Source organism: Priestia sp. D3YE.R1 (genome assembly GCF_049199565.1).
GTDB classification, from domain to species: Bacteria; Bacillota; Bacilli; order Bacillales; family Bacillaceae_H; genus Priestia; species Priestia aryabhattai.
The window spans coordinates 172,877-288,219 of the sequence record NZ_JBLTHW010000001.1; the positions used below are offsets into that span (position 1 = coordinate 172,877).

Sequence of the window (115,343 nt, forward strand, 5' to 3'; positions counted from 1 at the left end):
TATTTTAAAGGAGCGTATAAGATTGAGAAGAAATAAGCCAAAGTATAAGCAGATTATCGATGCAGCTGTAGTAGTAATAGCAGAAAACGGATACCACAATGCTCAGGTTTCTAAAATTGCTAAGCAGGCTGGAGTTGCAGACGGTACGATATATTTATATTTTAAAAACAAAGAAGATGTCTTAATTTCCTTATTTCAAGAGAAGATGGGACAATTTGTAGAAAAGATTTATGAAGAACTGGCGGGGATTGAAACCGCGGCAGAAAAACTTCATGTACTAATTGACAAGCATTTTTCGTTTTTAGCGGAGGATCATCATTTAGCTACAGTGACACAGCTCGAACTGCGTCAATCAAACAAAGATTTAAGATTGAAAATTAACGATGTATTAAAAGATTATCTGACTCTCATTGATTCTATTTTACAGACAGGAATCGAAACGGGTGAGTTTTCTGAAAATATAGATGTTCGCCTTGCGCGACAGATGATTTTTGGAACGATTGATGAAACTGTCACAACATGGGTAATGAACGATCATCGATATGGTCTAATAGAATCGGTGGATAAAGTCCATTCCCTGCTGTTAAACGGCTGCAGCGGCTCATAATCGTAAGTGAGCCTGCTGTCCCTTGCGAGGGGAGAAGCGCAAGGTAATGAAAATAGAAAGAAAGGGTGGGGGAAACAAATGGAGATTATACAGGTTGAAACTGTTGATGCCATAAGCTTCATTACGTTGAATAGACAACCTGCTAACGCTTTGTCTCAAGATTTATTAAAAGATCTTTCAAGTGTTTTAAAACATTTAGAAGATAGCAAAGAGACAAGAGTTATCGTCATTAAAGGCGAAGGGAAATTCTTTTGTGCTGGAGCTGATATAAAAGAGTTTACATCACTTCAGCAGGAAAAAGAATACGAGAAGCTTGCTGTTAACGGTCAAGAGCTCTTTGAGTATATTGAAAATTACCCAAAACCAGTTATTGCAGCGATTCATGGAGCTGCCTTAGGCGGAGGATTGGAGCTTGCTATGAGCTGCCATATCCGTTTGGTAACGGAAAATGCTAAGCTGGGCTTGCCTGAGCTTCAGTTAGGAATTATACCAGGGTTTGGAGGTACTCAGCGATTGCCTCGTTATGTAGGAGTTCATAAGGCTTGTGAGATGATGCTGACAAGCGATCCAATATCCGGAATCGAGGCAGTGGAGTTAGGATTGGCAAACGCAGCTTTTGAAGAAAGTCAGCTTATTAATGAAACATTTTTACTTGCTAGAAAAATTGCCAAAAAAAGCCCAATCTCTGTTAAAGCTACCTTGCAGCTGCTTCAGCATGTAAAAACAGATGCTTATTACAGCGGCATCAAAAAAGAAGCGCAGCTTTTTGGAAGCGTATTCAAAAGCCGGGATGCTCAAGAAGGCGTAGCTGCTTTTATTGAAAAGCGCCAGCCTAAATTTTTAGGAAAATAAGCTTAGGAGGGGAATTGAATGAATATTTATGTGTTAGTAAAAAGAACATTCGATACAGAGGAGAAACTTTCTTTAAAAAATGGTCAAATTGTTGAAGATGGAGCTGAATTTATTATTAATCCTTACGATGAGTATGCAGTTGAAGAAGCTATTCAGCTAAAGGAAAAGCATGGCGGGGAGATTACGGTCGTGAGTGTAGGAGGGGAAGAATCAGAAAAAGAACTCCGAACTGCTTTGGCTATGGGAGCAGATAAAGCGGTTTTAATCAACACAGAAGATGACATAGAAGATGGCGATCAGTACACGACTTCTAGGCTGCTGGCACAGTACTTAAAAGAACAATCTCCTGATTTAATCTTGGCAGGAAACGTAGCGATTGATGGAGGTTCGGGCCAAGTGGGACCGCGCGTAGCAGAACAGTTAGAAATTCCTTATATTACGACCATTACAAAATTGGATATCGAAGGTGAAAAAGTGACGGTTGTACGCGATGTGGAAGGTGATTCAGAGGTTATTGAAACGTCGCTTCCTCTTTTAGTAACAGCTCAGCAGGGACTTAATGAGCCTCGCTATCCATCTCTTCCAGGGATTATGAAAGCGAAGAAGAAACCGTTGGTTGAAGTGGAACTGGATGATTTAGATTTAGATGAAGATGATGTAGAAGCAAAAACAAAGACAATTGAAATTTATTTGCCTCCGAAAAAAGATGCAGGACGCGTATTACAAGGAGATATAAAAGATCAAGTACCAGAACTGGTCAATTTACTGCATAAGGAAGCAAAAGTCATTTAATAAGTCAAAAGTCAAAACAATGGGGGTATTGTAATGGGACGCAAAGTGTTAGTTCTAGGAGAAGCACGTGATGGGGGATTACGAAACGTATCGTTTGAAGCGATTTCCGCAGCGTCTACTGTAGCTGACGGAGGAGAAATTGTTGCAGCGTTAGTAGGCAAGGACGTAAAAGCTTTAAGTGAAGAGCTTATTGCGTACGGAGCGAATAAAGTTGTTGTGACGGAGCACGAAGATTTAGCTGCTTACACATCGGATGGTTACGCTCAGGCGTTATTAGCCATCATTGAAAGTGAACAGCCTGAAGCTATCGTATTTGGCCATACGGCTCTTGGCAAAGATTTAGCGCCAAAGCTGGCAGCCCGCTTAGACAAAGGACTTATCTCCGATGTGACGGATGTAGAAGTGGGAGGGGATCAAGTAGTCTTCACTCGCCCAATTTATTCTGGTAAAGCATTTGAAAAGAAAATCATGACCGATGCTTTTACGTTTGTCACGATTCGTCCAAATAATATTTCACCGCTTGCAAAAGATGAGGGACGTACAGGCGATGTAGAGGATTTAAATGTTGAAATTAAAAACCTGCGTACCGTTGTAAAAGAAGTTGTACGCAAAGCAACGCAAGGAGTTGATTTATCCGAAGCAAAAGTCGTGATTGCAGGTGGTCGAGGTGTAAAAAGCACGGAAGGTTTTGGACCTCTCCAAGAACTAGCGGACGTGTTAAATGGAGCTGTTGGAGCGTCTCGAGGAGCGTGCGATGCAGATTACTGCGACTATTCTCTTCAAATCGGTCAGACGGGCAAAGTAGTCACACCAGATTTATATATTGCCTGCGGAATTTCAGGTGCTATTCAGCATTTGGCCGGCATGTCAAATTCAAAAATTATTGTTGCAATCAATAAAGATCCTGAAGCGAACATTTTTAAAGTAGCTGACTACGGAATCGTTGGAGATTTATTTGAAGTAGTGCCTCTGCTAACGGAAGAATTTAAAAAGCTGAAAGTACAGTCTGCGTAAATAGTAAAAGAGGCTAGGACAAACGTATTTTTGTTGAAGGAAGATCCGAACGATTAATCGTTCGGATTTTTTCATGGACGTAGTTGCTTTTAGCTGGTGATTGGAGGGCAAGGCGAAGAAGTCTTGCACGGAAATCAACAGCGGTGGAACAAGTGATTTGTACGAGCTTATTTATCCAATCTTATTTATCCAATCTTATTTATCCAATCTGTTCGCTTTTAGATTCGGTTGATTTAGTTAGGTCTCAATCTCTTTTATTACGTGGAAAACGAAATTTTCTACGCATATTTTTAGGCAAATTGTACAAACTAGAGCGGAGAATAAACAGTATAAATGTAAGCAAAAAGTTAGCAAACCTTATTTGAAGGTGATATACTGTGAGTAGAATTTGGATATTGCATATATTTAGGAGGAATTAAAATGGCTATTGCACATGCTACAGATAAAAACTTTACAGATGAAATTAAATCAGGCCTAGTGCTTGTTGACTTTTGGGCACCATGGTGCGGACCTTGTAAAATGATCGCTCCAGTTCTTGAAGAAATTGATGGCGAACTTAACGATAAAGTTAAAATCGTAAAAGTAGACGTTGATGAAAACCAAGAAACAGCTGGAAAATTTGGTGTTATGAGTATCCCAACTTTAGTATTGTTCAAAGATGGAGAGAAAGTTGATCAAGTAGTTGGTTTCCAACCGAAAGAAGCATTAACAGAATTAATTAATAAACACGCGTAAGTCAAAACCTAACCTAGCTCAGGCTAGGTTTTTTTCTTTTTCTCCACTTTTTCTCTTTTGGGAATACTTTTATTTAGCGAATATGCGTTCGTTTGTTTTATACTAGATGTAAGGAACACTGCCATAAATCCGGCTTATGTACATGTATTAAGACAGGAAAGAATGTAGGTTACGCTTCATAAGCGATTGTATAGATGGACAGAGTAAGAGAAGAGGAAGGAGAAAAGTATGAACGATTATTTAAAAGAAAAGCTGGCTATTTTACCGGATCAGCCCGGCTGTTACTTGATGAAAGATAAATATGGAACGGTCATTTACGTAGGAAAAGCAAAAGTATTAAAAAATCGAGTACGCTCCTACTTTACCGGATCTCATGACGGAAAGACGCTTCGACTTGTAAACGACATTGTCGATTTTGAATATATCGTCACATCTTCTAATTTAGAAGCGCTTATTTTAGAAATGAATTTAATCAAAAAGCATGATCCAAAATACAATATCATGCTTAAAGATGATAAGGGCTATCCTTTTATTAAGATTACAGCTGAAAAACAGCCCCGACTTGTTATTACAAGAAAAATAAAAAAAGATAAAGGAAAATACTTTGGTCCTTATCCTAACGTTCAAGCTGCAAATGAAACAAAGCGGCTTCTTGATCGCATTTATCCGTTAAGAAAGTGCTCCACTATGCCAGACAGACCTTGTTTGTATTACCATATCGGGCAATGTCTAGCTCCTTGCGTAAAAGAAGTAAAAGAAGAGCAAAACAAACAAATTATTGAAAATATCACGCGGTTTTTGAATGGTGGATATGAGCATGTCAAAACAGAGTTAACTGAAAAAATGCTAAAAGCTTCAGAAGAGCTCGACTTTGAGCGGGCTAAAGAATACCGAGATCAAATTACTCATATCGAAGCGACAATGGAAAAGCAAAAAGTAACGTTTAATGATTTTGTTAATCGAGATGTGTTTGGCTATTCTTATGATAAAGGCTGGATGTGTGTTCAAGTTTTCTTTATTCGCCAAGGGAAATTAATTGAACGAGAAGTTTCTATGTTTCCTTTTTATAAAGAGCCAGAAGAAGATTTCTTAACTTTTATCGGTCAGTTTTATGCCAAAAATATTAAGCCAAAAGAAGTGATGGTTCCAGCAACGATTGATGCAGAGTTAGCTGAGAAATTAGTAGAAGTAGAGGTTCAGCATCCAAAGCGAGGCAAAAAGAAAGAATTAGTGGAACTTGCGTGTAAAAATGCAAAAATTGCGCTCGGTGAAAAATTCTATTTAATTGAACGAGATGAAGAGCGCACGGTTGGCGCAGTTGAACGGTTAGGAGAAGAGCTTGGAATTGCCGCTCCTTATCGGATTGAAGCATTTGATAACTCAAATATTCAAGGAACAGACCCCGTTTCTGCGATGATTGTTTTTGTTGATGGGAAACCGGAAAAGAAAGAATATCGCAAATATAAAATTAAGACCGTAAAGGGACCAGATGATTACAGTTCCATGAGAGAAGTCGTTCGCAGACGGTATTCCAGAGCGTTAAAAGAAGGTCTTCCGCTTCCGGATTTAATTGTTGTAGATGGAGGCAAAGGGCATTTAGCTGCAGTACAGGACGTTCTCGAAAATGAATTGGGACTTTTAGTGCCTACAGCAGGTCTTGTCAAAGATGATAAGCACAGAACCTCCAACCTGATGATTGGTGAGCCTCCTCAAATCATACCGCTTGAACGCAATAGTCAAGAATTTTATTTGCTTCAGCGAATTCAAGATGAAGTTCACCGCTTTGCGATTACCTTCCACCGTCAAGTGCGGTCTAAGTCCGCTTTTCAGTCAGTTCTGGACGACATTCCGGGAGTGGGAGAAAAGCGTAAAAAAGCTTTGTTAAAGCATTTTGGTTCGGTGAAAAAATTGAAAGAAGCAACGGTTGAAGATATTCGAAATTCAGGTGTTCCTCAAAACATTGCTGAAAAAATTTATGAAACATTGCAAAAATAGTCTTGAAATAATAGAAAATATTTGATAAGCTATTAACTAATTTCATACGACACTTCATCAAATGAAGTGAAGATAGAGGTGCAAATTTAATCAGTACGTATCAGGAAGGGTATGAGCCCTTATGAATGATGCGGAAAGGGAAATTTGCCGAAGTGAACATTACCTCATAGTAATGATTGCTGGTTCTGCGTTGAATAAACGTAGGATTGTCAAGATGTAGATTCTTGGAGAGCTATCTCACGGCAGTGGACGGTTATGTTTATAATTTTCGTTCGTTAAGCAATGAGAGCTCATCTCATTGCTTTTTTTATTGTCTGAGTAAAAAAATTTAGCTTCTCATCATCCTGCATATGCAAATTTATTGAAAAGGAATGAACAAAATTATGGCATTAATCGTTCAAAAATTTGGTGGAACATCTGTTGGTTCTGTTGAACGTATTCAACATGTAGCAAACCGTGTTATTCAAGAAGCAGAGCGCGGTAACCAAGTAGTTGTTGTTGTATCGGCAATGGGCAAAACCACAGATGCACTGGTGAAATTAGCAAGTGATATTACGGACAGTCCAAGTAAACGCGAAATGGATATGCTTCTTACAACTGGAGAACAAGTAACGATTTCCCTGTTAACCATGGCTCTTCAATGCAAAGGTCATGAAGCAACTTCGCTAACAGGTTGGCAAGCTGGTATCCAGACGGAAGCAGTTCACAGCAATGCACGAATCCAGCGCATTGACACGACTCGTATTCAAAGCCAATTAGATAGAGGGCGAATCGTAGTAGTAGCTGGATTCCAAGGCTGTTCAGAAAATGGGAGCATTACGACATTAGGTCGAGGCGGCTCTGACACGACGGCAGTAGCTCTTGCTGCAGCATTAAAAGCTGCAAAATGTGATATTTATACAGACGTAACAGGAGTGTTTACGACAGATCCGCGCTACGTAGAAGATGCTCGTAAACTTTACTCTATTTCATATGATGAAATGTTAGAATTAGCCAATTTAGGAGCAGGGGTGCTGCATCCGCGCGCTGTTGAGTTTGCAAAAAATTATCAGGTACCGCTAGAAGTGCGTTCAAGCTTAGAAAACGAGAATGGAACGATTGTTGAGGAGGAAGTTTCAATGGAACAAAACTTAGTCGTAAGAGGAATTGCGTTTGAAGATAATATTTCACGGGTGACAATTGAAGGGTTGAACAACGAGTTACAAACTCTTTCTACTATTTTTACAGCATTAGCAAAAGAACAGTTAAATGTGGATATTATTATTCAAAACGTAACGGCTAATAATCGTTTATCCATCTCGTTTTCTATTAAAACCGTAGATGTAGAAGCTGCTCTTGCTGTCTTAAAGGAGTATAAATCTACTTTAGGATATACGCGTATTGAACATGAAAGCGGGCTGGCTAAAGTATCGATTGTTGGATCTGGCATGATTTCTAATCCAGGTGTTGCAGCCGAAATGTTTGAAGTGCTGGCAGGAGAGAAAATTGAAGTGAAGATGGTCAGCACGTCTGAAATTAAAGTATCTACAGTTGTACCGCATGCTGATATGGTAAAAGCTGTTGAGACGCTTCACGTAGCATTTGAACTAGAAGAGCAGCAGGCAGTGCAAGTATAAAGAAAAGAAAAAGACGTGGTATCTCCACGTCTTTTATATATACGTATTTTTTACTTTTTATAACGCTCCGCACGTGTTTCGGTAGGTAAGATATCTTTTCGGTCCCACTGCACGGAAATCAGCACTTTTCCGTTCTTTTCTTTAGGTGTTAAGTAGGCTTCTGTTAGGCAGTTGTTTTGACGCTGAATCTGTTCAGCCACAAATCCTGACTCAAGATGAAACGAACAAGTTTCCTGCTGAAATCTTTTGCTGACCACATCACCTGATAATTCAAGCTCTAGTGAATATTTATCTTTTTTGGCAAGCGTCAGTGTTCCCCAGGAAGCGGCTTTAAAAAAAGCGACGATTTCATCCATTGTATTTAATGGATATTTACGCGCAAGGTGTTTTCCTGCCCAGTATGAGATGGTATTCGTTTCGTCTCCAAGAAGCTCTGGAATTAACACATCACGCAAAAGGCTGTATCCGAAATATGGAACGTGATCAAGAGCTCTCTCTGTTTCAGCTGCGACATTAGGTTCTGATGTTTCCATCGTCTCTTCAAGTTCTTGCTGTGATTCTGTTTGTAAATTGCTCATGCTTTCCCCTCTTTCTTTACTACTATTATATACAAATCTAAAAAACCTCTCACGCATTTTTTTAATAAAATGTAAGAGGAACTTTATTATGGTAAAAAGAGTTAGATGTAAAGATGTAAAAACCATAAAATACCTTTTAAAAGGGTACTTTTACCTGTGTAAATGTTTTGTGAACTTGTTTACAATAAAAGTACAAAGTAAACGCTTACTTAATTGTGGCAAGCGATACTATAATAGAAAGAAAAAATCTTTAACATCAATTCAGTAAGCGTTAACAAATATAAAATTTTATAAATTTATATTTTATAGAAGATTTAAACATCTTGCCTTGACGCTCTTAATCGATGGGAGTAAAATTAACCTGTCACATACTTTATTAGGAAATGCAAAGGTTTTCATTTCCTGTATTCACGATTAATCTATTTGTCTAGTGGGAGTAAGAAAGTTCTTCACAAACTATGTTCATTTAACTAAGGGGGGTCTACGCAGATGGCGGCAAACAGAGAGTTTCAATATCGGAGAATCCATTCACTACTTGGAGTAATACCAATCGGGATTTTCTTAACACAGCATTTAGTTGTGAATCATTTCGCGACAAAGGGAGAAGAATCATTTAATCAAGCAGCTCACTTCATGGAGAGCTTACCTTTCCGCTATGCTCTAGAAATTTTCATTATTTTCTTACCAATTGTTTTTCACGCAATATACGGTCTTTACATCGCATTCACTGCTAAAACAAACGTTAACAACTATGGATTTTTCCGTAACTGGATGTTTATCCTTCAGCGTGTTTCAGGTGTAATCACACTTATCTTCATCACATGGCACGTATGGGAAACCAGAATACAAGCTGCGCTTGGAAAAGAAGTAGATTTTCAAATGATGGAACGAATTTTAAGCAACCCAGCAATGCTTGCATTCTACATAGTTGGTGTTGTATCTACAATCTTCCACTTTGCAAACGGTCTATGGTCATTTGGAGTTAGCTGGGGGTTAACTGTAACACCACGTTCTCAAAGAATTTCAACTTATGTGACATTAGCAATCTTCTTAGCACTTACATTCGTAGGTGTTCGTACATTATTCGCATTTGCATAAAATTAAGGTTTTGAAGGAGTGGGGTTCCGATGAGTAACGGAAAAATCATCGTAGTCGGTGGCGGTTTAGCTGGCTTGATGGCAACAATAAAAATTGCTGAGTCTGGCAAGCAAGTAGATTTATTTTCACTAGTTCCGGTAAAAAGATCTCACTCAGTTTGCGCTCAAGGTGGAATCAACGGGGCCGTAAATACAAAAGGTGAAGGAGATTCACCATGGGAACACTTTGATGACACAGTGTATGGCGGAGACTTTTTAGCCAACCAGCCACCTGTAAAAGCAATGTGTGAAGCAGCTCCTGGTATTATTCACTTACTTGACCGTATGGGTGTAATGTTTAACCGTACTCCTGAGGGTTTGTTAGACTTCAGACGATTTGGCGGTACCCAGCATCACCGTACGGCTTTTGCTGGAGCAACAACTGGTCAACAATTATTGTACGCATTAGATGAGCAGGTTCGTCGCTATGAAGTTGCCGGACTTGTGACAAAGTACGAAGGATGGGAATTCTTAGGTGCTGTTCTTGACGATGAGCGCAGCTGTCGCGGAATTTCTGCACAAAATTTAAAATCAATGGAAATTAAAACATTCCCAGCTGACGCGGTTATTATGGCTACAGGTGGACCTGGGATTGTCTTTGGAAAATCGACGAACTCAGTTATTAATACAGGTTCAGCGGCATCTATCGTGTATCAGCAAGGTGCATACTATTCAAACGGAGAGTTTATTCAAATTCATCCAACTGCTATCCCGGGAGATGACAAGCTTCGTCTTATGAGTGAATCTGCTCGTGGAGAAGGCGGACGCGTTTGGACATATAAAGACGGTAAGCCTTGGTATTTCTTAGAGGAAAAATATCCTGCATACGGTAACTTAGTACCTCGTGATATTGCAACTCGTGAAATTTTCGACGTCTGCGTAGCGCAGAAGTTAGGAATTAACGGAGAGAACATGGTTTATCTGGACCTTTCACATAAAGATCCAAAAGAGCTAGACATTAAACTTGGAGGTATCATTGAAATCTATGAAAAATTCATGGGTGATGATCCGCGCAAGGTACCAATGAAAATTTTCCCAGCCGTACACTATTCAATGGGCGGTTTATGGGTAGATTACGATCAAATGACAAATATTCCTGGCTTATTTGCAGCTGGTGAGTGCGATTATTCACAGCACGGAGCGAACCGTTTAGGAGCAAACTCATTATTATCAGCTATTTATGGTGGTATGGTTGCCGGTCCTAAAGCCGTTGAATACATCAATGGTTTAGAAAAGAGCGCAGATGCTATTTCTTCAAGCGTATATGATCGTCATGTGAAAGAAGAAGAAGAGAAATGGAACAACATCATGAATCTTCAAGGTACAGAAAATGCATACGTTCTTCATAAAGAGCTAGGGGAATGGATGACTGACAACGTGACAGTCGTACGATACAATGACAAACTGTTAAAAACAGATGAAAAGATTCAAGAATTAATTGAACGCTATGATCGTATCAACATTAATGACACGGCTAAATGGAGTAATCAAGCCGCAACATTTACTCGTCAGCTGCAAAACATGCTTCAGCTTTCACGTGTTGTAACGCTAGGAGCTTACAACCGTAACGAAAGTCGCGGTGCTCATTATAAGCCGGATTTCCCAGATCGTAATGATGAAGAATTCTTAAAAACAACAATGGCATCTTTCGTTGATAAGAAAACGGCTCCTTCTTTCCATTATGAAGAGGTAGACGTATCGTTAATCAAACCGCGTAAGCGCGACTACACAAAGAAAAAAGATGAAAAACCAAAAAAACAACAAGAGGGGGTTCGTTAATCAATGAGTGAACAACAAACAGTCCAAAAGACAGTGCGCTTCATTATTACACGTCAAGATTCAGCTGAATCTGCTCCTTACAATCAGGAGTTTGAAATTCCGTATCGTCCGAATATGAACGTTATTTCAGCACTGATGGAAATCAGACGTAACCCTGTTGATGCTTCAGGTAAAGAGGTTGCTCCGATAAACTGGGAAATGAACTGTTTAGAGGAAGTATGCGGAGCCTGTTCAATGGTTATCAACGGTAAACCTCGTCAGTCATGTACAGCTCTTGTTGATAAACTAGAACAGCCAATTCGCTTACAGCCAATGAAAACATTCCCTGTTGTTCGTGACTTGCAGGTAGACCGCAGCCGTATGTTTGATTCACTAAAAAAAGTAAAAGCCTGGGTTCCAATCGATGGCACATACGATTTAGGACCAGGACCGCGTATGCCAGAAAAGAAACGTCAGTGGGCGTATGAGTTATCCAAGTGTATGACATGCGGCGTTTGCTTAGAAGCTTGTCCAAACGTAAACGACAAGTCAAACTTCATCGGTCCAGCACCGCTTTCTCAAGTTCGCTTGTTTAATGCCCATCCAACCGGTGCGTTAAATAAAGGAGAACGTTTAGAGACGATTATGGGTGATGGAGGGCTAGCGAACTGCGGAAACTCTCAAAACTGCGTTCAATCATGTCCAAAAGGAATTCCATTGACTACTTCAATCGCAGCTTTGAACCGCGACACAACCATTCAAGCATTCAGAAGTTTCTTTGGTAGCGATCAAGTATAATCACTCAAAACCTCTCCAAGCGGAGAGGTTTTATTTTGTCTATGACGAATGGAGGAATTACAGATGAATAATATTTCGTATATTGAAGACATGGATCACTGGAAAGAGTCATTTTCGTTTAAGCAGAAAATTAAGGTAAGATTTTCGGAAACAGATATGTTTGGACATTTAAATAATACGGTTCCTTTTGTTTATTTTGAACAAATACGTACGGAATTCTTTCATCATATTGGCTTTATGCAAAAGTGGACGAGTGAGCATGAAGGAACAATACCGGTGGTGGCTGATTTGCAGTGCGACTATATCAAACAAGTGTATTTCGGCGATATGCTAGCTGTTTTTGTAAAGGCCCATAAAATCGGACGTTCGTCGGTTGATTTACACTATATGATTCAAAATGAGCAAAGGGAGGTTGTACTCACGGGGAGAGGAACAATGGTGCAAATTTCTAAAGAAACAGGAAAAAGCGTGCCTTGGAATGAAGAGATGAAAAGGTGTTTATCGAATATATGAAAATGGCTTGAAGGCTCTTTCTTCAGGCTTTTTTTCTTTTTTAAAGGTAAAAAGAGTTTTTTGCATATTTTTTCTAAAACTAGTAACCGCGTAGGCATAACGCACATAAGATATGTTGACTAAATTTACACCCATCCGATAGTTCAACTCAGGATCAGGCAAGGAGGGTTACATTGAAAGAAAAAGAGTTTCAACCTAAACCGCTACTTACAAAGCGTGAACGAGAAGTATTCGAGCTTTTAGTACAGGACAAAACAACAAAAGAAATCGCGAGTGAACTATTCATTAGCGAAAAAACAGTTCGAAATCATATTTCTAATGCGATGCAAAAGCTTGGAGTCAAGGGGCGTTCTCAAGCAGTCGTAGAACTCCTTCGAATGGGAGAACTTGAACTATAACATGAGCTGGCTTTCTTCTTAGAAAGCCAGCTTTTTGTATATTTCTTTAAGTGGCGCATATGTATCTAGAAAGAATGACGTTAAGAAAATATTATAAAAAAGGTAAATCTTTATAAAAAAAACTTATTGCTTGAAATTGAATTTCAGAGTACGTATACTTTTAAGTAAGGAGATACTACTTCAAAAGAAAGAGAGGTGAGATGATGAAAAATGTATGGTTAGGCGTATTATTATGCATGATATTCTGTTTGCCTTTTGCGAGTTTGCCAGATAAATTTATTGATAACGACTTTGAAAAAGTAAAGGTCACAAAAAGTTCGGTTCAGCATTACACGGATATCGTGCACATGTCTCCAGGAGCTAAGCACAGCGTCAAACAAATAGGATCTCTCATACAAAGTGTGATAGTAACTTTTGCTTTAGTATGGGTGAGTGCCAAACTCATCATTCCGACGCATCAAATTGCGTATTTTATCCTCAAAAAAACACTTTTTTATCCAAAAATCTTTCAATCAAGTTACCTCAATTAAATAAAAAAGGTTGAAATTTCCACAGCCTTTTCTTCGAACCTAAAATTACCAACTATTCTTAGGCTTATTTGCTATGCAAATAACGCGACAAAATTAAAAAATTCTTCTTAAAAACTTTATAGGAGTGATCATTCAATGATGATTAAAGAAACCGAATTGCCAGGAATCGGCCGTAAATTTGAAATTGAGACAAGTGGAGGAAACCGCGTAGTCGTTATCATTCATGATGATGGACGACGTGAAATCTATCATTTCGATCAAAAAGATTTAGAAGAAAGCATTTTTGATATTATGTTAACAGATACGGAATCAAGACAGCTAGCTGCAATTTTAGGCGGCATGATTTACAAGCCAAAAGCAATGGAAACCATTGAAGTGGCATTCAATGACTTAGTTATTGAATGGTATAAAGTTGAAAAACAGGCGAAAGCTCACAGTAAAACAATTGGTGAAATTGACGTTCGCAGCAACTATGATGTCACTATCATCGCCGTCATTAAAAACACGCAAAAAAAATTATCAACTCCAGGACCAGATACGTTGATAGAAGAAGGAGATACGCTTGTTATCTCTGGAGAACGAGGGAATTTAAAAACGCTCATTAAAGAATTGCTTTCACAAGGAGGTAGTTCATAATTGGATCATTTAGTATTTGAAGTTGGGACAGCTTTGTTACTAGTCGCTTTAGCGGCTATACTAGCACATAAATTTAAATTTACGATTATTCCATTCCTCATTCTGCTGGGCATGGCGGTTGGTCCCCATGCTCCTGAGGTTGGCTCATTCAGTTTAAAGTTTATTGAAAGCCAAGAGATTATTGAATTTATGGGGAGAATTGGAGTTCTCTTTTTACTATTTTATTTAGGATTAGAATTTTCAGTTGGAAAGTTAATTAAATCAGGCAGGTCCATAGCAGTGGGAGGATCTATTTATATTTTAATTAACTTCACTTTAGGATTATTGTATGGATACCTGACAGGAAATCCTTTTCTTGAAGTGCTGATTATCGCAGGAATTATTACGATTTCGTCCAGTGCAATTGTCGCAAAAGTATTGGTTGATTTAAAACGAACAGCGAATCCAGAAACGGAACTGATATTAGGGATCATTATGTTTGAAGATATTTTCTTAGCCGTTTATCTTTCTGTCGTTTCAGGATTAGTGCTTGGAGACCACGGATCGCTTGCTGGATCTTTAACATCTATTTTAATTGCGTTTGGCTATATGATGCTGTTCTTTATCATTGCTCGAAAAGCCACGCCGCTACTAAATAAACTTTTAAATATTTCATCAAACGAAATCTTTATAATCGTCGTTTTTGCGGTATTGTTTTTTGTGGCAGGCTTCTCTGAAACAATTCACGTGGCAGAAGCAATTGGTGCGTTATTGCTTGGACTTGTATTTTCTGAAACGGAACATCGCGATCGGATTGAACATCTTGTCGTACCGTTTCGTGATTTCTTTGGAGCTATCTTTTTCTTCAGCTTCGGGTTAAGTATTGATCCTCTTACGCTGTGGGATGCAGGATGGCTTGCGCTTGGCGCAGTTGCGCTTACGATCATTGGTAACTTTACAGCCGGTATGATTTCAGGAAGAAAAAGCGGGCTGTCACACAAGGCCTCTACCAACATTGGGTTAACGATTATGTCACGAGGCGAGTTTTCGATCATTATGGCTAACATTGGAATTGAAGGAGGATTATCCGCAATTCTTCAGCCATTCGCCGCGCTTTATGTATTGATTTTAGCTATTATTGGCCCTTTGTTAACGAAGGAGTCTAAGCATATATACGGATTTTTAAACTCAGTATTTAAATGGAAAAAGCCAAATCCTCAAGAATCAAAGTGATAAAATATATAAAACACAGTTGACAAATAGGATTAATATGATAAAATTCAAAATAATCCAATAACAAATCAGTTAAATATAGCAATGGGCTGATCGGCCAACCGAAAGCTCCTACCTTTTTCAGGTAGGAGCTTTTGTGTTTTTAGATGAACGAGCTTTTGATTTAAAAATTCAAGGAGGAGGAACTGCTGTGAGTGTTGTCATTCAATCTGTTAACCGCTCATTTCAAAAAGGAGAACAAGTAACTCAAGCATTGCGAAATGTAAATCTTACGATTAATAAAGGTGAATTTATCACCGTTATTGGTCCGAGCGGGTGCGGAAAAAGTACACTGCTTAAAATGATTGCAGGACTTGATATGGATTATGAAGGGCGTATTGAAATCAACGGGAAGTACATAGCCGGACCTAGCATTAAACAAGGAATGATCTTTCAAGAACACCGCTTGTTCCCTTGGCTTAATGTGGAGCAAAATATAGCGGCTGACTTATCGCTAAAAGATTCGAACGTTCGGCGCCGCGTAGATGAGTTAATTGATATTGTCAGGCTGAAAGGATTTGAAAAAGCCTATCCTCGAGAACTATCTGGGGGGATGTCTCAACGAGTTGCTATTGCGCGTGCTCTTCTAAGAAATCCAGAGGTGTTATTGTTAGATGAACCGTTTGGTGCGTTAGATGCTTTTACGCGCACTCATTTGCAAGATGTACTGCTAGACATATGGAAAAAAGAAAAAACAACCATGATTTTTGTTACCCATGATTTAGATGAATCCATTTACTTGGGGACTAAAATTGTGATTATGAGTGCCAGACCAGGAGAAATTAGCCGGGTCGTTCCAGTAGAAATTAGTCATCCGCGAAAAAAGACAGAGTTACCGTTTCAGCAGCTAAGGCAGCAAGTACTGAAAGAATTTGAAGAAGCAGGAGAACATTAAAGATTCAATAAGACAGAGAAGGGGACAGAACAGATGAAAAAGCTACTTTTAACTGCAGCTATTGTACTTGTTCTCGCATTGGCTGGGTGCGGGATGAAAGAAAAAGCGAGCGGAGAAGATTCAAAAAACGTTACGATTAATATTGGTATCCAACAAAGCTTAGGTCCTTTAATGCTGGCACAAAACCAAAAATGGTTTGAAAAAGAATTTAAAAAAATAGGTGTAAATATTAAATGGACAGAGTTTCAAAGCGGACCTCCGCAATTTGAAGGTTTAGCATCTGGACATTTGGATTTCGGCCAAGTTGGAAATTCACCGGTTATTTCTGGTCAAGGCGCAGACATTCCGTTTTTAGAAATTGCTAATTCCAGCGACGGGTTGAAAGGAAATGCCATTTTAGTAGGGAAAAACAGCAAGATTAAAAGCGTAAAAGATTTAAAAGGTAAAAAGATCGCGGTTGCGAAAGGAAGCAGCGGTTTTAATTTATTGTACAGAGCTCTTGACCAAAATGGGTTGAAGCCAAGTGATGTAAAGATTATTCAGCTTCAGCCAGACGAAGCTCAGCCAGCATTTGAAAATGGATCAGTGGATGCATGGTCAATCTGGGAACCGTTTATCTCACTGCAAAACTTAAAAAATGAAGCTCGTATTTTAGCAGACGGCGATTCATTAAAGGTTGCTTCACCAGGTTTTACTATTGTAAGAGAAGGCTTTGCAAAAGATCATCCAGAGTTAGTCGTTAAGTTTTTACAAGTTTATCAAAAAGCGCTTGAATGGCAAAACGAACATTTTGAAGAATCTGTGGATATTTTAGCAAAACAAAAAAATCTAGATAAAGACGTAGTAAGACAAGTGTTAAAAAATAATCCTGCCTATAATCGCCCAACCTCTAAAGAAATTATTGCAGAACAACAGCGGACAGCTGATTTTCAACAATCTTTAGGCGTTATTAAAAAGAAAATTGATACTGGAGATGTCGTTGATAATTCATTTATTGAAAAAGCATTAAAAGAAAAATGAGGTGATGAAAATGAGTAAAACATCTGTGGTTTCAGGACATGTCCAGTCTTCAGCAGCTCACTTGCAAAAAGTGAAAAAAAGAAAGGAAGAAGCGAAAAATAAGCAGGGAATTTTTCTTCGTTCTCTTGTCGTGCCACTTCTGCTTATTGTCGTGTGGCAAATCATTGGTTCTGCGGGCTATGTATCCAAAACTGTTCTTCCTACACCTGTTGATATCATACTTTCTTTCAAACAGCTCACCGTATCTGGAGAACTCGGAGCTAACCTTCAAATCAGTATTTTGCGTGCTGCCATAGGTTTTGCCGTTGGAGCTGGACTAGGGTTACTATTTGGTGTAATTGTCGGTTTCTCAAAAAAAACGGAGCACTATATGGATCCATCTATTCAAATGCTTAGAACTGTTCCTCACCTTGCATTGGCGCCTTTATTTATCTTATGGTTTGGCTTTGGTGAAATTTCAAAGATATTGCTAATTGCAAACGGTGCATTTTTCCCAATCTATGTTAATACGTATTTAGGCATTCGCGGCGTTGATTCGAAATTATTTGATGTTGCTCGTGTTCTTCAATTTAGTAAATGGAAACAAATCACAAAACTTATTTTACCAGCTGCTCTTCCTAATATTTTACTTGGTGTCCGATTGTCTTTAGGTATTGCATGGCTCGGACTGGTAGTTGCTGAATTAATGGGAGCAAGTGAAGGTGTAGGATACATGATTATGGATGCTAGACAGTTTTCTCAAACGGACGTAGTTTTTGTCGGAATTATCATTTTTGCTGTTGTAGGCAAATTAACCGATTCATTTGTCCGAGTATTAGAAAAGCGTCTTCTTAAATGGAGAGACAGCTACGCAGGTGAAAAATAAAAGAAGGATTTATATACGTATTAATCCTTGTAAATCTATCAGTTTTATAAGTTAAAAGGAGAGATGATAATGAGCCAGGTTACAATTATTACAGGAAGTCCTTCAAAGCAATCAAGGTCAGCTGCTTTAAGCGAGTATATTGCAGCACATCTACAAGATAAAAAATATGAAGTGAAAACCGTGCATGTTCGTGACTTGCCCGCTGAAGACTTAGTATATGCTAACTTTTCTAGCCCTGCGATTCAAGAAGCTCAAAAGAAATTGGCAGATGCTGATGCCGTTATTATTGTCAGCCCAATCTATAAAGCTAGCTACACAGGAATTTTAAAAACATTTTTAGATTTAATACCTGAAAAAGGTTTGCACAATAAAACCGTGCTGCCGATAGCTACAGGGGGAACCATTGCTCATCTACTGGCTCTTGATTATGTATTTAAGCCGACTTTATCCATTTTAGGAGCTACTGCTCTTATTCATGGAGTTTATATTGTTGATTCTGAGGTGGCCTATACGAAAGAAAATGAAATTGAGTTTATTGCGGAAGAAGCAGAAGCTAGAATTAAACGTTCATTAAAAGAGCTGGAATATCATCTAGAACAAACGAAAAGGAGTGTTGAATCATGAAAATGTTATGGTTTATTCCTTCCCATGGAGATGGAAGATATTTAGGGACAAATCGAGGAGGTCGTTCAGCAGACTATTCATATTTTCGTCAAGTTGCTCAAGCAGCTGACCGGTTAGGATTTGAAGGAGTTCTGATTCCAACAGGGAAATCATGCGAAGACCCGTGGCTATTGGCTGCTTCACTTATACCTGAAACAGAGCGTTTGAAATTTTTAGTAGCTGTACGTCCCGGCATTATGGCTCCTTCTGTGGCAGCACGCATGACGTCAACTCTTGATCGAATTTCAAACGGTCGTTTATTAGTCAACGTAGTAGCGGGAGGAGATCCAGCTGAATTAGCCGGAGACGGCCTTTTCTTATCACATGATGAACGTTATGAAGCTGCGGATGAATTTTTAGATGTGTGGAAAGGGTTATTGGCTGGAGATACGGTTAATTATGAAGGAAAACATATTCATGTAGAGAACAGTGAGCTGTTATATCCACCTGTTCAAAAACCTTCTCCACCTATTTATTTTGGCGGATCTTCACCCGCAGGACAAAAAGTGGCAGCAAAACATTCTGACGTGTATTTAACATGGGGGGAGCCTCCTGAACAAGTAAGAGAAAAAATAACGGCTGTGAGAAAGCAAGCAGAAGCAGAAGGCAGAACCGTTAAGTTTGGGATTCGTTTGCATATTATTGTACGGGAAACCGAAGAAGAAGCTTGGGAAGCAGCCGATCGATTAATTCAGCATTTGGACGACGACACGATTCAAGCTGCACAGCGTACTTTTGCAAGGTACGACTCAGTTGGGCAGCAGCGAATGGCGAGCCTTCATAGAGGAACCCGAGAGGAACTTACGATTAGCCCTAACTTATGGGCAGGTGTAGGGCTCGTCCGGGGAGGTGCAGGAACTGCACTAGTAGGCAGTGCTGAAAATATAGCGAAACGAATAAAAGAATATGAAGCTTTAGGAATTGAATCTGTTATTTTATCAGGCTATCCGCATTTAGAAGAAGCTTATCACGTAGGGGAGTTATTGTTCCCGCTTTTAAATATTGATGAGGGTGAAGGAAAGAGTCAAAGCATCGGAGAGATTATTGCAAATGATAGGTTTCCAAAAGCTTCAACCTCGTAAAAGAAGAACCGGTGAATTTTTCACCGGTTCTTCTTTTACATTCATCTCAGCCGAGAGACGAGTCTGTTAAATTGTTGGTTTTGGTTTTTCAGGTGCAGCTTGTTTATCTTTTCGACTTTCTTGAATATATACTTTAAAGAGAAAAATATTTAAACAGCCCAGTGTGAGGAATAACGGTGCAAAATAATATTCTTGAGACATAAGTAGGACGAAAACGCTTCCAAAACAGAACAGAGAACTAAACATAAAGTAAAACTGTAAGAATCTTCTCATTTTAGTCGCCTCCTATTCTTTTTCTTCTTACAATTATTATATCAAATACTTTCCAAAAAAGACACAAAATATTCACAAAATGTTCAATTTTTTTCTTATTTACCTATTGATTTTTTTGTCGATATGTAAATTTAGTGGGTTGTAATACCAATTAATTCTTGTATATAACTTTCTGATGGAAAGTTTATGTAAAATTTTATATGATAGGAATGGTATTGAAAAAAGGGGGAAAATCATCATGAGACGAATTGGGTGGCTATTTTTTACTATGGCAATTCTCTTACTAATAACTGCCGGTTGCTCAAATGATCAACAGAAAGTACAGGATCGATTTGATAAATATGTAGCCATGTGGAATAAAGAAGATTTTGAAGGCATGTATGGATACTTGTCTAAGGATGCTAAAAAGACGATTTCAGAAAAAGACTTTGTAAATCGATATAAAAATATCTATGATGCAATTGAAGCGGACAAGCTGAAAGTGAAGGCAAGTGAAATAGAAGACTTAGAAATAAAAGACCATAAAGCTGTTTTACCTTTTGAAGTAAACATGAACTCTGTAGCCGGTGAAATCTCATTTAAAGAAAATGCTGCTGTGGTTCAAGAAAAACAAGGGGATACAGAGAATTGGTATATTAATTGGAAGCCTAATATGATTTTTAAAGGACTTAAGCAAGGAGAGCAAGTAAGAGTAGCTACTCAGTCAGCTGTACGTGGAGAAATTATGGATCGTTCAGGGAAATATTTAGCTCAAAACGGAGAAGCGGTTCAAGTTGGAGTTGTTCCCCAGCAGTTTTCTAAAGGCGGCCAGCAAGCGATACAACAATTAAGCAAGACTCTTGCTCTTTCAGAAAAAAGTATTAATCAAGCACTGAGCGCCTCTTGGGTGAAAGAGAATCAATTTGTTCCTATTAAAACAGTTAGTCAAAAAGATGCCTCTAATTTAGAGAATTCTTTGAAAAAAGTAGAAGGCATTCAACAAAAAAAGGTAAATGCGCGCGTATATCCTTGTGAAGAAGCGTGTGCTCATTTAGTTGGATACGTTGCGCCTGTCACAGCGGAATATCTAAAAGAGCATAAAGATGAAGGCTATAATGCTCAGTCTAAAGCTGGAATGATCGGCTTAGAGTCTTTATATGAAGATAAGCTTCGTGCTCGAGACGGCGTCACGATTTATACTGTGGATAAAGACGGTAATAAAAAGAATGAAATTGCAAAAGTGAATCCAAAGGACGGAGAAAGCATTCAAGTTACGGTAGACACGAATGTTCAAAAATCCCTTTATGAACAGTTAAAAGATGAAAAAGGAGTAGCTACTGCTCTTCAACCTAAAACGGGAGAAATATTAGGTCTTGTAAGCACGCCAGCTTTTGATCCGAATTCTTTTTCTTTTGGAATCGATGCTAATACGTATCAATCCCTTTCAACGAATCCGAATAAGCCGTTAATGAATCGCTTTACCAAAACGTATTCTCCGGGATCTACATTTAAGTTAGTCACGGGAGCTTTAGCAGTTGATGAAGGTGTAGTAAATCCAAACGAAAGTATATCAATCAGCGGGAAGAAATGGCAGAAAGATAAAAGCTGGGGAAATTTCTACGTAACACGAGTGGGCAGCAAACCGAATGTTAATTTACGTGATGCTTATGTTACATCTGATAATATTTATTTTGCGCAGACTGCTTTGAAGCTAGGTTTAGACAAATTTAACAGTGGTTTAAAACAGTTTGGGTTCAATCAAAAAATGCCTGTTAATTATCCTTTTGAAACGTCTAAAATTGCAGGTGATCAAGATATTAAAGATGAGGGAGTATTAGCAAACTCTGGCTATGGCCAGGGGAAACTGCAAGTGAATCCTCTCCACTTGGCATTGATGTATACATCGATTGTAAACGATGGAAACATAGTAAAGCCTATCCTTATGAACGGTGACGAGAGTGAAATATGGAAAAAACAAGTAATATCTAAAGAAACGGCGCAATTAATTCAAAATGATTTAGTTGATGTCATTGAAGATAAAAACGGTACGGGGCATGCTGCGAAGATAGATGGGTTAACCCTGGCTGGAAAAACTGGAACGGCAGAGCTAAAGAAAACTCAAGGTGAAAAAGGGCAGGAAAACGGATGGTTTGTAGCTGTGGATACAAAACAGAAAAACTTACTCGTTTCAATGATGGTTGAAGGGGTAGAAGATAAAGGCGGAAGTCATTACGTCGTGCCGAAAGTAAAAAATGTATTTCAGCAATATAATAAGTAAATAATAAAAGCCAGTTCTAAAAGAGCTGGCTTTTATTATTTACACAAGGGCACTAATGTTAAGTTTTTGTAAATCCCAGTTTTATACAAGCTCTGAAAACCCTTATTTTAAAAGGAATCAACGTATTATTGTTAATGTATTGTAAAGAAGCCTAAAAAAATGTGTTTGAAAAGTTATTGACAATTAACAATAATAGGAGTAATTTTTGACTTGGCGTAAAAAAATGAATCGCATAACCTATAGGTGAAAGAACCATCTTTTGGGACTTTTGCTCTGGTAAACGTTTGTTTTTTTAGAATTTTTTGATACACAAGAGAGGTGGTTTCTCTCGTTATAGTAATGAACAGCTAAGTTTTATCCATTACTCTAAATGAAAAAAGAAACTAGAACACATATAAAAAGATAGAGAGAAAAAACGAGTGGTAAAGTTTCGATAAATTGGATGGAGGATTGCAACGTGATCAAAAGAAAAAAAGACAAGTTTTCTGAAATGTTAATGGACATTGCCCAAAATATTAAGGACTCAGCGGAGTTTTTAGGCAGCTTTGAACTTCAAAATGTATCTGACCTAAAGGAATTTGCCAACGTTTTAAAAGCGTATGAATCAAAAGGTGATAAATACGTGCATACAGTGATTACTGAGTTGAACAAAGCATTTATTACTCCAATTGAGCGTGAAGATATTTTACAGCTAGCGATGAGCATGGATGATGTACTTGATGGCATCGACAGCTTTGCTGCTTTAATGGAAATTCATTCAATTACGACATTTGATGAATATGTAGCTGAATTTGTTAAAAATATTCAAGGCTGTGCTGAAGAAATTTTAATTACGATTAATTTGTTGTCTGAGAAAAAGCTTCTTCAAATTAGTGAGCATGCAATTAAAATTAAAGAGTATGAGTCACATTGTGACACATTATATCGTCGTGCACTAAAACAATTATTTGCAACATGTAAAGATCCAATTAAAGTTATTCAATATAAAGAAATTTATGAAACGCTAGAAGAAATCGCGGATTATTGTCAAACGGTTGCGAACAACTTAGAATCAGTTATTATGAAGAATGCGTAACGGGGCTATATTATAATGGATTCGATGCTAATATTAACCATTCTAATTGTAGTTGGTGCACTTGGTTTTGACTTTATCAACGGATTTCACGATACAGCTAATGCCATTGCGACTTCTGTTTCAACCAAAGCTTTAAAACCGCGACATGCAATTCTTTTAGCTGCAACCATGAACTTTGTCGGTGCTATGACGTTCACGGGCGTAGCCAAAACAATTACAAAGGATATCGTTGATCCTTATACGCTTCAAAATGGTTCTGTCGTTATTTTAGCAGCATTAATTTCTGCTATCGCGTGGAATCTAATTACATGGTATTTCGGTATCCCGAGTAGTTCTTCTCATGCAATTATTGGATCGATTGCAGGAGCAGCTATTGCAGCTGCTGGATTTGGTGCTTTAAATTACAAAGGTTTCATCAAAATCATTGAAGCCCTTCTAATTTCACCAGTTCTAGCCTTTGTAGTAGGTTATATTGTCTATACGATTATCAAACTAACGTTTAAAAACCATAACTTGACGAAAACGAATAAGCGTTTTCGCCGCGTTCAAATCCTGACTGCAGCCCTACAATCTTACACACACGGTACGAATGATGCGCAAAAAGCAATGGGTATCATTACGCTGGCGCTTATTGCTAACAATATGCAAAGCGGTACTGATATTCAGTGGTGGGTACAGCTGGCTTGTGCGGTCGCAATGGGGCTTGGAACGTCAATTGGTGGATGGAAAATCATTAAAACCGTCGGCGGTAAAATTATGAAAATTCGTCCTGTGAATGGGGTAGCTGCAGACTTAACAGGTGCTGCCATTATCTTTGGAGCAACGTTTATTCATCTACCTGTCAGTACTACTCATGTTATTTCATCTTCTATCTTAGGTGTAGGTTCTGCTCACCGAGTGAAAGGTGTAAAATGGGGAACTGCACAGCGCATGGTGATTACATGGGTTATCACGTTGCCAATTTCAGCTTCATTAGCTGCACTTATCTATATGATTTTAAATTTGTTCTTTTAATAAATGTGGAGCTTCTTTTAAAGAAGCTCCTTTTTTTATTTACATCCCCTCATTTGCACAGTACACTTAAAGCATGAAAATAACACAATCGTTTTTAAAAGGGAGATGGGGAAATGTTTGGAAAAGTAGCTGCTGATGTATTGGGGCTAAGTGATATTGGTTCTGTTATTAAGCCAGTTGATTATGACAAGGTAGATGCAGACGATTACGTTATGCATGAAGAACAAGAAAAAATTTATTTTCTAATTAAATCAAAGTCAGATGAATATTGCTTTACCAATAAAGCGCTCATTCACCTTGATGGAACAAGTGCTACAAGTAAAAAGCGAATGCTTCGCCGCTATAACTACAGCACAAATCACATTTCAAACGTGATGCTAGAAACGGCTGGAACTGTCGATTTAGATGTGGAAATTAAATTTAAAATTGGCTCGGAGACTTTTTCTATCGATGTACACAAAAAGCATATAGAAGAGGTAAAAGATTTATATAAAGCGCTGTTTAAAATGTCTGAAATAACGCGTGAAAATGAAATTGCGCTCGATTTTGCTAAACAAAGCATTCAGCTAGCTTCTTCTACGCTAAGCAGTACAAGAAACACAAGTGGAAGTGTTGCCAGTGAATTTAAAGAAATTAACGAAGCTGCGTTTTCTTGGTTATTAGATAAAAAAACAGCCTACACAACAAAAGATTTCAGCTCAGTTTTCGAGCTGTATATCAATAATTAATAGAAACAGCTGCTCCTTTTATGGAGCAGCTGTTTTTTGATGCTGAATGAGAGTATGTAGACTTATGATGAACGTTGTACAATCCTCATGTTAACCTTGAAAAATCACCGAAAAAAGAGCACAATATAAAATAGAAAAGAGAAACAATAGAGACGGGTTTAACTGAAAGAAATAATAGAAAATAAGACTTATAGGTGGAAAGGATTACGGTATGACAGCGAAAAATAATGAGGATACAGTGGCAGAATTAGAAAAGTCACTTCGACATATTGCAGCGATTGTGAAGCAAAAAGGAAGAGAAATTTTAGAAGACTATACGATTACGCCACCTCAGTTTATTGCTTTGCAGTGGCTGTTTGAACGTGGAGATATGACGATTGGCGATTTATCAAATCGTATTTTTCTCGCTTGTAGTACAACGACAGATTTAGTAGATCGTATGGAAAAAAATAAGTTGGTGGTTCGGGTAAAAGATCCAAAAGACCGCCGCGTAGTGCGTATTCATTTGCTTCCTGAAGGAGCACGTGTTATCGAAGAAGTAATTGAAAAGCGACAAACGTATTTAAATGGCGTACTGGCAAACTTCTCTCCTAGTGAAACAGAAGTTTTACGAGTAACGTTACGAAAATTGCATGATGAAATGAAAGAAAAATGAGGCGATTGTTTTGAGTAGACCAATTGGTGTTATAGATTCAGGTGTGGGCGGATTAACGGTAGCAAAGGAAATTATGAGACAGCTTCCGAAAGAACAAATTATGTACATTGGAGATACAGCCCGCTGCCCATACGGTCCTCGTCCTAGTGAAGAAGTACGAGCTTTCACATGGGAGATGACTAATTATTTACTAGCTAAAGATATTAAAATGCTTGTTATTGCGTGCAATACGGCTACGGCAGTTGTACTCGATGAAATTCAAGAACAGCTCAACATTCCGGTTATAGGCGTCATTGAACCAGGATCACGCGCTGCGCTTAAAGTAACTAAAAATCATAAAATAGGCGTAATTGGCACAAACGGAACCGTGAAAAGTCAAGCCTATACACATGCACTCCGCGCTCTTCATACGAGAGTGGAAGTGGAAAATTTAGCCTGCCCTTTGTTTGTACCTCTTGTAGAGAGCGGTAATTATGAGGGACCGGAAGCGCAGCGAATTGTAAAAGAAACATTAAAACCTTTTTATCATACAGATATGGATACCCTTATTTTAGGATGTACGCATTATCCGTTATTAAAGTCAGTTATTCAAGAAGCAATTGGGCCGCGGGTGCAGTTAATCAGTTCTGGTGAAGAAACGGCAATAGAGGTAAGTGCCATTCTTTCTTATAGCAATTTACTAGCTCCTAGAAACATGGAGCCCGAACATTACTTCTACACAACAGGATCAACAGAGCTGTTTCAATCCATTGCATCTAAATGGTTTGAGCACCCTGTATATAATGTTGAACATATCAAGCTTTAAAAACCGAGCATATCATGCTCGGTTTTTTTGTGGTCAAAAACTTGTTTGAGCTGGTCTAAAATGCAAATAAGCTCGTATACATAGTAGTACAAACAGTCTGAGGAGGGAAAGGAATGTCCAAAAAGACCAAATTTGTTCTCATATCCGCCGTGGTGACCACATCTGTGTTGTTATCCGGCTGTGGACTTTTCGGAGGGGATAACGCAGCAAAGGAAATTGATCCGCCCAAGGATGTCACCTATGTGAAAGATGAAAAATCATTAGCGACTGAAGCGAAAGTAACGGAAGCTAATAAAAAGCAAAGTAAAGCGGCAGAAACATCTGCGCCTACCAAAAGAGAACTCTACTTAATTGATAAAAACGGGTACGTTGTTCCCCAGACGCTTGAAATTCCTAAATCAAAAGGTGTCGCTAAACAGTCTCTTGAATATTTAGTAGAAGGTGGACCCGTCACAAATTTATTGCCAAATAATTTCCGAGCGGTTCTTCCTGCTGATACAAGAGTTTTAGGGACAAAGCTGGAAAGTGACGGCACGATGGTAGCAGATTTTTCACCTGAATTTGCTGAGTATAAAAAAGAAGATGAACTCCGTATCCTGCAGGCCGTCACTTGGACGCTGACGCAGTTTGAAGGCGTAAATAAAGTTAAAATTCGCATTAACGGCTATGATAAAGATGAAATGCCTGTAAATCATACGCCAATCAGTAAAGGGTTAAGCAGAGCAGACGGTATTAACTTTGATAATACTGGAGTAGTTGACGTAACCCAAACGAAACCAGTTACGATTTATTACTTAGCTCAAGAGGGGAAACAAACTTACTATGTTCCTGTCACAAAACGAATTGCTTCTGATGACAAAGATATGTACACGGCAATTGTGAACGAACTTGTAGAAGGACCTGCGCCTGCATCAGGTTTAGTGACAGATTTTAATCCTGATGCAAAGCTCGTAGCAGCTCCAAAGTATGCGGACGGTGAGTTAACGCTGAATTTTAATAAAAACATCTTTGGGAATTTAAAAGGAACGGAAATTTCTCAGCATGTTCTCGACTCCTTGGTGTTATCCCTGACGGAACAAAAAGCCGTAGACAGCGTTGCCATTAAGGTGAATGGCAAAAAAATGCTAAAAGATGAAAAAGGGAAAAAGTTAACGGAGCCCGTTTCAAGACCTAAAAATGTGAACACAGGTAGTTTTTAAAAACAAATTTTTGTTATACTAGTAAAGGACTAAGTAGAAAGAGGTCTGCTGAAATAGCGACCTCTTTCCGCTGTTTTATAGTTAAAATGGAAGAAGCTATTACATATAAATGAATTAATAGGAGGACATGCTTAATGCGTTTGGACGGTAGGGAATTTAATGAATTGAGACCTGTATCTCTTCATACTTCATACTTAAAGCACCCAGAAGGATCTGTATTAATCTCGGTGGGAGACACAAAGGTTATTTGTACAGCAAGCATAGATGACAGAGTGCCTCCTTTTATGCGTGGACAAGGAAAAGGATGGATTACAGCTGAGTATTCTATGCTGCCTCGAGCTACGGCACAAAGAAATATACGTGAATCATCAAAAGGTAAAGTCACAGGACGAACAATGGAAATTCAGCGTCTAATCGGACGAGCTCTGCGTTCTGTAGTCGACCTGGAAAAGGTCGGAGAAAAGACAATTTGGATTGATTGTGATGTTATTCAAGCAGATGGCGGAACAAGAACAGCATCGATTACAGGTGCTTTTGTGGCTATGGTTTTAGCGTTTGGAAAGCTGGTTGAAGAGAACAAGCTAACAGAAATTCCTATTCGTGACTACTTAGCTGCGACTTCAGTAGGTATTCATGGAGAAAATTCGATTTTAGATTTAAATTATGAAGAAGATTCGACAGCGGAAGTTGACATGAATATTGTGATGACAGGAAGCGGACAGTTTGTAGAATTACAGGGAACGGGAGAGGAATCGACGTTTTCGAGAGAACAGTTAAACCATCTTCTGGATTTAGGGGAAAAGGGTGTTTATCAATTGATTGAACAGCAAAAGGAAGTTCTTGATCACCTGACTGCTTACATTCCGGTTAAAGAAAGGTAAGGGATTAACGTGCGTGAAATCATTATTGCAACTAAAAATGCAGGCAAAGTAAAAGATTTTGAAACACTTTTCTCACCAAAGGGATTTCAAGTGAAATCGCTTCTTGATTTTCCTGAGATGGAAGACGTGGAAGAAACGGGCGTTACATTTGCAGAGAATGCGACGCTAAAAGCAGAGGCCATTTCATTCGCATTAAATAAGCCTGTCATTGCCGATGACTCGGGGCTTGCTATTGATGCCTTGAACGGGGAGCCAGGCGTTTATTCCGCGCGTTATGCTGGTGAAAATAAAGATGATAATGCTAATATAGAGAAGGTACTTCAAAAATTAAATGACGTGCCGTTTGAAAAGCGCACGGCACGCTTTCATTGTGCTCTTGCTATTGCAGTGCCCGGAAAAAGAACAGAAATTGTAGAAGGCACGTGTGAAGGGCACATCTTGGAGGAAAAAAGAGGGGAAAACGGTTTTGGGTACGATCCTATTTTCTTTGTAGAAAAATGGAGATGCTCCATGGCAGAATTGTCTAAAGAACAAAAAAATCAGATTAGTCACCGAGCAAATGCGTTAAAAAAACTAGCACCGCTAATTGATGCGCAATTTTAGAAGGAGTGATGACGTGTGAAACTATTAATTGTAAGCGATAGCCACGGGTTACAAGAAGAACTGCTCACTATCAGAGAGAGACATGCTGATGTAGATAAGATGATCCATTGTGGGGACTCTGAGTTGCCGCAAGACAGCAAAGAAATGTCTGCGTTTTTAGGCGTTCGAGGAAATTGTGACTACGATGCATCTTACGTTAATGATCGAGTAGAGTCGCTTGGAGAAGCTACGTGTCTGGTTACACACGGTCACTTATATAATGTTAAAATGTCTATGATGAATCTGCATTACAAAGCGAGAGAAGTCGGGGCAAACGTTGTTTGTTTTGGGCATTCTCACATAGCGGGAGCTGAGCTCATGGACGGAGTTTTATTTATCAATCCAGGAAGTATGTTACTTCCTCGTATGAGAAAAGAACGTACGTATGCTATACTAGTAATGGATGGTACAGAAGCTACCGTGCAGTTTTACGATATAAGCGGTAAACATATTCCTAGCATGCAGTTAACCTGTACACTTTCAGCATAATATAGCCAAATATAGGGAGAAGAGAAGGCTTTTTACCTCTCTTCTCATAAAATTTCAAAAAAACGTTGACTTTTAAATTATATTTGAATATAATAAGTATTGTCTTTGATACAGTTTAACATTATGTCCCAGTAGCTCAGCAGGATAGAGCAACGGCCTTCTAAGCCGTCGGTCGGGAGTTCGAATCTCTCCTGGGACGTCGAGAAAAAAATCTCGGCTTTTACTTTTTAGTAAAAGCCGGGATTTTTTTATTTATTTTAAAAGTGAATGTTTGTTCATTCAGTGTGCACACATGAACGTTTCAGAAAAACTTTTTGAACTGCTATAAACCCTCATTACATCAATAATGAAAACGCATTCAAATATTCTGTTTAGTCTAAATTGTCTAAAAAAATCTCGAAAAGTGGTTGACTATGCATAGAAATGGGCGTAAGATAGTCCTCAAATATAAGTTTTCTAAAAATTTTAATTAATTTAAAATATGATGTGTAAAGCATTGTTCAAAAAGCATATAGCGTTTTAAAACGTTGAAGAGGATAAGTAGTTTTGATGTTTAGGTATCAACAGAGAGTCGGGTTGCTGGAAGCCGGCGTTACCAACTCAAAATGAACTCACCTCAGAGTGTCACCCTGAAATTCAGTAAGGGCGACCGAGTGTACTTCCAAAGCACTCGTTATCAAAAAGAATGTACAGTATACATTCATAAGGTAATCATTACGATTACAAACGAGGGTGGTACCGCGTAAAGTACAAAAGACTTTTCGCCCCTTGACCTATATCATTTGATAGGGTCTATTTAGGGGTGAGAAGTCTTTTTTCTTTTATCTAGAAAACGAAAGGATGAGAAAAGTGGGAGCCAATATGCAAACGAAAGAACCTGTAAGCACTGGGGCACAAATGAATGGAGCTGACATGTTGATTGAATCTCTAAGAAGAGAAAACGTTGACGTCATCTTCGGTTACCCAGGGGGAGCCGTTTTACCGATTTACGATAAGCTATACGGTTCAGGAATGTTCCACGTACTTGCTCGTCACGAACAAGGTGGAATTCACGCAGCAGAAGGGTACGCAAGAATTTCAGGTAAACCCGGTGTAGTTATCGCAACAAGTGGTCCTGGTGCAACAAATATCGTAACAGGTTTGGCAGATGCGATGATTGACTCACTTCCTTTAGTTGTTTTTACTGGTCAAGTAGCTTCAAGTGTAATTGGTTCTGACGCGTTCCAAGAAGCAGATGTATTAGGAATCACAATGCCAATTACAAAACATAGCTATCAAGTACGCAATATCAGCGACATGCCGAGAATCATCAAAGAGGCATTTCATATTGCGACAACAGGAAGACCTGGTCCAGTCTTAATCGACATTCCAAAGGATATGGCACAGGGTGATGGAACATTTAATTACGAAGGAGAAATTGATTTACCTGGCTATCAGCCAACTTATTTTCCAAATCAGCTGCAGGTTAAAAAGTTGACAGACGCAGTAGCAGCTGCAAAGAAACCTGTTATCCTAGCAGGTGCGGGAGTGTTATTGAGTAAAGGTTCAGAAGAATTAAAAAATTATGCTGAGCGTCAAAATATTCCGGTTATTAATACGCTTTTAGGGTTAGGCTGTTTTCCTGCAGACCATCCGCTTCATTTAGGAATGGCTGGCATGCACGGAACGTACACAGCAAACATGGCAATTTATGAGAGTGATCTTCTCATTAGTATTGGTGCACGCTTTGATGACCGAGTAACAGGTAACTTAAAGCATTTTGCACCAAAAGCAAAAATTGCTCACATTGACATCGACCCGGCAGAAATTGGAAAGAATGTTCCGACCAAGATTCCAATTGTTGGAGATGCAAAAGAAGTATTAAAGCAATTGCTTCTGCAAGAAGGAGAAGTTGGAGATTATACGAAATGGCATGAGAAATTAGCGGCATGGAAACAAGAATATCCATTATGGTATCAGAACTCAGCGGACGTGTTAAAACCACAAAAAGTAGTTGAGTTGCTTCACAAGTATACAAATGGAGATGCCGTTGTTACAACGGACGTTGGGCAACATCAAATGTGGGTAGCTCAATACTACACATTTAATAATCCTGATCGATGGGTAACTTCAGGTGGTCTTGGCACCATGGGCTTTGGATTACCTTCTGCAATCGGCGCTCAGCTGGCAAATAAAGATAAAACAGTTGTAGCCGTCGTTGGTGACGGTGGATTTCAAATGACGCTTCAAGAATTAGGGGTTATTAGAGAATTAAATTTACCTGTAAAAGTGGTTGTGCTCAACAATCAATCGCTTGGTATGGTTCGTCAGTGGCAGGAAATCTTCTATGAAGAACGCTACTCGCACTCTTTAATTCCGAATCAGCCTAATTTGATGAAGCTTGCGGAAGCCTATGATATCAAAGGTTTACAAGCTTCTACTGAAGAAGAAGCGCATGCGGCTCTGAAAGAAGCAATGGAAACAGATGGACCTGTTTTACTAAACTTCTTTGTCGCACCTAAAGAAAACGTATATCCAATGGTTGCACCTGGAAAAGGATTACATGAAATGGTAGGGGTGAAACCATGAAGCGAATTATTACAGCAACTGTATTAAACCGTGCGGGCGTTTTAAATCGCGTAACGGGGTTATTTACAAAAAGAAATTTCAATATTGAGAGTATTTCGGTAGGGCACACTGAATCTGAGGATGTATCACGCATGACGTTTGTTGTGAACGTAGAGCATGATAACGCTGCTGAACAAGTAATTAAGCAGTTAAATAAGCAGATTGACGTGTTGAAAGTTCAAGATATTACGGATCAAGCGGTGGTGTCAAGAGAGCTTGCTTTAATGAAAGTAGCATCTACACCAGCGAGCCGTAACGAACTTTATGCAGTAATTGAGCCTTTCCGTGCAACCATCATTGATGTAAGCCGCGATAGCTTAATTATTCAAGTAACAGGTGAATCCAGCAAGATTGAAGCGATGATTGATTTACTTCAGCCTTATGGATTAAAAGAAGTAACGCGCACGGGAACAGTAGCTGTTCCGCGCGGTACGCAAAAAGCAGCAGCCAAACTTTCATCAATCATTTAATTCTAGCTAGTTACTAAAAAAGTAAACTATATAAAACTATATAAACTAAGAGGAGAGATTTATTATGACAAAGGTATATTACAACGGAGATGCAAAGGATCAATTATTACAAGGTAAAACAGTAGCAATCGTAGGTTATGGTTCACAAGGTCACGCTCACGCACAAAACTTACGCGACAGCGGAGTAAACGTGGTAGTAGGATTACGTAAAGGTAAATCATGGGATCAAGCAGAACAAGACGGCTTCACTGTATTATCTGTAAAAGAAGCAGTTCAACAAGCAGAAGTAGTAATGGTATTACTTCCGGATGAGCATCAGCCAAAAGTTTATAACGAAGAAATTCTTCCGGGATTAAAACCAGGAAAATCTTTAGTATTTGCTCACGGTTTCAACATCCACTTTAATCAAATCGTAGCACCTGAATTCGTTGACGTATTCCTAGTAGCTCCAAAAGGTCCTGGTCACCTTGTAAGAAGAACATATGAAGAAGGAGCTGGCGTACCGGCGTTATTCGCGGTATTCCAAGATGTAACTGGAGAAGCAAAAGACGTAGCGTTAGCTTATGCTAAAGCAATCGGTTCAGCTCGTGCGGGTGTATTAGAAACAACATTTAAAGAAGAAACAGAAACAGATCTTTTCGGTGAGCAAGCAGTACTTTGCGGTGGTTTAACTTCATTAGTTAAAGCTGGTTTTGAAACGCTTGTAGAAGCTGGCTACCAACCGGAAGTTGCATATTTTGAGTGTTTACACGAATTAAAATTAATTGTTGACCTTATGTATGAAGGCGGAATGGAAGGTATGCGTTATTCAATCTCTGATACAGCTCAATGGGGTGACTTCGTTTCAGGACCACGCGTTGTAGATGAGCGTTCAAAAGAACAAATGAAAAAAGTGCTTGAAGACATCCAAACAGGTAAATTTGCAAAAGGCTGGATCCTAGAAAACCAAGCAAATCGTCCAGAATTTACAGCTATCAATAACCGTGAAAACGAACATTTAATTGAAAAAGTTGGCGCTCAATTACGTGAAATGATGCCATTTGTTAAAAAACAAAAGAAAGAAGCGGTGATCGCTAGTGCAAAAAATTAAACTATTTGACACGACGCTACGCGATGGTGAACAGTCACCTGGAGTCAATTTGAACCTACAAGAAAAGCTTGAAATTGCTAAGCAGTTAGAGCGATTAGGTATCGACATCATTGAAGCTGGATTTCCCGCTTCTTCAAAAGGTGATTTTCAATCCGTAAAAGAAATTGCGTCTATTGTCAAAAACTCTTCTGTAACAGGCCTTGCAAGGTCTGTTACAAAAGATATTGACATTGCATGGGAGGCGTTAAAAGAAAGTGCAGAACCAAGACTGCATGTCTTTATCGCTACTTCCGAAATTCATATGCAGCATAAATTGAAAAAAACACCTGATGAAGTACTTGAAACAGCAGTGGAAATGGTGAAGTACGCAAGCAAAAAATTCCCGGTTGTTCAATGGTCTGCTGAAGATGCATGTCGAACAGATTTACCGTTTTTAGCTAGAATTGTAGAAGCAGTTATTGATGCTGGTGCAAAAGTCGTTAATATTCCAGATACAGTAGGATTTATCACTCCTGGTGACTATCAATCAGTATTTAATTACTTAAAAGAACATGTGTCAAATATTCATAAAGTTGATTTGTCAGCTCACTGCCACGATGACTTAGGGCTAGCTGTGGCCAATTCAATGGCTGCTATTGAAGCAGGAGCTACTCAAATTGAAGGAACGATTAACGGAATCGGAGAACGTGCGGGTAACGCAGCTCTTGAAGAAGTAGCACTTGCGCTTCATGTCCGTCAAGATTTCTATCAAGCGAGCACAGGTCTTATCTTACCTGAAATCAAGCGTACGAGTGACATTATCAGTAAGCTTACAGGGATGAATATTGCACCAAATAAAGCAATTGTCGGAAAAAATGCTTTTGCTCATGAATCAGGTATTCACCAAGATGGTGTCTTAAAAAATCCGTTAACATATGAGATTATTTCCCCAGAACTTGTGGGTGTTAAACAAAATCCAATTGTGCTTGGTAAACATTCAGGCCGTCACGCGTTCCGTACACGCTTAGTAGAGCTTGGATTCACATTGGAAGATACAGAAGCAAACGTGCTTTTTGAGAAGTTTAAAGACTTAGCAGATAAGAAAAAAGACATTACCGACGATGATTTATTGGCATTAGTCATTCAAAAGCAAGTTAGCAAAGACAGTGAATATAAGCTTGAAAGTCTGCAAGTTCAGTATGGTACGAACAATATTCCTACGGCTACGATTACGCTTCGCAAAGAAAACGGCGAAGAGATTCAAGAAGCAGCTACGGGATCTGGAAGCGTGGAAGCTATCTATAATACGCTGCAGCGCTGTGTTGAACAAGATGTAAACCTATTAGACTATCGTATTCAATCTATTAACGGTGGACCGGATGCACTGGCTGAAGTATTTGTGAAGGTTGAAAGCGAAGGAACTGAAGCAAGCGGACGCGGAGTAGCATTTGACGTATTAGAATCGTCAGCGAAAGCATATCTGAACGCCATTAATCGTTTAATCGCTATTCAGCAGCATCGTACAAAGCAAGAAGTAATGTGAACTGAAGGGAGAGACCACCATGACAAAAAAAGTCGCTGTATTACCGGGTGACGGCGTAGGAACAGAAGTAACCAAAGGCGCTGTTGCCGTTTTAAAAGCAATTGGAGAGCGCTTTGATCATCAATTTGAGTTTACGTATGGACTAATTGGCGGAGCTGCAATTGATGAGGCGGGCACACCTCTTCCAGAAAGTACAATTGAGACTTGTAAGCAGGCGGATGCCGTATTACTTGGATCAGTTGGAGGGCCAAAATGGGATCGTAACCCTTCACATTTACGACCGGAAAAAGGTTTGCTAGCTATTCGAAAAGAACTGGATTTATATGCTAATCTTCGTCCGGTGACGTTTTATGATAGCTTAGCGGATGCCTCTCCTCTGAAAAAAGAATACATTGAAGGTGTTGACTTCATTATCGTCCGTGAGCTAACAGGAGGCTTATATTTTGGTAAGCCTAGCGAGCGCCGAACAGAAGGAAATGAAGAAACAGTTGTCGACACATTATTTTATAAGCGTACAGAAATAGAAAGAATTATTCGCCAAGCATTTGACACGGCTGTAAATCGACGTAAAAAAGTAACGTCTGTTGATAAAGCAAATGTGCTTGAGTCTAGTCGAGTGTGGCGTGAAGTAGCTGAAGAAGTAGCAAAAGACTACCCGGATGTAGAGCTTGAGCATATGCTTGTAGATTCAGCTGCTATGCAGTTAATTCGTAATCCTAAGTATTTTGATGTAGTGGTAACTGAAAATATGTTTGGTGATATTTTGAGTGATGAGGCTTCTATGCTGACAGGATCGTTAGGAATGTTGCCATCTGCGAGCTTAACGGCTGATGGTCCATCTTTATACGAACCCGTTCACGGTTCTGCACCAGATATTGCTGGTCAAAACAAAGCTAATCCGATTGCTGCCATTTTATCTGCAGCAATGTTGCTTAGACATTCATTTGGGTTAGAAAAAGAAGCAGCAGTGATTGAACAAGCGGTTGAAAGTGTATTACATGCAGGTCATCGAACAGCTGACTTAGCAGACGGTAATCATTATTTAGGTACCGATAAAATGGTGGAGGCAATAACTGCGGTAATTGCCAATGATTCTGCCATTTCAAGCATTATGACAGCTTACAGTTAATCATGCGTTTCTCACGTTTTGTGAGAAACGTTTTTCATAATCAGAAAGGAGGAGCAGTATGAAACCAAAAACAATTATTGATAAGCTTTGGGAACAACATGTTGTACGTCGAGAAGAGGGGAAGCCGGACTTATTATATATCGATCTTCATCTTATTCATGAAGTAACGTCTCCTCAAGCATTTGAAGGTCTTCGCGTAGCAAATCGCCAAGTAAAGCGTCCAGACTTAACGTTTGCTACAATGGATCACAACATTCCAACGGTTGACCGTTTTAATATTAAAGATCCGATTGCAAAGAAACAAGTAGACAAACTATCCGAAAACTGTCATGAGTTTGGTGTGAAGCTTTTAGATTTAACAAGTGAAGAGCAAGGAATTGTGCATATCATTGGGCCGGAATTGGGATTAACTCAGCCTGGAAAAACCATTGTATGCGGAGATAGCCATACATCTACTCACGGTGCATTTGGAGCGCTTGCTTTTGGTATAGGAACTAGTGAGGTAGAGCATGTTTTAGCAACACAAACGCTATGGCAAGCGAAACCAAAAACGCTACAAGTGAAAGTGAATGGCAAAAAGCAGCCTGGCGTTTATGCTAAGGACATTGTGTTAGCAATTATTCAAAAATTCGGCGTGAATTTTGGAACGGGTTCAATCGTGGAATTTACGGGCGAATGTATTCGCGATCTTTCAATGGAAGAGCGCATGACTATTTGTAATATGTCTATTGAAGCCGGTGCAAAAGCTGGTTTAATCAGTCCAGATGATGTCACTTTCTCTTATATTAAAGGGCGTCAGTATGCTCCTAAAGGAGAACAGTTTGAAAAAGCAGTGGAAGCTTGGGCAGCTTTAGCAACAGATGAAGGTGCAACATACGATGAAACGCTGGAAATTGATGCAGATACAATTGAACCTGTCGTAACATGGGGAACAAACCCGGCGATGAGTTCTTATGTTAGCAAGCAAGTTCCTACATTAGAAGAGTGTAAAACAGAAGCTGAGAAAAAGTCTTTGTTACGAGCACTCGAGTATATGGGCTTACAGCCCGGCATGGGCATAGAAGAGATCCCAGTTCAGCATGTATTTATCGGTTCATGTACAAATGCTCGTTTGTCTGACCTTCGTGACGTAGCAGCCTTTATTAAAGGAAAGAAAGTGTCACCAGATGTGCGAGCGATGATTGTACCAGGTTCTCAAAAAGTAAAGCGAGTGGCTGAAGAAGAAGGATTATCTGCTATTTTTATTGAAGCAGGCTTTGAATGGAGAGACTCAGGCTGCAGCATGTGTTTAGGTATGAACTCTGACTTAGTTCCACAAGGCGAACACTGTGCGTCCACTTCTAACCGAAACTTTGAAGGACGTCAAGGAAAAGGTGCCAGAACGCATTTAGTAAGCCCGGTAATGGCAGCAGCGGCAGCGGTATATGGACATTTTGTTGATGTGCGCAAACTACAAGAACAAGCGGTGCGATAAGGAGGAGAACACAGATGAATGCTTTTACAATCCATACAGGGAAAGTAGCAGGTCTCGACCGAGCAAACGTAGATACTGATCAAATTATCCCAAAGCAATTTTTGAAAAGAATTGAGCGTACTGGCTTTGGCCAATTTCTATTTTTTGATTGGCGATACAATGAAGATGAAACGTTAAATGAAACATTTGAATTAAATCAGCCTCAAAATCAAGGAGCAACAATTCTTGTAGCTGACGAGAACTTCGGATGTGGTTCGTCACGTGAACACGCTCCGTGGGCCCTTTTAGACTACGGGTTTCGTGCCATTATCGCACCTTCATTTGCAGATATTTTTAAACAAAACTGTTTAAAAAACGGTATTTTACCTATTGTTTTACCAAAAGAAGATGTTTCCTATTTAATGAAAGAGTCTCAAAGTGCTTCTTACGCCTGTACAATCGATCTTCATCAGCAAAAAATTACCGATGAAGCAGGTTTTGAACGTACGTTTGATATCAATGGCCATTGGAAATATATGCTTGTTAACGGATATGATGAAATTGGCTATACGCTTTCTTTTGAAGACGATATTTCTGCTTATGAAGCAAAAACGGTAAGATATTAACCAAAAATCGAGCAAAATTATAATTTTGCTCGATTTTTTTGCGTTCCGTTAATTCAATTGCTAAACTGTAAAGCAAATGGACCGCGAAGTGGGGAGAAAACATGTCGAATGAACAACAAAACAAAATTGTAGCTTTTCCTCTATTAAAAGAACGGTTGGTTGAAAAAGCTACAGATCATATGCAGCACAAGCAATTTCAAGAAGCACTTCCTTTATTTGAGCAGGCCTACGAACTTGACAATAAGCATCATGAAATTTTGCTTGGCCTTGTTATTTGTCATGTGGAGCTCGGTGATGCAGGCATAGCTAAGGAATTATGTGAGCAAATGCTGAAAGAAGATATTGGCGATTATTATCATAATTTGCAAATGTACCTCATGGTGTTAATTCAGCTTGGTCACTATCATGAAGGATATGTCACTCTACAAGCAGTTATTCAAGAACACAAACTCCCTTCTGAACATGCTGAACAGCTTTATCAGCTATTGGAGTTCTGCAAGAATAGAATGAATCAAGAACAAGTCATAGAAGAACAAACAGAAGAAGAACAGCTGGAGCAATTTAAATCATTCACAGCTCTAGACAATATTCAAGATCAGCTTGAATGGGTTCATTCATTAAAAACGAAGAGAATTGAAAAGCAGCGCTTCTTTCTGGAACAGCTATTTTCATCTGAAGCTGTTCACCCTATCGTAAAAACAGTCGCTTTAAAAACAGTCATGGAAGAAGAAGTAGACATTGATTTTATGATTACTAAGTTTGGAGAGACGAAAAAAGTAAATGCGCTTCAGCTTCAACGAACAACACCGTATTTGTTTGCCGAGCAAGTAGAAGCGCAGCTGACGGAAAAGCTGGAGCATGAAAATCCTACATTGCTGCAGGTTGCCGTTGAGATATGGCAGCGTCATTTATTTATAACATTTCCGTTTTTACCGGGTGATAATGTAAAACTTTGGACAGAAGCGGTGTATGCTGTTAGTCTGATGATGCAAGGAGAAGAGTCAGATGCAGCTGTAGCAGAGGAAGACGGAAGTTTCTCCGCAGCTGAATTAAGAAAGGCAATTAAAGAGCTAAAAGAAATTGAAGAAATTTCTTTTATATAAAATGTGGTGTTTAGTTGAAACGTCATTGTTGTATGTTATAATATAATGGTTGTAAAATGCACTTAAATACGTATAGTAGAATTTCATCTTTACATTACATTCCTACTTACTTTAAAGTAGTAGGGAGTTAAATAGATAATGATTGAGGTTTGAACTGATAGGCTATCTGCATTATCTAATTTAGAAATCACTACTTAAAATGATTTTGGAGGGAAACATTCATGTCTGCAAAATGGGAAAAACAAGAAGGAAATCAAGGCGTTTTAACAGTAGAAGTTGAAGCTGCTGAGTTTGATAAAGCCTTAGATAAAGCATTCACAAAAGTTGTAAAACAAGTAAACGTACCAGGGTTCCGTAAAGGTAAAATGCCTCGTCCACTTTTCGAAAAACGTTTTGGCGTAGAATCTTTATACCAAGATGCACTAGACATCTTATTACCTGAAGCTTACAGCAATGCAATTGTTGAAGCTGGTATCGAGCCGGTTGATCGTCCAGAAATCGATGTTGAAACAATCGAAAAAGGACAACCTTTAGTTTTCACTGCTAAAGTAACTGTTAAGCCTGAAGTTAAATTAGGCGAATACAAAAACTTAGAAGTAGAAAAAGTTGATACAACTGTAACAGACGAAGACGTTGAAGCTGAATTAAAAACACTTCAAGAGCGTCACGCTGAACTAGTTGTTAAAGAAGAAGGAACAGTAGCTGAAGGCGATACAGCTGTAATCGACTTTGAAGGTTTCGTTGATGGCGAAGCATTTGAAGGCGGAAAAGGCGAAAACTATTCTTTAGAAATCGGTTCTAACACATTCATCCCTGGCTTTGAAGAGCAACTAGTTGGTCTTGAAGTAGGCGCTGAAAAAGAAGTGGAAGTAACATTCCCTGAAGAGTATCACGCTGAAGAGCTAGCTGGTAAAGCTGCTAAATTCAAAGTGAAATTACACGAAATCAAATCTAAAGAGCTTCCAGCTTTAGACGATGAGTTTGCAAAAGACGTAGATGAAGAAGTAGAAACTTTAGAAGCGTTAAAAGCAAAAACAAAAGAAAAATTACAAAGCGATAAAGAGAATCAAGCGGAATCAGCTCTTCGCGACACTTTAGTAGAAAAAGCTGCTGAAAATGCTGAAGTAGAAATTCCAGAAGCAATGTTCAACACTGAAATGGATCGTATGATGCAAGAGTTTGAACAACGTTTACAAATGCAAGGTCTTAACCTTGAACTTTACTTCCAATTCTCAGGTCAAGATGAAAAAGCTCTTCGCGACCAAATGCGTCCGGATGCTGAAAAGCGTGTAAAAATCAACTTAACGCTAGAAGCTATTTCAAAAGCTGAAAATCTTGAAGTAAGCGAAGAAGAAGTAGAAAAAGAATTAGAAAACATGGCAGGAATGTACAACATGCCTGTCGAAGAAATTAAGAAAGTGCTTGGCAGTCTTGATAGCATTAAAGAAGACATGAAAGTACGTAAAGCAGTTGAATTTCTTGTAGAAAACAGCAAAGCTGTTGCATAATAGTAAGTAAGAAACAAGGCGCGACTTGATCGTGCCTTGTTTTATAAACTTCAATAGTTTTTTTATATCATAACCAACACCGTAGAAGCAGCTTTAACCCATTGTTTGAAATCCGTGGTTATGAAATAGGCCCAATAAGAGGACACTATATAATAGCAGATCTCCATTCTGTTATGCTCATCAACAACATATACATAAAACGTTTTAGTATCTATTCAAGAAAATGTATGGTAAAATGCAATACAAATCTTTTCATAGCGCTTTTACTATGTGATAAAGAGGGGCATTTACCTACAAATAGATGAGTTGTTCATGTTGTTGGGCTATAGCGCGGATAGAAATCAGCTTCGAGCACTTTAGTAAATACTACAAGGGGTGAAAATTATGTTTAAATTTAACGATGAAAAAGGGCAGTTAAAATGCTCATTTTGTGGTAAAACACAAGAACAAGTACGCAAGTTAGTTGCGGGTCCAGGTGTTTACATATGCGATGAATGTATTGAACTTTGCACGGAAATCGTAGAAGAAGAGTTAGGTACAGAAGAAGAAGTAGAATTTAAAGATGTACCAAAACCAAAAGAAATTCGTGACATTTTAGATGAGTATGTAATTGGTCAAGAGGATGCGAAAAAATCGTTATCCGTTGCAGTATACAACCATTACAAACGAATCAATTCAAACAGTAAAATTGATGACGTTGAGTTATCAAAAAGTAATATTGCATTAATTGGACCTACAGGAAGCGGTAAAACTTTACTAGCTCAAACATTGGCTCGTATTTTAAACGTACCGTTTGCGATTGCGGATGCAACATCTCTAACAGAAGCGGGTTATGTAGGAGAAGATGTTGAAAACATCTTATTAAAATTAATTCAATCAGCTGATTACGATGTGGAGAAAGCTGAAAAAGGTATCATCTACATCGATGAAATTGATAAAGTAGCGCGTAAGTCTGAAAACCCATCTATTACACGTGATGTATCAGGTGAAGGTGTGCAGCAGGCTCTTCTTAAAATCTTAGAAGGTACTGTAGCAAGTGTTCCTCCTCAAGGCGGACGTAAACACCCTCATCAAGAATTTATTCAAATTGATACAACAAATATCTTATTTATTTGTGGTGGTGCATTTGATGGAATCGAACCTATTATTAAGCGTCGTCTAGGTAAAAAAGTAATTGGTTTCGGTTCAGAAACAAAACAACAAGACTTTACAGAAAAAGAGTTACTAGCAAAAGTATTACCGGAAGATTTATTAAAATTTGGTTTAATTCCAGAGTTTATTGGTCGTTTACCGGTTACTGCTAGCTTAGTGCCTCTTGATGAAGAAGCGCTAGTTGAGATTTTAACAAAACCGAAAAATGCACTAGTGAAACAATATCAAAAAATGCTTGAACTTGATGACGTTGAACTTGAATTCGAAGACGAGGCTTTAGTAGAAATTTCTAAAAAAGCAATCGAGCGTAAAACAGGTGCTCGTGGTCTACGTTCAATCATTGAAGGTATTATGTTAGATGTAATGTTTGATCTTCCTTCACGTGATGATATTACAAAATGTATTATCACAGGTGAAACCGTTCGTGATCAAGCGGCTCCTAAGTTCGTATTAGAAGACGGATCTACCATTCAAGAAGGCAGCAAAACATCAGCATAAAAAAAGCCGGGTACTCAATTTGAGTACCCGGCTTTTTTCTGGTGATGAAGCACAACTAAATTTTACTTTTTACTAGAATCTTGTTTATTCCTACTGCTGCAGGGAGATAATAACTGATAATTATCTTACTAAACTGCGCAGGAGGTTTATCTATGAACTGGACGAATATTGCCTTAATGGTCCAACTCTTTTTTGGTATCATCATTGGCTTATATTTTTGGAATTTATTACGCAATCAGCGTACGCAAAAAGTCTCAATTGACCGGGATTCAAAGAAAGAAATGGAGCAATTGCAGAAGATGAGAGCCATCTCTTTAACTGAGCCGCTTGCTGAACGTGTGAGGCCGTCTAGCTTCTCCGATATTGTCGGACAAGAGGATGGAATTCGGTCACTAAAGGCTGCCCTTTGCGGTCCTAATCCACAGCACGTGATTGTATACGGGCCGCCTGGAGTAGGAAAAACAGCAGCAGCACGTTTAGTGTTAGAAGAAGCAAAAAAAAATAAAAAATCACCTTTCAAACAATCGGCTGTATTTGTAGAATTAGATGCAACTACGGCGCGTTTTGATGAGCGAGGCATTGCTGATCCTTTGATTGGGTCTGTTCATGATCCTATTTACCAAGGAGCAGGTGCCATGGGTCAAGCTGGAATTCCGCAGCCAAAACAAGGAGCGGTTACAGATGCACACGGGGGGATTTTATTTATTGATGAAATTGGAGAGCTCCATCCTATTCAGATGAATAAGCTGTTAAAGGTTCTAGAAGATCGAAAAGTGTTTATGGAAAGCGCCTATTACAGCGAAGAAAACACACAAATCCCAACACATATTCATGATATTTTTCAAAATGGGTTGCCAGCAGACTTTCGTTTGATTGGTGCGACGACTAGAACGCCTAATGAAATTCCGCCTGCCATTCGTTCCAGATGCGTAGAGGTATTTTTCCGTGAGCTTGATCGCGACGAAATTATTACAGTTGCAAAAAAAGCAGCAAATAAAGTAAGAATGGATATATCAGAAGAAGGTTTATCTCTGTTTTCTACATATGCACGCAATGGACGTGAAACGGTTAATATGATGCAAATTGCGGCTGGATTAGCGATATCAGAGGAACGAACGGACATTAAAAATGAAGATATTGAATGGATTGTTCATTCTAGTCAACTATCTCCAAGACACGATCCGAAAATTGCAGATGAGGAAAAAGTGGGGCTTATTAATGGATTAGCGGTGTACGGGCCCAACTCTGGAGCACTTTTAGAAATTGAAGTCAAAGCGATTCCTGCAAAAGAGAAAGGGAACATTATTATTACGGGTATCGTTGAAGAGGAAAGTATAGGGACTCAAGGGAAGTCTATTCGCCGTAAAAGTATGGCTAAAAGCTCAATTGAAAATGTCATAACTGTTCTTCGCTCAATGGATGTTCCAGCGGATGAGTATGATATTCATGTGAACTTTCCGGGAGGCGTGCCAATTGATGGACCTTCTGCCGGTATTGCGATGGCAACAGGTATCTACTCAGCGATTTATGAAGTTCCAATCAAACATACGGTAGCAATGACAGGAGAAATTGGTCTGCACGGCAACGTAAAGCCAATTGGGGGCGTGATTCCAAAAATCAAGGCAGCAAAACAAGCAGGCGTTCAGACGGTGATTGTGCCAAAAGAAAATATGAATGCAATGGTAGAAAAGGTAAAAGGTATCGATATTATTCCTGTCCATCATTTAACAGAGGTGTTCGAACAAGCACTATTGTCTGTACATGAGCATGTTGCACATTTGTCGGTAGATCCAGCTATTTCAACTAGAGAATCTAGCTAATTCTATCATGATAATTAAAAATTAATGGTCAGATGAATATTCATCGCCTTTTTCGCGTATAAAACCTTTATACACAGCCAACGAAAAAGGCGTTTTTTTATGAAAAGAGCTTAAAAAGATATATTTTGCCTTTTAATTCTTTCTCATGGTACAATTAGTAATTACTATTGTTAGACATGTGTATACAAATGAGATAAAATTGTTAAAAGAATTCACACTTTACATACTTTAATTGACGAGCATTGGAGGTGTTCATTGCATGGCAGAAAAAGAAAAATTGACAATGCCGCTACTGCCTTTACGAGGTTTGATCGTCTATCCGACAATGGTGCTTCATTTAGATGTTGGGCGAGATAAATCTGTGCAAGCATTAGAAAAAGCAATGATGGATGATCACTTAGTTTGTTTAGTATCACAAAAAGATATGGGTATCGATGAACCAACAAAAGAGGATTTATATAGAACCGGTACGTTAGCAAAAATTAAACAAATGCTAAAGCTGCCGAATGGAACGATGCGCGTCTTAGTAGAAGGACTAAATCGCGTAACCGTTACAGAATTTGAAGACAGCGAAGAATATTTTGTCGTGCACGTGGAAAAGCAAAACGAAGAACATCAGGTTGATGTAGAAGATAAAGCGCTGATGCGCACGCTTTTAGACTATTTCGAACAATACATAAAACTTTCCAAAAAGGTGTCCGTTGAAACTCTTTCAACCGTAAGCGACATTGAAGAACCAGGAAGATTAGCCGATATTGTAGCCTCTCATTTACCAATAAAAATTCAGCTTAAACAAGAAATTTTAGAAATAACTGATGTGAAAGAAAGATTAAATACGATCATTTCTCATATTCAAGACGAGCAAGAAGTTTTGCAGCTGGAGAAAAAAATTGGACAGCGTGTAAAGAAATCAATGGAACGCACTCAGAAAGAGTATTACCTTCGTGAGCAAATGAAGGCGATTCAAAAAGAGCTTGGAGACAAAGAAGGAAAAACGGGAGAAGTAGCAACACTTCGCGAAAAAATTGAAGCAAGTGGGATGACGGACCACGTCAAACAAGTGGCGTTTAAAGAATTGGATCGCTATGAAAAAATTCCTGCTACCTCCGCTGAAAGCTCAGTTATTCGAAATTATATCGAGTGGTTGATTGCGCTGCCTTGGACAAATGAAACGGAAGATACGCTCAATATTCATAATGCTGAACAAGTGCTGAACGATGAGCACTATGGCCTTGAAAAGGTGAAGGAACGCGTATTAGAATATCTAGCTGTGCAGCAGTTGACAAAATCTCTTAAAGGTCCTATTTTATGTTTAGCAGGACCTCCTGGCGTAGGGAAAACATCCCTAGCCCGCTCAATTGCTACGTCTCTAGACCGTCATTTTGTACGAGTATCTCTAGGCGGTGTGAGAGATGAGTCTGAAATCCGCGGTCATCGTCGCACGTACGTGGGAGCTATGCCTGGACGCATTATTCAAGGAATGAAAAAAGCAGGAACGATTAATCCGGTATTTCTGCTTGATGAAATCGATAAAATGTCAAATGATTTCCGAGGAGATCCGTCTTCTGCACTGTTAGAAGTATTGGATCCTGAACAAAACCATAATTTCAGCGATCACTATATAGAAGAAACGTATGATTTATCAAAAGTGATGTTCGTGGCTACAGCTAATAACTTAGCTACAATTCCGGGGCCGCTGCGCGATCGAATGGAAATTATTCAAATTGCTGGTTACACGGAGCTGGAAAAGCTTGAAATTGCGAAGCGTCACCTATTGCTCCGCCAGTTAGAAAATCACGGACTGCAAAAGGGCAATTTGCAGATTCGCGATGACGCGTTAACAGCCATCATCCGTTTATATACAAGAGAAGCTGGTGTTCGTAACCTTGAACGCGAAATTGCTTCCATTTGCCGAAAAGCAGCTCGCATCGTAGTCTCTGGCGAGAAAAAACGCGTGGTGGTGACGGCCAAAACGCTTGAAGAATTCCTTGGTAAGCCTAGGTTCCGTTACGGACAGGCTGAGACGGAAGATCAAGTCGGCGTTGCTACAGGTCTTGCTTACACAACTGTAGGAGGAGACACGCTAGCCATTGAAGTAAGCTTGTCCCCTGGTAAAGGAAGACTAGTGCTAACAGGAAAGCTTGGAGATGTGATGAAAGAATCAGCTCAGGCAGCATTTAGCTACGTGCGTTCAAATGCAGAGAAACTAGGAATTGATGAAAAGTTTTATGAAAAACATGATATCCATATCCATGTTCCAGAAGGAGCTGTACCAAAGGATGGACCTTCTGCAGGAATTACCATTGCCACTGCTCTCGTATCAGCACTAACGGGTAAACCAGTGCGTAGAGAAGTAGGAATGACAGGAGAAATTACACTAAGAGGTCGCGTATTACCAATCGGCGGTTTAAAAGAAAAGTCACTTAGTGCACATCGTGCCGGATTAACTAAAATATTAATCCCTCATGATAATGAACGTGATATTGAAGATATCCCTGACAGTGTACAAGAGGAATTAGACATCGTTCTTGTGTCACATGTGGACCAAGTATTGGAACATGCGCTAGTAGGAGAGGTAAAATGAAAGTAACTCAAGCCGATATTGTCATCAGTGCCGTACGCCCTGAACAATATCCTAAAGAAAACCTGCCAGAGTTTGCGTTAGCAGGCCGTTCAAATGTAGGAAAATCATCTTTTATTAATAAGATGCTCAATCGCAAAAGCTTAGCGCGTACGTCGTCTAAGCCTGGAAAAACTCAAACGCTTAACTTCTTTTTAATTAATGAAATCCTTCACTTTGTAGACGTACCTGGCTACGGATTTGCAAAAGTGTCTAAAAAAGAGCGTGAAGCATGGGGGAAAATGATTGAAACGTATTTAACAAATCGTGAGCAGCTTAAAGCTGTGTTAATGATTGTTGATCTACGCCATGCCCCTTCAAAGGATGACGTTATGATGTATGAATTTTTGAAGCACCATGACCTTCCCGTTATGGTTATTGCGACGAAAGCCGATAAAATTCCTAAAGGAAAATGGCAAAAACACTTAAAAGTAGTGAGAGAAACGCTGGATTTAGATCCAAATGATGAATTAATTCATTTCTCATCTGAAACAGGTGAAGGAAAAGATAAAGCGTGGAAATCTTTGCAGTATCGCATGACTCACTAAACAAAGGAATAGAAGCTAAAAAAATGGAACGTTTATCATCACTCTAACAGGAAGTGAGTCAAACGTTCCATTTTTTTAACTTGTTTACATAGATTACTTTCGTTTGAAAAATAATAAATATAGCCCAACTAGTAACAATAAAATAGGCCAGAAGGTTGTTAAATAATTTACGCCGTCTTCAACTTTTGGCAAAAATAGTTTGAGACGGTCTGAAAACATCATTAAAATGGCAATAATTAAAAGGGTGCCGCCTTGGAAAAAGCCTGATTTGGCTTTTCTAGCACTGAGTAAAAAGCTAATGGCCACCATAAAAACGACCATGCTAATATTCGTAGGCCAAAAGGGAATTTGTTCACTTACATAGAAATGAATACCTAAAGTGATTAATATGTAGCTTGCAAGCAAGTTTGAATGATCTTGAGATAAAGCAGACTCAGTTAACAGGGCTGCTCCTATTAAAATTAACAGTACAGGCCACGTGTATACCTTTGCTGCAATGCTCATATGTAGTTCATTCAGTAAGAAAAAGATTCCAAATCCAACTAGTAAGACACCAAAAAACATTGATTGCTTTTTCATAGTAACCTCCAGGTGTTTCAAAACAGAAAACGTGATAAAACGCTGCTTTTTTGATACAATTTATTACGGAATAACAGTTAATATCTTAACACATGTTTTCAAAGACTGTTCACATTTTTTTTTCGAATGACTTATAGAACATGTTATAATAGTTAGAGATAAGGCGAAGCTTACATTTGTGTAATGTCCGCCGGTTTTTACGAATAGTAGAATGAAGAACGCCGGATTTTACGGGCAGTTATCTCACTGTAGCTCTGTGGAAATTTAGGGGTTACTGCCCGTCAAATTCGGATAAATAAGCACATTTCAATTGTAGGGGGTATGTACAAATGCATATTATAGCAGTCGGCTTAAACTTTCGAACAGCCCCTGTTGAAATAAGAGAAAAGCTTAGTTTTAATGAGCAAGAACTAGCATCTGCCATGAAAACGTTAAGCGGCCAAAAAAGTATTTTGGAAAACATCATTGTTTCAACATGCAATCGTACGGAAATTTATGCTGTTGTTGATCAATTACACACGGGCCGTTACTATGTAAAAGCATTTTTAGCTCAATGGTTCGGAATAGATAAAGAAGAGTTTTCGCCTTATTTAACCATCTATGAAAATGATGGAGCCATCGAACATTTATACCGAGTAGCATGTGGATTAGATTCAATGGTGATTGGTGAAACACAAATTCTTGGACAAGTACGTTCAAGCTTTTTGCTTGCTCAAGAAGAAGAAACAATTGGAACGGTTTTTAATCAGCTGTTTAAACAAGCAGTGACATTAGCTAAAAAAGCTCATCATGAAACAGAAATTGGTGCGAATGCAGTTTCTGTCAGCTATGCAGCCGTAGAGCTTGCTAAAAAGATTTTTGGGGACTTATCATCCAAACATGTGTTGATTCTTGGTGCGGGAAAAATGGGTCAGCTTGCCGTACAGAATTTATATGGCAGCGGGGCTAAAAAAGTAACGGTAGTGAATCGAACATTTGAAAAGGCACAGGAGCTAGCAAACCGTTTTTCTGGAGAAGCCAAACCATTTGCTGATCTTCAACATGCTTTAAGCGAAGCAGATATCTTAATTAGTTCAACAGGAGCTAATGACTATGTAGTAACGAAACAAATGATGAGTGAAGCCGAGCGTACGCGTAAAGGCCGCCCATTGTTTATGGTAGACATCGCCGTTCCGCGTGACTTAGATCCAGAACTAGATGAGCTAGAGACGGTCTTTTTATATGATATCGACGATTTAAACGGGATTGTAGAATCCAATTTGCAAGAGCGTCAAAAAGCTGCGGATGAAATTGAAATTATGCTTGAAGCTGAAATTGTTGCTTTCAAGTCTTGGCTTGGTACATTAGGCGTTGTGCCTGTTATTTCTGCACTTCGTCAAAAAGCACTTACCATTCAAGCTGAAACGATGAAAAGCATTGATCGTAAGCTCCCAGATTTATCTGAGCGTGAGCGCAAAGTGTTAAATAAACATACAAAAAGTATAATTAATCAACTTCTTCGCGATCCAATTTTACACGCGAAAGAATTGGCTGGAGAGAAACATGCTGAAGAGTCTTTAGAGCTGTTCATGAAGATTTTTAATATTGAACAGGAAGTTGCTTTGCAAAAAGAAAAAGAAGAGCAGCTTCATACATCGATTACGTCTCATTCAGTAGCTTATCAGTCTTAAGTGAGGATTGAATAATGGTTGATATGGAATTAACCAGAATCTATGAATTGATTGTGATTTTATACGCGGTGAGCGTTTTATTATATTTTATTGATTTTGTACAAAATAACCGGAAGGCAAACTCGATAGCCTTCTGGTTACTTTCTATTGTGTGGGTTTTGCAAACAGCCTTTTTAATTTTACGAATGTTTGATACGGGGAGATTTCCAATTCTCACCGTTTCTGAAGGGCTGTATTTTTACGCGTGGGTGTTAATTACTCTTTCACTTGTGATTAATCGTTTATTCCGCGTTGATTTTATGGTATTTTTTACAAATGTGATTGGTTTCTTAATTATGGCTATTCATACGTTTGCTCCACTTGAAACATACACGGCTGTCCAGTCGGAGCGCCTTGTGTCAGAATTATTAATCATCCATATTACCATGGCTATTTTATCTTACGGCGCTTTTTCAGTCTCGTTTGTTTTTTCTGCTCTGTATCTCGTTCAGTATAATTTATTGAAAAAGAAGAAATGGGGCAAGCGCTTGCTAAGAATTGAAGATTTAACAAAGCTAGACTACATGTCCTATGTATTAATTTTAATTGGTGTACCGCTGTTATTGCTTTCGTTAATCTTAGGAATCATATGGGCTTATATTAAATACGTAGATTTTCATTGGTACGATACAAAAGTGTTAGGTTCATTTTTAATGTTTGTTGCATACAGCGCTTACTTGTATGCTAGACTGCGCAGAGGTATTCAAGGAAAGGCAATCGCGATGTGGAATATTGGGTTGTTCTTAGTCTTACTTATTAATTTCTTTTTATTTGGCAGTTTATCGAATTTTCACTTTTGGGGTTCGTAATTAGGAGGACAACATGCGAAAAATTATTGTCGGCTCTCGTCGAAGCAAACTTGCGTTAACACAGACCAAGTGGGTCATTGAACAGTTAAAAAAACAAGGTCTTCCTTTTGAGTTTGAAATTAAAGAAATGGTTACAAAAGGGGATCAAATTTTAAATGTAACGCTGTCCAAAGTAGGCGGTAAAGGTCTTTTTGTAAAAGAAATTGAACAGGCCATGTTAGATGAAGAAATTGATATGGCCGTTCATAGTATGAAAGATATGCCGGCTGTTTTACCAGAAGGGTTAACGATTGGATGTATTCCTTTACGAGAAGATCATCGTGATGCGCTTATTTCAAAAAATGGTGAGAGATTTGAGGACTTACCAAGCGGTGCTGTGATTGGGACAAGCAGCTTGCGTCGAGGGGCACAGCTTCTATCTATGCGTTCAGATATCGAAATTAAATGGATTCGAGGAAATATCGACACACGCCTAGAGAAATTAAAAAATGAAGATTACGATGCGATTATCTTGGCAGCTGCAGGGTTATCTCGTATGGGCTGGTCAAAAGATACGGTCACTCAGTACCTAGAGCCGGAAATAAGCGTTCCCGCTGTAGGACAAGGAGCTTTAGCTATTGAATGCCGAGAAAATGACGATGAATTATTATCGCTTCTTCAAGCTCTAAATCATGATGAAACGGCTCGTGCTGTTAGCGCTGAACGAGTATTTTTAAAAGAGATGGAAGGCGGATGTCAAGTGCCGATTGCGGGATACGGACGTATAGTAGACGGTGGAAACATTGAGCTAACGTCGCTAGTTGCGTCTCCTGATGGCAAAACGATTTATAAAGAGCACATTACGGGAAAAGACCCCGTTGCTATCGGTTCAGAGGCTGCTGAGCGTTTAATCTCTCAAGGAGCTAAGCTTTTAATTGATCGTGTAAAAGAGGAGCTGGACAAGTAATGAGTCATGAGGCTCCTCTTTTTTTGAAAAAAGTTTTGATTACAAGAGAAGCGAAGCAGGCTCATTCATTTGCAGCACAGATTAAAAAGCTTGGAGGCACACCTTTAAGTTTACCAGTCCTTACGTTCGCACGTTCTAACAATGAACAAGAAGTGGAAGACGTCCTGCTGTCGATTAATTCATTTGACTGGGTTGTTTTTACAAGTCAAAACGGCATTTCTTTTTTTCTCGAATGGCTAAAAGAGTTAGATATCAGTTTGAATGATTTAAAACCATTAAAAGTGGCTGCAGTTGGAGAAAAAACCGCAAAATTGCTAGAAAAATACGATGTGAACGTGCAGCTTGTTCCCAAAGAATACGTTGCAGAATCACTTCTTGAATCGTTAAAAGCAAATGTTTCACGTCACGAGCGAGTTCTTCTTGTACGAGGACAATTAGCCCGCTCTGTTTTAAGAGATGGGCTAAAAGAGTATGATTTAACGGATTTAATCATATATCAGACCATTCGAAATCAAGAGTCTGAACGAGTGGTTAAGCAACATTTAGAAAGAGGAATTGATGCGATTACTTTTACAAGCTCTTCTACGGTGAGATTTTTTGTGGAGTCCGTTCAAGACATTCCGAATTGGCTCGAGCTGGTGAATCGGACGAAAGTGGTTTGTATCGGTCCTATTACAAGTCAGACAGCGAGCGAATATGGAATTAAGCATCTTGTTCCTAACACATACACAATAAATGGTATGATAGATATGTTGGTTAGGTGTTTTGAATAATAAAGGAGGATTTTAACATGAAAGATTTACAATTTACACGTCATCGTCGTCTTCGTAATTCTGTAAATATGCGTGCGCTTGTACGTGAAACACATTTACATCCTGAAGACTTTATATATCCTATTTTTATTGTAGAAGGTGAACAAAAAAGAAATGCTGTAAAATCAATGCCAGGTGTGGATCAAATTTCTTTAGACTACTTGAATGGTGAAATCCAAGAGCTAGTCGATTTAGGAATTAAGTCAGCTATGGTATTTGGTGTTCCCGCTGAAAAAGATGCGGTCGGCTCACAGGCATACCATGACCACGGAATTGTCCAAAAAGGTATTCGTCAAATTAAAGAAAATTTTCCAGACTTTGTTGTTATCGCAGATACATGCTTGTGTCAATACACAGATCATGGCCACTGTGGTGTAATTGAAGACGGAAAAATCTTAAACGATCCCAGCCTTGACTTATTAGCGCGTACAGCGGTTAGTCAAGCTAAAGCAGGAGCGGATATTATTGCGCCTTCAAACATGATGGACGGTTTCGTGGCAGCTATTCGCCACGGTCTAGACGAAGCTGGATTTGAAGATGTGCCGGTGATGTCTTATGCTGTTAAATATGCATCTGCTTTTTACGGACCATTCCGTGATGCAGCGCATTCTTCTCCTCAATTTGGAGACCGTAAAACATATCAAATGGACCCAGCCAATCGCTTAGAAGCACTTCGAGAAGCGGAATCTGATGTTGAAGAAGGAGCAGATTTCTTAATTGTAAAACCAGCTCTATCATATTTAGATATTATGCGCGATGTAAAAAATACGTTTAATTTACCGGTAGTGGCTTATAATGTGAGCGGTGAATATTCAATGATTAAAGCGGCAGCTCAAAACGGCTGGGTAAATGAAAAAGAGATTGTTCTTGAAAAATTAATTAGCATGAAGCGTGCAGGAGCGGATTTAATTGTAACGTATCATGCTAAAGACGCAGCACGCTGGTTATCTGACAAGTAATTAAGGAGGCTTACACATGAGAAGTTATGAAAAGTCAAAAGCAGCTTTTTTAGAAGCGCAGCAATTAATGCCGGGTGGAGTAAACAGTCCTGTTCGTGCATTTAAATCAGTAGATATGGATCCTATTTTTATGGAACGAGGAAAAGGCGCTACGATTTACGATATTGACGGCAACAAATATATTGACTACGTCTTATCATGGGGACCTTTAATTCACGGACATTCCAACGATCAAGTAGTTGAAGCAGTAAAAAAAGTAACGGAATCTGGTACAAGCTTTGGTGCACCAACATTAATTGAAAATGAGCTTGCTAAGGTTGTGATTGAGCGAGTTCCTTCAATCGAAATCGTCCGTATGGTGAGTTCAGGTACGGAAGCAACGATGAGCGCACTGCGTTTAGCACGTGGCTATACGGGCCGCAACAAAATTTTAAAATTTGAAGGCTGTTACCATGGACACGGTGACTCTCTTCTCATTAAAGCAGGCTCAGGCGTTGCCACGTTAGGTCTACCAGATAGCCCGGGAGTGCCTGAAGGAATCGCTAAAAATACGATTACAGTGCCGTACAATGATCTAGAAAGCGTACAATATGCTTTTAAAGAATTCGGAGATGACATTGCCGGAGTAATCGTTGAACCGGTAGCAGGAAATATGGGTGTGGTACCGCCACAGCCAGGTTTCTTACAAGGGCTTCGGGATATCACATCAGAATATGGCTCACTGCTCATTTTTGATGAAGTAATGACAGGGTTCCGCGTAGCGTACAACTGTGCACAGGGCTACTACAACATTACGCCTGACTTAACTTGCTTAGGAAAAGTAATCGGTGGTGGTTTACCAGTAGGTGCTTACGGTGGTAAAGCTGAAATTATGGAGCGAGTTGCACCAAGCGGCCCGATTTATCAAGCAGGTACATTATCAGGTAATCCGCTTGCGATGACCGCTGGATACGAGACATTAACACAGCTGACACCTCAATCCTACGATGAGTTCATTCGTAAAGCAGATCGATTAGAAGAAGGACTGATGGCAGCAGCTGAAAAATATGATGTACCGTTTACCGTAAACCGAGCTGGTTCAATGATCGGTTTCTTCTTTACAAACGAGCAGGTAATAAATTACGAAACAGCAAAAACATCGAATTTAGATTATTTTGCAGCTTACTATCGTGAAATGGCTAATGAAGGCGTGTTTTTACCTCCTTCTCAGTTCGAAGGAATGTTTTTATCAACTTCTCATACAGATGCAGACATTGAACATACAATTGCAGCAGCTGAAAAAGCTTTTTCAAAGTTGCGTGGATAAACAGCTAAATAAGAATAACTTTTATATCAAAGCTTACGGAGGATTCCGTAAGCTTTTTTAGTTTTCAAGACATATTTTAATTTATTTGTTCATACATCTTTAATGACCGCGCTATTACCTGGCGGGTGTTGGAAGGGGGAGAACAATTTGTCGCAGGATAATTTATCATGTCTGCGTTTTTCCGTAGAAGAATCAGTATGGTTTCAAAAAGGACAGGAAGTCTCACAACTTTTGTCTATCTCCTTAGAGCCTCAAGTATCTATTCAAGAATATGACCAATATGTGTCTATTCGAGGAGCATTACAATTAACAGGTGAATACGAAACGTACGAGGGAGAGCACTCGTTACGCGAATATACAAATGAGAATCAAGTGCAATCTATCTCTGTCCGTGAAGACGGAACGGCTGAATTATCACATCAATTTCCTGTTGATATTACCATTCCTAAAAATCGTATTCAAAGTATTGAAGATGTATATGTATCTATTGATTTATTTGATTATGAATTGCCAGGCACAAATCAGCTGCAGCTAATGGCTGACTTGTCCATCACAGGATTGTATGGAGAACAGCATGAAGAACAGCATGAAGAACGAGAAGAAGAGGAAGAGTTTGCGGAAGAACAGCACATCGTCTCCTATGAAGAAGCAGACGATACTGAAGAGGTATATACTGAAAACTTTGCTCAAGAAGAAGAGGAACAAGAGGAACAAGAGGAGCAAGAGTTTGACGTAAGCTATCGTGAAGCTCCTGCACCTTTAGAGGCAGAGGCTATTGAAGAAGATCATTCAGAAGAGCCTCCTAGTTACTTTTCATCTGTATTTAAAAAAGAATCTCGTGCTGAGCCGGCCGTAGAATATGAAGAGGAAGCATACGAACCATTTGAAGTCGAAGTGAAAAAAGAGGCACAAATCGAGGAAGAAAGAGAAGACAATGTGATTGAGCTGTTTCAGCTTCGTCAAGAGCAAGAAAGTTTAGAAGAATCGCAAGCTAGTGAATTGAATACGTATGCTGACGTTCAACGAGAGGCTGAGCAAGAAGAAGCTGAGCAAGAAGAGGAAAAGATTATTGTTGAATTTCGTAAAGAAGAAAATGAAAGCGGACGAAATGAAAACGCCCTTTATTTAACAAAGCTCTTTTCGCGGGAAGAAGAAGCTTTTTCAACGTGGAAGCTTTGTATTGTTCAAGACGGAGATTCGCTTGATACGATAGCAAACCGCTATAATACGAATGTACAAAACATTTTACGAGTGAATAATTTAGAAGATGAATATGAGCTGGAAGAAGGAAGCATCTTAAATATTCCCGTTCGTTAAAGTCGGAAAGAAAACAGTTTTGACGCATATAATGTCTTAACTGTTTTCTTTATTTTTTACGAGGAAGGAGAATATAGATGCAGCGGACAGTAGCAGACTACAAAGTATTGTTAAAAGAATATGACTTAGATGTTGACTTTATCGAAGACTACGGAAAAGTAAAAAAAGTCTATACGAAAACCGGCGTGTTTGCGCTTAAAGAAATGACGAATCATCAAGAACGAAATCAGAACTTCATTCAAAAGCTGCAGAACGTGTATCAAAAAGGGTGGATGGGCTTTGTCCCTATTTATCAAACGAAACGTTCTCAGCCGATTGTTTCAGATGAAAGCGGCTCATATTACTTAATGCCGTGGCTCCCAAATAACCCAACCGAAGAGCGTGATATTCGATATCATAAATTATTTCAAGAGCTTGCTAAGCTTCACGGCGCTTCGGCGCAGGAAGTAGAAGTGAAAAAAGAAGATATAGAAAATCATTATACATCGATGAAAGAAACGTGGGAAAAACGTCAGGAAGAGCTGAAGCAATACGTAGTAGAATGCGAGAAAAAAGTTTATATGTCCCCGTTTGAATTGCATTACTGTACATTTTATTACGAAATGACGAGAGCGCTTGAATTTGGTTTTGGAAAGCTCGATCAGTGGAACGATGAAATGGAAGAAAAGGAAAAAATCCGGCTGGTTACTTCTCATGGAAAGCTATCGGCTAAACATTTTATCTATGACGAACGGGGAAATGGTTTTTTTATTAATTTTGAACATGCAAAAGATGCTTCACCGATTTATGATTTGGTCTCATTTTATTTCCGTACTCTTCGCACGTACCCAGTAACTACCTATGACAGCTATGAGTGGTTTAGCACGTATGAAAAACATTTTGCTCTCAGAGAAGAGGAACGGCTGCTTTTACACAGTTATTTAGCGTTTCCAGAACCCTTGTATCAGTGTATCGTTCAATATAGGCAGCATAAAGAAAGTAAAACGGAGCTTGAACATATGCAGTCATTTATTCGAGCATACTGGCTGACGAAAAACATTGAACAGCTGAACATTAAAATATTTGAAGTAGATCAGCAAAAAAAAATGGCAGCGGAAGCAGCTGCACAAGCCCAAGCGAACGAATAGCGCTTGGGTTTTTAAATCCAGTCCGAATATAAAGCAACCGCTAGTATGGCAAGCAGTGCCAACAACAGTACATCAAAGGTTGTAGGGAAAAATAGTGTACGTATACCTTGAAAAATTGTTAAAGGAACAATAAACTGTCCACAAGCCGCTCCTGCTGTTTTGAGCCACCGCTGCAGCTGATACGAATTTACATTTATTCGTTTCTTCATTTGTACATGCCCCTTTCAATCCACGTGCCCAGGTTAAAGTCAGTATATGAAAAAAGAAAGAAATGGTGCCATTTTTTTGAGTGAACTCTTCATTTTATTTCCAAATTTAGCGAGTGAATGAAAAAATAAAGAGCAGGACAAAAAAATTATGAATATTATCGTAAAAAAATGGAGAAGATTATTGACGATTCAACATTTTTTCATATAGTATAATTAAGAGAAATTCATACATAAATACAGTGAATAGGAAGAGTACGGGATGTTCGTCTTTCAGAGAGAGGAATCAGCTGCTGTGAGATTTCTTAAGAATGTGCACTCGGAATGTCGCCTATGAGTAGCTTTTTTGAACAGCTGCATAGCTCAGTAGAAAAAGCCGGTTAATCAACCGTTATGAAATGAAGTGTATAGGCTTATCAAACGGGATACGTCTATAAAAAAAGGTGGTACCGCGAAATCAACTCCTTTCGTCCTTTTATTAGGAAAGGAGTTTTTTTATGTTTATAAAAGGTTTACACAGTTTCTAAAGACTGAAACTTTATATTATGGAGGTATACATTATGTCTGAAAAAGAAGTGACTCTTCCAACGAAGTATGATCCAAAAACCGTTGAAGAAAATCGTTATCAGTATTGGTTAGACGGGAAGTTTTTTGAAGCAACAAATGACCCTGAAAAAGAGCCGTATACAATTGTAATTCCACCCCCAAACGTAACGGGCAAGCTGCATTTAGGCCACGCTTGGGATACAACGTTACAAGATATTTTAACGCGTATGAAGCGCATGCAAGGCTATGACGTTCTATGGCTTCCCGGCATGGACCATGCGGGGATTGCAACGCAGGCAAAAGTAGAAGAAAAGCTTCGCAGCGAAGGGAAAAGCCGCTACGATTTAGGCCGCGAAAACTTTGTAGCTGAAACGTGGAAATGGAAAGAAGAATATGCAAGCTTTATTCGCCAGCAGTGGTCGAAGCTAGGACTTGGCTTGGACTATTCACGCGAGCGCTTCACGCTTGATAAAGGTCTTTCTAAAGCAGTGCGTGAAGTATTCGTAACGCTTTACAAAAAAGGATTAATCTATCGCGGAGAATATATTATTAACTGGGATCCAGCTACAAAAACAGCTCTTTCAGACATCGAGGTTATTTACAAAGATGTACAAGGTGCGTTTTATCATATGCGCTATCCGTTGGCAGATGGTTCTGGACATATTGAAATCGCAACAACTCGTCCTGAAACAATGCTAGGAGATACGGCTGTAGCTGTTCACCCTGAAGATGATCGCTATAAGCACTTAATCGGCAAAAAGGTTGTCCTTCCGATTGTAGGGCGTGAAATTCCAATCGTAGGCGATGATTATGTTGATATGGAATTCGGTTCTGGTGCGGTGAAAATTACGCCTGCTCATGACCCGAACGATTTTGAAATTGGAAACCGTCATAATTTAGAGCGTATTTTAGTGATGAATCAAGACGGTACGATGAATGACAAAGCAGGTAAATATGAAGGAATGGATCGTTTTGCTTGCCGTAAGCAAATTGTTAAAGACCTTCAAGAAGACGGCGTATTGTTCAACATTGAAGACCACATGCATTCAGTAGGTCACAGTGAACGAAGCGGTGCCGTTGTCGAACCTTATTTATCAACTCAATGGTTTGTAAAAATGCAGCCGTTAGCAGATAAAGCAGTAGATCTTCAAAAACAAGAAGAAAAAGTCAACTTTGTACCTGATCGTTTTGAAAAGACATACTTACACTGGATGGAAAATATTCGCGACTGGTGTATTTCGCGTCAGCTTTGGTGGGGACACCGCATTCCAGCTTGGTATCACAAAGAAACTGGAGAAGTATACGTAGATCATGAGGCTCCAGCAGATATCGAAAACTGGGAACAGGATTCAGATGTATTAGACACATGGTTCAGTTCAGCGCTATGGCCGTTCTCAACAATGGGCTGGCCGGATGTGGATGCAGCTGATTTCAAACGCTACTACCCAACAAATGTGCTTGTAACAGGCTACGACATTATTTTCTTCTGGGTATCTCGTATGATTTTCCAAGGTCTTGAATTTACGGGTAAACGTCCGTTTGACGATGTACTTATTCACGGTCTTGTACGAGATGCTGAAGGTCGTAAAATGAGTAAATCACTTGGTAACGGCGTAGATCCAATGGAAGTAATCGAGAAATACGGTGCAGATTCTCTTCGCTACTTCTTATCGACAGGAAGCTCACCGGGACAAGATTTACGCTTCAGCTTTGAAAAAGTCGAAGCGACGTGGAATTTTGCAAATAAAATTTGGAATGCTTCTCGTTTTGCATTAATGAACATGGACGGCATCACATTTGAAGAGCTTGATTTATCAGGCGAAAAGTCCGTTGCCGATAAATGGATTTTAACGCGCTTAAATGAGACGATTGAGCACGTAACAAAATTAGCTGACAAATATGAATTCGGTGAAGTTGGACGCATTCTCTATAACTTTATTTGGGATGATTTCTGCGATTGGTACATTGAAATGGCTAAACTTCCTCTTTACGGAGAAGATGAAGCAGCTAAAAAGACAACTCGCTCAATTTTAGCTTATGTACTTGATAACACAATGCGACTTTTACATCCATTCATGCCGTTTATTACTGAGGAAATTTGGCAAAGCTTGCCGCATGAAGGCGAATCAATTACAGTAGCTAAATGGCCGGAAGTACGCGCTGAGCTTTCGGATAAAGAAGCTGCTAACGATATGCGTTTACTTGTAGATATTATTCGTGCTGTTCGTAATATTCGTGCTGAAGTGAACACGCCGATGAGCAAACAAGTAAAATTATTTATTAAAGCTAAAGATGAAAATATTCAAAGCCAGCTTGAAAAGAACCGTGCGTATGTAGAACGTTTCTGTAATCCAAGTGAGCTTGTGATTTCAACCGATGTTTCATTAGATGAAAAAGCGATGAGTGCTGTTGTAACAGGAGCAGAATTAATTTTACCTCTTGAAGGTTTAATTAATATCGAAGAAGAAATCGCACGTTTAGAAAAAGAATACGACAAGTTAAACAAAGAAGTAGAGCGTGTACAAAAGAAATTAAACAACCAAGGCTTTATTGCAAAAGCGCCTGCTAAAGTAGTAGAAGAAGAGCGTGCAAAAGAGCAAGATTACGTTGAAAAACGTGAAGCTGTTCAGTCTCGTATTGCTGAATTACGCGGATAATCAATGGGTTAATGAATGAACAGAAAAAGCGTGGCTTGTATAGCGACGCTTTTTCTTTACATAATAATAGCGATGGAAAAGAAAGGTGAATAAAAGATGATAACGACATATGAAGAAGCGCTTGATTGGATTCATAACAGACTTCGCTTTGGAATCAAGCCGGGGTTAGAACGAATGGAATGGATGCTAGAGCAGCTTGATTTTCCGCAGCAAAATATAAATGCTATTCATGTTGCTGGGACGAATGGTAAAGGTTCTACTGTTTCTTATTTGCGAAACATGTTAGAAGAAGCAGGGTATAAAGTTGGAACGTTTACTTCCCCTTATATCGAAACATTTAATGAGCGGATTAGCGTGAATGGACAGCCTATTTCAAATGAAGCAATGACCGCTCTTGTTCAGGAAGTAAAGCCTGTAGTGGAGCGACTAGAACATACGGACTTAGGGTCAGCAACGGAATTTGAAGTGATTACAATCATGGCTTTTCTTTATTTCGGCTATCATGATTCAGTTGACTATGCTGTGTTTGAAACAGGTCTTGGGGGACGATATGATTCAACAAACGTTGTGAATCCTATGGTGAGTGTTATTACAAACATTGGATTTGATCACATGGCGATACTAGGTGATACGGTAGAAGAAATTTCAGCAGAAAAAGCGGGGATTATTAAAAAAGAAGTCCCTATTATTACTGGTGCGGAGCAGGTAAAGGCGCTCGACGTCATTACAGAAGAGGCAAATTCGAAGCAGGCTCCGTTATTTGTGTTAGGAAAAGAATTTAAAATTGAAAACTATGAGCCCGTAGCAAATGGAGAAGGCTTTACGTTAAAAACGCCGTATGGTACATTTGAACACTTGCAATTAAATATGCTTGGCTATCATCAAGTTAAAAATGCAGCTTTGGCTGTGATGGCCGTTTGTTATTTAAAAGAAAAGAAAAAGCTTTCTATCTCCAATGAGCAAATGATAAAAGGGATTCAGCATACAAAGTGGAACGGCCGCTTTGAGATAGTAAATGAGCATCCTTTAACGATTATTGATGGGGCTCATAATGCAGAAGGCATTGATAGCTTGTTATCTACTTTACGCCTTCATTATGAAGATCGAAACATTCATTTAGTTTTCAGCTGTTTAAATGATAAAAGCGCTGATCGAATGGTCCAAGAACTTGAAACAATCGCTACAAGTATTACATTTACGTCCTTTGACTTTCCTCGTGCTCGCGCAGCCGCGGAGCTTTATGAGATGAGTACTCATCATAATAAGCATATGGACGAGGATTGGAAAAAAGCAATTGCTTACGTAAAGGAAAAGGCGACAGGTGAACAAGACATGGTGGTGATTACAGGGTCTCTGTACTTTATATCAGAAGTGCGGGCTTTTCTTCTCAGCTGAGCAAAAGCAGCAAGTGAAATCTTGCTGCTTTTAACATAATGTAAGGAAGGGATACGGATAATAAGTAAGCACTAAGTTCAAAGTATTGTCACTTTCACCCCCTAGGTAAGTGATATATAATAAACATGTACATCACTAAATAAGGAGATTGTTAACATGAGTAAGAATAATGAAAAAATTGTACCGAAAAGTAATAAAAACTTTACCGGTATTATTCTTACCTTTTCAGTGATAGCGAATGTTATTATTTTACTGCTATTCTTTTCGAATATTGGCTATCAAGGAAAAGTAAGTTTTGATTTGACTATCTTTCCACGGTTAAATGCTATTTTGAATAGTTTTACGTTTATTTTTTTAGTTGCAGCGTTGATTTCAATTTTCAGGAAAAATATTAATGCTCATAAAGGTTTTATTTTAGCAGCATTCACTTCCACACTGCTCTTTTTAGTTTCATATTTAACGTTCCACTACATTTCCACAGAAACAGCTACGTTCGGTGGAGAAGGAATCGTTCGTCCCATTTACTTTTTTATTTTGATCACACACAGTTTTCTAGCAGCGATTATTGTTCCGCTGGCACTGTTTGCACTTGTGTGGGGCTGGACAATGCAAGTTGAAAAACATAAAAAAATTGTGCGATGGACAATGCCAATCTGGCTTTATGTAAGTCTTACAGGTGTAATTGTCTACTTATTTATGGCTCCTTACTATTAAAAAACGTCTGCTTTTGCAGACGTTTTTTTATGCTGTTTTTGTTTTTTAGTGATATAATCCTTATTACCTATAAAAGGTGTGTTTTAAGGAAGGAGGCATACAAAATATGACTTTTATGGGTATTATGATTCAGTTTAGTAATGAAGGAGTTGTTTGATACTAATCAATAAAGGAGAGGTGTAGAAATGGATAAACTGTCAACGGAGAATAAAGGACTTTCTCTAATGCAAGTGATCATACTGGTTATCGTAATAGGTCTTCTAGCAGCTTTTCTTATTCCATTTATTGGCAGTTATTTAAAAGGAAAAGATACATTGCCCCATTCAAAAGAAAATCTACAGTTAGTATTCTGTAATCCTGAAATGGAAGGAGTCGTATGAGTTTAATTTACCTTTATCTATTTGTTTCAGGTATCACCCTAGGTTCATTTTATAACGTAGCAGGTCTTAGAATTCCTCAGAAAAAATCTATCTTATCTCCAAGATCTCATTGTCCACACTGTTTATCCGGTCTTTCTCCACAGCAGTTAATTCCCATAGTCTCCTACATTAAAAATGCAGGAAAATGTAGTATGTGTCGCAAAAAAATCTCCTTCATCTACCCGTTCGTAGAATTTTCGACAGGAAGTTTATTTGTATATGCTTTTTTTAGATTAAATATGACGTTAGAACTGATTGTCATATTAACCTTTGTTTCTTTTTTAACAATTATAGTTGTCTCAGATATAGCTTATATGATTGTCCCGAATAAGGTGCTGCTTTTCTTTTTGCCTATCTTTCTTCTTGAGCGTCTTTTCATTCCATTAACTTCGTGGAGTGATTCCTTAATGGGAGGAGGAATAGCATTTTTTCTCCTCTTTCTAGTCGCATTTCTCAGCAGAGGAGGCCTTGGAGAAGGAGATATTAAATTGTATGGTTTGATTGGTATTGTGCTTGGAGTAAAGCTTGTTTTACTATCGCTTTTTTTAGCTATATTAATAGGCGGAACCGTTAGTATAGGAGCGTTATTAATGAAAAAGGCAAAGGTAGGTGTACCAATTCCTTTCGTTCCTTTTATTTTTATAGGGACAATCGCTGCTTATTTTCATGGAAACGAATTGATAGACTGGTATGTTAGCAGCTATTTTTATTGAGCTTCAAGTCTTCGACAAATTTGAAATTTCTGTAACTAAATAGCGAAAACCTTTTGTAACAAGACGACAAATGTCTTGTTATTTTTTTTTTCTTCTATGATAGCATGGAAAAAAGTGTATGTTTTATGTCGGTTTACCTCAGCTTGCAACCGGTACTAAGACTACGTTAACTAAAGGCGGTGGGGCAGTGGACAAGCAGGAACGAAAGATTTCAATTAAAATCAATGGTCAATCCAAGGATGAAAAGGAAGAACAAGCGCCCGAAAAAGACGAATTTACGTGGGTTCTTCCGGAGCCGGCATCCAAAGATTCTCATGTGGAAGAAAATAAAGTGGTGTTTATTGAAGATGTAAGAAATGAAAAAAAGAAAAAGCCGCGATTACATCCTAAAAATGTTTCGATTAAAACGGTAAACGGCGGTGTGATCAAACGAACGGCTCTGATTGTACTGCTAGCAGTCGGAATAGGCAGCGGCATCGGTATGGTTGGTGTGAAAATGATGACGGGAAGCGAACAGCCTGTAGGAAAAGCACAAACGAGTGAGCGTACGAAAGAAGAAAAAGCTGCCCAAACAGCGTCTGCCACTGAAAGTGTTGGTAAAGCTGAAAAGAAAAACGAACAGGAGTCGAAAGATACGTCAGCTGCTGCTTCTACTTTAGAACCCTTTTCCTTTTACATTGTACAAGCAGGTGCTTTTTCATCAAAAGCTGCTGCAAATAAAGCAATGGATAAATGGAAAGAAGAGAACGAAGCAGGCGAGATCTTTTCACCTAAAACCTATTCTCTTGTCGTTGGTGCTGCCACTGGAGAAGAAAAAGCGAAGGCACTTAGTAACACGTATAAACAACAAGGTAAAGATGTATATGTAAAGTCTTATGAAATTAAGCCCACTAGCGAATTAGGGAAAAAAGATCAAACGGTTATAACAACAGCGCAGCCGTTTATGGCTAATCTTTTAGATCAATCTGTTAAAGCGATTGAAGGAGAGCGGGTAGCCGATATCAAATCTCTGAAAAAAGAGCTGACAAAAGTTCAGAAAGAAGCATCAAATGGAGACATTAAAACCATGATGAGCACCCTTCAAAAGGCTGCGGCTTCTCTTTCTTCATATGAAGACAATCAAAGCAGTAAAGATGCTTGGCTTGCTCAGCGATACGTGTTAAAAGCTCTTCAGCAGTATGAAAGCCTTGTAACGTCTTAACAGGTGAGGTAGTGTAATGCTGCCTCACTTGTTTATTGTCATTTCGAGATGAAATTGCTAAAATAACGGTGTGTCCTTCTTTTTAAAATCAAAATGCAAAGGTGAGATGTATGAAACAAACATTAATTTTAGCCTCAGGCTCTCCTCGTCGAAAAGAATTACTTCAGCAGCTTCACATTCCCTTTACCGTTCACGTTAGTACAATTGAAGAAATCGTCAATCCATCATACACTCCGTCCGAGGTAGTAATGGATTTAGCTAGGCAAAAAGCAGTGGACGTCGCTTCGCATTTTAAAGAGGATATGGTCCTAGGTGCCGATACAGTTGTCGTATATGGCAATCGTATTTTAGGAAAGCCAAAAACGAAACAAGAAGCGATTGAAACACTTACGATGCTGTCAGGTCAAAAACATCAGGTGTTAACAGGAGTAGCGTTCGTATCAAATGCAAAAGTTCATACGTTTTATGAACAAACTGATGTAGAGTTTTGGCCGATTGAACAAGATGAAATCGTACAGTACGTAGAGTCAGGAGAGCCTATGGATAAGGCTGGTTCTTATGGAATTCAAGGTCTCGGTGCTGCGCTAGTTAAGAAAATTGAAGGAGACTATTTCTCTGTGGTGGGCTTGCCGCTCTCCCGAACAATACGTGAGCTAAAACAATACGGTTTCGTCTACTAAAAAGGAGTGACGAAATTGGATCAATCATTGCTAATTAAAGATTTTCCTCAAGATGAAAGACCTCGAGAGCGCCTTGTGGCAATGGGTGCTTCTAGTCTTTCTAACCACGAGCTTATTGCTATTTTACTGCGCACTGGAACCAAAGATGAATCTGTTCTTCAGCTGTCCAATCGCATATTAACGCATTTTGAAGGTCTTCAACTTTTACAGCATGCATCGCTTGATGAAATGATGAATATTAAAGGTATCGGACCTGCAAAAGCGATTCAAATTATAGCGGCTATTGAAATAGGCAAGAGGATTGTACAGCGGAAATCTAGTCAGCGATATACCATTCATGGCCCTGAAGACGGAGCTAATTATGTGATGGAAGAAATGCGCGTGCTGTCCCAAGAGCATTTCGTCTGTTTATACCTCAACACGAAAAATCAAGTTCTCCACAAGCAAACCATTTTTATCGGAAGCCTCAATTCATCTATTGTCCATCCAAGAGAAGTATTTAAAGAAGCCTTTCGCCGTTCAGCTGCATCTCTTATTTGTATTCATAATCATCCCTCCGGCGACCCTACTCCCAGCAGAGAAGATATAGAGGTAACGAAGCGCTTAAAAGAGTGCGGATTTATCATAGGAATTGAATTGTTAGATCATTTAATTATCGGGGATCGAAAATATATTAGTTTAAAAGAAAAAGGATACATGTAAGGCTATGCTTTTTAAAATCCTTGGGTTATAATAGTAGTCATGATTTTAAATGACAAGTTCTTTACAATCATTCGTTATTAATAGACAAAGTATGACTTTTTATCATACAATATTTGGCGTTGACATCTATGAAAAAAGTATAGAAAATAAAAAATGTTACTTATGAAATGAAGAAATTGAATTATGGAATTTTTACCTTTGCATTTTGGTAAGAGAAAGGAAGAGACACATGTTTGGAATCGGTACTAGAGACCTTGGAATAGATTTGGGTACTGCAAATACGCTCGTTTATGTAAAAGGAAAAGGAATTGTTGTGCGTGAGCCGTCTGTTGTGGCTTTGCAAACTGATACAAAACAAATCGTTGCGGTAGGTAACGATGCAAAAAATATGATTGGTCGTACACCTGGGAACGTAGTAGCCCTTCGTCCAATGAAAGATGGAGTTATTGCAGATTACGAAACAACTGCGACGATGATGAAATATTACATCAATCAAGCTCAAAAAACAAAAAGTTTGTTTGCGGGTAAGCCGTATGTAATGGTTTGTGTACCTTCTGGCATTACAGCTGTTGAGAAACGTGCCGTTATTGATGCGACTCGTCAGGCTGGCGCACGTGATGCGTATACAATTGAAGAACCGTTTGCTGCAGCAATCGGCGCCAATCTACCGGTTTGGGAGCCAACGGGAAGTATGGTAGTAGATATTGGCGGAGGAACAACAGAAGTTGCGATTATTTCTTTAGGCGGAATCGTAACATGTCAGTCAATCCGTATCGCTGGTGACGAGATGGATGAAGCGATTATTCAATATATTCGCAAGAATTACAATTTAATGATCGGTGAGCGTACGTCAGAAGCATTAAAAGTAGAAGTCGGTTCTGCCGGAATTCCAGAAGGTATTGAAAACATGGAAATTCGCGGACGTGACTTACTAACAGGTCTACCGAAAACAATCGAAATTTCAGCAGAAGAAATTGCAGAAGCGCTAAAAGATACAGTGGCTTCTATTGTAGATTCAGTAAAAAGTACATTAGAAAAAACACCACCTGAACTTGCGGCAGATATTATGGATCGCGGTATTGTATTAACAGGCGGTGGCGCATTGCTACGTAATTTAGATAAAGTTATTAGTGAAGAAACAAATATGCCGGTTGTCATCGCAGAAGATCCGCTTGACTGTGTTGCAATTGGAACTGGTAAAGCGTTAGAACACATTGATTTATTTAAAAATCGTACAAGCGATTCATATCGCTAAATATTAAGAGGTGTAGATCGTGCCACAATTTTTCTTAAATAAACGTTTAGTTATTTTATTGGTCAGTATTATTGTATTAGTGGCATTGATTGGTTTTTCGTTAAATGGTCGTAAAAATGTAACGTGGCCTGAACAGTTTGTCAAAGATACGGTTGGTCTTGTTCAGGCTACCTTTAATGAACCCGCACAATTTGTAGCGGGTTTCTTTCAGAATGTAGGTGACTTAAAGCGTACATACGAAGAAAACGAGGTATTAAAAGCCCGTTTAGACGAACGCATGCAATTAGAAACGAAAGCCAACGCTTTGCAGCAAGAAAATAAAAAATTAAGAGCACAGCTCGACAAAAAAACGGATTTAAGTCAATACAACCCAATCGAAGCAACAGTTATTGCTCGTAATCCAGACCGTTGGCATGAGGTAATTGCCATTGATAAAGGGACGGTTCATAATGTGCAGGAAAATATGGCTGTTATGACTCCTGAAGGGCTGATTGGTAAAGTGAAGCATGCATCTAAGTTTACATCTACTGTGCAGTTAATTAGTTCATCAGATCGTACGAACCGTGTATCTGCTAAAATTCAGGCTAAAAAAGAAGTGTTTGGTTTAATTGAAGGCTATGATGATAAAGAACAGGCGCTTGTTATGCGTCGTATTCCTTTTGATGCTGATATTAAAGAAAAGCAAAAAGTAGTAACGTCCGGTCTAGGACAAGAAGACGGCATTTTTCCTAGCAATCTTCCAATTGGCGTTATCACAAAAATTGAGCCTGATGAATATGGATTAACAAAAAAAGCTTATATCAAACCTGCTGCTGACTTGTATGACTTAGATAACGTAGTTGTAGCTAAAAGAAGTGCGCCCGCTGCTGAAGACGATTTAGGGGCGGAGGAGGCTAACTGATGAAGCGGTTTGTCCTTCCTATTCTCGTGCTTGTCGTTTTTATGTTTGAAAGTATCTTTGTTAATTTTGTTGCCATGGCATCACCATGGCGAGACTGGATTCTATCGCCTCACTTTGTTGTAGTGGTACTGGCTTTTATGGCAGTGTATTATCATCCAAAGCAAGCGATGCTATATGGAGTAATCCTTGGATTCATGTACGATATTGCCTTTACGGATGTCTTAGGAGTATACGCGCTTGGATTGCCGGCCGTATGCTATATCGTATCAAAACTAATGAAGATTTTTCAGCAAAATACGCTTATCGTAATCTGCATGTCGCTATTAGCTGTAGCCATTATTGAGTTTTATGTATATGGCATTAATAGCATTATTAATATATCCGATATGACCATTGGTCGCTTCTTGCAAGAGCGATTTTACGCAACCATCATTTTAAATGCCATATTTGCACTCATTTTTGCATTTCCGCTTCAAAGATGTTTTCAATATTTCGCTAAATTTATCGATGAACGCTGATCCGAAAATATATTACGCTTCTCGTTCGTGATGTGATAAAAATGCTGATTGAAGAAACGAAAAAAAGGAATTGAGTAAGTCTCTGTCGAAATTATATATTCGTTGAGGTGAGCGTCTTGAATAAACAAAAGCAACAAAATGTGACAATTAAAGGAACAAAAGATGGATTAACGTTGCATCTCAATGATAGATGTTCATTTGCAGAGCTTTTGACGGAACTTAAGACGAAGCTTTTGACAAATAAGCATGGCGATGCCGATCAAATCGTCACAGTGTATGTCAAAATCGGAAATCGTTATTTAACTACAGAGCAGGAAACCGAATTGAAGGCGCTCATAGAAGAAAATCAGTATTTAGTAGTTAAACAAATTGATAGTAACGTTATTTTAAAGCAAGATGCAGTCCGAGTAAGAGAAGAAAGTGAATTAGTATCTGTTACAAAGGTAGTTCGTTCAGGACAGGTTCTCCATGTAGAAGGCGATTTGCTTCTAGTCGGAGACGTAAATCCCGGAGGAACCGTTGTAGCTGGAGGAAATTTATTTGTATTAGGTGCTTTAAAAGGGATTGCTCATGCAGGATATCGCGGCAATAAAAACGCCGTTATTGCTGCATCGTTAATGAAACCTTCACAACTGCGCATTGCTGATATCATTACCCGATCAGAAGAAGAGCGCAGTGAGAAGGAAGAGAATATAATGGAATGTGCATACTTAGATGATAATGATCAAATGGTGATAGATCGCGTGCAAGCTTTACCGCATCTAAGACCGAATTTGACCAGGGTAGAAAGGAGAATTTGACAGTGGGAGAGGCTATTGTTGTTACGTCTGGTAAAGGTGGAGTTGGAAAAACAACGACATCAGCCAATTTAGGTACTGCTCTAGCATTAGCTGGAAAGCGCGTGTGTCTAGTAGACACTGATATCGGCTTACGCAACTTGGATGTTGTAATGGGGCTTGAAAATCGTATTATTTATGATCTTGTAGACGTGGTAGAAGGTCGATGCCAACCGCAAAAAGCCTTGATTAAGGACAAGCGTTTTGAATGTTTGTACTTACTTCCTGCTGCTCAAACGAGTGACAAAACAGCTGTTCAACCAGAACAAATGCGAGAGTTAGTTCTTCAGTTAAAGCAAGACTATGACTATGTGGTTATTGATTGCCCAGCTGGTATTGAACAAGGCTATAAGAATGCCGTAGCTGGCGCTGATAAGGCACTCGTTGTGACAACACCGGAAGTTTCAGCTGTTCGTGATGCTGACCGTATTATTGGATTATTGGAGCAAGAGGATATCGAATCTCCAAAACTGGTTATTAACCGAATCCGTAGTCATATGATGAAAAATGGAGACATGCTGGACGTGGAAGAAATTTCTCAGCTTCTGGCTGTTGATTTAATTGGAATCGTTGCTGACGATGAAAATGTTATTCGTGCTTCTAACAACGGTGAACCAATTGTCATGGATCCATCAAGCAAAGCATCAATTGCATATCGTAATATTGCAAGACGTATTCTAGGTGAAACGGTTCCTCTTCAATCGTTAGATGAAGAAGATAAGGGAATGTTTGCACGTATTAAACGATTCTTTGGTGTTCGTTCTTAAAAAGCTTCCGATAGAGGAAGCTTTTTTTATTTGTGTGATTTTGTAGAGTCAAGCTGTCATAAGCTCCACGGACAAGTCATATAGTTGATTATACGATAAGAACAAGGAGAATGATGAATCATGAATCGACGTGCTGATGAAATCCGTAAACGAATTGCTGAGCGTAAGCGAAAACAATTAAATACAACGAAGCGTCTTCCTCAAGAACCTCTTCATACGTCCTTAATGAGTGAAGAAGAAAAATATGGATCGATGGATTATTCTGCGGTTGAATACACACCATCAGCAAAGGAATATCACCCGTTATTTCGAAAAGAACGCTTTTTATTTAAAATTTTAGCTTCGGCCTGCTTAGTGTTAATTGTAGGAATTATGTTCAAGAACGCTTCTCCTACTTTCGAACAGGGCAGAGTGGTGGTTCAACAAACAATGGATAAAGAATTTCAGTTTGCAGCTGTTTCCTCCTGGTATGAAGATAAGTTTGGGAAGCCGTTAACGCTACTGCCGAATAAAGAGTCTAGCAAAACGGAGCAAAGTGTAAGCGGAGAATACGCTACTCCAGCTTCCGGGAAAGTAACAGAAACATTTGCTCAAAGTAAGCAAGGCGTGACGGTTCAAACAGGAGTGGATTCTGTTGTAGAAGCAATGAGTGAAGGTATTGTAAGGTATGTAGGAAAACGTGATGATACTGGGAATACGGTTATTATTCAACATGCTGATGGAACCGAAACGTGGTATGGACAGCTTAAAAAAATCAATGTTAGTATGTATGATTTTGTAAATAAAGGCAAAGAAGTAGGAATTGTGGAAAACAGTAAAAAAGGCGATGCTGGAACATTCTATTTTGCTATTAAAAAAGGCGATAAGTTTGTGGATCCTAGTCAGGTGATTCAATTTGAATAGTGCTTTTTCGTTATTGATGAAAATTCACATTCATCCATTGTTTTGGGGGATTTTCGTAATTGGTATCTTAACGGCTACGGTAAAGCAGCTTTTTTTGTTATTTATTATTGTAATTATTCATGAACTGGGCCACGCCGTAGCGGCTCAGTGTTTTTCTTGGCGGATTCGCAGAATTATGCTCTTACCTTTTGGGGGAGTAGCAGAAGTAGATGAACATGGTAATCGTCCATTTCGAGAAGAGTTTATTGTGACAATAAGTGGACCTCTTCAGCATCTTTGGATGTTTGGAGCAGCTTTCTTATTAATGAAAATAAATGTGTTGTCCTTGGAAACGTATGAGCAATTTATGTTTCAATGCACGGTAATTTTACTGTTTAACCTTTTGCCCATTTGGCCATTGGACGGAGGGAAGCTGCTTTTTTTAATGTGCAGTCGTTCTTTACCATTTTTAGAAGCGCATAAGCTTGCGCTCCGGTTATCAACGTTTTTTTTAGCTAGCGGTATTATCTACGCCGTCATTATGCATCCTTTTCAGCTGCACTTATGGATTGTTATTTCATTTTTAATTATATCCGGATATTTGGAATGGAAGAGCAGGCAATTTGTCTACATGCGCTTTTTGTTGGAGAGGTATCATGGAAAAGAACATCCAATTGGAGCTTTAAAAACGCTAAGTGTATCAACCAGTGAGACGCTCCATCAAGTCCTGCAAAAATTTCAAAGAGGTTGTAAGCATATGATTATTGCTACATCTCAAACAGGCGAGCATGTACAAATTGATGAAAATGAACTTCTACACGCTTACTTTGTAGAAAAAAGAACAAATAGCCCACTAGATGAACTTGTAACAGTTTACTGATTTCTAGTAACATAGAATAGAATGAAAAAAGTTCGGTTGCACTGACCGAACTTTTTCCTATGAATTTAGATTAAAGTGAGGCAATGTATGTGAAAGCATGTATCATTAACGCGGCTACTTCTTCAAAACGTATAGCCGTGATAAACGATAAAGCACTAGAAAAAATATATTTAGAAGAACAAAGCGAGAATCAAATTATTGGTGATATATATTGGGGTAAAGTCGTAAAAGTGCTGCCGCATATGCAAGCAGCTTTTATCGATATCGGTTTATCAATGAACGGATTTATTCATCGAAATGAACTTGTATCTTATCAGCAGTCAGAGAATCCTCACAAAGATCAGCAGCCGATGTCTGCTTTTATTCGTGAAGGAGAAAAAGTACTAGTTCAAGTTGTAAAAGAAGGCATTGGGACAAAAGGGCCGAAGCTGACGGGTATTATTGAATTTTCTTCTGATGAGCTTGTATATTTACCGCACGGAAACTATGTCGCTGTATCCAAAAAAATAGATGAGCCAAAACGCCAAAAGTGGAAACAGCTTGGTGAGCGGTTAAAACAGGGGGGGGAAGGCTTTTTATTTCGAACAGCGATTGAGGAAAAATCAGAAGCTGCGGTCCAACATAAAATAAAAGAGCTACAGAAGAAATATGAGCGCCTTGAACGACAGACTCAGGGAATGAAAGCTCCTGTCCTAGTCAGCAAAGGACAAGATTTTCTCGAAACAAGAGTGCAAGCTGCACTTCAACAAGGAATTGATGGGATAGTAGTAGATGACTTCGACCTATATCAGCATCTTCAAACTACCTACCCTAACTCGTCAATAGAGTACTATAAAGGAAATGAAAATATTTTCTCTTTTTATGATGTGGAACGGCAAATAGAGAAGCTTTTAAAGCGAATCGTGTGGCTCAAAAGCGGAGGCTATATCGTGATTGACGAAACGGAAGCGATGACGGTCGTGGACGTGAACACTGGGAAGTTTTCAGGAAAAGATAATATTCGAAAGACAATGCTTCAAACAAATATGGAAGCTGCGTATGAACTGTCCAAACAGATGCAATTACGTCACTTAGGCGGCATGATCTTAATTGATTTTATAAATATGCCTCATAAAGAAGATCGGACAGAAGTAGAAAGGTATATGAAAAAGCTATGTGAACAAGATGAAGTGCGGACGAATGTAGTTGGCTTTACAGAGCTCGGCATATTGCAATTAACGCGTAAGAAAGTGCGCAATAGTATTGGATCAACATTAACTATGCCTTGTGAAGTATGTGAAGGAACCGGTAAAATGATTGATTCCAAAACGGCTGCTTTTCAAATTGAACGTGTAATTTGGGAACATCGCGGCGCGGAAGAAGAGGCTATTTGGATTGAGACGCGAAGTGATGTGATAAATGAAATGAAAGCTCAAGGATTTCTCAAAGCTTTAGAGAAAATGGTTAAAAAAACCGTATATCTTACGCCAAGCGATGATTATACAAACGCATTTGTTTTGCGTCAATTGGGGTCGAATGAGCAGATTCAAAAAAGGGTCTCTGCTTCTATATAAATTTTTAGAAGAAAAGATGAATTCCAATTGACACTAACCTTTGATTTGTAGTAAGATTTAATATGTTGGTTTGTAGCACCCGTGCTACAACCGCTCAGAACAGGTTTTAAGTTCACTTGAACACCTGTGATGGCGAGTCTTAGTTTTTAGAGGAGGTGCAGAGAATGTACGCAATTATTGAAACTGGTGGTAAGCAAATTAAAGTAGAGGCTGGTCAAGCAATCTACGTTGAAAAACTTGCTGGTGAACAAGGCGAAACAGTTACTTTTGACAAAGTATTATTTGTAGGTGGCGACAGCGTTAAAGTTGGTGTTCCTTTCGTAGAAGGTGCAACAGTTACGGCTAAAGTTGAAAAACAAGGTCGCGCTAAAAAGATCACTGTATTTAAATACAAAGCAAAGAAAAACTATCGTCGTAAGCAAGGTCACCGTCAACCTTACACAAAAGTTGTAATCGACGCTATCAACGCGTAATTATAACAAATGATTAAGGTGACGATTTCTCGTGATGCAAATAAGAAAGTTGACGGGTTCACGATGAGTGGACATGCTGACTTTTCCGAACACGGAAAAGATCTTGTTTGTGCGGGAGCATCTGCAGTTTCATTTGGAACAATTAATGCTATCTTTTCAATAAGTGGGGTTGAACCGCACTTAGAGCAAGGTGGAGATGGTGGCTATCTCCGTTGTGAGATTCCAAAAGATGTGGATTCGTTCACATTGGAACAGATTCAATTGCTATTAGAAGGTATGGTTGTTTCACTGAAAACGATCGAATTAGATTACAGTAATTATATAAAAATTAACGACAACTAAACAGGAGGTGGATGTCATGTTAGTAAGATTAGACCTTCAATTCTTCGCTTCTAAAAAAGGAGTAGGTAGTACTAAAAACGGTCGTGATTCAATCTCGAAACGTCTTGGTGCTAAACGTGCTGATGGCCAATTCGTATCTGGTGGTTCAATTTTATACCGTCAACGCGGTACTAAAATTTACCCAGGTGCAAACGTAGGTCGTGGTGGAGATGATACTTTATTCGCTCAAATCGACGGTATCGTTAAATTTGAACGTTTCGGTCGTGACCGTAAAAAAGTATCTGTATACCCTGTTGCTCAAGAAGCATAAGATACAAAAAGAAAACTCTAACCCAAGTAGGTTAGAGTTTTCTTTTTGTAGAATATTTCACCTATTACCCATTGGAATTTGTTATAATCGAACATATCTAAGAAGATTGATACGAGATGTTTGTCAGCGTTGTGAAATACTTATGCTCGAGTCAAAGTTAGGAGTGCTAAGATGGAAAAAGAATGGGATGTCGTAGAGGTATTAAGATACGCGCGGCATGATTGGTTAAATAAGCTGCAATTAATCAAAGGCAATCTAGCGTTGAATCGGCTTGATCGAGCGAATGAAATCATTGAAGAAATTGTAAATGAATCCAAACATGAATCCAAGTTAACAAACATCAATATGCGACTGTTTGCGGGCTTTGTTATGACCTATCATTGGAATAACCATGCTGTTCGCTTAGATGTGGAAGTGCTTGGAGAATTGAAGGATTTATCACAATACGATGAGTTCGTATACAACTGGTGTTGCTATTTGACAGAAGCACTCGAAAAGTATGTTGATTATCATGCAGAAAATTATTTGAGTATTTCAGTATGCATTGAAGAACAGGGAATTCGTTTCTTTTTTGACTTTAGTGGAATACTAACAGATATACAGAAGCTACAAAACAAGCTACAATGTTATGAGTGCGCTCAAGGAGTTGCATTGGTTGAACAGCATATGTCTGAAGATGAATTTAGCCTTATGCTTACAATAAGTTAACAGCGCTTTTGCTATGGCAGGAGCTAAGATATAGAACGGAGTGGAAAAGAAATGTTTGTAGATCAGGTCAAGGTATATGTAAAAGGTGGCGACGGAGGAAATGGAATGGTTGCCTTCCGTCGCGAAAAGTACGTACCAAAAGGAGGCCCTGCAGGTGGTGACGGTGGTCACGGTGCAGATGTCATTTTTGAAGTAGAAGAAGGATTACGTACGCTGATGGATTTCCGCTATAAGCGTCACTTTAAAGCAAGCCGCGGTGAACATGGAATGTCAAAAGGACAGCACGGACGTAACGCTGAGCCGATGATTGTAAAAGTTCCACCAGGTACCGTTGTGTTAGATGAAGATACGAACGAAACGATTGCTGATTTAGTTGAACACGGCCAGCGCGCAGTGATTGCAAAAGGTGGACGCGGAGGGCGTGGGAATACGCGTTTTGCTACACCTGCAAATCCAGCACCGGAGCTTTCAGAAAATGGAGAGCCGGGTAAAGAGAGAAATGTCATTCTTGAATTAAAAGTATTAGCCGATGTAGGATTAGTTGGTTTCCCAAGTGTTGGAAAGTCAACGTTATTATCCGTAACGTCTGCTGCAAAGCCAAAAATTGCTGAATATCATTTTACAACAATTAATCCGAATTTAGGAGTAGTTGAAACAGAAGATAATCGCAGTTTTGTGATGGCAGATTTACCAGGGCTAATCGAAGGCGCACATGAAGGTGTAGGATTAGGTCACCAGTTTTTACGTCACATTGAACGTACCCGCGTTATTGTCCATGTAATCGATATGTCAGGTTTAGAAGGCCGTGATCCATATGAGGACTACTTAACCATTAATGAAGAGCTGCGTCAGTATAATATGCGTTTAACGGAACGTCCGCAAGTAGTGGTAGCAAATAAAATGGATATCCCGCAAGCCGAAGAGAATCTAGCTGCATTCAAAGAAAAAGTAGGGGACGAAGTGAAAGTCTTTCCAATTTCTGCGGCAACGCGTGATGGAATCCGCGAACTGTTATTTACAGTAGCTGATCTTGTAGAAACTACGCCGGAATTCCCAATGCAAGAAGAGGAAGATCTATCTATGCACCGCGTACTGTACAAGCATGAAAAGAAAGAAGTGGAATTTGTTATTACGCGTGATAGCGATGGCTCGTACGTATTAAGCGGTGAAAAAATCGAAAAATTATTCAAGATGACTGATTTCTCACGTGAAGAATCAGTTCGTCGATTTGCGCGCCAGCTTCGAGGCATGGGCGTCGATGAAGCCCTTCGTGAACGAGGAGCAAAAGATGGCGATATTGTAAAGCTATTTGAATATGAATTTGAATTTATTGACTAATTGTTGTTCATAGGATAAGGGGAGGGGCTTTACTTGCATAAGAGCGATAAGCAGTTTTATTTAGTTCGCGAAGATGTATTACCGGAAGCGATGAAAAAAACATTGGATGCGAAGCTGTTAATTGAACGGGGAAAAGCTGAGTCGGTAGCAGATGCTGTACAAGCCGTAGACTTGAGTCGCAGTGCTTTTTATAAGTACCGCGACACGGTCTTTCCGTTTCAGACGGTTGTCAAACAGCGCATTATTTCACTATTTTTTCATATTGAAGATCGATCAGGAACTTTATCACATTTATTGAGCACCGTTGCATCATCGGGATGCAATGTGTTAACGATTCACCAAACCATCCCTTTACAAGGGCGTGCCAACGTAACTCTTTCATTAGATACAGCAAGCATGAATGTTGAATTAAATGAAATGCTGCGAAGATTGAAAAGCTTAGAGTTTGTAGATAAAGTGGACGTGCTTGGTTCAGGGGCATAATGGTAAACAGATATAGATAAGGAGAGGCATGATTGTGGGGAAAGTAGGATATTTAGGACCAAAGGCAACATTTACACATGTAGCCGTCCAAGGCGTATTTAAACAGCACGACCATATTCCATACAAAACAATTCCAGCATGCATTGATGCAGTGGATAACGGAGAAATTGAGTATGGAATTGTACCGTTAGAAAATGCACTTGAAGGATCTGTAAATTTAACACTTGATTATCTTATTCATGAACGTCGTCTGCCGATTGTTGGAGAAATCGTGCTTCCAATTCGTCAGCATTTAATGGTTCATCCATCTCGTGCAGAACAGTGGAAAAACATTGAAACGATTTATTCTCATCCTCATGCAATTGCACAGTGTCATAAATTTTTACACGGAGAATGTACGTCAACTGCAGTAGAAGAGATGACATCAACGGCGTTTGCTGCTAAGTATGTAAGCGAACACCCTGAGCTTAATATTGGAGCTATTGCAAATGGATTAGCAGCCCATGAATATGGATTACATATTGCCTGCCCGAACATTCATGATTATGATCATAATACAACAAGATTTGTTATTTTGCATAAAGACGGAGCACAAGAGGTGCCATTTTTAGCTGGAAACGGGTGCAAGACAACGTTAATGATTACACTTCCATCTGATCAGGCAGGAGCGCTTCATCAAGTGCTTTCAGCTTTCTCCTGGCGTAAGCTAAATCTGTCTAAAATTGAATCCCGTCCTATGAAAACAGGGCTTGGAAACTATTTCTTTATCGTTGATATTGAACAAAAAATGGATGAAGTATTAATCCCTGGGGCTATGGCTGAACTTGAGGCACTAGGCTGTAGCGTAGAGCTTTTAGGAAGCTATCCCCACACACTGCTTGAAACAGAAATCCCGCTTTAAAGCGGGATTTTTTTGTTACAACATCTTTTTATTCATTCGAAACTAAATAGCCTTCCACTTCAAGAGCTAAGCAGGCAGCATTCAGTTTTTCAATTGTATCTGCTTCAATCGTATGAAGGTGAATTCCATCTGTTAGCTGAGATAAATAAGTTGCGTTTGTTTCTTGAATTTTTTTTATGAACGTTTCTACTTCTTTTCGGGTTTGAATCATAACGGAAGCCGTTAATTCACCATACACAGGGTGTTCAACGGTTACATCTTTTATGAGAACGCCGTGGTCAACAAGCAGGAGAAGCTCCTTTTCAGCATCTTCTGGCGTATGCTGACAGGCAATAATTCGCTGATGCACGGTAGTTTGAGATGGATTTTGAATATAAAGATACCCTTGGCTTGTTGCGATAATGGGCTCATTTTTAGCTTTAAGCAGCGAAATATCTTGTACAATGACTTGGCGGCTAACGTTCGTTCTTTTCGAAAGCTCACTGCCTGTCATTGGTTTATTCTCTGTTTTTAACCATTGGAGAATAAGTTCTCTTCTTTCTTCTCCAAGAATTTTCTTTTGAGTTCCTGGCACCTTTCATCCCTCCTTTTACACTGTCATAAATTCTTGCTGTAATAAATGAAAAACGGATATGAGTCGATCAATATGCTTAAACGTTGAATGTTGACTAAATGAAATACGTACAAAGTTCTTAGCATTCGCATTCGATTTGCCAATCGCAAGTAAAGAAGCTAATGGTTCCTGCTGATTTACATGGCAGGCACTTCCCGTAGATATAGCAATTCCGTGACGATTACATTGTAACATAACATATTGACCCTGTATGTTTGAAAACGTCAGTCCAATAATTCCAGGAAAATGAGAGTTCCCAAGGCCTTCTACTTCTATAAAAGGAGCAAGAGACTCTAGGTTTTCCAGTAAGTACGATTTTAAGCGCTCATAATGGTTCCGGGCGGTCGTCATTTCTGCATATGCGCATTCAGCTGCTGCAGTAAAGGAAGCAATGCCCGTTGTATTTACAGTCCCAGGGCGAAAGCCTTTTTCATGAGTTGCTTTATGATAAATAGGCTTCCAAGAAGAACTTGAATTCATGTATACCATTCCTACACCTTTTGGTCCGTAAATTTTATGACTAGAAACTGAGATACTATCAGCTTTCAGCTTTTTAACATCAATAGGAAGCTTCCCGAAAGATTGAACACAATCACAGTGAAAAAGAATTTCTTTTTTAGATAGAAAATGGCCAATATCCTCAACTGGCTGAATTGTACCGAGCTCATGATTGATATGCTGAATGGCTACTAGCACAGTGTCAGGTCGAATAGTCTTCTTTAAGTCGTCTACAGACACAACGCCGTTTTGATCTACAGGTACGTAAGATAGGGAAAAGCCTTCTTTTTCAAGCTGCTGCAACGTATGAAGAACTGAAGAATGTTCAAGCTTCGTTGTAACTAAATGTTTTCGTTCACTAGTGTTTCCTTTTAAAAGAGAGTGAATAGCTAAGTAATTAGCTTCTGTTCCTCCGCTTGTAAAAAAAAGATCATCCTCTCCGCAATTTACTAACAGACTTAATTTTTTTCTGCATAGTGTAAGCAAATTCTCTGCTTGTGTTCCAAGCGTGTGAAGACTGCTGGAATTTCCATAATAACTTGTTGCCGCTTCAGTATATACCTCAATTGCTTCTTGTCTCATTGGCGTTGTTGCTGCATAGTCCAGATAAATCATTTTCTCCCTCCGATAAAAAAACTTCTTGTCTTTCATTTAATAATATGTAAATATAGGTGTCAAGACACATGTAAATAAAGAGGTGTAAAATGTTAGAGACGGATGTTTTAATTATTGGAAGCGGATTAGCAGCGTTTTCTGCAGCTTATGAACTGTGTCGTCATAACAGAGTTGTCATGGTAACGAAAGGGAAAATTGACCGCAATAACTCAGTTCTTGCTCAAGGCGGAGTAGCAGCTGCTATTGGAAGCAGCGATCACTGGAGTGAACATCTCTATGATACGTTGGTTGCGGGCAATAAGCATTGCAATGAACAAGCGGTACGCACTTTAGTGGAAGAAGGTGCGGCTGTAGTAAATGAATTGATTCATAAAGGAATGAAGTTTGATAAAAACCCAGATGGTACGCTGCATTTTGGAAAAGAAGGAGCCCATCGTGTCAATCGTATTCTGCATGCAGGTGGGGATGCAACAGGACAAGCGCTGTTCGCTTTTTTGAAAAAAGAAGTACTGCCATATATTACAGTAATTGAAAACGAAATGATTCAGCATTTAGTAACTGTAGATGGCACGTGCAGAGGCGCTATCGGACAAGGTGAAAACAACAAAATTACTATATATCATGCTCGCCAAACCGTTATTGCTACCGGAGGAATCGGCGCTTTGTACAAGCATACATCTAACCAGCCGCTCGCGACAGGAGATGGGCTAGCGCTTGCGTACAGGGCTGGAGCAAAATTAGCGGACTTAGAATTTATTCAGTTTCATCCGACGCTTTTGTATCAAAAGGAAGCGAAAGGCCTAGTATCCGAAGCGGTTCGAGGTGAAGGTGGCGTACTGGTAAATGAATGGGATGAACGCATAATGGAAGGCGTTCATCGCTTTAAGGATTTAGCACCGCGAGATGTTGTAGCAAGGACGATTTTTAATGAAATGAAAAAAGGAAGATCCGTGTTTTTAGACATTGAAAAAGTGGCTCATTTCCAACAAAAATTTCCTACGATTACGGAACTATGTCGAAAGTATAAAATTCAACTGGACAAAAAACGAATACCTGTTACTCCCGGCGCACATTTTTTAATGGGTGGAATTGAAGTAGATGCTTACGGACAAACAAGTATTGAAGGATTATATGCCGTGGGGGAAGTTTCTTCTACAGGCGTTCATGGAGCAAATCGTCTAGCAAGCAATTCATTGTTAGAGTGTCTTGTATTTGGAAAACGGACAGGGCGTCATATTTTACATAAAGCGAGAACGGTATCTCGTTATACTCCCGTTCGTTACGTTTATAAAGGCATGCCTAAAATCCTGCCTGCCACAAGACAAATTCAGCATAAAATGATGGATTGTGTAGGAATCATTCGTCATGAAAACGAATTGGCTACTATTGTGCATGAATTCACAAATTATTTGGATGGAATACCTCTTGATCAAGAAGTTATATATTCGAGGGAAGCTGCAACCACCTGCAATATGCTAACGGCAGGTCTGCTTATTGCCGAGTCCTCTCTTGCAAGAAAAGAAAGTAGAGGAGGTCATTACCGAAGTGACTTTCCGCATGAAAAGCAAGAATGGGAGCATAGGCGAATTATTAAGCAGTCTGCTACTTCAACAAAACAATCATTGATTTTATAAGCAAGGAAATCTAAAAAGAAAGGTGAGGTAGCACAATGAATACGTTGAAATTACAAACACTATTGCAGTCTTTTTTTATAGAAGACATTGGAGATGGAGATATAACCTGTGAAGCTATTTTTTCTTCGTCTGACCAAGGGAAGGCTGTGTTCACGGCAAAGCAATCAGGTATTATCGCAGGAGTGGAATTGATTAAAGAAGGATTTCATTTAATAGACCCTAATGTGAAAGTGAATTTCGAAAAAAAAGATGGAGATGTTCTTAAGCCTGGAGATAAAATAGCTACCGTTTCAGGATCCGTGCGATCTATTTTGACCGGTGAACGGGTAATTTTAAACTTACTTCAAAGAATGAGTGGCATTGCCACGATGACGCACAAAGCCGTAGCGCTGCTTGGCAGCTCACATACGCGCATATGTGACACGCGAAAAACAACGCCTGGTCTGCGAATGTTAGAGAAGTATGCCGTTCGTGCTGGAGGAGGTTATAATCATCGTTTTGGATTGTACGATGGCGTCATGTTAAAAGATAACCATATTGCACATGCAGGATCTATCCTAGACGCTGTTGTGAGAGTAAGAGAGCAGCTTGGACATATGGTTAAGGTGGAAGTAGAAATTGAAAACAAAAGTCAACTGCTAGAAGCAATAGAGGCAGGAGCAGATGTCATTATGTTCGATAACTGTTCTCCAGAAGTCATTAAAGATTGGATACCGCTGGTTCCCGCTCATATTGTCACAGAAGCATCCGGTGGAATTACGCTTGGCACGCTCTATTCTTTTAGAGACAGCGGAGTGGACTATATTTCACTTGGAGCTTTAACACATTCAGCAGGGTCTATCGATATCAGCTTGGACTTATTAACAGAAAGGGGAACAGAAAATGATGAGTTTATTACAAACGCTTCAGCAGCAAACGCTGCCCGCTAAATATACGGAGCTCACAGAAAATGAAATGAAAAGAAGAGTACTAGAAATCAAGAAAAACCTCGGAAGCAAATTGTTTCTGCTCGGCCACCATTATCAAAAAGACGAAGTGTACGAGTTTGCAGATGCGGTAGGAGACTCCTTACAGCTGGCCCAAATAGCAGCTGAAAATAGAGAAGCTGAGCATATTGTGTTTTGCGGCGTTCACTTCATGGCAGAAACAGCTGATATTTTAACAGATGAAAATCAAAAAGTCATTTTACCTGATATGCGAGCTGGCTGTTCAATGGCTGATATGGCTACTATTCAGCAAACAGAAAAGGCATGGCCTGTCTTACAGGATCTTTTCGGAGATACGATTATTCCGCTTACGTATGTGAATTCTACAGCTGCAATTAAATCTTTTGTAGGCGAACATGATGGTGCAACAGTAACATCTTCAAATGCAAAAAATATGGTGGAGTGGGCATTTTCTAAAAAAGAGCGCATTCTCTTTTTACCAGATCAGCATTTGGGCAGAAACACAGCTTATGATTTAGGTGTTGGACTAGATGAAATGGCCATTTGGAATCCTATTGAAGAAATGCTTGAATATGAAGGCGATATAAACAATATCAAGGTGATTCTATGGAAAGGTCACTGTTCTGTGCACGAAAATTTCACGGTTAAAAATATTGATTATTTGCGCGAGAAGCAGCCTGAGATGAATATTATTGTTCATCCGGAGTGTTCCCATGAAGTGGTGCAAAAATCAGATTATGCAGGTTCTACAAAATATATTATTGATACAATTGAAAAAGCTCCTTCAGGCTCTAAATGGGCCATTGGCACGGAAATGAACTTAGTGAAACGGATTATCAACAGTCATCCGGATAAAGAAATTGTTTCGCTTAATCCCTATATGTGTCCTTGTTTGACGATGAACCGAATTGATTTGCCTCACTTGCTGTGGGCTTTAGAAAGCATCGAAGAAGGAAAAGAAGTAAATCAAATCAAGGTGGATAAACATACAGCAGAAGGCGCTATCAAAGCCCTAACGAATATGTTAGAACGCGCATAAAGATTTTTAAGACAATTAAACAAAGAAGGTCTAAAAGAAGACTTATTGACATATTGTTTGTGTTGATAAGTCTTTTTTTCTTTATCATAAAAACTTGAACCAAACTGTGGGCAAAATGAATAAAAAAATGGTTCAAGGCATATCTTGTGATGAACAAACAGAACTTACTTTGATTTTGCACATATAGATGGCAGAGACTCTACTCGGGAGGGGAATGACGTTGAAAATCCATATCGTTCAAAAAGGGGATACCCTTTGGAAAATCGCTGAAAAGTATGGGGTTAATTTTGAAGAGTTAAAAAAAGCGAATTCTCAATTAAGCAATCCAGACATGATCATGCCTGGAATGAAAATTAAAGTGCCAACAAGCGGAGTGCCTGTTCAAAAAGAAGGAGCTCCTTCACCTGGGATAAAAGAAATGCCTAAAGTTCAACACCCTTATAGTGATCAATCCACAAAAGCTTATCCAGTAACGGAAATTGATGAAAGTCCAGATGAGAAAAAGTCAGCTAATCAGCCTGCTCAGACACCGTTTATGCAACCGATAAAAGAAGCGCCGATCGCACAGCCTAAAAAAGAAGCACCAATTGCTCAACCGAAAAAGGAAGCGCCGATTGCGCAGCCAAAGAAAGAAGCGCCGGTCGCACAGCCAAAGAAAGAAGCACCAATCGTTCAGCCTAAAAAAGAAATGCCAGTTGCGCCAAAGCTTCCTAAATTAAAGCCAATTGCACCTGAGATTGATATTAACAATTATTACACCGTTAATATGGCGATGCAGGCTCCAAAAAAAGAAGCACCAAAAGAACTACCCAAGCATGAATCGCCAGAAAGTCCTGAGATGGAGAGTATAGAAATGCCTCCTCAAATGCCATGTTACCCAATCATGCCAATATCGCCTGTGATGCCAGGCTGCGGATTTAATTATATGCCGTGTCATCCGCCAATGTATGCACCGCAGCCATATCCAATGCCAATGTATCAACAGGCTCCAATGTATCATCACGGTTATGAAAACGAATCGTTTGAAGAACATGCAATGGGCGCTCACATGGCACCGATGCCAATGTATCCAATGATGCCACACAGCTGCTATGGACCGGTACAATGTTCTCCTTGTCCGCCTCCATGGGGATATCAGCAGCCCGTTTATCCGGCTTATCATCAAGCACCGATGTATCCACAAGTGCAAGGAGCTATGACAGGTGGCCATTATGAAAGTTCTTCCGAAGGGTTTGGAAACGCGCCTTACCATTATGGGCAGCACTATGCACCACAGCAGCAAGGAGACTGCGGCTGCGGTGAACCAAGACCTGACGACTATGCACCACAGCAGCCTTATCCACAGTACCAGCAGCAGGTACCTTATGGCTTTCAGGATCCAAGGGCACCCTATCCAGCCCCATATGGCATGATTGGTGTACCTCCGTATCCTGCGTTTGACCCAAATGCATTTAGTATTCCAGAATATGATGAGTACGACGAAGATGAAGATTGATTATTATACACGAGACGATTTTAATTTAAATCGTCTCTTTCTCTATTTGAAAAAAAGAGATATTCACGTTGAGACCTACCGTATGAAAAAGCCTCATGTCATCATAGCGGATACGAATAGAGGAAAAAAAGTAATAAAAGCCTACAGAGACAAAGGTAAAATTGAACATGTTTATCATTTTTTATCTCAGATTCAACAAGGGTACGCTGTTAATTTCGAAGCTTACCCAGAAGGTGAACTTTATATAAAGGACCGTCATTTGTATTGGGCGATGATGCCTTTTGTTAAGCAAGTAAAAGAGGTAACGTATGAAAGTTTTCAGGATCGGGAAGAAGTATTACAAGCATTGATCCGCTATCATGGAGAAGTTCATAAAAAGAAAATAGCTGCATATACAAAGCTTTCTGAGTATGATCTTATTTTAAAATGGAAAAAGCGGCTTTCCTCTTTTCGAGAAGCATCACATATATTTAGGGAATTTAATCAATTTCATGTATATAAAGACATTGTGACTTGGGGAGAAAAAGCTTTAGTCTTAATGGAGCGTTTCAAAGATAGTGGGTTGAACTGTTCCATTATTCATGGTGACGTTGCTTCACATAATTTCTTGAAAACAAACCACTTGGGTATTGTTATGATTGATTTTGACTTATCGGCTAAAGCTCCGGCTCTGTATGACTATGTTCAGCTGGCCCAGCGCTTTTTGCCTTACGTTCAGTGGTCGATGAAAGAACTACTTCAACACTCGAAAATAAAAGAATTAAGCAAGCAGCGTTTTTTTCTTGCTTCCTTGCTATTTCCATCGATGCTGATGAGAAACTGGAATATCAACGCTTCTGCTTTATCATGGGCAAATCGTCAAAGGTTAATGCAGCAATCAGTTGAAGAGTGGTCACAGCGTACACAGTTTTATCGAGTGATTTACCAGCACTTACAAAACCTACATGACATGTAAAGAGTTTATAAACACTTCATCGAATAAGAAACGGCTTGTCTTTTAATCCTAATAGTAAGCTCATAGTAAATAGAGCTTAAATTAGGGGGCGATTATGTTGAATAGGTATGTAGCAACTTCTTTAGCTTTTGCATGTATGATGGGACTTGGCGCTTGCAATAACAAAGACCAAGGTATGGAACAGCGCTATACAGATACGACACAGCCTGTTGGGTATCATACAAATGAAAAAGCAAATGAACATCGCGTAGATAATCCGAAAGGTCCAATGACTGAAGTTTTAGATGGGAATGGAACACCTAATTATCCGTTAAACGTAAGTGATGGACGTTTTGACAATCCGACAAACCCTTATGGAAACATCAATAATACAAATGATCGTACAAATGGCGTTGCTAATATGTATTATGGTGAAGATTATCCAAGAGACTTTACGGAAAAAGTGGCTGATCGGGCTGCAAGCGTTAAAGGTGTAGAAAATAGTCGCGCCGTTGTCCGTGGAGATCAGCTATTAGTTGCTGTGGATCCTGCCAAAGACGTAAATAACGGCCGTTTAAAACAAAATGTGCTCGATAAAGTAAAACCTATTGCGAAGGACTACAATGTTCAAGTAAAAGTAGATCATGATGTATTTATGAATGCTCGTTCTCTTGATGACGATATTCGAAATGGAAAAGACCGAAATACGATTCAAACTAATTTCAATGGTCTATTTGAATCAGTCGATGAGAATGTCAATCATAAACATCGTTAAATGAAGAAGCAGCTGTCTGTGAAGGACGGCTGTTTTTTGATGAGAATACATATAAAAAAGCTGCCATTGAAGCCAGGCAGCTATTCCTCGAACATGTAACTATTAATTTTTCTTGTTAGAAGCAGATTTGTTTGTTATTTTAGATTCCGCTTCTTCATTTTGAGCGTTAGTTTCGTTTTGTTTGAGGCGACCTTCTCTTTTTTTCGTATCTGCTGGTGCCGTAGCGACACTCTTTGTATTTTTTACATTTTTTGCAGAAGAGCTTGTCTTATTAGCTTGTGTGTTTGGCTTCTCGTTGTTAGTTGTCTGACTATTTTCGTATTCAGCTTCCACGTCGCTTGCTAGAGCTGCAGAAACTTGAGCGTAAGTATGGTCTGTATAGTTCATCATATTTTCGTATACTTCAGGGCTCGCGAGTCCATCAGGTTCTACGCTCGCTTCTTCTTTCTTAATCGTTTCAGTCCATTCTTTTGTTTCTTGAATAAGTTTTTTTCCTATAATTACTTCTTCAACAATAACTGGTCTTTTGGTTATTTCTACTCGTTCTTCCATGATTGGAACACGAATAATTTCATCTTCTGTAAGTGGCCCAGCGTTATAGTCTCCGTCAATTACAGGGCGGCGTTCAATATAAAACTCTTCTCTCGTAACAGGAACGTGTACAGTTCTTTCTTCCTCTATTACTTTTTTGTGGAGTTTTACTTCACCGACTTGAACGCGTTCTTTTAAGACATCTAATTTTTCTTCACGTAATTGGACGGCTCTATGCTCGTTGTGTTCCGTATACGTTCCGTACGCTGGAGTTTGTTCAGAGCTTACGGCATCTATCAAAATTAGAATTTTACCAGCAGCTACATCTGTCTCGCACTGCACGGCTGAGAAGTCCGGTATGCCCATGCGGATTAATTTTGATTTCAAGCCGCTTCCTTGTTTGAGCCCCATGCCGCCTGTCATCATAGTAAAAAAGTTATCCATCATGACGCCAGCTAATGAACTTACGGCAGGTGAACCAGCTTCAATAATTACATTTGTATCATGACCTATTTGAAATGTATTGCTTTTACTGTTAGAGATAACCATAATGTCTGTTTCTCGATAACCTTGACGCTTTAAATTGTGGATAACATCTAAAGCTTCTTTCTCTGAAAAAAAAGTTCCGACTACACGTTTATTCATTCTCATTACTTCAGCTCCCTTTTTTATGAAAATAGATAATAGAAGTCCTTACAATTACTTCCACTATGTACATACCCTGCGAAAATTTAATTAAAACGTTCAAGAGAAAATTTTACAAATAGTGTGTGAATGTAACAAATACTCCATGTTTTCTTACCATAATATCGAGAAAGGGATTTGCTTTATAAAATAAGAGGATAAAAGAAAATAAGTAGGTCAAACTATTAGTGTAGATTTTCACAAAACCTTTTTAGATAATACTAAAAAGAGTATGATTAACGTGTGAGGTGAAGGTGAGTGAAGAAAGTCATTCATCAAGCAGCTTTTTTAATGCTAGTAAGTATTGTGCTTTGTATAATGCCATACCGTGCAGATGCGAATGAAAAGGAGCCGATGACATTATTTCTTGAGCGCGTGTATGTGGATGGAGTCGTAAGTCAAGAGATGATCAAAAGCCCTTCTATGACGAAAAAACAATTAATGGAAAAATATAAAAATTGGCGACTGCTTAAAGAAACGGATCAAGAGCTAGTTTTTAGAACAAGCATAGACGATATTTCACCTATTTTAAAAGAGAACGGCTACGTAGGGCTTTCTGTTAACGGTATTCTCTCAGCATTTGAAGGCAAACCAGCTTCGTCGCAGCACATTATACAGTCGTTTTTTCAAATTGACATCAAAAGGCTTGAAAGCTATCAGCATGAACAATTAAAGAAAGGTATTCGCGTTCAATCAAAAGATGAATATCTTTCCCTCATTAATTTCTATAAAATCTATCAGCTCCAGCAGCGGCCGCTTTCAATCAAGCAGCCGTTTTTTAGTATGGTAAAATAATTATTGAATGCAACATTCTAAATTGCTTCTATTTGCTTTTGGCGATATGTTAAAATGGTATTCAACAGTCTAGTATTGTATATAACTTAAAAGGTCATTCATCAATAAAAGTGGGCGGTTCTATTTTTTACAGCTATTGTAAAAGTCGGTTGACAAAGATGAAAAGAGGCAAACGTTCTCTTGAAAGTCTTTTTTAAAAGCAACTTTAAAGGAAAATAGAGAACGATGCGGGCAGGATTCTTCGTAGGCAAAGTTGAAGGTCAATGCCCGCGCGTACGTGATTAAGGAGAGAGCTTATTGTTTGATTATATCAAAGGCACTGTTACATATATAAATCCTGAGTATGTAGTAATTGAAAACAACGGGATAGGCTATCAAGTCTTTACGCCGAATCCATATGTATTTTCAATTGATGAACAGCCAAAGACGGTTTACACCTACCAATATGTAAGAGAAGACGTAATTGCCCTTTACGGGTTTGCTTCGCGAGAACAAAAGGATTTATTTATGAAGTTAATTAGCGTGTCAGGAATCGGCCCAAAAGGCGGTTTAGCTATTTTAGCGTCAGGTAATCCAGCGCAGGTTGTCCAAGCTGTGGAGGAGGAAGACGAGAAGTTTTTAGTTAAGTTTCCAGGAGTAGGTAAAAAAACAGCTCGACAGATGATTCTAGATTTAAAAGGAAAGCTGCATGATATTGTACCAGATGCCGTTCCTTCTTTATTTGCAGATCTGGACGCACAAGAAGTCAAATCTCAAAGTTCAGAAGCACTCGATGAAGCGATTGAAGCACTTAAAGTATTAGGTTATGCAGAAAGAGAAATCAAAAAAATTGTTCCGGCTTTAATGAAGGAAACGATGACAACAGATCAGTATATTAAAGAAGCGCTAAAACGATTATTGAAACAATAAGTAAGGGAGGAGTAAAATGGACGATCGTATTGTAACGGGAGATGTTCTTGGTGAAGAAGAAATCATCGAGCAAAGTTTACGACCGCAAACCTTACAGCAGTATATTGGTCAGCATAAAGTGAAATCTCATCTTGACATTTTTATTAAAGCTGCCAAAATGCGAAGCGAAACGTTAGATCACGTGCTCTTATATGGTCCTCCAGGATTAGGTAAAACAACCCTTGCCACTATTATCGCTAATGAAATGGGCGTGCAAATCCGTACGACCTCGGGGCCAGCCATTGAGCGTCCAGGCGACTTAGCCGCGGTTTTAACCAGCTTAGAGCCTGGAGATGTGCTTTTTATTGATGAAATTCATCGATTAAATCGTTCGGTTGAAGAAGTACTATACCCAGCAATGGAAGATTTCTGTTTGGATATTGTGATTGGAAAAGGGCCGAGTGCACGTTCTGTCCGTCTTGATTTGCCTCCGTTTACGCTAGTAGGTGCAACGACAAGAGCAGGGCTTTTATCTTCTCCTTTGCGTGATCGCTTCGGCGTTTTAAGCCGTTTAGAATATTATCAAGAAGAAGATCTTGCTTCGATAGTAGAAAGAACAGCAGCTATTTTAGATGTAGAGATTGATCAGAAAGCTACGTTTGAGATGGCTAGGCGTGCTAGGGGAACCCCGCGTATTGCGAATCGCTTGCTTCGAAGAGTCAGAGATTTTGCTCAGGTCAAAGGAGACGGAGCCATAACCGAAAGGCTTGCCACTGAAGCATTAGAAATGTTGCAGGTGGACCGTTTAGGTCTTGATCATATTGACCATAAATTATTAAGAGGGATTATCGAAAAATTTAGAGGCGGACCTGTAGGGTTAGACACAATATCGGCTACTATTGGTGAAGAGTCTCACACAATTGAAGACGTATATGAGCCGTATCTATTGCAAATCGGCTTTTTGCAGCGAACGCCGCGAGGACGAATTGTGACGCCTTTGGTTTATGATCATTTTCAGCTGGAGGTGCCTGATCAGTGAATGATATGCCTAAGATGCTTATCACATTAGGGGGCATTTTAGTCGTCATTGGGCTGGTATGGCAGTTCGTTGGCAAGCTTCCTGGCGATATTTTTATTAAAAAAGGAAATACAACCTTTTATTTCCCGATTGTGACATGTATTCTAGTAAGCGTTGTGTTATCACTTATTTTTTATGTAATTGGCAGATTTAAATAATTAAGTAGAAACAGGTGAACATTTTGAAAGTAGATTTATTTGATTTTCATTTACCAGAAGAATTGATTGCCCAAACGCCGCTTGAGCAGCGAGATGCGTCAAGACTCATGGTATTAAACAAAGAAACAGGAAGTGTGAAGCATCATATGTTTCATGACCTTCTTGATTATGTGCAAGAAGGAGATTGTTTAGTGTTAAACGACACGCGTGTTCTTCCTGCACGATTATTTGGGACAAAAGAAGATACAGGTGCTAATATTGAAGTATTGCTTTTAAAACAAACACAGGGCGATACGTGGGAGACGCTTGTAAAACCGGCTAAGCGAGTAAAAGAAGGCACGGTTATTTCGTTTGGTGACGGACGTCTGACAGCTGTATGTAAAGAAACGAGCGACCAAGGCGGACGTTTGCTAGAATTTAACTATGAAGGCATCTTTTATGAGGTTCTGGAACAGCTGGGAGAAATGCCGCTGCCGCCTTATATTAAAGAACGCTTGGATGATCAAGAGCGCTACCAAACGGTTTTTGCTCGCGAACAAGGTTCTGCAGCAGCGCCAACAGCAGGTCTTCACTTTACAGAAGAGATGCTTGAACAGTTAAAAGAAAAAGGTGTGCATATTGCATTTTTAACGCTTCATGTCGGATTGGGTACATTCCGTCCAGTCAGCGTTGACGACTTAGAAGAGCACGATATGCACTCAGAGTTTTATCAAGTGAGTGAAGGCACCGCTGCTTTACTAAACAGCGTACGTGAAAAAGGCGGTCGCATTATTTCAGTAGGCACAACTTCTACCCGTACCCTTGAAACGATTGCAACTGAGCATAACGGCAAATTTGTTGCTTCTTCAGGCTGGACCAATATTTTTATCTTCCCAGGGTATGAATTTAAAGCAATTGATGGAATGATTACAAATTTCCATCTTCCAAAATCTACGCTCATTATGCTTGTAAGTGCCTTAGCAGGAAGAGAAAACGTCATTTCTGCCTATGAACAAGCTGTAGCAGAGAAGTATCGTTTTTTCAGCTTCGGCGACGCGATGCTAATTTTGTAATTTAACATGAAAGGAATACATCAATGACAGCAATTCGTTACGAACATATAAAAACTTGTAAACAAACAGGAGCGCGTTTAGGGATTGTCCATACGCCTCACGGCTCATTTGAAACGCCTATTTTCATGCCAGTAGGCACATTAGCTACAGTAAAAACAATGTCTCCGGAAGATTTAAAAGCAATGGGGGCAGGCATTATTTTAAGTAATACGTATCATTTATGGCTTCGTCCAGGTCATGAAATTGTTAAAAAAGCGGGAGGCCTTCATAAATTTATGAACTGGGATCGTCCCATCTTAACGGATTCAGGCGGCTTCCAAGTTTTTAGCTTAAGTGATTTGCGCCGTATTGAAGAAGAAGGCGTTCATTTCCGCAACCATTTGAATGGAGACAAGCTTTTCTTATCTCCAGAAAAAGCGATGGACATCCAAAATGCGCTTGGGTCTGATATTATGATGGCATTTGATGAATGCCCACCTTATCCAGCAGAATATGACTACTTAAAACGTTCAGTTGAACGCACAAGCCGCTGGGCAGAGCGATGCCTTGAGGCTCACAGCCGCCCTCAAGACCAAGGTCTTTTTGGTATTGTTCAAGGCGGAGAGTTTGAAGATTTACGCCGCCAAAGTGCAGCTGATTTAGTTTCAATGGACTTCCCAGGTTATGCTGTGGGAGGGCTGTCAGTTGGAGAACCAAAAGATGTAATGAATCGTGTGCTTGAGTTTACGACGCCATATTTACCAACCGACAAACCACGTTATTTAATGGGAGTGGGATCACCTGACTCGTTAATTGATGGAGCGATTCGCGGAATCGATATGTTTGATTGCGTATTACCAACGCGTATTGCACGTAACGGAACGCTTATGACAAGCGAAGGTCGTCTTGTTGTTAAAAATGCAAAATATGCAGAAGACTTCGGTCCGATTGATCCAAATTGTGACTGCTACACGTGTCAAAATTATTCAAGAGCGTATATTCGCCACTTAATTCGCTGTAATGAAACGTTTGGAATTCGTTTAACATCTTACCATAACTTATATTTTCTGCTAAACTTAATGGAGCAAGTCCGTGAAGCCATTCGCGAAGACCGACTTGGCGATTTCCGCGATGAGTTCTTTGAAAAATATGGGTTTAACGGCCCGGACGCAAAGAATTTCTAGGTCACTACAGGAATTTTCATCAAATTTATGAATGAGTACCTGTTGATAATATAAATAAAAGGAGGAGTTTTCATGGGTGTTTTACAAAATATTTGGCCATTACTTTTAATGTTTGTCATTTTCTATTTCTTGTTAATCCGTCCACAGCAAAAACGTCAAAAAAACGTACAGCAAATGCAATCAGCACTTAAAAAAGGTGATAAGATTGTTACAATTGGCGGTATGCACGGTCTGGTAGAAGCAATCGATGAGTCACAAGTTGTGGTTCGCAGCACTGACGGTTCAAAATTAACGTTTGACCGCAATGCTATTCGTGAAGTAAGAAGCGTAGATTAATAAAAAAACGTCACGTACATGTACGTGACGTTTTTTTATGCTTCTCGTGAACCGGCAATGTTTACGCCAACAATTCCCCCGAGAATAGCGACTCCAATAAATCCAGCGTGAAATAAAAGCTGCTGTGCAGAAAACAGGTGACTATAGCCGAGGAATTGCAGCAAAAACATTAAAAAAGAATAAGAAATACCAGTGGCGCCTCCAACAAGAAGTCCCTTTGAACCGTTTCGTCCTCCTGCGATAAATCCTCCGATAAACAGTGTAATAAATGAGAGAATAAGTAAAAATAAACGTACGGACTGTTCTTCAAGCGATGTGAATTTTAAAATAAGCGAAAAGATAATGCTAATCGCTAAAGCCATCACTAAGATTGTTGCTACCCCTGCAAATACAGCGTTGCTCATTCGTTTTGCACCCAACTTGTTTCCCCCTCATGAAATAAAAAGATAGGTGAACCCTTAGTACGAGCATATTCGGGATGACTTCAAAATAGACGCATAAAAGTAAGGCTATTTTAAAATAAATGGTACAAACTACAAGGGAATACATAAAGGAGGTCTTTGCGGTGGAGTTGTTGATCATGGTTGCGCGAACCGTTCTTTTATATGTAGTAGTTTTAATTATTTTTCGCGTTATGGGCAAAAGGGAAATAGGGGAGCTGAGCATATTGGATTTAGTGGTCTTTATTATGATTGCTGAAATGGCAGTAATGGCTATTGAAAACCCAAAAGATCCTTTGCTGTATTCAATTCTTCCGATGTTAACGCTTCTTATTATTCAAATCGGCTTAGCTATATGGTCTCTTAAAAGCAATCGAATGCGAAATTTTATTGATGGCAAACCTAGTATTATCATTGAAAATGGAAAAATAAACGAACATGAAATGAAAAGGCAGCGATATAACTTCAATGACTTGCTCGTGCAGCTCCGTGATAAAAATATAAAAAATGTAGCTGATGTTGAATTCGCTATTTTAGAATCTTCAGGAAGGCTATCCGTGTTTGAAAAAGATCAGCAATCAGGTGAAAAAGGCAATTTGAATTTGCCTTTTATCATTGACGGCATTATTCAAGAAGAGCATCTGCTGCATGAACATAAAACGACGGAATGGTTAAGGACAGAGCTGGAAAAGCGAGGGTATTCAAACTTAGATAAGATTTCATATTGCAGCTACGACAACGGAAAATTTTTTATAGATTTGATAGATGTGAAACAATAAAACGCGGATTGCTCCGCGTTTTATTTTCGTTTAAAATAGCGTAAAACAGAAAAACGGTTTAATTCTTCTTTTGTTATCAGTCTAAAAAGCAGCAAAAACAGTACGTATACAAAGCTTGTCAGTGCAATTGATAAGACGGTTCGCAAACTCAAAGGGATGGAAGTGAAAAGCTTCATATAAGCGAAGTGTCCAATAAAACCTGATATGCCCATTACAGCAAAGCTGCGAAGATACTCAAACACATGAAGCTTATACGTGATTTTTTTCATAACCGTAGACAGGTGTAAAAGAGTGACAAGCATCATTCCCACAACAATTGCAAGACCAGCTCCCATAATGCCTAGATTGGGCTGAGTTGCGAGTAAGAAGATAAGAGATGTTTTGACCGCTGCTCCTATAAAACTGTTAATCATGGCGGCTTTTGCAAGGTCTAGCGCCTGCAGAACAGCTTGAAGCGGCCCTTGAAAGTAATAAAAGATAAAGAAAGGCGCCATGACTTTGACAAAAATAGCAGCTTTGTCAGAACCATACATCAATTCCATTACCGGATTAGCAAATACATAAAGAACAACAACGGCCAGTCCGCCTGTTACAAACGACAAGCGGAGAGCTTGATGAAGCCGATATTCGATTTGTTTCATTTGATTCTGTGCAAGAGATTCACTGATTGCGGGAACCAAAGAAGTAGATAGAGACACCGTTACAAAAGAAGGCAACATCAGGAGCGGGAGTGCAAAGCCTGTTAATTCTCCGTACTGCTTCGTTGCTACCGCTGTCGCTATTCCTGCGATTGCTAAACTTTGAGCCACTACAATCGGTTCTAAAAACCAAGAAATTGACCCAATCATGCGGCTTCCTGTCGTAGGAAGAGCGATTCGCATTAAGTCAAGGAACGTATCTTTGCCTGCATGTAAAGAAGCAAAAAATTTTCGTCTTACCGTTATTTTCTTCTTTCGCTTGAACATAAACATCATATAAAACAGTGAAGCTAGTTCTCCAAATACGGAAGAGAGCATAGCGCCAGCCGCAGCGTACTCGATTCCATAAGGCAAAAATGCTTTTGTACATACGGCAATTAACGTAATGCGCACCACTTGTTCGATAATTTGAGAATAAGCAGCAGGCTTCATTTGCTGCTTTCCTTGAAAATATCCGCGGATGACAGACGAGACGGCGATGATTGGAATAACTGGAATAATCGCAAGCAGCGGATAGATTGTACGTGAATCTGTAAAGAAGGTTTTTGCTACAACGGGAGCGAATAATATTAGTCCGAGCGTAAATAAAACGCTCAGCGTGCACGTAATACTTAAAGAGACGACAAGTATTTTTTTTATTTTATGCCTGTCACCTAAAGCTTCTGCTTCTGCCACTAACTTGGATATGGCAACCGGTAGCCCAAGCTGTGTTAAGGTGATTACTAATACCAGCGTGGGGACCGCCATCATATAAAGTCCCACACCTTCGTCTCCAATCATTCGAGCCACCACAATTCGATTGACAAACCCGAGTACACGTGTAATTAAGCCAGCAATTATTAAAATAATAGTTCCCTGTAAAAATTTAGACATATACTCACTGCTTTCTTGAGGTTTATACAGTGAATATATGCGCCGTCGGTGTCCAAGCATGACAAGTATTCCTCATACGAGAAAGAAATTTTACGCAAAATGTCAAACGGAAAGGAGGATCGATATGACACATCCATTTATTTCAGCTTCGAAAGAACTTATACAGCCTGTCGTATCCAGCAAAATGGAAGAATTTCATATGCTCGGATATGAAGAAGTAACGGAGAACGATTTATTGAGTTATTTGGAAATGAAAAAATGGAAAAAAGAAAAGGAGCTATCTCTCCACCAAGTTGTAAATGATATTTTATCTGTTAAGATCACGCAGGTGATGAGCTATGTAACAATTGAATCTTATAAATCTGATATGTTCTCAAGTGTTAATAATGGAGAAGACTGGAAAGAATTATTAAAGTAGAGTTTGTAAAATACATGTATTAAAATTTGATAAGGTCTTTATTTGACAGACATTAGGTTATGAATGATAATTAGATTGGTCATTTATCTATTGTTATCATTTCATGTTTTTTACATAAGAAGGAGGATTTTCTGTCGATGGTTAAAAGAGGACGTATCGTTGCCTTTTTCCTCTTAGTACTGCTTGTGTTTAGTACAATCGGAACAACGATGACTGGAATTACAAAAGATATTAAACTTGGCCTCGACCTTCAAGGTGGATTTGAAATTTTATATAAAGTCAGTCCAGCTAAAAAAGGCGATGTCATTGACAAAAAGGCACTTAACAGCACGGTTGAAGCGCTGCGTCAACGTGTCGATGTACTGGGAGTTAGTGAGCCCAGCATTCAAATTGAAGGAAACGACCGCATCCGCGTTCAGCTAGCTGGTGTCACGAATCAAAAGCAAGCCAGGGATTTGTTATCAACTCAAGCAAACTTAACGTTCCGTGACGTGAACGATAAGGTGCTGATGGATGGTACAGACTTAGCGCAAGGCGGAGCAAAGCAATCGTTTGACCAAAGCAATCAGCCTAGCGTCTCACTAAAGTTAAAAAATGCGAAAAAATTTGAAAAGATCACGCGAGAGCTTTCTCAAAAACCAGCACCTAACAATTTAATTGTCATTTGGCTGGATTATGAAGAAGGAAAAGACTCGTACCAAAAAGAATCAGCAAAACAAAATCCGAAGTATCTGTCTGCAGCCTCTGTTAGCAGCGTGTTAACGCAGCCAGATGTTGAAATTTCAGGTGGAAACTTCACAGTGAAAAGTGCAACGCAGCTGGCGGAATTGCTAAATGCCGGGTCGCTGCCAGTTAAATTAGATGAGCTATACTCTACATCCGTTGGAGCGCAGTTTGGGGAAGAAGCTCTTCACACGACTATATTAGCGGGTATTATCGGGATTGGGGTTATCTTCCTTTATATGCTGTTTTTCTACCGTATACCGGGGCTTATTGCCATTATTACACTCAGCTTCTACGTGTATTTAAACCTGCTTGTATTTGACTTGATGCATGTGGTTATGACCCTTCCAGGTATTGCGGCTCTTATTCTCGGTGTAGGTATGGCAGTCGATGCGAATATCATTACGTACGAGCGGATTAAAGATGAACTGAAAACAGGAAGGTCTGTTATATCGGCCTACCGGGCAGGAAATCGTCGCTCACTTGCGACCATTTTTGATGCCAATATTACAACGATGTTAGCGGCTCTTGTATTATTCTTTTATGGTCAAAGTTCAGTAAAAGGATTTGCAACAACATTAATGATCGGAATTGTGCTAAGTTTTATTACGGCCGTATACGGTACGCGATTATTAATGAGCCTTTTAGTAAACAGCCGCTGGTTTGATAAAAAACCAGGCTACTTTGGCGTGAAGAAAGAGCAAATTCACGATTTAAGCAAAGATGACGGCACAACCGTTTTACCTACAGCGTGGGATAAAATTGACTTTGTTAAATACCGTAAAGCGTTCTTCACATTCTCAAGCGTGCTGGTCATTATCGGTATTATTTCGGTTGCTGTGTTCAAGCTGAATCTTGGTATTGACTTTACGAGCGGAACTCGCATAGAAATTCCGGCAAATCATACCGTTACGCAGGCTGAGATACAGCGTGAAATGAAGTCTCTTGATATCAAAACGGATGATGTAGTTATTACAGGGAAAAGTAATGATACAGGTGTTGTACGTGTAGTTGGAGTCTTGGATAAAAAAGAAATTGCTAATTTGAAAGATCACTTTAAAGACAAGTACGGTTCTGAACCAAATGTAAGCACCGTTTCGCCCACAGTAGGAAAAGAACTGGCGAAAAATGCAATGATGGCGATTTTAATTGCTTCAATTGGAATTATCATCTATGTAACGATTCGATTTGAATTTTATATGGCTCTTGCAGCCGTACTTGCTTTGTTACATGATGCGTTCTTTATCGTTACGGTCTTCAGCTTAACGAAATTAGAAGTGGATTTAACGTTTATCGCCGCTGTCTTGACGATTGTTGGTTACTCGATTAACGATACGATCGTTACGTTTGACCGCATTCGTGAAAATATGCAGAAATTTAAATCCAAAACGTTTGACGATTTGGCGTTTATCGTAAATTTAAGCTTGCGTGAAACGTTTACTCGTTCAATGAACACCGTGTTAACAGTTGTGATTGCAGTTGTAGCACTTCTTCTATTCGGAAGTGAATCGATTCAAAACTTCTCAATTGCCCTGTTAGTAGGTTTAATTCTTGGTGCATATTCATCTGTGTTTATTGCTGCTCAGCTATGGCTTGTGTGGAAAGGGAAACAGTTGAAGCGCGAGCAACAAAAAGAAGTAGAAAGCAAGTAATTCAAAAACGTGCGAAGTTTTCGCACGTTTTTTTGTGTGTGAAAATTCAAGACCCACTGTCAGAAAAATATGCTTATTTTCTTTCGTTGCTCCATTTCATCCACTCTAGTATAATAATGTGGGTTAAGGGGTGAAGAGACATGTTACAGTCAAAAAAACGTTGGAATGTTCAAGAATGTGATGAACAACTTGTTAATGAATTTGTAGAAAACCTCAATATTACACCTCTAGTAGCTTCGTTATTACTTAATAGAGGCATGACAACAGTAGAAGCGGCACGTGAGTTTTTACACGTTGATGCACAAACGTTCCACGATCCGTTTTTATTGCACGATATGGACAAAGCGGTAGCTCGTATTCAGCAAGCAATTGATCATAATGAAAAAATTATGATCTATGGAGATTACGATGCGGACGGCGTCAGCAGTACATCTGTTATGTTATCTGCTTTACAGCAGCTCGGCGCTGATACTGATTTTTATATTCCTAATCGCTTTACAGAAGGTTATGGGCCGAATAAGGCAGCATTTGATAAAATAAACGCAGGCGGCTATCAGCTGGTGATTACGGTAGACACAGGTATTTCGGCAGTCGAAGAAACGGCGTATGCACGTGAATTAGATTTTGATTTAATTATTACGGATCACCACGAGCCGGGTCCGGTTTTACCAGATGCGTATGCAATTATTCATCCAAAGCTGCCGGGAAGTACATATCCATTTAAAGAACTGGCAGGTGTAGGAGTGGCTTTTAAACTTGCTCATGCGCTGTTAGGGGAGCTTCCGGAACATTTGTTAGAACTAGCAGTGATTGGGACGATTGCTGACTTAGTTCCTTTAGTCGACGAAAACCGCTTAATTGCTCGCAAAGGTCTTGACTATCTCAAGCTCACGAAGCGCACTGGAATTGAAGCGCTGCTGAGCGTATGTGGAGTAAAACGCGAAGAAATTACTGAAGATACAATTGGATTTGCTATGGCTCCTCGCATTAATGCAGTAGGACGTCTTCAAGATGCTGATCCAGCTGTTCACTTGCTTATGACAACAAATGTTGAAGAAGCAAAAGGTTTAGCTAAAGAAATTGATGCGTTAAACAAGGAAAGGCAGCAAATCGTAAACGATATTACGGAAGAAGCTGTTGAATTTGTTGAAAATATGTATCCTCCGGATGAAAACAGCGTTCTTATTGTAGAGGGAGAAGGATGGAATGCAGGCGTTGTTGGAATTGTCGCTTCTAGGCTCGTAGAAAAGTTCTACAGACCAACAATTGTACTAAGTATTGACTCTGAAAACCGTATTGCCAAAGGTTCAGCAAGAAGTATCGAAGGCTTTGACCTATTCGCGAACTTATCTAAATGCCGTGACATTTTGCCGCATTTTGGAGGACATCCAATGGCAGCCGGCATGACGTTAAACAGCGATGATGTAGAAGAGCTGCGCACACGTCTTAATGAACAAGCAAGCAACGTGTTAACCGAACAGGATTTTATTCCAATTACATCAGTTGATACAGTATGCACAACAGAGGAAATTACGCTGGAGAACATTGAACAAATGAGTGCGCTTGCTCCATTTGGTATGCATAACCCGAAGCCAAAAGTTCTCATTAAAGATGTTCATACAACATCTATGCGGAAAATTGGTGCTAATAAAAATCATTTAAAACTCGTATTTGAAGACAGCGGTGTATCGGTTGATGCAGTAGGATTTGGGTTAGGCTATATATTAGATGAAGTATCTCCTATAGCTAAGGTATCATTAGTAGGTGAACTATCTATTAATGAGTGGAACAATATGCGCAAACCGCAGCTGATGGTAGAAGATATCTCTGTAGACGAGTGGCAGATGTTTGATTATCGCAGTGCGGTTGATGTCAAACGTTTCTTTGAGCAGGTATTCACGGATCAAATGAAAGTTGTTGCTTTTCACGATTCAACAATTGATAAATACAAGTCGCTGCTGCCGATGGAGCATGTTGTTCTTATTCAAAATGAAGAACAGGCAAAAGCATGTATGTTTGCAGGGGAACAGATCGTTTTATTAGATTTGCCTCCTTCACAGAAGTGGCTTGAAGCTTTGTTTGTCCAAGGTATTCCTTCTAGAATATACGCTATTTTCTTAACGGAAGAAGACCATTATTTTGATACAATCCCAACTCGTGATCACTTTAAATGGTTTTACGGCTTTTTAGCGAAAAAGGGTCCTTTTGATTTAAAACGCTACAAAGAAGATTTAGCGATTCATAAGGGCTGGTCGAAAGAAACGATTGATTTTATGGCAAAGGTGTTTTTTGAGTTAGAATTTGTTACAATAAACAATGGCTTAATTTCGTTAGTGAAAAATTCTGCGAAACGTGATTTAATAGAATCTGCGACTTATCGCCAAAAGCAGCAGCAGATTGAAATAGAAAAAAACTTTATTTATACGTCATATGTACAGCTTAAAAATCAATTTCAAGATATTTTTAAGCGTTCGATTGAATGAGGAGGCAACATTAGAATGAATTTTAAAGATTATATTACAATTGTACCTGACTGGCCAAAACCAGGTATTACATTTAAAGATATCTCAACATTAATGGATAACGGTGACGCATACCGTGCTGCAACGGATGAGATTGTAAAATATGCCAATGATAAACAAGTTGATATTATCGTAGGACCGGAAGCTCGCGGATTTATCGTTGGTTGTCCAGTAGCATATGCGCTAGGTATTGGCTTTGCACCTGTTCGTAAAGAAGGAAAATTACCGCGTGAAGTAATCAAAGTAGATTATGGTTTAGAATACGGTAAAGACGTATTAACGATTCATAAAGATGCAATTAAGCCAGGTCAGCGCGTGTTGATTACAGATGATTTATTAGCAACAGGCGGTACAATTGAAGCGACAATTAAGCTTGTCGAAGAATTAGGCGGAATTGTTGTTGGAGCTGCGTTCTTAATTGAACTTTCTTACCTTGACGGCCGTGACAAACTAGACGGTTACGATGTATTCACATTAATGACGTATTAAGACGAACGATCACATAAAAAAGAGTACCTGATACAGGTGCTCTTTTTTCGTTAAAAAACGTTAATACGTAAAATGGAAATGATGTAAATTTCATAAATTAGACGCAAAGGCTTTACATCCTTGGATTTTTTCAAGATAATAGTTACAATATGAATTAAAAATGCTAGTTGATAAAAGGTGATTTCATGGCAAATGAGCAAGTCCTAACAGCGGAACAGGTCATTGACAATACGAAGCGATATTTAAATGAAGAAGACGTGGCTTTTGTACAAACAGCATATGATTTTGCAAAAGAAGCTCACAAAGAACAATATCGCAAGTCGGGTGAACCATATATTATCCACCCGATTCAAGTCGCAGGAATTTTAGTTGATCTAGATATGGATCCAGCAACAATTGCAGCTGGATTTCTACATGATGTGGTTGAAGATACAGAGATAACACTAAAGGATTTAGAAAAAGCTTTTAACGAAGAAGTAGCAATGCTCGTAGACGGTGTAACAAAACTTGGGAAAATTAAATATAAGTCTAAAGAAGAGCAGCAGGCTGAAAATCACCGCAAGATGTTTGTGGCAATGGCTCAAGATATTCGAGTCATACTGATCAAACTTGCGGATCGTCTTCATAACATGCGTACGCTAAAGCATTTACCACAGGAAAAGCAGCGACGCATTTCAAATGAAACGCTTGAAATTTTTGCTCCTCTTGCTCATCGTCTTGGTATTTCAAAAATTAAGTGGGAGCTTGAAGATACAGCTTTACGTTACTTAAATCCTCAGCAATATTATCGCATTGTCAATTTGATGAAGAAAAAGCGTGCGGAACGCGAGCAATATTTGGCTGAAGTTATTGATGAAGTTCGTGAGCAGGTAGATGAAGTGTCGATTAAAGTTGAAATTTCAGGACGTCCAAAACATATTTATTCCATTTATCGTAAAATGGCACTGCAAAACAAGCAGTTTAATGAAATTTACGATTTACTAGCTGTGCGCATTATTGTAAATAGCATTAAAGACTGCTATGCGGTGTTAGGGATTATTCACACGTGCTGGAAGCCAATGCCAGGACGTTTCAAAGATTATATTGCGATGCCAAAACAAAATATGTACCAGTCTCTTCATACGACGGTTATCGGGCCAAAAGGTGATCCGTTAGAAGTTCAAATTCGAACATTTGACATGCACCAAATTGCTGAGTATGGAATTGCTGCTCACTGGGCTTACAAAGAGGGAAAAACAGCTGAGCATGCTTCATTTGAAGAAAAGTTAACGTGGTTTAGAGAAATTTTAGAATTTCAAAATGATGCAAACGATGCAGAAGAGTTTATGGAATCTCTAAAAGTTGATTTGTTTTCTGACATGGTTTACATTTTTACGCCAAAAGGCGACGTCATTGAGCTTCCTTCAGGTTCTGTTCCAATTGATTTTTCCTATCGTATTCATTCTGAAATCGGAAACAAAACCATTGGAGCAAAAGTCAACGGCAAGATGGTGACGCTTGATTACCGTTTGAAAACGGGGGACATTATCGAAATTTTGACGTCTAAGCATTCGTATGGTCCAAGCAAGGACTGGTTAAAGCTTGCTCAAACGTCTCAAGCTAAAAATAAAATTCGCCAATTCTTTAAAAAGCAAAGCCGCGATGAAAATATTGAAAAAGGCAAAGAGCTGGTTGAAAAAGAAATTCGTCAAATGGAGTTTGACTTAAAAGAAGTATTAACAGCTGATAATATCAAACGAGTAGCGGAGAAGTTTAATTTCTCAAATGAAGATGATATGTATGCAGCTATTGGATATAACGGATTAACTGCCGCTCAAGTAGCTAATCGTTTAACCGAGAAGTGGAGAAAGCAGCGCGATCAAGAACAAGAGATCCAAATTGATGATATTGCACGCGACACTGCAGCTAAGCGTGTTCGCCAGCATAAACGAAAAGATTCCGGGGTTATCGTACCGGGTGTAGATAATATGCTGATTCGCTTGTCTAAGTGCTGTAATCCAGTTCCTGGAGATGAGATTGTTGGATTTATTACAAAGGGGCGAGGAGTATCTGTTCATAGAGCAGATTGTTTAAACGTTCACACAGATGATGCTGAAAGCCGTCTTATTCCTGTAGAGTGGGAAACACATATTAAAGAAGGCAAAGAGTTTAACGTGGAAATTGAAATTTCGGGCTACGACCGTCGAGGCTTACTAAATGAAGTTCTGCAGGTTGTTAATGAGACTAAAACGAATATTTCAGCCGTTTCAGGAAAATCGGACCGAAACAAAATGGCTACGATTCATATGTCAATTTCTATCCATAACATCAGTCATCTTCATAAAGTGGTCGAGCGCATTAAGCAGCTTCGAGACATTTATTCTGTGCGTCGAATTATGCATTAAGAAAGGTCGTTATACATGAGAGTAGTCGTACAAAGAGCAAAGAATGCAAAAGTAACTGTTGCAGGCGAGACGGTCGGTGAGATTAAGCACGGATACATGCTTTTAGTGGGCATTACCCATGACGATACTGAAGCTGATGCAGAGTATGTAGCGGATAAAATTGTGAATTTGCGAGTGTTTGATGATGAGTCTGGCAAAATGAATTTGTCGCTTCTAGATGTAGAAGGAGAAATTTTATCGGTATCTCAATTTACGCTGTACGGAGATTGCCGAAAAGGCAGAAGACCAAACTTTATGGGAGCTGCTAGGCCAGATCATGCTACAATGATTTACAACTATTTTAATAAAGTATTATCAGAAAAAAATATTCGAGTAGAAACGGGCGCATTTGGTGAAATGATGGACGTATCATTTACAAATGACGGACCGGTCACACTTATTGTAGAAAGCAAAGAAAAAACGCAGGCTCACAGATGAGTCTGCGTTTTTTCTTTGTTTTGAAAGTAGTGATTTAATCCTTCAGCGATAGCGGACGTAATCATTTGCTGATAACTGATGGAATTAATATACGTTTCTTCCCGTTCGTTGCTTAAAAAGCCCAGTTCAATTAAAGTACTCGGACGTGTATTTTCGCGAAGAACATAATAGTTTCCAAATCGTTCTCCTTTGTCTTTCAATTTTGCATGTTCAATGAGTGACTGATGAATAGAATGTGTGAGTGGACTGTCCTGATGCTGATGGTAATAATACGTCATAAGGCCAGTTAGCTGTGAGCTGTTTGTACTGTTGTAGTGAATGCTTATAAAAGCATCTGCTTTAGTCGATTGCAGCGTGCGCTGTGAAAGTAGAAGGTACTCATCACGGCTGCGGGTTAAAATGACGTGTGCGCCTTCTTTTTGAAGTTTGTCTTGTAAAATAAGCGCTGTTCGGAGAGTGAGGTCTTTTTCATATGTGCCCTGTGTCCCGATGGCTCCTTTATCTTTTCCTCCATGGCCTGCATCAATAATAATGGTTTTGCTCTTTAGATGCTGCAAACTTTTACTCAGCGTATAAACAGGCTGGCGCTGCGCTACTTGCATGCTAGGCTGAACGCTGCGGAGCGCTACTGTTTTCGTGAATTTTTTAAACACCCAGCCTTGAATGTTCGAGCTTTCTACATAATACCAATCTCCTTGACGGTCTGAAACGGATAGTCTCGTATTCTTCGTCAATTTATTTGTAATTGAAAATGAACGTCCTGGACCGCTGCGTACATGAAGAGAGTCAGCTGTTACAACAATGGGGTGATGCACCGGTATGTTTGGGCGCTCAAATGAGGAAGAGCACAGTAACAAAAGGATACTTGCAGCCAAAACAGATACAGACTTCATGTTTAGATGGCGAATAGATAGACCTCCTTTTTATAACCAAATAGAGTATTCGATGAAAATAAAAAAAATCCTTTCTCTTATGTAAAAACATCTTTTTTGGGAAATGCTAATAAAAGGATAAGTAAGTGTATGCAGGGAGGAAGAAACAATGAAGTTTAGTGAAAAAGGTGAACAATCATTTCAGCAGGCAAATCCGGTATTCGGCATTCATTTTCATGATTTTATTGATAGAGAAAGTGAAGCTTCATCCCTTGAATTGGCTTCTGAATTTGGTTTAACGCTTCGAGATATTCAGAAACTAAGAAAACAATTAGACCGCTCTTAACATGAAAGGTGCTTGACAACTGCTCATTTCATTCGTAATATAGAAAGCAATTGCTAAATTAAAATGAATGTATAACATTTTTATATTGATAAGCCAAAGATCGAGAAAAGTAGTAAAGATGACACGTGGCTAGAGAGGAAATGTCTTAGGCTGAAAGCATTTCTACATGATGACTTTATGAAAGAACACTCAGGAGGCTTCACTCTGAAAAGGGAAACTTAGTAGGAGATGAACGTGTTCGTGCGTTAACGAAATGAGTGGAAACATGTCATATGTTTCAATTAGGGTGGTACCACGTGAGATTAACTCTCGTCCCTACTATGGAAAAATAGTAGAGGCGAGAGTTTTTTGTATTGTAAATTTTAAATATAGGAGGCATATCACGTTATGTCAGTTCAAATACCTAGAGGCACACAAGATATTTTACCGGGCAAAGTAGAATATTGGCAGTTTGTTGAACAGCGAGCAAGAGAAATCTGCCGTGCGTTCAACTACCAAGAAATTCGTACACCAATGTTTGAACACACTGAATTATTTTTGCGCGGAGTGGGAGAAACAACGGATATCGTACAAAAAGAAATGTACACATTTAAAGATCGAGGTGACCGCAGCTTAACGCTTCGTCCAGAAGGAACAGCTGCAGTTGGACGATCATTTGTTTCAAATAAAATGTTTGGAAATCCAACGCAGCCAACAAAGCTGTTTTATATCGGTCCTATGTTTCGCTATGAACGACCTCAAGCGGGACGTTTCCGTCAATTCGTTCAGTTTGGCGTAGAAGCATTAGGGGTAAACGATCCAGCTATCGATGCTGAAGTTCTTGCCCTGTTAATGAGCTTTTACCAATCGCTTGGATTGAAAAAATTAAAGCTGGTTGTTAACAGTTTAGGAGATACGGAAAGTCGTCAAGCTCACCGTCAAGCGCTTATCGATCACTTTGCACCTCGCATCGGAGAGTTTTGCAGCGACTGTCAAAGCCGATTGGAGAAAAACCCTCTTCGTATTTTAGACTGTAAAAAAGATCGTGACCATGAACTGATGGCTACAGCGCCGTCTATTCTTGATTATTTAAACGACTATTCAAAAGAATATTTTGAAAAAGTACAGCAGTACTTAAGTGATTTAGACATTGACTATGTTGTAGATCCGACGCTAGTCCGCGGGTTAGATTATTATAATCACACAGCGTTTGAACTAATGAGTGAAGCAGAAGGGTTTGGCGCCATTACAACTCTTTGCGGCGGAGGCCGTTATAATGGGCTGATTCAAGAAATCGGCGGACCTGAAACACCGGGTATCGGATTCGCTTTAAGTATTGAACGCTTATTATCTGCATTGGAAGCAGAAGGAATTGAGCTTCCGGTAGAAACAGACGTAGATTGCTATGTAGTGACAATGGGCGATGAAGCGAAAGAAAAATCCGTTTCAATTGTAAATACGCTTCGACGTGCAGGCTTTGTAGCCGATAAAGATTACCAAGATAAAAAAATGAAAGCTCAGTTCAAAGCAGCGGATCGTGTACAAGCAAAATTTGTTGTTGTTCTAGGTGAAGATGAGCTAGCAAAACAAGTTGTAAACGTAAAGAATATGGAATCTGGCGAACAGCAAGAAGTATCAATTGATCAATTGGTCAGCTATTTGCAAGAACAAGTATAAGGGGGAACCATGATGACAAAACGTTCATACTACTGTGGAGATGTAACAGAACAAGCAACTGGCGAAACAGTTCTATTAAAAGGATGGGTTCAAAAACGCCGTGATTTAGGGGGATTAATCTTTATTGATTTACGCGACCGCGGCGGAGTTGTACAAGTTGTATTTAATCCTGAAAAATCTGCTGAAGCTCTAAAAATTGCTGAAGATGTACGTAATGAATTCGTACTGGAAGTGCAAGGAACTGTTGTAGCTCGTGAAGAGGGAACCGTTAACCCGAACTTAAAAACAGGTAAAATTGAAGTTCATGCTGAGCAGATTACGGTGTTAAACAAAGCGAAAACACCTCCTTTTGCCATTGCGGATCAAACGGAAGTATCAGAAGATGTTCGATTAAAATATCGTTATTTAGACCTTCGACGTTCTGAGATGTTTAACACGCTTAAAATGCGCAATGACATTACAAAAACAATTCGTGATTTCTTAGATCAAAATGACTTTTTAGATGTTGAAACACCTATTTTAACGAAAAGTACGCCAGAAGGCGCACGTGATTATCTTGTGCCAAGCCGCGTGCACGAAGGGGAGTTTTATGCTCTTCCTCAATCACCGCAAATCTTTAAGCAGCTGCTAATGGTAAGCGGAGTTGAGCGTTATTATCAAATTGCTCGCTGTTTCCGTGATGAGGACTTGCGTGCAGATCGTCAGCCTGAATTTACTCAAATCGATATTGAAACATCATTTTTATCTCAAGAGGACATCATGACAATGACGGAAGAAATGATGTCTAAAGTAATGAAGCGCGTAAAGGACTTAGATGTAACGACGCCTTTCCCGCGCATGTCATATGATGAAGCGATGAGCCGCTACGGTTCAGATAAGCCGGATACACGTTTTGAAATGGAGCTAGTTAACTTATCAGAGCTTGTGAAAGACTGCGGGTTCAAAGTATTTAGCGCAGCAGTTGAAAACGGCGGAGAAGTAAAAGCGATTAACGTAAAAGGTGCCGCTTCTAGCTATTCACGTAAAGATATCGATGCTCTAACAGAGTTCGTGAAAATTTACGGTGCTAAAGGGTTAGCATGGCTGAAAGTTGAAGCAGACGGCTTAAAAGGACCGATTGCAAAATTCTTCAACGAAGATGAGCAAAAGCAATTTGCTGAAGCTCTTCAAACGGAAGAAGGAGATTTACTTTTATTTGTAGCTGATAAAAAGTCAGTTGTAGCAGATGCACTTGGCGCTCTTCGTCTAAAGCTTGCAAAAGAACAAGGGATTATTGATGAAACGAAATTTAACTTCCTATGGGTAACAGATTGGCCTCTTCTTGAGCATGACGAAGAAGACAACCGTTACTACGCGGCTCATCATCCATTCACAATGCCAGTTCGTGAAGATTTACCAATGTTAGAAAGCGATCCTGGACAAGTCCGTGCACAAGCATATGACTTAGTATTGAATGGTTACGAACTTGGCGGAGGATCTTTACGTATTTATGAGCGTGATATTCAAGAAAAAATGTTTAAAACGCTTGGATTTACATTAGAAGAAGCATATGAGCAGTTCGGTTTCTTACTTGAAGCATTTGAATACGGTACTCCTCCTCACGGCGGAATTGCGTTAGGTCTTGACCGTTTGGTTATGCTTTTAGCAGGACGCACAAACTTGCGCGATACAATTGCCTTCCCTAAAACAGCGAGTGCAAGCTGTCTATTAACGAACGCACCTGGTGAAGTAAGTGAAGCGCAATTAAATGAGCTGCATTTGCAGGTAAAAAAGCAAAAAACAGAAGCGTAATCGATTGAACTGTCTGTTAAATCGAGCCTGTCACTTGAAGACGACAGGCTCGATTTTTTTGTTTTACTTATTAATTGCAAAGTGATTTTTTCTGTGATAAGATACTTTCAAGAACTAAATAGTCCTGATGTGTTCGTCCTTAATCCAGTTTTGACCGAACAATTTTTTGCTTGGGAGCTCGGAGTTTTTAACGAGCGTACATGCCTCATCTCGAGGACTTACAATGGTTAAAGCAGAGCACCCACCTGCCGAGAGCGGGTTCAAAACGAAGGCACTCGAGACGGCACGATCGGGACTAGCATACATATAAGAAATCCTCTATGTAATGATTTGCATAGAGTTTTTTTATGGAGAAATAACGAATGCTGATGTTCGTTTTGCTAAAAATATGATATAGTCAATTTCGTTGTTTATTTGAATTAATCATACACGTTGGTGTATTTAATAGAGGAGTGTTTTAACATGTTGCATCAGTTTTCGCGTAATGAACTGGCGATAGGAAAAGAAGGGCTAGCTACTTTAAAAGGCAGCACAGTTGCTATTTTAGGGATAGGAGGAGTAGGGTCATTTTCTGCTGAAGCTTTGGCTCGCTCAGGAGTAGGGCGTTTAATTCTTGTAGATAAAGACGATGTTGATATTACAAATGTCAACCGTCAAATTCACGCGCTGCTTTCTACGGTAGGACAGCCTAAGACAGAATTAATGAAACAGCGTATTTTAGACATTAATCCAGACTGTGACGTCGTTTCTTTGCAAATGTTTTATACAGAAGAAACGTATGAAGAGTTCTTTAGCTATAAACCGGACTTCGTAGTGGATGCATCTGATACCATTTCGTATAAAATTCACTTAATGAAAGAATGTCTAAAACGTGATATCCCGATCATTTCAAGTATGGGTGCTGCCAATAAAATGGACCCAACACGTTTTAAAATTGCAGACATTTCAAAGACGCATACAGATCCGATTGCAAAAGTTGTGCGTACTCGTCTGCGTAAAGAAGGAATTCGCAAAGGAATTAACGTCGTTTTTTCTGATGAACGTCCAATCGTTATTCGCGAAGAAGTTCGCAAAGAAGTAGGAAATGATCAAGCGCAAATTCGCAAAGCGAAAATGCCTCCATCTTCTAATGCTTTTGTTCCATCTGTAGCAGGCTTAATTATGGGCGGTCATGTTATTAATGAATTATTAAGTGATATTAAGATTCGCCGCGTAGGTGATGAATAAAAAGAAGGCTATCGCAGCCTTCTTTTTTTTATGGAAATATCTCTTCTGTTTATGCTTTGGATGGAATCTTCTGTACGATATGTATAAAAAGTACTAATGTTTTGAAAAATATGGATTGATGATGAATTTACACTGTATTAAAAAAAGAGATTTATGTAAATTTATTTAACGCTCTATTTACATAAAATTTACGTTTCCGCTTTCTTTCTTTTGGATATTCTACAGTAATATTCAGAAAGCCTTATATACCAAGGGTTTTGATAGAAACAAGAAAAAATAAGCCCCAAATAAGTAAGTTTACAGTAACTTAAAATTCACTTCATATAAAGACAACAATCTACTCGTATAATGTGTCTTGTACCTGTTGTTCGAGTACAAAGGACTAGTACTAATTACACATACATTTATTGGAGGGTAATGCAATGAAAACAAAGGGTTTTAAAGTAACATTAGCAGCTTTTTTAATGGTAGGAGCACTAGCAGCATGTGGTAAAGAGGGAGCAAGCAACGACAGTGGTTCAGGCAGCAAAGAAGAAGTGTCAGGTACGTTAACAGCGGCGGGATCTACAGCTTTACAACCACTTGCAGAAGAAGCAGCGAATGGAATTACTGAAAAATATCCAAACCTTTCAGTAACGGTACAAGGTGGAGGTAGTGGAACTGGTGTCAACCAAGTAGCATCAGGAGCAGTTGACATTGGAAACTCTGACGTTCCAGCAGCCGATAAAATCGAAGATAAATCAAAAGCAGATAAACTTGTCGATACGAAAGTAGCGGGCATTGGGTTCGCACTTGTTGTAAATAAAGATGTAAAAGTAGAATCGTTAACAAAAGAGCAAATTCAAAAGATTTTCTCTGGCGAAATTAAAAACTGGAAAGAAGTTGGCGGAAACGACGAAAAAATTAACGTAATCAACCGTCCGGCATCATCTGGTACACGTGCTACATTTGAGAAAACATTAATGGGTGACGCAAAAGTAAATGACAGCGTTGGTACAGCTCAAGATTCAAACGGAGCGGTTGAGCAATCAGTAAACTCAACGCCAGGAGCAGTAAGTTACCTTGCTATGTCGTATTTAATTGGCGATAAAAAAGAAAGTTTAAAAATGCTTAATATTGATGGTGTGGAGCCAACAACAGAAAACATTGTTTCTAAAAAATATCCGTTCTGGTCTTATGAGTACATGATTACAAACGGTGAGCCAAAAGATGGTGCAAAAGAGTACATTGACTACGTAGCTGGTAAAGACTTTGCTAAGCAAGTAGAAGATATGGGATATATCCCAATGACTGAGTTCAAAAAATAAGAATGTTTTAAAAAAGAATAGGGCTGACTAACACAGTCAGTCTTATTCTATTTGAATGTTAATAAAGTATATAGCGAATAAAAAGAAAAGCGAATATATACTGAATATGTAAGGAGACAGAGCGATGAAGGGGAAAAAATCCATTAATTATGTAAAAAGCGAATACATTGGCCGTACGCTTTCTACATTTTGCGGTATTTTAATTGTACTTGTTACGTTAGCTATTATCGTATTTATTTGTGAAAAAGGCATACAGTCATTTTTACAAAGTAATATATCAATCGGTGAAATGTTGACTTCAACAAAATGGAGCCCAAACAATAAAGAATACGGGGCACTTGTGTTTATTCTAGGTTCCATGCTTGTATCAATCGGAGCTGTTATTATAAGCGCTCCAATTGGAATTGCTATTGCCATTTTTAACAACTATATTTCGCCTAAATTTGGTTCAACGGTTTTGCGACCGGTGTTAGAGCTTTTAGTCGGAGTTCCTTCAGTGGTATACGGTCTTTTAGGGGTTACCATTTTAGTGCCGCTTCTTCGCGATAACTTCGGCGGAGTGGGCTTTAGTTTGATTGCCGGAATTATTGTCTTAAGCGTCATGATTCTTCCGACAATTGCAAGTATTGCTGACGATGCAATTCGAAGCGTAGCACCTGAATATTTAGAAGCTTCTTATGGATTAGGTTCAACAAGATGGCAGGCCATTAGCCGAGTGATTATTCCATCTGCTAAAACAGGTATTTTAACAGGCATCGTGTTAGGGCTTGCCCGCGCATTCGGAGAAGCGCTAGCTGTTCAAATGGTTATCGGAAACACGGTTAAGCTTCCTGAAAGCTTATATAGCCCAACGGCAACATTAACAGGTATTTTAACAATGGATATGTCTAATACGTTAAACGGAACGGCATGGAATAACGCATTGTGGACGTTAGCCATGATTTTACTGCTTATTTCTTTCGTGTTCATTTTAATTATCCGAGCAATTGGGAAACGAGGTGCTCATCAATGAAAAACAAAAATGCACGCACAGTAAATAATATATGGACAGGTATTTTTTATGGCATTGCCGCTCTAGTTGTGGCGCTATTAGTGTATTTAGTTGTTGAAATTATCGCCAAGGGCTGGGGATTTTGGGATCCGAACTTTTTATTTGGAAAGCCAAGCAATACGATGGCAGGAGGCGGTATCGGACCACAGCTGTTTAACTCGTTTTACATGCTTGTTTTAACGCTGATCATTTCTATTCCTCTTGGGTTAGGAGCCGGAATTTACTTAGCGGAGTACGCGAAGCAAGGTCGTTTCCTAAATTTCGTCCGCTTATGTATTGAGACAATGGCGTCATTACCGTCCATTGTAGTTGGTTTATTTGGATTATTAATTTTCGTCACATTTTCAGGCTGGGGCTATACGCTTATCGGCGGAGCACTTGTGATTACAATTTTAAATTTACCCGGTTTAACGCGCGTATGTGAAAGTGCGATTGCATCTGTTCCTGCGAGTGTAAAAGAAGCGAGTTTAGGTTTGGGTGCAACTAAATGGCAAACAATTGTCAAAGTAGTGATTCCATCAGCGATTCAACAAATTATCACGGGCGTTATTTTAACAGCGGGACGAATCTTTGGAGAGGCAGCTGCGCTGATTTATACAGCTGGCTTAACGACGCCGATGTTAAATTCAAATGCCGACTTAACGAGTCCTGTAAACCCGTTTAATATTTTTCGACCAGCGGAGACGCTTGCCGTCCACATTTGGAAATTAAACTCTGAAGGAATTGTACCTGATGCGAGATTGATTGCAACAAAGTCAGCTGCTATTCTAATCATTATGGTTCTGTTGTTTAACATAGTCGCTCGTTTAGTAGCAAAACTTTTAGACAGCTACTTTAAAGGTTCAACAAAAACGAAAAAACGAAAAGACGTTAAAAGTGCAGCTTAATAGATAAAGAAAAAAAGAAAATGGCTTTGAAACTGAACAACAGTTTCAGCCATTTTCTTTTTTTAATGTCTCTAAACGATTAAAAACTTTTGAAAAGTATTTTTCTTGGCCATTTTGTTTAGGATGAAAATATTGTTTGTTTTTGATGCGATCCGGTAAATACTGTTGAGGGACCCATCCGTTATCAAAATCATGCGGGTACTGATATGCAACGCCTCGGCCAAGGTTTTCTGCTCCTTTGTAATGAGCATCCTTTAAATGAGGGGGAACGTCGCCGGACAACCCTTTTTTAATATCACTTATCGCTTCATCTAATGCTTTGTAAGCAGCGTTGGACTTCGGTGATAGGCAAAGTTCAATAACGGCGTTTGCAAGCGGAATTCGTGCTTCTGGGAACCCTAATCGCTCAGTTGCTTGAATAGCTGCTAGCGTTCTCATACCAGCATCCGGATCAGCTAGTCCAACGTCTTCATAGGCAATGACTAAAAGTCGACGATTGATGCTGATCAAGTCTCCTGCTTCAATTAGCCGTCCCAAATAATGAAGAGCGGCATTTACGTCGCTGCCGCGAATCGATTTTTGAAAAGCCGATAATACATCATAGTGAGCGTCACCATTTTTATCGTGTGAAAAATATTTTTGCTGCAGACATTCTTCCGCCGTTTGTAGGGTAA

112 protein-coding genes, 1 tRNA gene, 1 other RNA gene, 1 riboswitch and 4 other annotated features (1 of these 119 cut by a window edge) are annotated in these 115,343 nt (G+C 39.2%); of the genes, 103 read left to right on the forward strand and 11 right to left on the reverse strand.

The window, feature by feature from the left end; all coding sequences use genetic code 11:
* Nucleotides 1-22: 22 nt before the first annotated feature.
* From ACOZIR_RS00880 to ACOZIR_RS00910, 7 genes are all read left to right on the forward strand, one after another.
* Complete coding sequence (locus tag ACOZIR_RS00880) at nucleotides 23-607, forward strand: TetR/AcrR family transcriptional regulator (RefSeq protein ID WP_045291137.1); 585 nt, start codon at nucleotides 23-25, stop codon at nucleotides 605-607.
* Between the two features lie 78 nt (nucleotides 608-685).
* Nucleotides 686-1,459 carry an enoyl-CoA hydratase gene (locus ACOZIR_RS00885; RefSeq protein ID WP_045291135.1) on the forward strand — a complete coding sequence of 258 codons (774 nt, stop codon included), beginning with the start codon at nucleotides 686-688 and terminating at the stop codon, nucleotides 1,457-1,459.
* Nucleotides 1,460-1,477: 18 nt separating this feature from the next.
* Complete coding sequence (locus ACOZIR_RS00890; protein WP_421535492.1) at nucleotides 1,478-2,251, forward strand: electron transfer flavoprotein subunit beta/FixA family protein; 774 nt, start codon at nucleotides 1,478-1,480, stop codon at nucleotides 2,249-2,251.
* Between the two features lie 33 nt (nucleotides 2,252-2,284).
* Nucleotides 2,285-3,265, forward strand: a complete 981-nt coding sequence (locus tag ACOZIR_RS00895) for an electron transfer flavoprotein subunit alpha/FixB family protein (RefSeq protein WP_013085165.1) — start codon at nucleotides 2,285-2,287, stop codon at nucleotides 3,263-3,265.
* Between the two features lie 420 nt (nucleotides 3,266-3,685).
* Entirely contained in the window at nucleotides 3,686-4,000 is a 315-nt protein-coding gene (gene trxA, locus ACOZIR_RS00900; protein WP_013059404.1) for a thioredoxin, read from the forward strand.
* 228 nt (nucleotides 4,001-4,228) lie between these two features.
* Nucleotides 4,229-5,995 (forward strand): excinuclease ABC subunit UvrC, encoded by a 1,767-nt coding sequence (gene uvrC, locus ACOZIR_RS00905; RefSeq protein ID WP_340141691.1) that lies wholly within the window; start codon nucleotides 4,229-4,231, stop codon nucleotides 5,993-5,995.
* Nucleotides 5,996-6,060: 65 nt separating this feature from the next.
* Nucleotides 6,061-6,238, forward strand: a riboswitch (Lysine riboswitch).
* Nucleotides 6,239-6,378: 140 nt separating this feature from the next.
* Nucleotides 6,379-7,611 carry an aspartate kinase gene (locus ACOZIR_RS00910; protein WP_045291133.1) on the forward strand — a complete coding sequence of 411 codons (1,233 nt, stop codon included), beginning with the start codon at nucleotides 6,379-6,381 and terminating at the stop codon, nucleotides 7,609-7,611.
* 50 nt (nucleotides 7,612-7,661) lie between these two features.
* Here the strand turns inward: ACOZIR_RS00910 and ACOZIR_RS00915 are convergent, their stop codons facing one another.
* Entirely contained in the window at nucleotides 7,662-8,189 is a 528-nt protein-coding gene (locus ACOZIR_RS00915; protein ID WP_045291131.1) for a YslB family protein, read from the reverse strand.
* 489 nt (nucleotides 8,190-8,678) lie between these two features.
* Between ACOZIR_RS00915 and ACOZIR_RS00920 the strand changes: the two genes are divergently transcribed.
* The 13 genes from ACOZIR_RS00920 (at nucleotide 8,679) to ssuD (ending at nucleotide 19,734) form a co-directional block, all read left to right on the forward strand.
* Nucleotides 8,679-9,287, forward strand: a complete 609-nt coding sequence (locus ACOZIR_RS00920; RefSeq protein WP_013059400.1) for a succinate dehydrogenase cytochrome b558 subunit — start codon at nucleotides 8,679-8,681, stop codon at nucleotides 9,285-9,287.
* Between the two features lie 29 nt (nucleotides 9,288-9,316).
* Nucleotides 9,317-11,104, forward strand: coding sequence for a succinate dehydrogenase flavoprotein subunit (gene sdhA / locus ACOZIR_RS00925; RefSeq protein ID WP_013059399.1), 1,788 nt, complete (start codon nucleotides 9,317-9,319; stop codon nucleotides 11,102-11,104).
* A 3-nt stretch (nucleotides 11,105-11,107) separates the two neighbouring features.
* Complete coding sequence (gene sdhB / locus ACOZIR_RS00930; protein ID WP_013059398.1) at nucleotides 11,108-11,881, forward strand: succinate dehydrogenase iron-sulfur subunit; 774 nt, start codon at nucleotides 11,108-11,110, stop codon at nucleotides 11,879-11,881.
* A gap of 63 nt (nucleotides 11,882-11,944) precedes the next feature.
* Nucleotides 11,945-12,394, forward strand: a complete 450-nt coding sequence (locus ACOZIR_RS00935) for an acyl-CoA thioesterase (RefSeq protein WP_045291129.1) — start codon at nucleotides 11,945-11,947, stop codon at nucleotides 12,392-12,394.
* Between the two features lie 173 nt (nucleotides 12,395-12,567).
* Nucleotides 12,568-12,792: a spore germination transcription factor GerE gene (gene gerE, locus ACOZIR_RS00940; RefSeq protein ID WP_013059396.1), complete on the forward strand. Its 225-nt coding sequence runs from the start codon at nucleotides 12,568-12,570 to the stop codon at nucleotides 12,790-12,792.
* Nucleotides 12,793-12,992: 200 nt separating this feature from the next.
* A complete protein-coding gene (locus ACOZIR_RS00945; RefSeq protein ID WP_237758410.1) occupies nucleotides 12,993-13,322 on the forward strand; it encodes a hypothetical protein in 330 nt (109 codons plus the stop codon).
* A gap of 135 nt (nucleotides 13,323-13,457) precedes the next feature.
* Nucleotides 13,458-13,958: a cation:proton antiporter regulatory subunit gene (locus ACOZIR_RS00950; RefSeq protein WP_421535493.1), complete on the forward strand. Its 501-nt coding sequence runs from the start codon at nucleotides 13,458-13,460 to the stop codon at nucleotides 13,956-13,958.
* The gene (locus tag ACOZIR_RS00955) at nucleotides 13,959-15,170 is read left to right on the forward strand and encodes a cation:proton antiporter (RefSeq protein ID WP_328120107.1); all 1,212 of its coding nucleotides are present in this window, start codon (nucleotides 13,959-13,961) and stop codon (nucleotides 15,168-15,170) included. It begins immediately after the preceding gene.
* A 190-nt stretch (nucleotides 15,171-15,360) separates the two neighbouring features.
* Nucleotides 15,361-16,104 (forward strand): ABC transporter ATP-binding protein, encoded by a 744-nt coding sequence (locus tag ACOZIR_RS00960; RefSeq protein ID WP_026106708.1) that lies wholly within the window; start codon nucleotides 15,361-15,363, stop codon nucleotides 16,102-16,104.
* Between the two features lie 33 nt (nucleotides 16,105-16,137).
* Nucleotides 16,138-17,124 (forward strand): aliphatic sulfonate ABC transporter substrate-binding protein, encoded by a 987-nt coding sequence (locus ACOZIR_RS00965; protein WP_310878318.1) that lies wholly within the window; start codon nucleotides 16,138-16,140, stop codon nucleotides 17,122-17,124.
* A gap of 10 nt (nucleotides 17,125-17,134) precedes the next feature.
* Nucleotides 17,135-17,989, forward strand: coding sequence for an ABC transporter permease (locus ACOZIR_RS00970; RefSeq protein ID WP_415381526.1), 855 nt, complete (start codon nucleotides 17,135-17,137; stop codon nucleotides 17,987-17,989).
* Between the two features lie 69 nt (nucleotides 17,990-18,058).
* Entirely contained in the window at nucleotides 18,059-18,613 is a 555-nt protein-coding gene (gene ssuE, locus ACOZIR_RS00975) for an NADPH-dependent FMN reductase (protein WP_415381528.1), read from the forward strand.
* Nucleotides 18,610-19,734 (forward strand): FMNH2-dependent alkanesulfonate monooxygenase, encoded by a 1,125-nt coding sequence (gene ssuD, locus ACOZIR_RS00980; RefSeq protein ID WP_045291119.1) that lies wholly within the window; start codon nucleotides 18,610-18,612, stop codon nucleotides 19,732-19,734. Before ssuE ends, ssuD begins: the two co-directional genes overlap by 4 nt.
* Nucleotides 19,735-19,800: 66 nt before the next feature.
* Here ssuD and ACOZIR_RS00985 read toward each other — a convergent pair whose 3' ends face one another.
* Nucleotides 19,801-20,007, reverse strand: coding sequence for a hypothetical protein (locus ACOZIR_RS00985; protein WP_013059387.1), 207 nt, complete (start codon nucleotides 20,005-20,007; stop codon nucleotides 19,801-19,803).
* A 238-nt stretch (nucleotides 20,008-20,245) separates the two neighbouring features.
* Between ACOZIR_RS00985 and ACOZIR_RS00990 the strand changes: the two genes are divergently transcribed.
* From ACOZIR_RS00990 to yihA, 24 genes are all read left to right on the forward strand, one after another.
* Entirely contained in the window at nucleotides 20,246-22,264 is a 2,019-nt protein-coding gene (locus tag ACOZIR_RS00990; protein ID WP_310878314.1) for a penicillin-binding transpeptidase domain-containing protein, read from the forward strand.
* A gap of 442 nt (nucleotides 22,265-22,706) precedes the next feature.
* A complete protein-coding gene (locus tag ACOZIR_RS00995) occupies nucleotides 22,707-23,339 on the forward strand; it encodes a DUF47 domain-containing protein (protein WP_029711160.1) in 633 nt (210 codons plus the stop codon).
* A gap of 15 nt (nucleotides 23,340-23,354) precedes the next feature.
* The gene (locus ACOZIR_RS01000) at nucleotides 23,355-24,353 is read left to right on the forward strand and encodes an inorganic phosphate transporter (RefSeq protein ID WP_013085148.1); all 999 of its coding nucleotides are present in this window, start codon (nucleotides 23,355-23,357) and stop codon (nucleotides 24,351-24,353) included.
* A gap of 113 nt (nucleotides 24,354-24,466) precedes the next feature.
* Nucleotides 24,467-25,081 carry a PH domain-containing protein gene (locus ACOZIR_RS01005; protein WP_013085147.1) on the forward strand — a complete coding sequence of 205 codons (615 nt, stop codon included), beginning with the start codon at nucleotides 24,467-24,469 and terminating at the stop codon, nucleotides 25,079-25,081.
* Between the two features lie 211 nt (nucleotides 25,082-25,292).
* On the forward strand, nucleotides 25,293-25,736 hold the full coding sequence (locus tag ACOZIR_RS01010; RefSeq protein WP_013059382.1) for a MarR family winged helix-turn-helix transcriptional regulator: 444 nt from the start codon (nucleotides 25,293-25,295) through the stop codon (nucleotides 25,734-25,736).
* Between the two features lie 10 nt (nucleotides 25,737-25,746).
* Nucleotides 25,747-26,541: a glutamate racemase gene (gene racE / locus ACOZIR_RS01015; RefSeq protein WP_045291117.1), complete on the forward strand. Its 795-nt coding sequence runs from the start codon at nucleotides 25,747-25,749 to the stop codon at nucleotides 26,539-26,541.
* 113 nt (nucleotides 26,542-26,654) lie between these two features.
* Nucleotides 26,655-27,740: a GerMN domain-containing protein gene (locus ACOZIR_RS01020; RefSeq protein ID WP_045291116.1), complete on the forward strand. Its 1,086-nt coding sequence runs from the start codon at nucleotides 26,655-26,657 to the stop codon at nucleotides 27,738-27,740.
* Between the two features lie 134 nt (nucleotides 27,741-27,874).
* Nucleotides 27,875-28,621, forward strand: coding sequence for a ribonuclease PH (gene rph / locus ACOZIR_RS01025; protein WP_310878313.1), 747 nt, complete (start codon nucleotides 27,875-27,877; stop codon nucleotides 28,619-28,621).
* Between the two features lie 9 nt (nucleotides 28,622-28,630).
* On the forward strand, nucleotides 28,631-29,224 hold the full coding sequence (locus ACOZIR_RS01030) for an XTP/dITP diphosphatase (protein WP_045291114.1): 594 nt from the start codon (nucleotides 28,631-28,633) through the stop codon (nucleotides 29,222-29,224).
* A 15-nt stretch (nucleotides 29,225-29,239) separates the two neighbouring features.
* Entirely contained in the window at nucleotides 29,240-29,752 is a 513-nt protein-coding gene (locus ACOZIR_RS01035) for a metallophosphoesterase (protein ID WP_013059377.1), read from the forward strand.
* A gap of 125 nt (nucleotides 29,753-29,877) precedes the next feature.
* A tRNA-Arg gene (locus ACOZIR_RS01040) sits at nucleotides 29,878-29,951 on the forward strand.
* 319 nt (nucleotides 29,952-30,270) lie between these two features.
* Nucleotides 30,271-30,524, forward strand: a binding site (T-box leader).
* 77 nt (nucleotides 30,525-30,601) lie between these two features.
* On the forward strand, nucleotides 30,602-32,320 hold the full coding sequence (gene ilvB, locus ACOZIR_RS01045; protein ID WP_375156310.1) for an acetolactate synthase large subunit: 1,719 nt from the start codon (nucleotides 30,602-30,604) through the stop codon (nucleotides 32,318-32,320).
* Complete coding sequence (ilvN, locus tag ACOZIR_RS01050; RefSeq protein ID WP_013059375.1) at nucleotides 32,317-32,829, forward strand: acetolactate synthase small subunit; 513 nt, start codon at nucleotides 32,317-32,319, stop codon at nucleotides 32,827-32,829. Before ilvB ends, ilvN begins: the two co-directional genes overlap by 4 nt.
* A 64-nt stretch (nucleotides 32,830-32,893) precedes the next feature.
* Entirely contained in the window at nucleotides 32,894-33,919 is a 1,026-nt protein-coding gene (gene ilvC, locus ACOZIR_RS01055; protein ID WP_028411737.1) for a ketol-acid reductoisomerase, read from the forward strand.
* Nucleotides 33,906-35,441 carry a 2-isopropylmalate synthase gene (locus ACOZIR_RS01060; protein ID WP_045291110.1) on the forward strand — a complete coding sequence of 512 codons (1,536 nt, stop codon included), beginning with the start codon at nucleotides 33,906-33,908 and terminating at the stop codon, nucleotides 35,439-35,441. Before ilvC ends, ACOZIR_RS01060 begins: the two co-directional genes overlap by 14 nt.
* Nucleotides 35,442-35,460: 19 nt before the next feature.
* Nucleotides 35,461-36,570, forward strand: a complete 1,110-nt coding sequence (gene leuB, locus ACOZIR_RS01065; protein WP_013059372.1) for a 3-isopropylmalate dehydrogenase — start codon at nucleotides 35,461-35,463, stop codon at nucleotides 36,568-36,570.
* A gap of 58 nt (nucleotides 36,571-36,628) precedes the next feature.
* Nucleotides 36,629-38,044: a 3-isopropylmalate dehydratase large subunit gene (gene leuC, locus ACOZIR_RS01070; RefSeq protein WP_310878311.1), complete on the forward strand. Its 1,416-nt coding sequence runs from the start codon at nucleotides 36,629-36,631 to the stop codon at nucleotides 38,042-38,044.
* Between the two features lie 14 nt (nucleotides 38,045-38,058).
* The gene (gene leuD, locus ACOZIR_RS01075) at nucleotides 38,059-38,649 is read left to right on the forward strand and encodes a 3-isopropylmalate dehydratase small subunit (RefSeq protein WP_013059370.1); all 591 of its coding nucleotides are present in this window, start codon (nucleotides 38,059-38,061) and stop codon (nucleotides 38,647-38,649) included.
* 101 nt (nucleotides 38,650-38,750) lie between these two features.
* Entirely contained in the window at nucleotides 38,751-39,752 is a 1,002-nt protein-coding gene (locus ACOZIR_RS01080; RefSeq protein ID WP_045291107.1) for a tetratricopeptide repeat protein, read from the forward strand.
* Nucleotides 39,753-39,973: 221 nt separating this feature from the next.
* Nucleotides 39,974-41,260 carry a trigger factor gene (gene tig, locus ACOZIR_RS01085; RefSeq protein ID WP_016765666.1) on the forward strand — a complete coding sequence of 429 codons (1,287 nt, stop codon included), beginning with the start codon at nucleotides 39,974-39,976 and terminating at the stop codon, nucleotides 41,258-41,260.
* 384 nt (nucleotides 41,261-41,644) lie between these two features.
* Nucleotides 41,645-42,910, forward strand: coding sequence for an ATP-dependent protease ATP-binding subunit ClpX (clpX, locus tag ACOZIR_RS01090; protein WP_013059367.1), 1,266 nt, complete (start codon nucleotides 41,645-41,647; stop codon nucleotides 42,908-42,910).
* 152 nt (nucleotides 42,911-43,062) lie between these two features.
* Complete coding sequence (gene lonB, locus ACOZIR_RS01095; protein ID WP_013085136.1) at nucleotides 43,063-44,730, forward strand: ATP-dependent protease LonB; 1,668 nt, start codon at nucleotides 43,063-43,065, stop codon at nucleotides 44,728-44,730.
* 259 nt (nucleotides 44,731-44,989) lie between these two features.
* Complete coding sequence (gene lon / locus ACOZIR_RS01100) at nucleotides 44,990-47,314, forward strand: endopeptidase La (RefSeq protein WP_016765665.1); 2,325 nt, start codon at nucleotides 44,990-44,992, stop codon at nucleotides 47,312-47,314.
* Nucleotides 47,311-47,898 carry a ribosome biogenesis GTP-binding protein YihA/YsxC gene (yihA, locus tag ACOZIR_RS01105; protein WP_013059364.1) on the forward strand — a complete coding sequence of 196 codons (588 nt, stop codon included), beginning with the start codon at nucleotides 47,311-47,313 and terminating at the stop codon, nucleotides 47,896-47,898. The genes lon and yihA overlap by 4 nt, the downstream gene beginning before the upstream one ends.
* Nucleotides 47,899-47,991: 93 nt before the next feature.
* Here yihA and ACOZIR_RS01110 read toward each other — a convergent pair whose 3' ends face one another.
* The gene (locus tag ACOZIR_RS01110) at nucleotides 47,992-48,477 is read right to left on the reverse strand and encodes a LiaF transmembrane domain-containing protein (RefSeq protein ID WP_013059363.1); all 486 of its coding nucleotides are present in this window, start codon (nucleotides 48,475-48,477) and stop codon (nucleotides 47,992-47,994) included.
* 329 nt (nucleotides 48,478-48,806) lie between these two features.
* Between ACOZIR_RS01110 and hemA the strand changes: the two genes are divergently transcribed.
* The 8 genes from hemA (at nucleotide 48,807) to ysxE (ending at nucleotide 57,462) form a co-directional block, all read left to right on the forward strand.
* Nucleotides 48,807-50,147: a glutamyl-tRNA reductase gene (hemA, locus tag ACOZIR_RS01115; RefSeq protein ID WP_045291105.1), complete on the forward strand. Its 1,341-nt coding sequence runs from the start codon at nucleotides 48,807-48,809 to the stop codon at nucleotides 50,145-50,147.
* A gap of 14 nt (nucleotides 50,148-50,161) precedes the next feature.
* Nucleotides 50,162-50,995 carry a cytochrome C assembly family protein gene (locus ACOZIR_RS01120; RefSeq protein WP_045291104.1) on the forward strand — a complete coding sequence of 278 codons (834 nt, stop codon included), beginning with the start codon at nucleotides 50,162-50,164 and terminating at the stop codon, nucleotides 50,993-50,995.
* 13 nt (nucleotides 50,996-51,008) lie between these two features.
* On the forward strand, nucleotides 51,009-51,941 hold the full coding sequence (gene hemC / locus ACOZIR_RS01125) for a hydroxymethylbilane synthase (protein WP_310878310.1): 933 nt from the start codon (nucleotides 51,009-51,011) through the stop codon (nucleotides 51,939-51,941).
* The gene (locus tag ACOZIR_RS01130) at nucleotides 51,941-52,714 is read left to right on the forward strand and encodes a uroporphyrinogen-III synthase (RefSeq protein ID WP_421535494.1); all 774 of its coding nucleotides are present in this window, start codon (nucleotides 51,941-51,943) and stop codon (nucleotides 52,712-52,714) included. The genes hemC and ACOZIR_RS01130 overlap by 1 nt, the downstream gene beginning before the upstream one ends.
* Before the next feature lie 17 nt (nucleotides 52,715-52,731).
* Nucleotides 52,732-53,712: a porphobilinogen synthase gene (hemB, locus tag ACOZIR_RS01135; RefSeq protein WP_045291099.1), complete on the forward strand. Its 981-nt coding sequence runs from the start codon at nucleotides 52,732-52,734 to the stop codon at nucleotides 53,710-53,712.
* A 16-nt stretch (nucleotides 53,713-53,728) separates the two neighbouring features.
* On the forward strand, nucleotides 53,729-55,018 hold the full coding sequence (gene hemL / locus ACOZIR_RS01140; RefSeq protein ID WP_013059357.1) for a glutamate-1-semialdehyde 2,1-aminomutase: 1,290 nt from the start codon (nucleotides 53,729-53,731) through the stop codon (nucleotides 55,016-55,018).
* A gap of 147 nt (nucleotides 55,019-55,165) precedes the next feature.
* Nucleotides 55,166-56,335, forward strand: coding sequence for a stage VI sporulation protein D (gene spoVID / locus ACOZIR_RS01145; protein WP_045291097.1), 1,170 nt, complete (start codon nucleotides 55,166-55,168; stop codon nucleotides 56,333-56,335).
* A gap of 77 nt (nucleotides 56,336-56,412) precedes the next feature.
* The gene (gene ysxE, locus ACOZIR_RS01150; protein WP_045291096.1) at nucleotides 56,413-57,462 is read left to right on the forward strand and encodes a spore coat protein YsxE; all 1,050 of its coding nucleotides are present in this window, start codon (nucleotides 56,413-56,415) and stop codon (nucleotides 57,460-57,462) included.
* Nucleotides 57,463-57,473: 11 nt separating this feature from the next.
* On the opposite strand, the gene ACOZIR_RS01155 is transcribed toward ysxE, so the two are convergent.
* Complete coding sequence (locus ACOZIR_RS01155) at nucleotides 57,474-57,671, reverse strand: hypothetical protein (RefSeq protein ID WP_013059354.1); 198 nt, start codon at nucleotides 57,669-57,671, stop codon at nucleotides 57,474-57,476.
* Between the two features lie 230 nt (nucleotides 57,672-57,901).
* Nucleotides 57,902-58,146: a binding site (T-box leader), on the forward strand.
* 82 nt (nucleotides 58,147-58,228) lie between these two features.
* Here ACOZIR_RS01155 and ACOZIR_RS01160 point away from each other — a divergent pair.
* The 23 genes from ACOZIR_RS01160 (at nucleotide 58,229) to pheA (ending at nucleotide 78,842) form a co-directional block, all read left to right on the forward strand.
* Nucleotides 58,229-60,871 carry a valine--tRNA ligase gene (locus tag ACOZIR_RS01160; RefSeq protein ID WP_045291095.1) on the forward strand — a complete coding sequence of 881 codons (2,643 nt, stop codon included), beginning with the start codon at nucleotides 58,229-58,231 and terminating at the stop codon, nucleotides 60,869-60,871.
* Nucleotides 60,872-60,967: 96 nt separating this feature from the next.
* Nucleotides 60,968-62,266, forward strand: a complete 1,299-nt coding sequence (locus tag ACOZIR_RS01165; protein ID WP_045291094.1) for a bifunctional folylpolyglutamate synthase/dihydrofolate synthase — start codon at nucleotides 60,968-60,970, stop codon at nucleotides 62,264-62,266.
* Nucleotides 62,267-62,422: 156 nt separating this feature from the next.
* Nucleotides 62,423-62,980 carry a DUF420 domain-containing protein gene (locus ACOZIR_RS01170; protein WP_013059351.1) on the forward strand — a complete coding sequence of 186 codons (558 nt, stop codon included), beginning with the start codon at nucleotides 62,423-62,425 and terminating at the stop codon, nucleotides 62,978-62,980.
* Between the two features lie 185 nt (nucleotides 62,981-63,165).
* Complete coding sequence (locus ACOZIR_RS01175; protein ID WP_310878307.1) at nucleotides 63,166-63,360, forward strand: hypothetical protein; 195 nt, start codon at nucleotides 63,166-63,168, stop codon at nucleotides 63,358-63,360.
* Nucleotides 63,357-64,112: a prepilin peptidase gene (locus ACOZIR_RS01180; protein ID WP_045291092.1), complete on the forward strand. Its 756-nt coding sequence runs from the start codon at nucleotides 63,357-63,359 to the stop codon at nucleotides 64,110-64,112. Before ACOZIR_RS01175 ends, ACOZIR_RS01180 begins: the two co-directional genes overlap by 4 nt.
* Nucleotides 64,113-64,230: 118 nt before the next feature.
* Nucleotides 64,231-65,313 carry an SPOR domain-containing protein gene (locus tag ACOZIR_RS01185; RefSeq protein WP_045291091.1) on the forward strand — a complete coding sequence of 361 codons (1,083 nt, stop codon included), beginning with the start codon at nucleotides 64,231-64,233 and terminating at the stop codon, nucleotides 65,311-65,313.
* 110 nt (nucleotides 65,314-65,423) lie between these two features.
* Nucleotides 65,424-65,993 (forward strand): Maf family protein, encoded by a 570-nt coding sequence (locus tag ACOZIR_RS01190; RefSeq protein WP_045291090.1) that lies wholly within the window; start codon nucleotides 65,424-65,426, stop codon nucleotides 65,991-65,993.
* Nucleotides 65,994-66,008: 15 nt separating this feature from the next.
* Nucleotides 66,009-66,695, forward strand: a complete 687-nt coding sequence (gene radC, locus ACOZIR_RS01195) for a RadC family protein (RefSeq protein ID WP_045291089.1) — start codon at nucleotides 66,009-66,011, stop codon at nucleotides 66,693-66,695.
* A gap of 229 nt (nucleotides 66,696-66,924) precedes the next feature.
* On the forward strand, nucleotides 66,925-67,950 hold the full coding sequence (locus ACOZIR_RS01200) for a rod shape-determining protein (RefSeq protein WP_013059345.1): 1,026 nt from the start codon (nucleotides 66,925-66,927) through the stop codon (nucleotides 67,948-67,950).
* 19 nt (nucleotides 67,951-67,969) lie between these two features.
* Complete coding sequence (mreC, locus tag ACOZIR_RS01205; protein WP_013059344.1) at nucleotides 67,970-68,851, forward strand: rod shape-determining protein MreC; 882 nt, start codon at nucleotides 67,970-67,972, stop codon at nucleotides 68,849-68,851.
* Entirely contained in the window at nucleotides 68,851-69,369 is a 519-nt protein-coding gene (gene mreD / locus ACOZIR_RS01210) for a rod shape-determining protein MreD (RefSeq protein WP_014458115.1), read from the forward strand. The genes mreC and mreD overlap by 1 nt, the downstream gene beginning before the upstream one ends.
* 116 nt (nucleotides 69,370-69,485) lie before the next feature.
* Complete coding sequence (gene minC / locus ACOZIR_RS01215) at nucleotides 69,486-70,169, forward strand: septum site-determining protein MinC (RefSeq protein ID WP_045291088.1); 684 nt, start codon at nucleotides 69,486-69,488, stop codon at nucleotides 70,167-70,169.
* A 2-nt stretch (nucleotides 70,170-70,171) separates the two neighbouring features.
* Nucleotides 70,172-70,972: a septum site-determining protein MinD gene (gene minD, locus ACOZIR_RS01220; RefSeq protein ID WP_013059341.1), complete on the forward strand. Its 801-nt coding sequence runs from the start codon at nucleotides 70,172-70,174 to the stop codon at nucleotides 70,970-70,972.
* 120 nt (nucleotides 70,973-71,092) lie between these two features.
* Nucleotides 71,093-71,875, forward strand: coding sequence for a M23 family metallopeptidase (locus tag ACOZIR_RS01225; RefSeq protein WP_045291087.1), 783 nt, complete (start codon nucleotides 71,093-71,095; stop codon nucleotides 71,873-71,875).
* Nucleotides 71,868-72,734 (forward strand): M50 family metallopeptidase, encoded by an 867-nt coding sequence (locus tag ACOZIR_RS01230; protein ID WP_052942374.1) that lies wholly within the window; start codon nucleotides 71,868-71,870, stop codon nucleotides 72,732-72,734. The genes ACOZIR_RS01225 and ACOZIR_RS01230 overlap by 8 nt, the downstream gene beginning before the upstream one ends.
* A gap of 83 nt (nucleotides 72,735-72,817) precedes the next feature.
* Entirely contained in the window at nucleotides 72,818-74,287 is a 1,470-nt protein-coding gene (locus tag ACOZIR_RS01235) for an Rne/Rng family ribonuclease (RefSeq protein WP_310878305.1), read from the forward strand.
* Between the two features lie 78 nt (nucleotides 74,288-74,365).
* Nucleotides 74,366-74,437 (forward strand) — a sequence feature (ribosomal protein L21 leader region).
* Between the two features lie 14 nt (nucleotides 74,438-74,451).
* Nucleotides 74,452-74,760, forward strand: coding sequence for a 50S ribosomal protein L21 (gene rplU, locus ACOZIR_RS01240; RefSeq protein WP_013059337.1), 309 nt, complete (start codon nucleotides 74,452-74,454; stop codon nucleotides 74,758-74,760).
* 9 nt (nucleotides 74,761-74,769) lie between these two features.
* Complete coding sequence (locus ACOZIR_RS01245) at nucleotides 74,770-75,102, forward strand: ribosomal-processing cysteine protease Prp (RefSeq protein WP_013059336.1); 333 nt, start codon at nucleotides 74,770-74,772, stop codon at nucleotides 75,100-75,102.
* A gap of 16 nt (nucleotides 75,103-75,118) precedes the next feature.
* Entirely contained in the window at nucleotides 75,119-75,412 is a 294-nt protein-coding gene (gene rpmA, locus ACOZIR_RS01250; protein ID WP_013059335.1) for a 50S ribosomal protein L27, read from the forward strand.
* Nucleotides 75,413-75,583: 171 nt separating this feature from the next.
* Nucleotides 75,584-76,120: a Spo0B C-terminal domain-containing protein gene (locus ACOZIR_RS01255; RefSeq protein ID WP_013085118.1), complete on the forward strand. Its 537-nt coding sequence runs from the start codon at nucleotides 75,584-75,586 to the stop codon at nucleotides 76,118-76,120.
* A 51-nt stretch (nucleotides 76,121-76,171) separates the two neighbouring features.
* Nucleotides 76,172-77,458: a GTPase ObgE gene (gene obgE, locus ACOZIR_RS01260; protein ID WP_045292154.1), complete on the forward strand. Its 1,287-nt coding sequence runs from the start codon at nucleotides 76,172-76,174 to the stop codon at nucleotides 77,456-77,458.
* Nucleotides 77,459-77,491: 33 nt separating this feature from the next.
* Nucleotides 77,492-77,941, forward strand: a complete 450-nt coding sequence (locus tag ACOZIR_RS01265; RefSeq protein ID WP_013059332.1) for an ACT domain-containing protein — start codon at nucleotides 77,492-77,494, stop codon at nucleotides 77,939-77,941.
* Between the two features lie 28 nt (nucleotides 77,942-77,969).
* Nucleotides 77,970-78,842, forward strand: a complete 873-nt coding sequence (gene pheA / locus ACOZIR_RS01270; RefSeq protein WP_028410569.1) for a prephenate dehydratase — start codon at nucleotides 77,970-77,972, stop codon at nucleotides 78,840-78,842.
* A 28-nt stretch (nucleotides 78,843-78,870) separates the two neighbouring features.
* Here the strand turns inward: pheA and ACOZIR_RS01275 are convergent, their stop codons facing one another.
* Nucleotides 78,871-79,416 carry a transcription repressor NadR gene (locus ACOZIR_RS01275; protein ID WP_045292152.1) on the reverse strand — a complete coding sequence of 182 codons (546 nt, stop codon included), beginning with the start codon at nucleotides 79,414-79,416 and terminating at the stop codon, nucleotides 78,871-78,873.
* Between the two features lie 15 nt (nucleotides 79,417-79,431).
* Nucleotides 79,432-80,568, reverse strand: a complete 1,137-nt coding sequence (locus tag ACOZIR_RS01280; RefSeq protein WP_045292150.1) for an IscS subfamily cysteine desulfurase — start codon at nucleotides 80,566-80,568, stop codon at nucleotides 79,432-79,434.
* 89 nt (nucleotides 80,569-80,657) lie between these two features.
* Between ACOZIR_RS01280 and nadB the strand changes: the two genes are divergently transcribed.
* The 6 genes from nadB (at nucleotide 80,658) to ACOZIR_RS01310 (ending at nucleotide 87,392) form a co-directional block, all read left to right on the forward strand.
* Nucleotides 80,658-82,202 (forward strand): L-aspartate oxidase, encoded by a 1,545-nt coding sequence (nadB, locus tag ACOZIR_RS01285; protein ID WP_045292148.1) that lies wholly within the window; start codon nucleotides 80,658-80,660, stop codon nucleotides 82,200-82,202.
* Nucleotides 82,203-82,237: 35 nt separating this feature from the next.
* Entirely contained in the window at nucleotides 82,238-83,131 is an 894-nt protein-coding gene (gene nadC, locus ACOZIR_RS01290; protein ID WP_421535495.1) for a carboxylating nicotinate-nucleotide diphosphorylase, read from the forward strand.
* Nucleotides 83,088-84,188, forward strand: coding sequence for a quinolinate synthase NadA (gene nadA / locus ACOZIR_RS01295; protein ID WP_328120209.1), 1,101 nt, complete (start codon nucleotides 83,088-83,090; stop codon nucleotides 84,186-84,188). Before nadC ends, nadA begins: the two co-directional genes overlap by 44 nt.
* 214 nt (nucleotides 84,189-84,402) lie before the next feature.
* Entirely contained in the window at nucleotides 84,403-85,683 is a 1,281-nt protein-coding gene (gene safA, locus ACOZIR_RS01300; protein WP_033579657.1) for a SafA/ExsA family spore coat assembly protein, read from the forward strand.
* The gene (locus ACOZIR_RS01305; protein WP_328120113.1) at nucleotides 85,673-86,638 is read left to right on the forward strand and encodes a phosphotransferase; all 966 of its coding nucleotides are present in this window, start codon (nucleotides 85,673-85,675) and stop codon (nucleotides 86,636-86,638) included. The genes safA and ACOZIR_RS01305 overlap by 11 nt, the downstream gene beginning before the upstream one ends.
* 94 nt (nucleotides 86,639-86,732) lie before the next feature.
* A complete protein-coding gene (locus ACOZIR_RS01310; RefSeq protein WP_045292144.1) occupies nucleotides 86,733-87,392 on the forward strand; it encodes a YhcN/YlaJ family sporulation lipoprotein in 660 nt (219 codons plus the stop codon).
* 102 nt (nucleotides 87,393-87,494) lie between these two features.
* On the opposite strand, the gene ACOZIR_RS01315 is transcribed toward ACOZIR_RS01310, so the two are convergent.
* Nucleotides 87,495-88,574 (reverse strand): YsnF/AvaK domain-containing protein, encoded by a 1,080-nt coding sequence (locus ACOZIR_RS01315; RefSeq protein ID WP_045292142.1) that lies wholly within the window; start codon nucleotides 88,572-88,574, stop codon nucleotides 87,495-87,497.
* Between the two features lie 291 nt (nucleotides 88,575-88,865).
* Between ACOZIR_RS01315 and ACOZIR_RS01320 the strand changes: the two genes are divergently transcribed.
* From ACOZIR_RS01320 to yajC, 7 genes are all read left to right on the forward strand, one after another.
* Nucleotides 88,866-89,402, forward strand: coding sequence for a BofC C-terminal domain-containing protein (locus ACOZIR_RS01320; RefSeq protein WP_052942386.1), 537 nt, complete (start codon nucleotides 88,866-88,868; stop codon nucleotides 89,400-89,402).
* A 297-nt stretch (nucleotides 89,403-89,699) separates the two neighbouring features.
* Nucleotides 89,700-90,311: a Holliday junction branch migration protein RuvA gene (gene ruvA / locus ACOZIR_RS01325; protein WP_013059321.1), complete on the forward strand. Its 612-nt coding sequence runs from the start codon at nucleotides 89,700-89,702 to the stop codon at nucleotides 90,309-90,311.
* A gap of 16 nt (nucleotides 90,312-90,327) precedes the next feature.
* Entirely contained in the window at nucleotides 90,328-91,329 is a 1,002-nt protein-coding gene (gene ruvB, locus ACOZIR_RS01330; RefSeq protein WP_045292139.1) for a Holliday junction branch migration DNA helicase RuvB, read from the forward strand.
* Nucleotides 91,326-91,526 (forward strand): DUF2905 domain-containing protein, encoded by a 201-nt coding sequence (locus ACOZIR_RS01335; protein WP_045292137.1) that lies wholly within the window; start codon nucleotides 91,326-91,328, stop codon nucleotides 91,524-91,526. Before ruvB ends, ACOZIR_RS01335 begins: the two co-directional genes overlap by 4 nt.
* Nucleotides 91,527-91,549: 23 nt before the next feature.
* On the forward strand, nucleotides 91,550-92,578 hold the full coding sequence (gene queA, locus ACOZIR_RS01340; protein ID WP_013059318.1) for a tRNA preQ1(34) S-adenosylmethionine ribosyltransferase-isomerase QueA: 1,029 nt from the start codon (nucleotides 91,550-91,552) through the stop codon (nucleotides 92,576-92,578).
* A gap of 23 nt (nucleotides 92,579-92,601) precedes the next feature.
* Nucleotides 92,602-93,741 carry a tRNA guanosine(34) transglycosylase Tgt gene (tgt, locus tag ACOZIR_RS01345; RefSeq protein WP_013059317.1) on the forward strand — a complete coding sequence of 380 codons (1,140 nt, stop codon included), beginning with the start codon at nucleotides 92,602-92,604 and terminating at the stop codon, nucleotides 93,739-93,741.
* A gap of 72 nt (nucleotides 93,742-93,813) precedes the next feature.
* A complete protein-coding gene (gene yajC, locus ACOZIR_RS01350) occupies nucleotides 93,814-94,077 on the forward strand; it encodes a preprotein translocase subunit YajC (protein WP_028411695.1) in 264 nt (87 codons plus the stop codon).
* A gap of 35 nt (nucleotides 94,078-94,112) precedes the next feature.
* Here the strand turns inward: yajC and ACOZIR_RS01355 are convergent, their stop codons facing one another.
* Complete coding sequence (locus ACOZIR_RS01355) at nucleotides 94,113-94,496, reverse strand: TIGR04086 family membrane protein (protein ID WP_014458132.1); 384 nt, start codon at nucleotides 94,494-94,496, stop codon at nucleotides 94,113-94,115.
* 146 nt (nucleotides 94,497-94,642) lie between these two features.
* Here ACOZIR_RS01355 and ACOZIR_RS01360 point away from each other — a divergent pair, with 146 nt between their 5' ends.
* Nucleotides 94,643-95,296: a DUF421 domain-containing protein gene (locus ACOZIR_RS01360; RefSeq protein WP_421535496.1), complete on the forward strand. Its 654-nt coding sequence runs from the start codon at nucleotides 94,643-94,645 to the stop codon at nucleotides 95,294-95,296.
* A 20-nt stretch (nucleotides 95,297-95,316) separates the two neighbouring features.
* On the opposite strand, the gene spoVB is transcribed toward ACOZIR_RS01360, so the two are convergent.
* Nucleotides 95,317-96,927 (reverse strand): stage V sporulation protein B, encoded by a 1,611-nt coding sequence (gene spoVB / locus ACOZIR_RS01365; RefSeq protein WP_080890171.1) that lies wholly within the window; start codon nucleotides 96,925-96,927, stop codon nucleotides 95,317-95,319.
* 64 nt (nucleotides 96,928-96,991) lie between these two features.
* On the opposite strand from spoVB, the gene ACOZIR_RS01370 reads away from it, so the two are divergent.
* The 6 genes from ACOZIR_RS01370 (at nucleotide 96,992) to dtd (ending at nucleotide 105,532) form a co-directional block, all read left to right on the forward strand.
* Nucleotides 96,992-97,285, forward strand: coding sequence for a post-transcriptional regulator (locus tag ACOZIR_RS01370; RefSeq protein ID WP_028411692.1), 294 nt, complete (start codon nucleotides 96,992-96,994; stop codon nucleotides 97,283-97,285).
* 137 nt (nucleotides 97,286-97,422) lie between these two features.
* A complete protein-coding gene (gene secDF, locus ACOZIR_RS01375) occupies nucleotides 97,423-99,660 on the forward strand; it encodes a protein translocase subunit SecDF (RefSeq protein WP_045292136.1) in 2,238 nt (745 codons plus the stop codon).
* Between the two features lie 140 nt (nucleotides 99,661-99,800).
* Complete coding sequence (gene recJ, locus ACOZIR_RS01380; RefSeq protein ID WP_310878299.1) at nucleotides 99,801-102,143, forward strand: single-stranded-DNA-specific exonuclease RecJ; 2,343 nt, start codon at nucleotides 99,801-99,803, stop codon at nucleotides 102,141-102,143.
* Between the two features lie 15 nt (nucleotides 102,144-102,158).
* The gene (locus tag ACOZIR_RS01385; protein WP_013059309.1) at nucleotides 102,159-102,671 is read left to right on the forward strand and encodes an adenine phosphoribosyltransferase; all 513 of its coding nucleotides are present in this window, start codon (nucleotides 102,159-102,161) and stop codon (nucleotides 102,669-102,671) included.
* A gap of 185 nt (nucleotides 102,672-102,856) precedes the next feature.
* Nucleotides 102,857-105,055 (forward strand): RelA/SpoT family protein, encoded by a 2,199-nt coding sequence (locus tag ACOZIR_RS01390; protein ID WP_045292132.1) that lies wholly within the window; start codon nucleotides 102,857-102,859, stop codon nucleotides 105,053-105,055.
* A gap of 15 nt (nucleotides 105,056-105,070) precedes the next feature.
* The gene (gene dtd, locus ACOZIR_RS01395) at nucleotides 105,071-105,532 is read left to right on the forward strand and encodes a D-aminoacyl-tRNA deacylase (RefSeq protein ID WP_328120114.1); all 462 of its coding nucleotides are present in this window, start codon (nucleotides 105,071-105,073) and stop codon (nucleotides 105,530-105,532) included.
* On the opposite strand, the gene ACOZIR_RS01400 is transcribed toward dtd, so the two are convergent.
* Complete coding sequence (locus tag ACOZIR_RS01400) at nucleotides 105,523-106,407, reverse strand: N-acetylmuramoyl-L-alanine amidase (protein ID WP_237758444.1); 885 nt, start codon at nucleotides 106,405-106,407, stop codon at nucleotides 105,523-105,525. The two genes, dtd and ACOZIR_RS01400, sit on opposite strands and share 10 nt — an antisense overlap.
* A 166-nt stretch (nucleotides 106,408-106,573) precedes the next feature.
* Between ACOZIR_RS01400 and ACOZIR_RS01405 the strand changes: the two genes are divergently transcribed.
* The 8 genes from ACOZIR_RS01405 to pstA all read left to right on the forward strand — a co-directional run bounded on the left by ACOZIR_RS01405 (nucleotide 106,574) and on the right by pstA (nucleotide 114,669).
* Nucleotides 106,574-106,750: a hypothetical protein gene (locus ACOZIR_RS01405; RefSeq protein WP_035335109.1), complete on the forward strand. Its 177-nt coding sequence runs from the start codon at nucleotides 106,574-106,576 to the stop codon at nucleotides 106,748-106,750.
* Nucleotides 106,751-106,837: 87 nt separating this feature from the next.
* Nucleotides 106,838-107,070, forward strand: a binding site (T-box leader).
* A gap of 67 nt (nucleotides 107,071-107,137) precedes the next feature.
* On the forward strand, nucleotides 107,138-108,406 hold the full coding sequence (gene hisS / locus ACOZIR_RS01410) for a histidine--tRNA ligase (protein ID WP_421535497.1): 1,269 nt from the start codon (nucleotides 107,138-107,140) through the stop codon (nucleotides 108,404-108,406).
* A 12-nt stretch (nucleotides 108,407-108,418) separates the two neighbouring features.
* A complete protein-coding gene (gene aspS, locus ACOZIR_RS01415; RefSeq protein WP_045292125.1) occupies nucleotides 108,419-110,197 on the forward strand; it encodes an aspartate--tRNA ligase in 1,779 nt (592 codons plus the stop codon).
* A gap of 118 nt (nucleotides 110,198-110,315) precedes the next feature.
* Nucleotides 110,316-110,497, forward strand: a non-coding RNA gene (ssrS, locus tag ACOZIR_RS01420) — 6S RNA.
* A 162-nt stretch (nucleotides 110,498-110,659) separates the two neighbouring features.
* Nucleotides 110,660-111,424, forward strand: a complete 765-nt coding sequence (locus ACOZIR_RS01425) for a tRNA threonylcarbamoyladenosine dehydratase (RefSeq protein WP_025750578.1) — start codon at nucleotides 110,660-110,662, stop codon at nucleotides 111,422-111,424.
* A 422-nt stretch (nucleotides 111,425-111,846) separates the two neighbouring features.
* Nucleotides 111,847-112,731, forward strand: a complete 885-nt coding sequence (locus tag ACOZIR_RS01430; protein ID WP_016765625.1) for a phosphate ABC transporter substrate-binding protein PstS family protein — start codon at nucleotides 111,847-111,849, stop codon at nucleotides 112,729-112,731.
* A gap of 124 nt (nucleotides 112,732-112,855) precedes the next feature.
* Nucleotides 112,856-113,743 carry a phosphate ABC transporter permease subunit PstC gene (gene pstC / locus ACOZIR_RS01435; protein WP_013059300.1) on the forward strand — a complete coding sequence of 296 codons (888 nt, stop codon included), beginning with the start codon at nucleotides 112,856-112,858 and terminating at the stop codon, nucleotides 113,741-113,743.
* Nucleotides 113,740-114,669 carry a phosphate ABC transporter permease PstA gene (gene pstA / locus ACOZIR_RS01440; protein ID WP_045292121.1) on the forward strand — a complete coding sequence of 310 codons (930 nt, stop codon included), beginning with the start codon at nucleotides 113,740-113,742 and terminating at the stop codon, nucleotides 114,667-114,669. The genes pstC and pstA overlap by 4 nt, the downstream gene beginning before the upstream one ends.
* 45 nt (nucleotides 114,670-114,714) lie before the next feature.
* Here the strand turns inward: pstA and ACOZIR_RS01445 are convergent, their stop codons facing one another.
* Nucleotides 114,715-115,343: the 3' end of a replication-associated recombination protein A gene (locus ACOZIR_RS01445; RefSeq protein ID WP_045292120.1), read on the reverse strand. It continues 649 nt past the right edge of the window; the window shows 629 of its 1,278 coding nt (coding positions 650-1,278); the start codon falls outside the window, past its right edge; its stop codon occupies nucleotides 114,715-114,717.

What these genes read in the sequence shown, in the direction of transcription:
- ACOZIR_RS00885 (WP_045291135.1), top strand. Translation starts at nt 686, where the DNA reads ATGGAGATTATACAGGTTGAAACTGTTGATGCCATAAGCTTCATTACG.
- ACOZIR_RS00890 (WP_421535492.1), top strand. Translation starts at nt 1,478, where the DNA reads ATGAATATTTATGTGTTAGTAAAAAGAACATTCGATACAGAGGAGAAA.
- ACOZIR_RS00895 (WP_013085165.1), top strand. Translation starts at nt 2,285, where the DNA reads ATGGGACGCAAAGTGTTAGTTCTAGGAGAAGCACGTGATGGGGGATTA.
- trxA (WP_013059404.1), top strand. Translation starts at nt 3,686, where the DNA reads ATGGCTATTGCACATGCTACAGATAAAAACTTTACAGATGAAATTAAA.
- uvrC (WP_340141691.1), top strand. Translation starts at nt 4,229, where the DNA reads ATGAACGATTATTTAAAAGAAAAGCTGGCTATTTTACCGGATCAGCCC.
- ACOZIR_RS00910 (WP_045291133.1), top strand. Translation starts at nt 6,379, where the DNA reads ATGGCATTAATCGTTCAAAAATTTGGTGGAACATCTGTTGGTTCTGTT.
- ACOZIR_RS00915 (WP_045291131.1), bottom strand. Translation starts at nt 8,189, where the DNA reads ATGAGCAATTTACAAACAGAATCACAGCAAGAACTTGAAGAGACGATG.
- ACOZIR_RS00920 (WP_013059400.1), top strand. Translation starts at nt 8,679, where the DNA reads ATGGCGGCAAACAGAGAGTTTCAATATCGGAGAATCCATTCACTACTT.
- sdhA (WP_013059399.1), top strand. Translation starts at nt 9,317, where the DNA reads ATGAGTAACGGAAAAATCATCGTAGTCGGTGGCGGTTTAGCTGGCTTG.
- sdhB (WP_013059398.1), top strand. Translation starts at nt 11,108, where the DNA reads ATGAGTGAACAACAAACAGTCCAAAAGACAGTGCGCTTCATTATTACA.
- ACOZIR_RS00935 (WP_045291129.1), top strand. Translation starts at nt 11,945, where the DNA reads ATGAATAATATTTCGTATATTGAAGACATGGATCACTGGAAAGAGTCA.
- ACOZIR_RS00945 (WP_237758410.1), top strand. Translation starts at nt 12,993, where the DNA reads ATGATGAAAAATGTATGGTTAGGCGTATTATTATGCATGATATTCTGT.
- ACOZIR_RS00950 (WP_421535493.1), top strand. Translation starts at nt 13,458, where the DNA reads ATGATGATTAAAGAAACCGAATTGCCAGGAATCGGCCGTAAATTTGAA.
- ACOZIR_RS00965 (WP_310878318.1), top strand. Translation starts at nt 16,138, where the DNA reads ATGAAAAAGCTACTTTTAACTGCAGCTATTGTACTTGTTCTCGCATTG.
- ACOZIR_RS00970 (WP_415381526.1), top strand. Translation starts at nt 17,135, where the DNA reads ATGAGTAAAACATCTGTGGTTTCAGGACATGTCCAGTCTTCAGCAGCT.
- ssuE (WP_415381528.1), top strand. Translation starts at nt 18,059, where the DNA reads ATGAGCCAGGTTACAATTATTACAGGAAGTCCTTCAAAGCAATCAAGG.
- ssuD (WP_045291119.1), top strand. Translation starts at nt 18,610, where the DNA reads ATGAAAATGTTATGGTTTATTCCTTCCCATGGAGATGGAAGATATTTA.
- ACOZIR_RS00985 (WP_013059387.1), bottom strand. Translation starts at nt 20,007, where the DNA reads ATGAGAAGATTCTTACAGTTTTACTTTATGTTTAGTTCTCTGTTCTGT.
- ACOZIR_RS00990 (WP_310878314.1), top strand. Translation starts at nt 20,246, where the DNA reads ATGAGACGAATTGGGTGGCTATTTTTTACTATGGCAATTCTCTTACTA.
- ACOZIR_RS00995 (WP_029711160.1), top strand. Translation starts at nt 22,707, where the DNA reads ATGGAGGATTGCAACGTGATCAAAAGAAAAAAAGACAAGTTTTCTGAA.
- ACOZIR_RS01000 (WP_013085148.1), top strand. Translation starts at nt 23,355, where the DNA reads ATGGATTCGATGCTAATATTAACCATTCTAATTGTAGTTGGTGCACTT.
- ACOZIR_RS01005 (WP_013085147.1), top strand. Translation starts at nt 24,467, where the DNA reads ATGTTTGGAAAAGTAGCTGCTGATGTATTGGGGCTAAGTGATATTGGT.
- ACOZIR_RS01010 (WP_013059382.1), top strand. Translation starts at nt 25,293, where the DNA reads ATGACAGCGAAAAATAATGAGGATACAGTGGCAGAATTAGAAAAGTCA.
- ACOZIR_RS01020 (WP_045291116.1), top strand. Translation starts at nt 26,655, where the DNA reads ATGTCCAAAAAGACCAAATTTGTTCTCATATCCGCCGTGGTGACCACA.
- rph (WP_310878313.1), top strand. Translation starts at nt 27,875, where the DNA reads ATGCGTTTGGACGGTAGGGAATTTAATGAATTGAGACCTGTATCTCTT.
- ilvN (WP_013059375.1), top strand. Translation starts at nt 32,317, where the DNA reads ATGAAGCGAATTATTACAGCAACTGTATTAAACCGTGCGGGCGTTTTA.
- ilvC (WP_028411737.1), top strand. Translation starts at nt 32,894, where the DNA reads ATGACAAAGGTATATTACAACGGAGATGCAAAGGATCAATTATTACAA.
- leuB (WP_013059372.1), top strand. Translation starts at nt 35,461, where the DNA reads ATGACAAAAAAAGTCGCTGTATTACCGGGTGACGGCGTAGGAACAGAA.
- leuC (WP_310878311.1), top strand. Translation starts at nt 36,629, where the DNA reads ATGAAACCAAAAACAATTATTGATAAGCTTTGGGAACAACATGTTGTA.
- leuD (WP_013059370.1), top strand. Translation starts at nt 38,059, where the DNA reads ATGAATGCTTTTACAATCCATACAGGGAAAGTAGCAGGTCTCGACCGA.
- ACOZIR_RS01080 (WP_045291107.1), top strand. Translation starts at nt 38,751, where the DNA reads ATGTCGAATGAACAACAAAACAAAATTGTAGCTTTTCCTCTATTAAAA.
- tig (WP_016765666.1), top strand. Translation starts at nt 39,974, where the DNA reads ATGTCTGCAAAATGGGAAAAACAAGAAGGAAATCAAGGCGTTTTAACA.
- clpX (WP_013059367.1), top strand. Translation starts at nt 41,645, where the DNA reads ATGTTTAAATTTAACGATGAAAAAGGGCAGTTAAAATGCTCATTTTGT.
- lonB (WP_013085136.1), top strand. Translation starts at nt 43,063, where the DNA reads ATGAACTGGACGAATATTGCCTTAATGGTCCAACTCTTTTTTGGTATC.
- lon (WP_016765665.1), top strand. Translation starts at nt 44,990, where the DNA reads ATGGCAGAAAAAGAAAAATTGACAATGCCGCTACTGCCTTTACGAGGT.
- yihA (WP_013059364.1), top strand. Translation starts at nt 47,311, where the DNA reads ATGAAAGTAACTCAAGCCGATATTGTCATCAGTGCCGTACGCCCTGAA.
- ACOZIR_RS01110 (WP_013059363.1), bottom strand. Translation starts at nt 48,477, where the DNA reads ATGAAAAAGCAATCAATGTTTTTTGGTGTCTTACTAGTTGGATTTGGA.
- hemA (WP_045291105.1), top strand. Translation starts at nt 48,807, where the DNA reads ATGCATATTATAGCAGTCGGCTTAAACTTTCGAACAGCCCCTGTTGAA.
- ACOZIR_RS01120 (WP_045291104.1), top strand. Translation starts at nt 50,162, where the DNA reads ATGGTTGATATGGAATTAACCAGAATCTATGAATTGATTGTGATTTTA.
- hemC (WP_310878310.1), top strand. Translation starts at nt 51,009, where the DNA reads ATGCGAAAAATTATTGTCGGCTCTCGTCGAAGCAAACTTGCGTTAACA.
- ACOZIR_RS01130 (WP_421535494.1), top strand. Translation starts at nt 51,941, where the DNA reads ATGAGTCATGAGGCTCCTCTTTTTTTGAAAAAAGTTTTGATTACAAGA.
- hemB (WP_045291099.1), top strand. Translation starts at nt 52,732, where the DNA reads ATGAAAGATTTACAATTTACACGTCATCGTCGTCTTCGTAATTCTGTA.
- hemL (WP_013059357.1), top strand. Translation starts at nt 53,729, where the DNA reads ATGAGAAGTTATGAAAAGTCAAAAGCAGCTTTTTTAGAAGCGCAGCAA.
- ysxE (WP_045291096.1), top strand. Translation starts at nt 56,413, where the DNA reads ATGCAGCGGACAGTAGCAGACTACAAAGTATTGTTAAAAGAATATGAC.
- ACOZIR_RS01155 (WP_013059354.1), bottom strand. Translation starts at nt 57,671, where the DNA reads ATGAAGAAACGAATAAATGTAAATTCGTATCAGCTGCAGCGGTGGCTC.
- ACOZIR_RS01160 (WP_045291095.1), top strand. Translation starts at nt 58,229, where the DNA reads ATGTCTGAAAAAGAAGTGACTCTTCCAACGAAGTATGATCCAAAAACC.
- ACOZIR_RS01165 (WP_045291094.1), top strand. Translation starts at nt 60,968, where the DNA reads ATGATAACGACATATGAAGAAGCGCTTGATTGGATTCATAACAGACTT.
- ACOZIR_RS01170 (WP_013059351.1), top strand. Translation starts at nt 62,423, where the DNA reads ATGAGTAAGAATAATGAAAAAATTGTACCGAAAAGTAATAAAAACTTT.
- ACOZIR_RS01175 (WP_310878307.1), top strand. Translation starts at nt 63,166, where the DNA reads ATGGATAAACTGTCAACGGAGAATAAAGGACTTTCTCTAATGCAAGTG.
- ACOZIR_RS01180 (WP_045291092.1), top strand. Translation starts at nt 63,357, where the DNA reads ATGAGTTTAATTTACCTTTATCTATTTGTTTCAGGTATCACCCTAGGT.
- ACOZIR_RS01185 (WP_045291091.1), top strand. Translation starts at nt 64,231, where the DNA reads ATGTTTTATGTCGGTTTACCTCAGCTTGCAACCGGTACTAAGACTACG.
- ACOZIR_RS01190 (WP_045291090.1), top strand. Translation starts at nt 65,424, where the DNA reads ATGAAACAAACATTAATTTTAGCCTCAGGCTCTCCTCGTCGAAAAGAA.
- ACOZIR_RS01200 (WP_013059345.1), top strand. Translation starts at nt 66,925, where the DNA reads ATGTTTGGAATCGGTACTAGAGACCTTGGAATAGATTTGGGTACTGCA.
- mreD (WP_014458115.1), top strand. Translation starts at nt 68,851, where the DNA reads ATGAAGCGGTTTGTCCTTCCTATTCTCGTGCTTGTCGTTTTTATGTTT.
- ACOZIR_RS01225 (WP_045291087.1), top strand. Translation starts at nt 71,093, where the DNA reads ATGAATCGACGTGCTGATGAAATCCGTAAACGAATTGCTGAGCGTAAG.
- ACOZIR_RS01235 (WP_310878305.1), top strand. Translation starts at nt 72,818, where the DNA reads ATGTATGTGAAAGCATGTATCATTAACGCGGCTACTTCTTCAAAACGT.
- rplU (WP_013059337.1), top strand. Translation starts at nt 74,452, where the DNA reads ATGTACGCAATTATTGAAACTGGTGGTAAGCAAATTAAAGTAGAGGCT.
- ACOZIR_RS01245 (WP_013059336.1), top strand. Translation starts at nt 74,770, where the DNA reads ATGATTAAGGTGACGATTTCTCGTGATGCAAATAAGAAAGTTGACGGG.
- rpmA (WP_013059335.1), top strand. Translation starts at nt 75,119, where the DNA reads ATGTTAGTAAGATTAGACCTTCAATTCTTCGCTTCTAAAAAAGGAGTA.
- ACOZIR_RS01255 (WP_013085118.1), top strand. Translation starts at nt 75,584, where the DNA reads ATGGAAAAAGAATGGGATGTCGTAGAGGTATTAAGATACGCGCGGCAT.
- obgE (WP_045292154.1), top strand. Translation starts at nt 76,172, where the DNA reads ATGTTTGTAGATCAGGTCAAGGTATATGTAAAAGGTGGCGACGGAGGA.
- pheA (WP_028410569.1), top strand. Translation starts at nt 77,970, where the DNA reads ATGATTGTGGGGAAAGTAGGATATTTAGGACCAAAGGCAACATTTACA.
- ACOZIR_RS01280 (WP_045292150.1), bottom strand. Translation starts at nt 80,568, where the DNA reads ATGATTTATCTGGACTATGCAGCAACAACGCCAATGAGACAAGAAGCA.
- nadB (WP_045292148.1), top strand. Translation starts at nt 80,658, where the DNA reads ATGTTAGAGACGGATGTTTTAATTATTGGAAGCGGATTAGCAGCGTTT.
- nadC (WP_421535495.1), top strand. Translation starts at nt 82,238, where the DNA reads ATGAATACGTTGAAATTACAAACACTATTGCAGTCTTTTTTTATAGAA.
- nadA (WP_328120209.1), top strand. Translation starts at nt 83,088, where the DNA reads ATGAGTTTATTACAAACGCTTCAGCAGCAAACGCTGCCCGCTAAATAT.
- safA (WP_033579657.1), top strand. Translation starts at nt 84,403, where the DNA reads ATGACGTTGAAAATCCATATCGTTCAAAAAGGGGATACCCTTTGGAAA.
- ACOZIR_RS01305 (WP_328120113.1), top strand. Translation starts at nt 85,673, where the DNA reads ATGAAGATTGATTATTATACACGAGACGATTTTAATTTAAATCGTCTC.
- ACOZIR_RS01310 (WP_045292144.1), top strand. Translation starts at nt 86,733, where the DNA reads ATGTTGAATAGGTATGTAGCAACTTCTTTAGCTTTTGCATGTATGATG.
- ACOZIR_RS01315 (WP_045292142.1), bottom strand. Translation starts at nt 88,574, where the DNA reads ATGAGAATGAATAAACGTGTAGTCGGAACTTTTTTTTCAGAGAAAGAA.
- ruvB (WP_045292139.1), top strand. Translation starts at nt 90,328, where the DNA reads ATGGACGATCGTATTGTAACGGGAGATGTTCTTGGTGAAGAAGAAATC.
- tgt (WP_013059317.1), top strand. Translation starts at nt 92,602, where the DNA reads ATGACAGCAATTCGTTACGAACATATAAAAACTTGTAAACAAACAGGA.
- yajC (WP_028411695.1), top strand. Translation starts at nt 93,814, where the DNA reads ATGGGTGTTTTACAAAATATTTGGCCATTACTTTTAATGTTTGTCATT.
- spoVB (WP_080890171.1), bottom strand. Translation starts at nt 96,927, where the DNA reads ATGCTTGGACACCGACGGCGCATATATTCACTGTATAAACCTCAAGAA.
- ACOZIR_RS01370 (WP_028411692.1), top strand. Translation starts at nt 96,992, where the DNA reads ATGACACATCCATTTATTTCAGCTTCGAAAGAACTTATACAGCCTGTC.
- secDF (WP_045292136.1), top strand. Translation starts at nt 97,423, where the DNA reads ATGGTTAAAAGAGGACGTATCGTTGCCTTTTTCCTCTTAGTACTGCTT.
- recJ (WP_310878299.1), top strand. Translation starts at nt 99,801, where the DNA reads ATGTTACAGTCAAAAAAACGTTGGAATGTTCAAGAATGTGATGAACAA.
- ACOZIR_RS01385 (WP_013059309.1), top strand. Translation starts at nt 102,159, where the DNA reads ATGAATTTTAAAGATTATATTACAATTGTACCTGACTGGCCAAAACCA.
- ACOZIR_RS01390 (WP_045292132.1), top strand. Translation starts at nt 102,857, where the DNA reads ATGGCAAATGAGCAAGTCCTAACAGCGGAACAGGTCATTGACAATACG.
- dtd (WP_328120114.1), top strand. Translation starts at nt 105,071, where the DNA reads ATGAGAGTAGTCGTACAAAGAGCAAAGAATGCAAAAGTAACTGTTGCA.
- ACOZIR_RS01405 (WP_035335109.1), top strand. Translation starts at nt 106,574, where the DNA reads ATGAAGTTTAGTGAAAAAGGTGAACAATCATTTCAGCAGGCAAATCCG.
- hisS (WP_421535497.1), top strand. Translation starts at nt 107,138, where the DNA reads ATGTCAGTTCAAATACCTAGAGGCACACAAGATATTTTACCGGGCAAA.
- aspS (WP_045292125.1), top strand. Translation starts at nt 108,419, where the DNA reads ATGACAAAACGTTCATACTACTGTGGAGATGTAACAGAACAAGCAACT.
- ACOZIR_RS01425 (WP_025750578.1), top strand. Translation starts at nt 110,660, where the DNA reads ATGTTGCATCAGTTTTCGCGTAATGAACTGGCGATAGGAAAAGAAGGG.
- ACOZIR_RS01430 (WP_016765625.1), top strand. Translation starts at nt 111,847, where the DNA reads ATGAAAACAAAGGGTTTTAAAGTAACATTAGCAGCTTTTTTAATGGTA.
- pstC (WP_013059300.1), top strand. Translation starts at nt 112,856, where the DNA reads ATGAAGGGGAAAAAATCCATTAATTATGTAAAAAGCGAATACATTGGC.
- pstA (WP_045292121.1), top strand. Translation starts at nt 113,740, where the DNA reads ATGAAAAACAAAAATGCACGCACAGTAAATAATATATGGACAGGTATT.